The sequence below is a fragment of the Leclercia sp. UBA7405 genome (assembly GCF_037152215.1).
In the GTDB taxonomy this organism is placed as follows: domain Bacteria; phylum Pseudomonadota; class Gammaproteobacteria; order Enterobacterales; family Enterobacteriaceae; genus Enterobacter; species Enterobacter pneumoniae.
In genome coordinates this window covers 230,687-343,240 of sequence record NZ_JBBCMR010000002.1, presented here as the reverse complement: position 1 = coordinate 343,240, position 112,554 = coordinate 230,687, and the positions used below count along the sequence as shown (strand labels likewise).

The window sequence follows — 112,554 nt, the reverse complement described above, 5'->3', positions numbered from 1 at the left end:
TAAGCCGCTATTTATTATCCTGCTGTCGTTCTTCTTCTGCGTGTTTCATAACGTCGCCAACGGCATCTACATCTACTTCTTCATTTACAACATGGGCGACGGCGGCCTGCAGATGGCGATAGGCGTGATGGGGATCGTGGCGGCGGTGGTGTGCCTGGTTGCCCCGATGCTGACCCGCAAAATGCAGAAACGGAAGCTGTTTATGATCCTCTGCGGGCTGGATATCGCGGTGCGCGTGGTGATGTGGTTTGCGGGTTATCACCACACGGCGCTGCTCTTTATCCTGCTGGGCCTGAGCACGCTGTTCGTGATGATGAGCAATATCCTCACCTCGTCGATGATTGCCGATACCATCGAGTACGCCGAGTACCACACCAACAAGCGCTGCGCGGCCATCACCTTCTCCGGGCAGACCTTCACCGGCAAGATGTCGGTGGCGGTGGGGGGCGGGCTGATTGGCGTGTTCCTGACGATCATCGGCTATGTGCCGCAGGCGCAGGCCCAGAGCGACAGCGTGCTCACCGGGCTGTTCTTCGGTATCTGTCTGCTGCCCGCCATCGGCTCGCTGATCCGCCTGGCGGTCATGTCGCGCTTCACCTTTACGGAAGAGAAGCACGCGGAGATCTGCCGCCTGCTGGCGGAGCGCCGCAACTCCGGCGACAAGGGGCCGCTGGAGACGCCAGCGCCGGTCAACTGATCTCACCCGACGCCTGCCCTGCGGGCGTCCTTTTTCCCATGTTTCACTATATGAAACATTTTTTCCGCCCCTTCTTTGATGCTCTTCACGCTCCCGCACCCGCCGCTCGCCAGCCTCTCTGCTTTCTCTACACTCAGCCCATTCATAACAAACACAACACACACCTTGCCTGACACCGGGAGGTTACATGGCTAACACCGATTCTGAATACGCGGGTGGTTACGCGTCTGCCGGGCCGCGCGCACCCGCCCAGAGCAGAACCAAAATGATGCTCTCGGCGGGCATTGGGCATTTTATTGAGTGGTTCGACTTCGGCCTTTACGGCACCCTGGCGGCGATTATCGCCAGCAACTTCTTCGCCAGCGGCGATCCGGTTATCGCTCTGCTGAAATCCTTCGCCGTTTTTGGCTCCGGCTTTCTGATGCGTCCGCTCGGCGGGCTCTTCTTTGGCTCGATGGGCGACCGGCTCGGGCGGCGCAAGGTGCTGGTGACGGTGATCGTCATTACCTCATGCTCGACCTTTGTGATGGGGATTTTGCCCACCTGGCATCAGGTCGGTATTCTCGCCCCGGTGCTGCTGGTGCTCACCCGCCTGGTGCAGGGCTTTGCCGCCGGGGGCGAAAGCTCCGGCGTCATCACCTACCTGGCAGAGAGCGCCAAACCCAACCGTCGCGCCACGCTTACCTGCTGGAGCGAAAACTTCAGCTTTATGGCCTTTGTCTGCGGCTCGGGGCTGGTGCTGATCCTCACCCACACCCTGGGCGAAACGGCCATGAACGAGTGGGGCTGGCGCATTCCGTTTCTGCTGGCCGCCCCGCTGGGGTTAGGCGGGCTCTATATGCGCCGCAATATGGCCGACTCGGCGGAGTTTCATAAGCTCAAGGCCACCGGCAAGCTGGAAAAATCGCCCCTGCGTAAATCACTCTCGACCTCCTCGCGCGCTTTGCTCTTCTGCACCGGCTTCGTGGTGGTGAAAGCGGTCAGCAGCTGGGTGCTGCAATCCTTTATGCCGGGCTATCTCTCCACCCATTTGCACTACAGCAAAACCGACGCCTACCTCATCACCACGCTGGGGTTGCTTAGCGTGGCGGTCTGTATGCCGATTACCGGCTATCTATCGGATCTCTGGGGGCGGCGGCCGATGATGTTACTGGGCTGCGGCGGCTTTATTTTGCTCACCTGGCCGGCGATGCTGGTGATGAGCCAGGGCTCGGTGGGCACCTCCATTGCCGCCATGAGCATGCTGGGGGTCTTTGTTGCCATGTTTAACGGCGGCTGCGGCGCGGCAATGGTCGAACTCTTCCCCACCGCCATTCGCTACGGCAGCATCGCCATCGCCTACAACCTCACCGTGGCGGTGTTCGGCGGGGTCACGCCGCTGGCCTCTGCCAGCCTGATCTCGTTAACCGGCGATCCGCTCTCACCCGCGTGGTATGTGATGTTCGCCGCGCTGATCTCCTTCATTGCCGTGTGGCTGGCGAAAGAGACCGCCGGCAAAGTGCTGGATTAACCTCACCCGGAGTTGTCATGAAGATCCAAAATGTTGAATGTTTTCCACTGAAGATCACCCCCGCGCAGGCCTATCTGGGGGGCAGCGCCGAGGGGCACGCCAGCGATTACTACTATCGCCCGGAGTACCGCTGCGTCTACTCGCGCAAAATGGAGACCTGTCTGGTCAAAATCACCACCGAAGAGGGCTGCGTCGGCTGGGGCGAGGCGCTGGCGCCGGTGGTGCCGCAGGTGATCGCCGAGCTGATCACCCAGCTCTTCGCCCCACTGCTGAAGGGGCAATCCCCCTTCGCAAGCGGGGTGCTGAACTCCCGCATGTACGATGCCATGCGCGATCGCGGCCATATCACCGGCTACCACATTGATGCCCTGGCCGCCGTGGATATCGCCCTCTGGGATCTGAAAGGCAAGCTACTCGGGCTGCCGGTCTGGCAACTGCTGGGCGGCGCGTACCGCGACACCATTCCCTGTTACGTGTCGGGGCTGCCGGAGCCGGATCTGCCCGCGCGCTGCGCGCTGGCGAAACGCTGGCAGGAGAAGGGCTTTAACGCGGTGAAGCTGGCGCTGGGCTACGGCGTGCGGGAAGACATCGCCAACGTGCGGGCGATCCGCGAAACCCTGGGGGCAGAGGCGCAGATCTTCCTCGATGCCCACTGGAACTACAGCGTGGCCGAGGCCGCCGAATTGGCCGGGGCGCTGCGTGAATTTGGCGTCGGTTTTCTCGAGGCGCCCTTGTTACCGGAGGACGTGGCCGGACACCGGGAGCTGCGGGCCAAAAGCCCGGTGGCGATTGCGCTGGGCGAAACCGAGCGTACCCGCTACCAGTTCAAACCCTTTATCGAGCAGCGCGCCGCCGACATCCTCCAGCCGGACGTGGGCCGCACCGGTATTAGCGAACTGATGCACATCGCCTCGCTGGCAGAGACCTGGAACCTGAAGGTCGCTCCGCATCTCAGCGTGGGCCTGGCGCCGTGCATCGCCGCCTCGCTGCACGTCGCGGCCGCTATCCCCAATCTTTACATGCTGGAGTATCAACCTCTGGTCTTTGAGATTGCCAACCAACTGCTTACCACGCCGCTGCGCTGCCAGCAGGGGGCGTATCAGCTACCGCAGGGGCCGGGGCTGGGTATCGACATCAATGAAACCGCCGTCAGGGAGGCGACATGTTAAAAGGCAACGTACCGATTCTGGCCACTGCGTTTGATGCGCAGGGCAACGTGGATTTCACTTCGATGGAGCGGCTGGTGAAATTCCTGCTGCAACAGGGCATCGATGGGCTGGCGCTGTTTGGCAACGCCTCCGAGGGCTATGCCCTGACCCAGGACGAAAAAGAGGCGCTGTTCGCCTGCGTGAAAAATCTCACCGGCGATCTGCCGCTGGTGGCCGCCGCCGGGGGCGCCGCTGCGGCGGTCGCTATCGAAGAGATTACGCGGGTGCAGCGCTGGGGGGCGCAGGTGGCAATGGTTAACCCGCCTGCCGTCGTCAAGCCCGGTCCCGAGGAGATTGTCCATTTCTACCGGGATATCTGTGAGGCCTGCGACATCGACATCATGATCCAGGACGCGCCGCTGATGACCGGGGTGAACATCCCGGTGCCAACCCTTGTGACGCTCTGCCAGTCGTTTGCCGCCATCAAGTACATCAAGGTGGAGCAACCGCCCACCACGCTGAAAATCACCGCCCTGAAGCAGGCGCTGGGAGACAGCGTCGGGCTGTTCGGCGGCCTGAACGCCGGTTTTCTCTATGAAGAGCTGCGGCGCGGAGTGATCGGCACCATGCCCGCCTGTGAATTCCCGGAGGTCATCAATATGATTTTGCAGGCCTGGCAGCACGACCCGCGTGAAGCGCAGTCGCTCTTCTACCGCTATCTGCCTTTCCTGCGCTATGGCGTGCAGCCGGGGATTGGCGTGGCTATTCATAAAACCGTGCTCTACCGGGCAGGGATTTTCTCCACTGACGTGGTACGTGAACCGGCCAAAGGGCTGGATGCGGTCACCCGGGATGAGCTCCAGGATCTCACCGACGCGCTGCCGCTGGCCGTCTTTGGAGCGCGGGTATGAACTACATCGCCGTCGACTGGGGTACCAGCAACTTTCGGGCCATCAGCGTGCGTGATGGCAAGGTGATCCGCACGGTGCAGGCGAGTTGCGGCGTGGCGACCTGCGAGCGCGCCGCGCTGCCCGCGATTTTGCGCCAGCAATTACAGCGGCTGGAGGAGGCCTGGGATCCGCATCTGCCGGTGCTGCTGTGCGGCATGATCGGCAGTAACATCGGTATTGCCGATGCGGGCTACATGACGTTGCCGCTCAGCTTTGGCGATCTGCTGGGCAAGGGGCGCGAGTTACCCGGCATCCTGAGCAATCCGCTCACCCTGCGGCCCGGCATTAGCGATCCCCGGGTGAACGAAATCTGCCGTGGCGAAGAGATGCAGTTGGCCGGGGGCATTGTCCTGACGGATGCCAGCACCTTTGCCGCCGTGGGCACCCACAGCAAATGGATGACCCTCAACCGCCAGCAGCAGCAGGTGACGGGCCTGCGTACCCTGATGACCGGCGAGCTCTATCACCTGGTCCTGAACCAGTCGGTGGTGGGCAAAGGGCTGCCGACGCAGATAACCTCCGCCACCGCCTTCAGCGAGGGGGTGGCCGTGGCGCAGACGATTGAGGCCGGGCAGGCGGAGCTGGCCAGCGAGCTGTTCCGCTGCCGGGGGCGTTACATTCTGGGCGAGCTTGATCCGGCCTTCGCCGCCAGCTGGCTCTCCGGCCTGCTGATTAGTCATGAGATCCTGTGCGGTCATCCGGTCACCCAGCCTGTCTGCTTTATCGGGAGTTCCGCTTTGCTACCTCTCTACCAACAGGCGTGCGAGCAGACCGGACTCCCCTGTACCACGCTGGCAGCCGAAACCGCGCTAATCGCCGGGCTGAACGAGGTATTTCGTCATGATGGCTGAGGCGCGCATTATTGCCATTTTGCGCGGCATAACCCCTGCGGAGTGCGTGGAGCAGGTGGCCTGCCTGCGCGATCACGGCATCTCCACCATTGAAATCACCACCAATTCGCCGGAGTGGGTCACCAGCCTGCAACGGCTGGACGAGGCCTTTGGCGACGAGGTCACGGTGGGGGCGGGCACGGTGTTAACCCCTGAGCATGTGAATATCTGCGCCGCCGCCGGGGCGAAATTTATCCTCACCCCGAACCTCGATCTGCGGGTGATTGGTGCGGCCAAACGCCATGGACTTGCTGTATGCGCCGGGGTGATGACCCCCAGCGAGATCTTCACCGCCTGCGAGGCGGGAGCCGACGTGCTGAAAATTTTCCCGGCCAGCGCCGTGCCGGAAAACTATCCGCAGATGATCAAGGGGCCGCTATCGTTGCCGGTGCGCTTTTCAGCGGTAGGGGGTGTGGACATGGACAATGCGGCCGCCTACCTGCGTTATTACGACAGCGTGGGGATCGGCAGCGCGCTCTACCGGCCGGGGCAGCCGGTCACCACCACGGCCGCGCGCTGTGCGCGATGGCTAGAGAGCAGGCCGTGAGGCGCCGCTGATTTTACGCGCGGCGGAGATCAGAAAATGGCGTAGTTTGTCGATATCCAGCTTATCGCCCTGAATGTTGGACAGGGCGATGGCGGCCTGCATACCCGGAATAATGCAGGCCATCCGGTAATCCGTTTCATTGAAGGTTTTACCAAATACCTGATGCCGCCGGGCCTCTTCGATGTCGCGTTTCAGCAACTGATAGTCATGCACCCCAAGACGCGCCACAATCTCTTCATCACTCATCGCCGACAGCAGCTTGATGCCAATGACCGAGTCATGCACCGGATAGGATTCATAGTTTCCGATAGCGCGGGCAATGCTTTTTCCCCCGCGGGTATGGATGAGATAGACCACGTTTTTACCGCTTAACACGCCCACCACAATCGACACCGAATGGCTGCCGGTCTCCTCCAGCATCTCCAGCACGGCGGTGTAAAACGCAGAATTATGGATCGCATTCGCCGAAAGCCGGTGGATGCCCATCCCCAGGCTGTACTTGCGTCGGGCATCCTGCTGCACCATCTCCAGCGCCAGCAGGGTCTGCATCAGGCGGGAGATCTTTGCCGGATCCAGATCCAGCGCGCGGCCAATTTCGCGAATGCCAAACGCACGGTTGCCCGTCGCCAGCAGATTCAGACAACGGAATGCGTCAAAGACGGTGCTGTTCATGTCACCTTCCGGGGAAACTTTTCAAAGCGTTAAGTGTAAGGGGGGCGGGGCGGGAAGCCTGGCGTCGGGTGCGATAAGTGTGAGGGCGGCAGGAAAAAAAAGAACCGGATCCCGGTCAGCACTTACAGCAACCCTGAGCAATGGGATGTCCCTCATTCTCCGTTTAGTGCCGCTATTGTTCTGTACGCCACGCCCCAGAACGAAAACATCATTTTCTTTCCCCTTGAAAGGATCAACGGTCCGTATATGTCGTTACTGCCCTTCTTTAATCGTTTTCGTTTCGGGCGAGGGGCAGCCTGTCACCATATTTTTTATTTGTGATGGCTATATTACGTAGAAATGAAATCGCTTCCGAGAAGGAACTCTAGTTTAACCACTATATTCAGGGCCGGGTTAAAATCCTAATCATCAAGTCTGGCATAGACAAAGATAAATTAGCCTGAGTACCATCAGATTTTTACGCTTATAAGGACATTTATCGTGAGCTCAAGGGAAGATATAAGGGATGATGCTGTGAGTGCATTGGTTTATAAAAATGTGCTTACTCCCTGGGTTGATTTTATCTCTGATATCGTCAATGCACTGACAGAAAATAATACAGCATTCGGCTAAGCAGGAACTGAATAATGCTCTCCATTTTTGCGAAGTTCTTTATGAGTGCATCTTTTACAGCATTAATTTTATGCGGGCTATTTGTCTACCTCATCGCATCGAGTATAAATACGGCGACTGTTTATAAAGAAACCGAGCGTTATAATTATTACTCTCTCACCTACAAGGAAATTAAAAACGCACCGAGAATTTCTCAACATTATTATTTCGAATCTCAACCCGGCGACGGAAACGCACCATCAAATGCTATTATATTTAAACAGGCTACTTATCCCGAACCGCTTCGAGCCTACCTGGGAAGTTTAGGGTATGTCAGAGAGCAGCGCAGGCTGCGTGGAATGGAAGTGTGGTGCCAGCCGAACAAAGAGGGCAAACATCGCTTTTATTTGTACGTTAATAAGCAGGCTAAAGAAGTGACACTAACCTCTATAAAAGACCACTCCCCATGTTCCACGCCTGCAGCCACCTGACCTTCGCTGTCAGCTACCTGATGGCAAACATCATCTTAAGGCGCGGGTAATTTGCCCGGCAGCGCTGCGCTTGCACGGGCCGACAAAATCGCCTGGCCGGGATCGCTCAGCATCACCCGGCCTCAACAAATTTACAGTGACTGCACAAACGCCAGCAGATCTTCGTTCAGCTGGTCCTGATGGGTCAGGGCAAAGCCGTGCGGGGCGTTGTCATACACTTTCAGCTGGGCATTGCTAATCAGTTCTGCCGCCACTTTACCGGTGGTATCGAACGGCACGATCTGGTCGTTGCTGCCGTGGATCACCAGCGTAGGCACGTCGACTTTCGCCATATCAGCGCGGAAGTCAGTCTCGCCGAAAGCGGTCACGCAATCGATGGTGCCTTTCAGGGAGGCCAGCAGCGCAATGTTCAGCGTCTGGGTCAGGGCGCCCTGAGAGACGGTCTGCCCGGCGTTAGTGCCGTAGAACGGGGTGGCGAAGTCGCTGATAAACTGAGCGCGATCTTTACGCAGTCCGTCGCGAATACCGTCGAATACTGACTGATCCACACCCTGTGGGTAAGAGTCCGATTTACCGAAGATCGGCGTAACGGCACCCAGCAGCGCCAGTCCGGCCACGCGGTCGGTGCCGTAAGTGCCGATATAACGACTCACGTCGCCGCCGCCCATTGAGAAGCCCACCAGCGTCACGTCGCGCAGATCCAGCGCGGTGATCAGGTCGTTGATATCCGATGCAAAGGTATCGTAATCGTAACCTGTCCACGGCTGATCCGAACGGCCAAAGCCGCGGCGGTCAAAGGCGATGGCGCGATAGCCACGCTCGGCCAGATAGTTCAGTTGGCTGTCCCACATATCCGCATCCAGCGGCCAGCCGTGGCTGAACAGAATCGGTTTACCCGCGCCCCAGTCCTTGTAGTAAATCTGCGTGCCATCTTTCGCTTTAATCGTCGCCATAGTCTTATCCTCACGTGTGGTTGTTTTTTTTATACCGGCGCCACCAGGTAGCGGGTCGCCGGAGGGGTATCGCCCTGATGGAAAGCCAGTACACGGCTTTGCAGCAGGTGGTCGTTCATGGTGTGGCGCTCCTGCAGGCGCAGGTGTTCAACCCAGGAGCCCAGCAGCCAGGTCTCGATATAGAGGCCCGGTCGGTCGATATCCTCATACACGGCCCAGCTCATGGCGCCCGCGCGGCGGCGCACCCGGCGCAGCTCGTGGACCGCCTGCAGGAAATCGCTTACCGCTTCAGGATCGATCTGGTATTCACAGGAGACCAGCACCGGGCCGCGTTCGTTGGGAATACGTTCCCGCGCGTCGTCGGCAATCAGGCCGCTGGTATCGAGGTTCAGGTTCGGATCTTTCTCCAGCTTCCAGCGCAACACCGTGGCGCTCGCCAGCAGCATGCCGATTGTCGCCACGCAGAGTGACGTGGCGGTGTTGGTGTGCGAAGCAATCTGTCCCCAGATGGCGCTGCCTGCGGTCATCGAGCCGAAGAACACCGTCAGATAGACCGCCAGCGCCCGGGCTTTTACCCAGCGGGCGGCGCTGCGCTGCGCGCCCAGGTTCAGGGTCGAAAGCACGGCAATCCACGCAAAGCCGGTGAAAAACTCAAACAGGTTCAGCAGCCAGAAGTGGCGCACAAAGGCCAGCGCCAGCATGGTGAGGGCGAAGACCAGGCTTGCCGCCACCATCAGCCGATCGGCGTTCAGACGCTGGCGCAGGCGCGGCAACAGCACCGCCCCGGCAATCGCCCCCAGCCCGATGCAGGCCAGCATAATGCCGTACCCCGCCGGGCCGAGGCCCAGCTCCCGGCGTGCCACCAGCGGCAGCAGCGCCCAGCCCGCGCTGGCAAAGACGAAGAAGGCCACGGTGCGGATCAGTACGTTACGCAGCACCGGAGCGGCATGGACATAGCGCACCCCGGCGCGCACCGCCGAGAAAAAGTGCTCCGGTGGCAGACGCTGCACGCTGGCGGCAGGCTTCCAGCGCCACAGTACCCAGGCCACCCCCAGCACCGACAGGGCGTTAAGCAGAAATACCATCCACGGCCCGGCCAGCGAGAGCAAAAAGCCCCCCAGCGCCGGGCCAATGGCGCGACTGATGTTCACCCCCAGCGAGTTAAGCGCAATGGCCGGGCCCAGCTCGGCCTTGCTCACCAGATCCGGTACTACCGCCTGGAACGGCGGTGAACTCATGGCGCTGCCGACGCTCAGCAGAAACGCCGCCACCAGCAGCACGGTCGGCGTCACCTGGCCGGTAAACGACAGCACCGTCAGCCCCGCCGCCGCGATAAACACCCACAGCTGCGAAAAGAGCAGGTATTTACGCCGGTCGACGATATCGGCCATCACCCCGGAGGGGAGGGCGAAGAGGAACATCGGCAGGCTGCTCGCCGCCTGCACCAGCGCGATATCCAGCGGATCGGCGCTCAGCGTCAGCATGCTCCAGTTGACCCCCACGTCGCTCATCCATGAGCCGACGTTCGATACCACCGTGGCGATCCACAGCATGCGGAAGACCCGCTGGTGCAGTGGCTGCCAGGTGGAGATCGTCGGGGCAGGCGGATGCTCAATGTGCGCGTCGGTCACCTGCGTCATGCGAACCTCTCGCTCACGCGCGGGCGGAGCCGCCAGCCGCCAGGGCCGGTGATCGCCAGCGTGGTGAAGATGATCAGCAGCAGCCAGCCGAACTGCCCCTCGGCAATCGACCAGCCCGGATGCACCACCAGCATCGCCACCAGCAGCACGGCGATAATCGGCAGGCAGGCCAGGCGCGTCGCCACGCCGAACAGGATCAGGATTGGGCAGATTACTTCCGCTACGATCGCCGGGATCAGGCTGAAATAGGGCCCAAAGCCAAAGGGATCTTCAATACGCGTCAGCTCTTCGCTGAAGTGCAACACTTTCGGCAGGCCGTGAACATAGAGCAACAGCAGGCTACCGGTGATGCGCAGGAAGAACAGCCCCAGGTCTAACCGGGGCAGGGTGTCTGTTTTTGAATTGATCATGATTAAAACGCGAAGCAGCTGCAGCCCAGCGCCCCCCAGAATGCGTTATCGTCGGCCACCGGCATCTCTGCCGTGCGGGCAAAATCATGGGCGTGGTTGTGCACGCCGCACGGGCCGCTGCAGTGGTGCACAGCGCTCATTCCTACACGGGCCGCCTGCGGCGGCGCGGAGCGGTAGTGACCCGGCACCTTCACCACCGGTGACCACTCTGGCAAGACCGGGATAGCCGGCGGAGCCAGTGGGCCGAAGCTACCTGCGGCATAGACGATATTGCCATCCACCACCGTCAGCACCGACTCAATGCCCTTGATCTCCTCTTCCGGGACGCGGAAGAAGTCTTTGCTCAGCACCGCCAGGTCGGCGAGCTGGCCTGCTTTGATCTGGCCTTTTTGGTTCTGCTCGTTCGAGAACCATGCGCTGCCCTGGGTCCAGAGCATCAGGGCGGTGTCGCGATCGAGGCGGGCGCTGTGATCGTACATCTGCATGCCGCCAACGGTACGGCCAGAGACCAGCCAGTAGAGCGCGGTCCACGGGTTGTAGCTCGCCACGCGGGTGGCGTCGGTGCCCAGGCCCACCGGTACGCCGGTCTCCAGCATACGGGTCACCGGCGGGGTGTGGCGCACCGCTTCCATACCGTAACGCTCGGCAAAATACTCACCCTGGAAGGCCATACGGTGCTGCACGGCGATGCCGCCACCCAGCGCTTTGATACGATCGATGTTGCGCTGGGTCACCGTCTCGGCGTGGTCAAAGAACCAGTGCAGGCCATCGAACGGGATCTCGCGGTTCACCTTCTCAAAGACATCCAGCATACGGCTGATGGACTCGTCGTAGGTGGCGTGCAGGCGGAATGGCCAGCGGTGTTCGACCAGGTGACGCACCACGCGCTCCAGTTCGTCTTCCATGCCGGGGGCCAGATCCGGGCGCGGTTCGAGGAAATCTTCGAAATCCGCCGCCGAGAAGACCAGCATCTCCCCCGCGCCGTTATGGCGGAAGAAGTCAGTGCCCTGGCCCGGCTTGAGCATATCGGTCCATTTCTCAAAGTCTTCCAGCTCGTGGCCCGGACGCTGGGTAAAGAGGTTGTAGGCGATACGGATCGTCATCTGCTTTTTCTCGTGCAGCTCGGCGATCACCTCGTAGTCTTCCGGGTAATTCTGGAAACCGCCGCCCGCATCGATGGCGCTGGTCAGCCCCAGACGGTTGAGCTCGCGCATAAACTGGCGGGTGGAGTTCACCTGCTGATCCAGCGGCAGTTTTGGTCCTTTGGCCAGCGTGGCGTACAAAATCATGGCGTTCGGACGGGCAATCAGCATCCCGGTCGGGTTGCCGTTGGCGTCGCGCTGGATCTCACCCCCCGGCGGATTCGGGGTATCTTTGGTGTAGCCCACCACCTTCAGCGCCGCGCGGTTGAGCAGGGCGCGGTCGTACAGGTGCAGGATAAAGACCGGGGTATCCGGCGCAGCCTCGTTGATCTCATCCAGGGTCGGCATCCGGCGCTCGGCAAACTGGAACTCGCTCCAGCCGCCCACCACGCGCACCCACTGAGGCGACGGCGTGCGCAGGGCCTGCTCTTTTAACATCCGCAGGGCATCTGCCAGCGAGGGCACCCCCTCCCAGCGCAGCTCGAGGTTATAGTTCAGGCCACCGCGAATCAGGTGCAGGTGAGAATCGTTCAGGCCGGGAATGGCGGTGTGGCCCTTCAGATCGACCACTTTGGTGGCGTCGTCGTGGTACTGCATCACCTCGGCAACGGTTCCCACTTCAAGGAATTTACCGTCGCGGATAGCGACCGCTTCGGCAAGGGGGTTTTCACGATCGACGGTATGAAACTGACCATTGACCAGAATCAAATCTGCTTTAGCAGAGGAAATCATAACGGCTCCTGACTGAGAGAGGAAATATCAGGATTATTGGAACCAGTTACTGAAAAAAACCAGTTATACAATGGGATAGGTATACCAAAGTATAACTATACCCGCGTATAGCTATACGAAAGGGTAGTTATACCAAGAGATAATTACGCCAGACGAGAGGGAGGAATAGGATGCAGCCAGCTTCCCGTCACATCGCGACGGATTTCACCTGCAAACCTCACTGGATACCATTATGTCTAACTCAAAACTCGAAGTGTTAACCCCGGATAACTGCCAGATGATCTTCATCGACCAGCAGCCGCAGATGGCGTTTGGCGTGCAGTCTATTGATCGTCAGGTTCTGAAAAACAACGTAGTAGGGCTGGCTAAGTCGGCCAAAGTCTTCAACATCCCGACCATCATCACTACCGTTGAAACCGAAAGCTTCTCGGGTAACACCTTCCCGGAGCTGCTGGACGTCTTCCCGGGGAAAGAGATCCTTGAGCGTACCTCTATGAACTCCTGGGATGACCAGAAAGTGCGTGATGCCCTTAAAGCTAACGGCAAGAAGAAGGTGGTGGTATCCGGTCTGTGGACCGAAGTGTGCAACAACACCTTCGCTCTGTGCGCCATGCTGGAAGGTGACTACGAGATTTATATGGTGGCGGACGCCTCGGGCGGCACCTCTAAAGAGGCGCACGACTACGCGATGCAGCGCATGATCCAGGCCGGTGTGATCCCGGTAACCTGGCAGCAGGTGATGCTGGAGTGGCAGCGTGACTGGGCGCGTAAAGAGACCTACAACGCGGTGATGGATATCGTGCGTGAGCACTCCGGCGCCTACGGCATGGGCGTGGACTACGCCTACACCATGGTGCACAACGCGCCATCTCGCCAGAAGAGCGAGCACGAAACCCTGGCGCCAGTACCGGCTCCGGTTCGCTAAGTTTTCAGCGGCAGGCTGGGCCCTCATCCGGCCTGCTTCTGACCTCTCTGGAGTTCATCATGAGTACTGGGTTAATTTCCCTCGCGGCAGGCGTGCTTATCGGCCTGCTGTACGCGCTGCTGAAAGTGCGATCTCCCGCGCCGCCCGCGCTGGCGCTGATTGGCCTGCTGGGGATGCTGGCAGGCGAGCAGGCGACCCGCCATTTTCTGCATGCCGATGAGACGGCACAAAAAGCGCCCGTTACCCTCTCAACAGGAGCCTCGTCATGAAAGCCTGGGTTGTTTCCCTGCTGTGTGGAATGTTGGCAGGCGTGATTTATGCCGCTATTGATGTACACTCCCCGGCGCCCCCTGTTGTCGCGCTGATGGGGCTGTTTGGCATGCTGGTGGGTGAACAGCTGATCCCGATCGGCCGCCGTCTGCTGAGTCGTCAGTTGACGTTGACGTGGTTTCGTCATGAGTGTGTACCCAAAATTAGCGGCACTGCGCCTCCTCCGCGTCCCGGCGACGGTAGCGAGGGATAATCACGTCCAGTTTGAGGAAAGCGAGCATGCCGCAGCGCATAGCTATCATTGATGATGAACGCTCTGTCCGCAGCGGGTTAAGCAACCTGCTGCAGTCTGAGGGGTATGCCACCGAGACCTTTGATTCCGCAGAGGGGTTTCTCAGCCATCCTACCATTCTGGCGGAGATCGCCCTGGTGGTTGCCGATATCCGGCTGCGGGGCATGACCGGCATCGAAATGGTAGAGAAGCTACAGCTGATCGCCTCCGTCCCGCCTCCTGTCATTCTTATTTCTGGTCATGCAGATGACAACATGCAGCGCTACGCTATGCATTCAGGAGCCGTGGCGTTTCTGCCCAAACCGATAAACATTGATGTTCTGCTGGCGCACATTGCGCACGCCCTGCAGACCTGAAAACTCTGTACCGCACCCCCACGAGAACCATTAATGAAGAAAAATAAGGAACGTGGATGAACAACCCATCGCTGCCTGCCCCTGAGAGTCTCTCTGAGGGGCAGGCTTTTGTGCTTAAAGAAGACGTCATTTTTACGCCGCTGGGGCAGGAGGGTAGCCTCTGCTGGCTGAACGCACGCCTGCCTGCCTCCGGCGGCGCGTTTATCATCGCGACCGCCGTCAGCGATGAGGAAGAGGCCAGCGCAACGCGCCTGCTGCGCAATGAGTTTGCCCTGCGTGAGTACCTGAGCGACGACTGGGCCGTGCGCCCGGTGGCCAGCACGCAATATCACGGACGCTTTGCCCTGGTTTATGCCCCCTTCGCCTTTGTGCTGCTGACCCGCAGGGTCGGCACGCCGATGGCCGGCATGCAGCACTTTCTCGATCTGGCGATCCGCATCTGTCTCCCCCTGCGCCTGATGCACCTGCGCAACCTGGTGCACGGGGATATCAAGCCCGGCAATATTTTTATCGATGACGAACATCGCTGCCGGCTGGGGGGCTTTGGCCTGTCGTCCGGTGGCGCAGAGGATCTCAGCCAGACGCGGCTGTCGGTGACCGGCGGCACCCCCGCCTATATGTCACCGGAGCACACCACCCGCACCCACAGAGCGGTGGATAGCCGCAGCGATCTCTATAGCCTCGGCGTCGTGCTCTACGAACTGCTGACCGGCAGCCTGCCCTTTGAGCTGGGGGGCCAGGATCAGGGCAAGTGGGCTCACTACCACATCGCCTCTGAGCCCCGGGCGCCGGGGGCCGTCTTGCCCGGTATTCCGGCCATGCTCTCGGCTATCGTCCTTAAGTTGCTGGCGAAAAGACCCGAGCACCGCTATCAGACCGTGGACGGGCTGATAGCCGATCTGCGCCGCTGCCAGGCGACCCTGAGCGACGACGGGGATATCGCGGCCTTTACCCCCGGCCTGCAGGATCGCTCCCCGGCCTTTTATCTGACCGATACCCTCTACAATGCCCATCCCCAGACGGCGGAGCTGCTTAACGCCTTTGATCGGGTGTGCCGCGATAACCTGGCCGGGCTGGTGACCATCAGCGGCCCGTCGGGGATTGGTAAATCGTCGCTGATCGCCTCGGGGCTGAAGGCGCTCCAGCACCGCAATGTGCTGCTGGCGGTAGGCAAGGTGGATCAGTTTTCTCCCGCGCTACCCTATGCGGCGCTCACCTCGGCGTTTCGCGCCCTGGCGCTGCATCTGCTGGGCTTGTCCACCGAGGAGGTAGCCCAGTGGAAAGTTCGCCTGTCGCGCGATCTGGAGGGCTACGAAACCTTAGCCGTCGGCCTGGTGCCGGAGCTGGGCCTGCTGCTGGATAACAAACCGCGTTTCTCCAGCGATACCTTCTCGACCGATGCCCGGGCGCGCTTTAGCCAGATGGTGCTGGCGCTGGTGAAATCTTTTGCCAGCCAGGGCTGCCCGCTGGTGCTGCTGCTGGATGATATCCACTGGATAGATCCCGCCAGCCTGCAGATCCTGCAGGACCTCCTGACCAGCGGCAGCACCCTCCCCATGCTGATGGTGGTGGCGTATCGGGATGACAGCGCGCATGAGCTGTCGCTGGCCAATTTGCAGCGCGCATCGCGCAACACCGTCGAGCTACGCCCGGAGGCGCTGTCGGTGAAGGCGGTCTCGCGCTGGCTGGCCGATATTTTCCATACCCGCTCGGCCAGCACCGCCGATCTGGCGGGGCTGATTCACGAAAAAACCGGCGGTAATCCGCTGTTTGTACATGAGTTTTTCCGCCGCATCGTTGATGACGGGCTGGTGACGCACAATAAGTACCAGGACCGGTGGTGCTACGATCTTGAGGCCATCCGCGCCCGCCACTACACCGAAAACGTGGTCACGCTGGTGTTACAGCAGCTGGAGGAGATGCCGGAAGAGACCCGCCATCTGCTGGGGAGTATCGCCTGTCTGGGCGGCAGCGGCGAGCTGGAGATGGTCTGCCGCGTGGTGGGGATGTCTGTCGCGGAGATCCGCTATGCCCTGCACCCGGCGGTGACCGCGCAGCTGATCGCCCTCAGCGACGGGGACTACGCCTTTATTCACGACCGGGTCCAGGAGGCCGCGTTTGCGCTGCTGGATAACGAAGAGAAGAGCCGCCTGCACCTGACCACCGCCTGCGTGCTGGCGGAGTCGGCACGCCAGGCGGCAGGCAACGAGATCCTGTTCCGCGCCGTCCACCACGTCACGGCGGCGCTGGACTGCATTCAGCCCGCCCCCGAGCGGCAGAAGTTCCGTGAGCTGAGCCTGCTGGCTGCCCGCCGCGCCAGGCGCTCGGGCGATTACCGGTCGGCCCTGAGCTATATTCAGACCGCCCGCGCGCTGGGTAACGCCGGGAGCGTGCGCGATGTGGCGCTGGATCTCGAAGAGGCCGGGTGCGAGTTTGCCCTGGGCAATCTAGATATCACCCGCAGGCTGTGCGATCGCATTCTGGGTGCCCCGGGCGGGTTAACGGAAAAAGCGCTGGCGGCCAACCTGCTGGCGGAAGTGTATATGCGTCAGTCCGACAACCGGCTGGCGCTGGAGGCGGCGCTCTGCTGGCTGGCGGTCTTTGGTATTCACGTTAGCCGCTATCCCGATGACGCCGAGTGCGACGAGGCCTGGCATAGCCTGTGCCGCCGCGTGGGGGACAATCCGGATCGCCATTTTCGTGGACTGGCACGCAGGGATGACGACGAAACCGACGCGGTGATGAACCTGCTCAATAGTGCCAGCCTGTTCGCCAGCTTTACCCACCCGCGCCTGCACTTTCTTTTACTGTGCCGGATGATGACGCTCACGCTGGATCGCGGTATTACCGGCGCCTCTACCACGGCGATGGCCTGGTTTGGCGTGCTGATTGGCCAACGTTATGCGGAGTATCGCCTTGGGTTCCAGTACGGCACCCTGGCGCGGGAGCTGGTCAACCGTCACGGCTACGACGCCTTTGAAGCCAAAACCCTGCTGGCGCTGGACCAGCTCAGCGTCTGGACGCAGCCGCTCTCATACACCATTGAGTGCGCCAAAGCCTGCTTTACCTCTGCCGTGACCCACGGTGACATGACGATGGCCTGCTTTGCCGCCTGCCATCAGGTGATCAACTTCCTGACCCGGGGCGATCACCTCGACGCCGTGCTGACCAGCATTGAGCGTGGCCTTGCTTACGTGCGCAAAACCCATTTCCAGGATGTGGAAGCCACCCTGCTGATTCAGCGCCACTATGTGGAACATCTGCGCACCCCGGTGGAGGGGCAGTGGAGCGCGGCGCAGGTCTTGCCGGAATCTTTGCTGCCCGCCACGCCGGGACAGGCGTCGGAACAGACCTCAACTATGCTGTTCTGGTTCTGGCTCTACCGGGGCATGGCCCATTTCGCCTGTCGCGAATACCCGCAGGCGGCGGAAAACCTCGAAAAGGCCGGGCAGTTTGCCTGGTCTGCGCCGGGGCATATTCACCTGCTGGATTACCACCTCTACAGCGCGCTGGCGCTCTCGCAGCAGCTGACGCCGGAGACCTTCTCGGCCGATCTTCGCCGCCAGATCCATCTCCACTATGACAAGATCGCCCTCTGGGCACGCATCAATCCGGGCACCTTTGCCGATAAAGAGGCGCTGATCTACGCCGAGATCGTACGCCTTGATGGCATGAACAGCATCGCCCTGGAGCAGTATGAGAAGGCAGTGCGCCTGTCGCGCGAGGCGGGTTTCAGCCCGTACAACGCCATGGCCCACGAGCTGGCAGGGCGATTTGCTCACGCCTGCGGTTACCCGACCGCCGCCGACGCCCACTTCCGTGGCGCGTTAACGGCCTGGGGGCGGGCCGGGGCGCAATCCAAAATGCGTCAACTGGAGCAGGATTTCCCCTATCTGCTCGCCCCCGGACAGGCGAACGCCTGGGACACGGTGGCCTTTGCGCGCAATGAAGAGATCCGCGATCTGCAAAGCGTAATCAAGGCGTCGCGCGCGCTGTCGGAGGAGATCAACCTCGAACGGCTGATCGAAACCCTGATGACCATTCTGCTGGAGCGTGCTGGCGCCCAGCGCGGCTTGCTGATCCGCGTGGGCGAGAACACCATTCCGGAGATCGAGGCCAGCGCCATCACCTCGACGGACGGCGTGCGGGTGCGGATCATGAAAGACGTGCCGACGGCCTCCGATATGCCACTCACGGTGCTGGCGGCGGTGATCCGCACCGGCCAGGAGATCCACACCGGCAAGCCGGAAGCGTTTCACCCCTTTAGCCAGGATCCTTATCTGGTCACCTCTGGCGCGGCGGTGATGTGCGTGCCGATGTTTAAACAGGCGCGGCTGGTGGGGGTGTTGTACCTGGAAAACCGCCTGATGCCGGAAGTCTTTACCGTTGAACACTCCCGCGTGGTAAGCCTGCTGGGGGCGCATGCGGCCATCTCGCTGGAGACCGCCCGCCTGTACGCCGAGCTGGTGGAGGAGAACATTCAGCGCCGCCGGGTCGAGAAGGAGCTGCGTGCCAGCCAGACCTCACTCATGCTCGGCGAGCAGATTAGCCACACCGGAAGCTGGCGCTGGGAGCTGCAGCAGGATCTGATGTTTATGTCCGAAGAGTATGCGCGCATCCTCGGCCTGCCTGAAAAGCAGAAGATGATCTCGATGGCAGAGTTCCTGACCTTTGTTCATCAGGATGACTATCCGCGCATCAGTACCCTGGTCACCGAGAGTGTGCGCGACGGCCTGACCATGCGCGCCGAGTTTCGTATTATTCGCGCCGACGGCGCCACCCGCACCATTCTGGGGATTGGCGATCCGGTGGGCGTGGGGAGCGAGGTGAACGAATATTTTGGCATCATCACTGATATCACCAGCCAGCGTATGGCCGAAGACGCCATGCGCGTGGCACAGGCCGATTTAGCCCGCGTCTCGCGTGCCACCACCGTCGGGCAGTTGTCCTCCTCTATCGCGCATGAGATCAACCAGCCGCTGATGTCTATCGTCTCTAACGCCGGGGCGAGCCTGCGCTGGCTCAATCGCGATCCGGCCCGGCTGGATAAGGCGCGGATGGGGCTGGAGGAGATCATCTCCGAGGGGGAGCGGGCAGGGGAGATCATCCGCAGCCTGCAATCCCTTACCCGCCGGCAAGATCCCACCTTTGCCCGCCTCGATCTGCACCATGCGATCCGCCATATCATCACCCTGTCGCGCAGCGAACTGGAGCAGCGCCGTATCAACGTCAGCTATGAACTGGCGGCGGAAAACAGCTTTATCATGGGCGATAGCGTGCAGATCCAGCAGGTGTTATTGAACCTGGTGATGAACGCCGTGGAGGCGATGGCGGACGTCACGGAGCGGCCGGGCACTCTGGTTCTTTCGACCTCGAACCCCGAGGAGGGGCTGGTGAGATGTGAAATTGCCGACAGCGGGACCGGTATTGAACCGGCGCTGATGGAGCGCATTTTCGACTCATTCTGGTCCACAAAAGCGCAGGGGATGGGGATGGGGTTGACCATCAGCTACAGCATTATTGAACGCCACCGGGGCAAGCTGACGGCCCGTCACCGCGATCCCCACGGCAGCGTGTTTGCCTTTACGCTGCCCTTGGCAAGCGGCGAGGCGTTACTCTGACGGCAGGCTTATGGTCAGGCGCTCTGCGGCCCTGACCAGGTCTGCCAGCGAGCGGGCCTGCATCTTATCCATTACCCGGCGGCGGTGGACTTTGACCGTGATTTCGCTCACCCCCAGCTCGGCGGCAATCTGCTTGTTCAGCATGCCGCTGATGGCCAGCTGCAGCACCTCTTGCTCGCGCGGGGTAAGGGAGAGATGGCGCTGCTTCAGGGAGTACTGCTCGCGTAGCTGGAGCGCGTTGTCCTGCGCCAGCTTTAGCGCGTCGCCAATCGTATTCAGCAGGTCGTTCGATGCCACCGGCTTGGTGAGGAACTCATAGGCCCCGCCTTTCATCGCCTTCACGGTCATCGGGATGGTGCCATGGCCAGTAAGATAAATAATCGGAATTTCGCGCCCGCTGGCCTTCAGGGCATCTGCCACTTCAAAGCCGCTGATGGCGGGCATCTGCATATCCAGCACCACGCAGGAGGGGAGATCTTCGAAAGGGTGTTGCAGAAAAGATTCCGCCGAGGAGAAGGCAATCGCATTCAATCCGGCAGATTCCAGCAGCCCGACCACGGACCGCCGGACAGCATGATCATCATCGACGACGTAGACAATGTGTTCCATTAATAACCCCAATGTTTCAGCCTGATAAAGATGAGAGGATTTCGTACAGCGTGAAAACCGCGCCTTTATCGATGCTGGTCAGGCGGCAGTTTTATGAACGCATTAATTTTAACACATTAATTATCATTATCATTTAACAATATGATAACCGTATGAATGTCGGGGAAGAGATAATTTTGGCGTGTAAAAAAGGGGGAATTACTCCCCCACCAGCTCAATTCTGTTGCCGTCCGGGTCGGCGATAACCGCTTCATAAAATCCGTCGCCGGTCATTCGCGGAGGGCTGAGCAGGGTCCCGTTAAGACGCGCCTGCGCCGCCATCCGATCCACATCGGCTTTGCTGCCCACGTCCAGGGCAATATGCGCCCAGCCGATAAACTCCGCATGCGGCGGAGCATCCGGCAGATCCGGCACCGTCATCAGCTCAACGGTGGGACCGTCGGCCAGAGTAATAAAGTGCGAGGCAAATCCCGGCCGATTTTTACTGAGATAGCGGTCGTTGCTGCGCCCGTTAAATACCTGCTGCCAGAAGGCGACCTGAGCCTCCAGGTTGCGGGTCCAGAGTGCGACATGTGCAATTTTCATCTTATCCCTCACGTTGCGCGTGTTGACCTGAGGTGACCGTCAGGGAAAGCCCTGCCACGACCAGCATCAGGGCCATAATGATCATAAAGGCCTGAGTTAACGAGGTGGCGTGGGCGACATAGCCAATTACCGCCGGCCCGGCCAGGACGCCGAGATAACCCAGGGTGGTGATGGCTGGCACCGCCACCGACTGCGGCATCCGGTTCTGGCGACCCACGGCCGAGAACATCACCGGCACAATATTGGCGCAGCCTGCGCCAATCAGCACGTAGCCCAGCAGCGCCAGCTGCCACACCGGCACAAGGGTCACTATCGCGAAGCCGAGGGCCGCGACGAGGGCGCCGCCCACCACCGCACGCGGTGCGCCAATGCGGGCGATGAGCTTATCCCCGGTTAAACGCAGCAGGGTCATCGCCACCGCGAAGCTGGTAAAGCCCAGCCCACCCAGCGACTCCGGTACGCGACGCACCTCCGTCAGGTAGACCGCGCTCCAGTCGAGCACCGTCCCCTCGGCGAGAAAGACCGCGAAGCAGACGGCGCCAATCAGTAACACCACGCCACGCGGTATCGCAAAGGCCGGGCCAGAGGCCGGGTTAGCCCAGGGTAATAACCCTTTCAGGCTGGCGGCGAGCATGATCACCACGCTCAGAATAATGATCAGGCAGGCGAGCGGCGCGCTGGCCCCGAGCGTCAGCAGCAGGGTCATCGCACCGGCGCCTGCGATACCGCCCACGCTGTACATCCCGTGAAAGCCCGACATCACCGGGCCAGGCGCGTCGCGCTCAACGATAATGGCCTGAATGTTCATTGCGCAGTCGGTTACCCCCACCCCCACGCCAAACAGCAGCAGCGCGGCGGCCAGCAACGGCGGACTGGTGATCATCGCCAGCAGCGGCGTGGTCAGAATCACCATAGCCAGCGCGGTCACGATCACCTTGCGGCAGCCGTAACGGCTGGTGAGCATCCCGGTAAGCGGCATCGCCACCAGCGCCCCCATCCCCAGGCAGAGCAGCAGGGAACCCAGGGTGGCTTCGTTAACGCCGGTATTGGCTTTGGCATAGGGCACCAGCACCGCCCAGGTGGCGGTGACGTAGCCGGCAATAAAAAAGACGATCCGGGTGGCGAGGCGGTGAACCGGGCCTGTGGTCTGCAAACTCATTTAACATCCTTATTGGGTCGGGGGAGGGCCGGGCTGGCGCTACGTAAAAGGGGGGAGCCGGACGCGTCGCGCCCTACACGCTGTTCGGCGCGGGCACCGGGGGCGGCAGGCTCAAAAAAGAAGCCATCGTGCGGCCTGGTGGCGGGCACTTGTTGACGGTAATCATCATCGCGCTTCATGGTGACGCTCCAGTGATTGACAGGGTGAGCCTCTATGCAACATCATGCTCACTATTGCTCGATTTAAAAAATTAACAAGGCTATTTATGCTCGATTATGCAGCTTTTCCGGAACAACGACAAGATCGGATCCGCCAGATCCTGCAACAACAGGGCAGGGTGGTATGCGCCGAGCTGGCGAAGCAAATGAAGGTCTCTGAGCACACGATTCGCCGGGATTTACAAGAGCTTAGCAAAGAGGGGATCTGTAAAAAGGTTTACGGCGGCGCGGTATTACAGCTGGCCGACGCAGGCACGTTTATCAGCCGCGAGCAGCAGAATCATGCCAAAAAAGAGCAGATCGCGCAGAAAGCGGCAACCCTGGTGAAGGCGGGAGGCTGCCTCTTTATGGATACGGGCACCACCAACCTGGCGCTGGCCAGAGCCCTTCCGGCCGATCTGGCCCTGACCGTGGTGACCAACTCCCCGGCCATTGCTGCCGAACTGCTGCGCCACCCCCTGTGCGAGGTGATTATCACCGGCGGGCAGATCCAGCGCGCCTCAGGCGGAACGGTGGACAGTACCGCCACGCGCCAAATCCAGGGCATGATCTTCGATCAGGCTTTTATCGGCGGCTGCGCCATGGATCCGGAGATGGGGCTGACCGGCTTCGATTTTGCGGATTGTGCGTTTAAAAAAGCGGTAATCGCCCAGAGCAACCAGACCCTGGTGGCACTCACCACCGATAAAATTCCGGGCGTAGCGCGCTTTGTGGTGGCGACATGCAGCGATATCGACGTGCTGGTGGTGGAGGCGGATCTGGATAGCGACGTCATCGCCGCGTTTGCCGCGCAGGAGGTGCGGATCGTCAGCGCCTGATGCCATGCGACACGAAACGGGCTACACTCAGTTTTTAGCGCTAAAAGCCGAGGAAGAGAGCCATGTATTACGCACAGAATAAAGATCATGATGAGACGACCAAAGAGAACGAAACCGGCAGCAGCGCGCTGATTCAGCAGAAGATGTTGGCGTCACGTTCGATCGTGATCTCCGGGGAGATCAACCAGGCGCTGGCCGAGAAAGTGGTGAGCCAGCTGATCCTGCTGCAAAGCATCAATAACGATCCGATTAAGATCTACATCAACAGCCAGGGCGGCCACGTGGAGGCGGGAGATACCATCCACGACTTCATTAAATTTATCCGCCCGGAAGTGCACGTGATTGGCACCGGCTGGGTCGCCAGCGCGGGCATCACCATCTTCCTTGCCGCTAAAAAAGAGCATCGTTATACCCTGCCCAATACCCGCTTTATGATCCACCAGCCGCTGGGTGGAGTACGTGGGCAGGCAACGGATATCGAGATCGAAGCGCGGGAGATCATCCGCATGCTGGAGCGCGTGAATAAGCTGATTGCCGATGCCACCGGGCAGCCGCTGGAGAAGGTGAAAAAGGACACCGACCGTAACTTCTGGATGTCGCCGTCTGAAGCGCTCGATTACGGCATAGTGGGTAAGATCATTACCCACTTTGATGAGCTGAAGCTGGATTAACCCTGCTTATCCGCCTGCGTATTGATAAGCCTGAAGGGCTTAAAATCGCGGATCTGCAGATCGCTCAGCGGTAGCGGCTGTTTCTGCTGGCCAGAAACCCGCGCCAGGGAGGTGAAGCGTACGATGAGGTCATCTTCACACACGGCTTCACCTTCCAGAAAGGTCGTCTGATAGCGGGTGGCTTCGGCATCGCCGAAGGCATCCACATTCAGCGTATCGGACGCGATGACCACCCCCTTCGCATTGACCAGCTCGACGCCTATCTCCAGCGGGCCTGTCTCCTCCATGCCGCTATCCAGCATAAAGGTGGCGCTGCACATCCCCTGATTTGCCCAGACGGTGTTTGAGTGCCAGATTTCCAGCGCGCTGGCGGGCGCCGCGGTGACCAGGCAGGCGAGCAGGGCACCTACTTTCAGTTGTTGTTTCATAACCTCTCCCGTCATTCGTCGGCAAAGCCGTAGGTACCGTCGTCGCCCGTGTCTGTTTCCTGCACCAGATTTTCACCCCGGTAGGTCTGGGTTATGAAGCCGCCGTTGGTACAGGCTTTTCGCATCAACAGCCTGGCGTTTTTATAGACCTTCAGGCCGGTGAATTCCCAGCCTTTGCCCATGCCGCTGTACACCACGTAGCTGTAAACGCCGTTAATGAAGCGGTAGTAGAAGGCGCCCCCGCCTGAGAACGGGATCTGTCCTGCGCGAACCTGGGTTTTATCGCCTTCGATTTTTGGGAGTGTCATTTCGACTTTTTCAATCGACCCATAATAGTAGGTGGGCACGTCATTATTAAGGCGCACGACAACCCCTTTGCCGTTGGATAAGTCACAGTTGAACAGCAGCTCCGGGTCGGGCGGCGCCGCAACGGCAGAGTTCATCAGCGTCGCCGTAGCCAGCAGGGAGAGGGCAATCAATTTTGTTTTCATGGCGTTGTCCTGGAAAGGAGAAAACCTGCCGGGTGATACCCGGCAGGGGCGCATTACTGGGTTGCCAGCATGGCTTGCAGATCGGTCAGCTGACCCTGCAGTTTTTGCAGCTCCATCTGTTTTTGCATTTCAGAGTCACTCGGACGGTTTTGCGCCGCTTTGATGCTTTTTTCCAGGTCGGCGACCTGCTTCTGCGCATCCGCACGACCGGCGGTTTTGCTTTTCAGCTGCGCCACCAGATTATTCAGCGAGCGTTGTAACGCCTGTTGAGACTGACGTTTGCTGGCAACGCTGGCGTTGCTCTGCGCTTTCTCTTTCTCAATGGCTTCGTTAACCGCTTTGAATTCCGCATTCAATACCTGTTCGTGCGCCAGCGTGCTCTGTTTCGTATCCACGCGCTTATCCCAGGTGCCGGAATAGTTGCAGTTGAATTTGGTGATGATACTGACATCGCCCGTGGTCGGGTCACAGTCACGCGCGTTGGTCGCACAGCCACTTAGTAGCAGCGCGCCTACGGCCAGCAGTAGATAACGCATCACTCTCTCCTTAACCCACTTTCAGCGCGGTACGCTGGGTATACAGACTGTCCAGCTCACCCTGCAGAGAGCCGATCTTGTCGCGCATCAGCGCAATTTTGCTGTCCAGGTTTTCGGTGTCGCTGCCGGATTTACTCATGCTCGCAGAGACGTCTTTCCACTGTTTCTCATGCTTTTTCATATCCGTGATGGTGTTCCGCAGGTAGGCGATATTGGCATCCACCCCTTTGATTTTTTTCTGCACTTCGTCTTTTTTCACGGATTTAGCGGCCATCTCTTTTTCGATGCTGGCCAGCGTCTGCTTGTCGGAAGCGATAACCGATTTCGCTACGTTCGTGGCGCTCTGGATACGGGCATTTTCGCTTTCCACATCTTTGATCGCCGCGTCTAACTGCAGCTCTTTCGAGGCATACTTTTTACGCTGATTGTCCAGATAGGCGTTGGCACCCATCCCCACGCCGCAGCCTGCTACCGCCGCCGCCGCCATACACACAGCTTTGTTACTGGAGTTACTGACGGCACACGCCAGCGCACCCAGCGCCGCGCCGCCGGCGCAAGCCTGCCAGCCAGATTTGTTAAAGAACTCCACATCCTGGTTGTTGGCGAGACGTGGATCGACGCCGCCACCGCTGCTGCCTGTGCTCTGACAACCCGCCAGTACCACCAGAAGTCCGGCAACCATTGCTGTGCGTAACGCTTTAAAAGTGATCATTAACTGCTATCTCCTTGTCAGAATTATTTATTTTTTTTACATGCCATCAACCACGCATCACGCGCGACTTTGCCATCTTTCCAGTAGCCCTGAAGGTTCTGCCAGTAGGTGTCCAGGTAGCCATTCAGGTTTGTTTTTCCGCGTGCAGCCATCTGCTGCTGGACCACAGCGATTTGCGGGTCAATGAGCGATTTGTTGTAGGTCGTGCCCATATCGACCAGCGTGTCAGCGTAATAACTGGAGATGAAATCCAGCGCTTTTTGGTGCTGGCCAAGCTGTTCCTGCCGGCGTGAGCAGTTAGCGTCCAGTTGGCTGTCTGCGGCGCAGGTTTTGCTGTAGAGCTGATTCAGACGATCAAGAAACTCCCCATCATCTTTCATCTTGGTGCAGAGGAACGCGCCCAGCTGCAGCGAGGTGCGAATAGCCTGGTCGCGCTGTTCATCGCGCAGCTGACCGTTGGCGCGCAGTTCGGCACGCAGCTTCTCCAGCTCCTTTTTCAGCCCGTCATCCTGCACTTTGGCAGAGAGGGCGTTCAGGTTTTGCAGTGAATCCGGTGCCTTACCTTTCGTGTCTGTTTTTTGCTCGCTGCCCAGCGCCTGCCACTCTTTCTCAATCTCTTTCACACGATCGCGGGAGGTGAGGGTGGTCGAGACCATTACCAGGCGCACGCCGGTGGTTTTACTGACGTTCTCGCCGCTTTCGCTGTAATAAGGCTCTTCACCGCGTAGAGCGCTGCGGATATCCCCCTGGGTCGTGACGTAGCTACCGCCGCGCACCACATAGCCGCCCGCCTTACCATGCAGGCGATCCAGCTTGTTCAGGCGGAAGGGTTCAAACATCATCTCCGCAACGTTACCGAGGATGTCATGCAGGCCGAGCGGGTTGGGTTTTAACAGGCCCGTCAGCTGCAATTTGCCGTTGGCCGACTGCGCTCCCGCATACCAGACGTAGCCATTCAGCCCCTCCGGCATCGGGAAATGCACATCGCGAAATTCTGAGGGTGAGACCGCCAGCCCGCCACGGGCTGCAAATTCCCACTCGGTTTCGGTTGGCAGGCGCAGGAAGCCCGGCTGGCCATCGTCTTTTGGCAGCGCGGCGAGTTTCTCTTTCCGCAGCCAGAGGTTGTATTGATTGGCGAAGGCCATTGCGTCCATCCAGCCAATGTTCACTTTTGGCAGGCGGCCTTTCATGTCGGCCTTTGGGCACTCCCCTGAGAGGGCGCGGAACTGAAGGTCGCTCAGTTCATACTTTGCCATCAGGTAATAACGGCCTTTGTTCTTCTGGTCCGGGAAGCTGCCGGCAATATGCTCCTGGCGCGCTTGCTCTACGTAACCCCACTCATCGCCCTCCTGACCGAGGGTGATGTTGTAATCTTCCAGGGGCTTGTTCTGCGGAATGGCGACCTTGCGGAAAGCCATCGCGCCATCGCACGGCATGGGCAGTATCACATCGTCTGCCAGCGGCTTCGGGTTCCAGAATTTTTCATCCCAGGTGGCCTGCACGGCGCAGGAGTAACCCAGGCCCATCAGCGTCAGGCCCAGTGCCAGTTTAAATTTCACGTAAACTCTCCGCAGGTTCAATCTTCAGGGCGCGTATGGCCCCGATAGCGGCAACGCTGAGTGCAACGACCAGCACGCACAGTAGCGCTGCCAAAAAATGAAGGGGTTCGAGGTGGCAGACAAACGCCCGATCGGGTAACGATGCGCCAAGCACCCGGTTAAACAGCGTGCTGCCCAGCAGGTAGAGCACCAGCCCGGCACCGAAAGCTACGCCCGTCAGGCACAGGGCCTGAATCACAATGAACAGTGTTACCGCGCGTCGACGGAAACCGAGCAGCCGCAGCACCGCCATGTCTTTACGTTTGCGATCGATGTTGGCAATAAAGGCGCCGATCAACGAGGCGATGCAGCCGGTCGCTGAGATCCAGGCGATCACCCCAAAGATGACGCCCAGCACGCGATCGATGGCACGTACGGCTTCGATCTGTGCCGACTGGGTGACCGCTTCAATGTGTTGTGCTTCCAGCCAGCGAGCCAGCGCGGAGACATCATCCAGTGAGCGGGCGTAAACGCGGGCACGCGAGAAGCGCGTGCGCTCTCTGGGCGGCTTGCCTGCGCTTACTTGCAACAGCGGTACCTGGTAGCCGTCGCGGTAATCCTCCAGCGCGACCAACAGCGGCAGGGTGATAAAGGCGCCAGCCCGGGCAAAGCGGGCGTCATCCAGTATGCCGCTAACCGTCAGGGCGAAGGCGGCACGCTGGTTTTGACCGTCAATTTTACGGCTGACCATCAGGCGAAATGTCTCTCCAGGCTTCAGGTCGAGCCGACGAGCGGCGCTGGCGCTGAGCACCACCTCACGATCCTGACGCGGTACGGCAACGCCCGCCAGCAGCGGATCTCCGGCGCCGGTGGGGATCACCTCGGCGCCGGCCACAAAGTGCTGCCCATCGCGCACCAGATCCGCCTGGGTATTCAGCGATCGGGTCAGTGGGATCGAAAAGCCCACTTCCGGGCGTTCAGCCAGCCGTTCCAGCCAGCTAAAATCGTAATTACCGTTGCCGGTGATCCGCACCTCCCGGGTACGAGGATCCTCCAGAAGCTGGTGGCGTAGCTGGCTGACGATGCCATTTTTCAGCCCAAAAAGCAGAAGCAGCGGGGCAATCACGGCGATAAGCGAAAAGATGATGCACAGGGCAACTTTACGATCGTGGATCAGATCGCGGAACGCCATGCGCCATAGCAGCCCACGTTCAGGCGGCCGATCAAGCGGGCAGGAAGACACTTTTCCCCTCCTCAATGCTGGCGGTATAGCGTTTAAGGCCATAGTGATCCACGCGTTGCCAGTCGTGACTGACGACGATCGCCGTCATCTCCAGGCTGTGCACCATTTCGACGATCAGCGCAAACAGACGGCTGGCGTTATCGGGATCCAGCGCGGCGGTCGGTTCATCTGCCAACAACAAACGCGGCTGGTGGGCGATGGCGCGAATAAATGCCACGCGCTGGCGCTCACCGATAGAGAGCCGGGAAGGCAGGCTCTTTAGCAGGTGACGCACGCCAAGGGTGTCGATGGCTGTCTCCAGCCAGGGGGAGTGGGTGGCCATGCCCGCCAGCCGTCGCGCCAGAGTGATGTTCTCCATCACCGGTAGCCACGGCAGCAGCCCGCCATGTTGCAGCATAAACCCCAGTTCGTTGGCACGAATGGCAGCCAGCGTGGGCTCGTCCTCGGCCAGCAACGGGGCAGCAATATCTCGCTCACCCAACTGATAAACCCCAAGGGAGCCCGGACGCAAAATTGCGCCGGTCATCTCCAGCAGCGTGCTTTTACCACAGCCGCTGGGACCAGTGAGCGCCGCCACTTCACCGGGCCGGAGCGTTAGCGCCGGCAGCGAGACGTAGAAGCCCTGCGGCCCGCCCCGGCGGATGTCCATATCACGAATGTGAAGCATCAGGGCAGGTTCTCCAGCGGAACCGGATAGACGTTATCGCGCGGGTCGCTGTCGGGTGCCAGGGCAACCCAGCGATCGGCATCTTCGTTATAGCGCTGGTAGTAGTTGAGCTTGGTATTCAGGCGGCGGATAAAGCGCTCCTGTTCCAGTCCATCCCAGCTCTTCCAGGTCTCTTCATCCAGGCTCAGTACTTCACTCAGATACGGCAGGCTTTCGATGTATTCGCCCAGAAGGCCCATTTCACCAAGGCGGGTCGCATTTTTGCCTTTTGCCTGGTTAGGATCGTTGCCCATGGTGGCGGCCAGCGATCGCAGGCTGGCGAACATATCGTCCGGGGAGATCATCCCTTCGTTGGCGGCGTTGACGATCTTCTTCATCACGTCGCTCAGATCGCTCAGCTCGCTTTTGGTCAGCAGGACGCGCACTTCGGTCGCGGGGATATTCTGATTTACCAGATCGCGATCGCTGATCCAGGATTTGAACACCGGCGGGGCCTGCGTCCCCTGTTTTTCGCCCAGATAAGCCAGACGCATCGCTTTACTCAGCTTCTCGGCATCGCTTAGCAACGGATCGGCTTTCTTGCCCGCGTATTCCGGGCTGGCACCCAGGGCGCTGCCTGCCGTCTCTTCACCACTCCAGGCCGTTTTGATCTGGCCGGCGATGGCGCTGGAAAGACTATCCACAATGGTGCCAAAGCTATTCACGTCGCCGGAATCGATCGGGTAATAGAGCGGCTTATGCAGGAACGGATTGAGGGTCAACTCCTGATACTGGGCCGCGGCGGAAGCGTGGTTTTTCTTACCGCCCGGTGTTTTCAGGTGCAGGGTATAAAGCGCCACCCCGCGGTATGCTGCCTCCTGGCGTACCTGCTCCGCACCCAGGTGGGTGGAGGAGAGGCTGTCGGTACCGTCGAGCGCACCCGCATCGGTGATTAACACCACATAGCGTGCGCCGAACTGCGTCCAGTCCACTTTATCCAGCGCGGTCATCACGCCGCCGTAGGCGTCTTCATCAACTTTGCTGCTGGAGACCGTGGCCTGCTTTAGGTCATGCACTTTGGCGAGGAAATCTTTGCCATCTTTTACCGTGTTCGGATCGACATACATTTTGGCGTCATATTCCAGACCCGGCACCGCTTTTACGCTGGAGCGGTAGGCAACCAGGCCAAATTTCACTTTGTCCTGAAGTTTCTCTTTTTCGATCTGTTTGTAGATCTTGTCGATCGCCTCTTTGGTGCGATCAATGTACGGCCCCATTGAGATAGTCGAGTCAATTACGAAGACCACCGATGCCGAGAAGCCCTTCATCATGTTCTTCTCATCGGTCGCTTTAGCCGGCGCGGCGGTGCTCGCTTTCTCAGTGACCGAGGCCACGTTCAGCACCCGCACCTGGAAACCGGTATCGGTAAAGACATCATCGGAACCAAGCACCGGCAGCAGGTAGAAGTTTTTCAGCTGATCGACCATGTAGTCGGGTTCACGAGCCAGCACCTGCGGCACCGGCTTATGCTGATTCAGACTGGCGACCATCGGCTCCAGCGCTGCCGCGGGTTTAGGGTTGTTCAGCAGCGACTCCACGTCGCTTTTCTCTTTGAAGAACAGCATCGGGTGGCGCCCGGCGGGGTTGGTAAAGGCCAGCGTGAGCTGGACTTTCCAGTCGACGGTGCAGGCGGCTTTCATCCAGCCAGAAACATGGCCGAAGCTGTCTGGCCCAACCTGCAGCCACTCGTCCTGGCCCTGCTTTTCACGTTGATAGACATAAAAGCGGCTGAACGCGGGCTGCTCTTTGCCTGCTTCGCCCGCTTTAGCAGCCAACTGGCAGCCCGGATAAGTAAGCACGCGCTGGAACAGGGTGTGTTTCCCTTCCTGCAGCAGCGGCTGCGTGTCGGCGCCCCAGGCGGGCAGACTTAACGCCGCCGCGCACAGCAGGCCGCTGAACCCATGACTTTTTCTCATTATTTCGTCCTATTTTTTCAGCTCAGCTAAACGGGCTTTCGCTTCGGCGTTTTGCGGATCCTGATTCACCACCGCTTCGTACCAGTAGCTGGCCGTTTGCGGGTCGGGGCTGAAGCACCCGTCCGCCTGGGCGGATTTCGGGTCATACTCCTGGGCGTAGCGCATCGCCATCTGCGTATCGCCAGACTGCGCTTTATAGGCATACAGGCGTTGGGCGATATCGCAGCGTTTGTCGGCTTTGGCTTTGGTAATCACATCCAGCAGTTGGGCGCTGCTTGGCTGGCTACGCAGGCAGCCTTTTACGAACTCCATGTCATTGCCACTGCTCATCTGCTCATCCCCACAGGGACCGCTGATTTTCGCTACCGGGGCGGCGGCAGGTGCGGGGGCGGAGGCGTCGGCAGTTGCAGGTTTATGCATAAACCACCATCCGGCAGCAGCGGCGGCCAGCAGCAGGGCAACCACGGCGAGGATAATGGCGATCGGCGCTTTCCGTTTTGCCGGGGCCGCGGGCGGTGCGTCGACTACCGGTTCTGGCGCCGGCGCTGGCGGCTCGATCGCCGGCTCGGGCTGAACCGGTGGGGCAACGTCCAGGGTTTGGCTATTCTCTGCCAGCGGATTTTCTCCCCCTGCCTGCGAGCTCAGCAAACCGTCTGTGATAGCCAGGATACCCATATCCCGGGTACTGCTGTCTTTAATGGCGATACGATACGCCGCCTGGCGGTTAGCCAGCAGCGGGTCAATAAACGACGGACCGACCTGCACGGCAGGAACGTCGTCCATCACGCTCAGTGCAGGCAGGCCGAGGAACATTTCGCTGCTCACCCATCCGCCGCGGCTGTCGAGATACAGGTTGTCCTGGTTACGCAGGATGGAGATCTCAACGCCCTCGGTGCCCCCTTTCCAGCCTTTAAGGAGCAGAGTGGCGTAGCCAGGGTTGACGGGCTCTAAGGGTTTTAGTTCGGGTTTGATCACGTCCGGTTACTCCTGTGAACGCTGAATAAGGTGAAGAATGGCTCCCAGCTTTTCGTTCTGCGCCACGCTGATTTCACGGCCGGCGGAATGTCCGGCATTCTCGGTGATGAGTGCTTCCAGACCGATCAGCCAGTCGAGGATGAAATAGCCGCTGTAGTTCAGCTGCTGCGGCGTGAGGCTGACCAGCCGCTCGTCATCCTTCCACACTACGCTGTCGCACTGGGCAGGGCGGGTGAAGATAGGCTGATCGGGCTGGTTCTGGCGGGTCGGGCGCTTCTTCTCCGGCACGCTTTGATAGCCGAGCCAGGTCATAAAGTCGCTCATCACGTGCAGCACGCGAGAGACCTGGCGATCCACCATCCGATCGCGACGCACGCCGTCCTGCTCGGTGTTCTGCATCACGCTAACCAGCGCGTCTTCGGCACGCAGGCGCAGCAAACCGGTGATCAGTTCATCCACCAGCTCCTCGGCGGTGGCGCGCGGCAGGCCTATATAATTGAGCATCGCCGGGGTTTCCGGCAGGCCGCGCAGGTGATTGATCCAGTGCTGCACGCTCTGACGGGCAAAGGCAACTTCGTGGCTATGGGTCTTAATGCCCGAGATACCGTCATCAAGGCCATCTCCAAGACCAATATCAAAGATATCTGCCTCTTCCTGGACTTCAGGCAGGGTGACCTGCTGCATGTACAGCGCATGGAGTGAGCGGCGAGTCGGCACCAGCCGTGCCAGCAGTTCACCGTGCATGCCGTTGCGTTTTTTCACCGCCGCCACAATCTCCTGCGCGATGCGGGCTTTCTTCGCTACCTCTTCTTCACCATCGGGCTGATACCAGTTGCCCAGACCGCCTTCCACCAGATCGTGACGGCTCTCTTCGAGCTGCTCGGCAATGCGTTCAAGCTTGTTCTCCGGACGCGCAACCTGGCTCAGGTAGTTCGCCATTCGGCTCATCCCACCGTCGTTGAGGTTGAGCATCGCGTCCCAGGCCTCGGCCGGTGAGGCGATGTAGCGATTTACGGCTTCGTCTTCGAGGAAGGTTTTACGCATCAGCGTCAACTGATCGGCATTCTCGTCGCTGAAGGCGACTTCGCTACCGCCGCTCACCCGGATAAACGGCGTTTGCATGCCCGGTTTACGCACCAGGAAGGTGTTGTTGAAGGTTTCACCCTTCTTCCACTCGGACATCCAGCTGTATTTGCCGAATTTCTCCAGCATCGCCATTTTGATCATTCCGCCCTGTCCCCAGTACTGACGAAGCAACGCTTCTTCGTGAGACAGTGCGCTGGTGATGCGGTTATCGAACATGGTTAAAGCCCAGACCAGCCCCGGTAAGCGGCGGCTGCGCACATCGGCATCGGCGCCCTGGGTGCGGCAGATCCACTCGTCCAGCGCATCGCCGACGTCCTTCACGTCAGACTGCTTGGCGGAGGCGGTACAGAGCACCAGAACGTTCATCTCCTGGTTTTCGGTATAACGCTCAAAGAGGTAGGCCACTTTACCGCGCAGGATCAGCTCAGCCAGACGGCTACCGCCTTCGCTCTCTGCCGACTGGGCACCGAAGGCATCGATCGACATACGGCCGCGATAACCCGGGAAATCAAGCAGATCCACGTGATCAAACAGCGGTTCGGTAGTCGGTGCGGAGAGTGGAACGTGCAACTCGGCCGTGAGCACTGTCAGTTCGGCCAGCGAGATGGCAACAGGCGAGGCCAGTTGGCCTTCCTGCACGGGGCAGACTTCAATGCGTTGGTCGTTCGGCTGATTAAGGTGTTCCAGCATATCGACATTCATGATGCTGTTTTTCTGGATCAGCAGGCCGTTCTCTTCTACCACCAGCGTGCTTAGCGGCGCGCGTACTTCCTGTACGCCACCCAGACGTTGCAGCGTCTGGGCAAAGTGGCCATACGCCTGAGTCAGTTCGGGCACCTCTCCCCAGAGCACCGAGAAGAGTTGCGCGCGATCGTCAGTGGTCAGCCACGGCGCAAGATTCACCGCCTGTGGCCAGTAATGCAGGGCGAAGCGGCTTTGGGTTTTTCCAGCATGGCGGATGAGGTAGTCCCAGAAGGAGACGACGTCATCTTCTGTAACGCCCGGAACCCGCGTTGGGCGACGACGTTTTTCCAGCGTTGCCAGCAGGTCACGGATCCGTCCTTCGTCATACTCCCAGTCGAACTTCTCCTGGTTGAAGTCATGCACAAAGGCGTTGGCGAGGATTTTCGCCATCTCCACTTCGCTAAAGAGCTGCAGTTTGACCGGCCAGTTTTTATCGTCTTCGTGCTTCAGACGACTAAAGCGTGTTACCAGACCGGTTGCCTCTTTCCCGCCGCCTGGCGGGTTAATATGGGTCAGAAAGTCGAGCTGATGTCCGCCGAGCTGGGTGCCCAGCTTGCCATTCTCACCTGCGGCAAGCGCCGAAATCAGGTATGACTTGCCCGCCTGCGACAGGCCAAAGAAGCCGATAGTCATCGGTCGCGCCGCCGCCTGCGCCAGTCGGCGCGCTTTGTTGCGACTGCGGCGCAAATTTAGCGTCAGTCGGTCGGCTTCGGTGTTCAGACGTGGTGCGTCATGGCGGACGGAAGCAATCCAGTCGATAGCCTGACCGGCGCCTTGCTCAACGCCCTGCCAGCCCTGAACGATCTTTGCAGAATTAAGGGTACTCATTAGCTTTTGATACTCCCGCTATCCAGCCAGTAGTGCGTCTCGCTGAGACCGTTACCGACCATTGTGTTCAACTGGAATGCCACGTCTTTGCGGTTATAGTTGCGACGGGCATTTTCCATCTCGAGGGATTCAATACGGAATTTCTCCGGACTGACCGCCTCGACGCCGTTGCGTGGGCGACCCTGCTCGGCGGTGAGTTCGATACGCATCATGGCGTCGCCTGCCAGCTCGCTGGCGAGGTTAGGGTTGGTAATTTTCAGCGTATAGAGTGCAGACGCCGGCCAGCGCTCGTTATCAAGCTGACGGAAACCAATACGCACTTCGCCGCGCGCTTCAAAACCCTGCCCCTGCGGCAGCTGGAACTCCGGCGCATCCAGGTCGATATCCCGATAAAAGACGTTGCTGTCCTTGATCAGGTTGTTACCGTCCAGCATGCCGAGATAACGAATGGTGGAGTACGGCACAAAGTTGGCGGTGCGGAAGAAGAAGTTGCTCAGGCGAGAGTTCTCGGCCAGCAGATACAACATCGCCCCCACGGACGCGGTGGATTTCGGATCGTCGATGCAGCCTTTCTTGTTGAAGGGATACCAGCCGCCGGTTTCATAGCCATGCAGCGGCAGAACGCGCGATGGCGGCACCGGCTGGAGCTGGCGAATCAGCGCCTGAATTCCCGGCAGGCGTGACGGTCGGCCCGTCAACAGCAGCACGTCGCAGTTGTAGTGCCAGAGCACTTCGCACAGGGCGCGCAGGCTGTGGCAGATATTCATGCGGCCACTGCGTGGGTTGATGAATTCGTTGTGCAGGCTGGCCAGATCGATCTCCAGCGCCACGTCCAGAATGGAGAATGGCGCTTCGCTGGAGAGCTGGCCCAGGCGTACCACATCATTCACGTAATCCTGGACTTTCTGCGTTGGCGTGTTCTCTGTCAGTAGATCGCGGAAGGTGTAATTAAGCAGCTCACGGCCGTTTTCCGGCGAGTACTCTTCGTAGCGATGCAGGATTGCCAACGCCAGCGGGGCAAAGATCTGCAGCGTCAGTTGCTGGCGCAGGACCTGCTTGCCGGCCTCGATGGATTCGCTGCCAAAGAGTTGCGACATCATCGACTCTGCCGACAGATCGCTATGGCCTACCTTCATCATCGCGGCTTTTACCGCAGGCTGCAGGTACAGGCGAATGACATCCAGCAGGATATCGTCCCCCGCGACCTTAAAGCCTTCGCGGAAGAGCTGCTTCGGCGTGATACGCACGTTGATCCCTTCGCCGTCATCCAGCATATAACGGGAAATCACCAGGTCGGTGGTGCCGCCGCCAATGTCGATGGAGGCCACCTTCAGGCTACGGGCTTCGTTGGCGGCCTGTTGGTTATCCGGGCGACGGGTCGCGGCAAAGAACTCGTCGGTTCGGCCGCCGAAGTAGGTCTGGGTTTCGTTGTAGAGGTAAACCAGCTGTCCGCAGGTGGCTTCGTCCCATTTCACATGCACGCCTGGGCGCGGATGTTTTAGCTGTGCGGTCTCTTCACTTTCGTCATCCATCTCTTCCCAGCCCAGCGCTTTCCACACCAGGCGGATGGCGTCCAGCATGCACTGTTCAAAGATGGCTCGCTCAGGTTTTGGCATCGCCGGTGGCACGGTCATGATGACATTTCGCAAGCGGCGTGGGGTGCTGGCGTGGTTCATCTTCAGACGCTGCGCCGGGCTGTTTATCTGCATTAGCGCCTGGCTCAGCACTTCGGAGAGCATCATGGTCATGAGCGAGCTGCGGCTGTAAACCGGGGAGAAGACCGGCATCCGTTCATCTTCTGGCAGGCGAATCAACAGCTTGCCCTGATCGTTGAGCATGTACAGCAACGGCGCTGCGGTTGCGAGCGGCTCACGATCGGATTTCACAAAGGCCTGGCTAAAGCGCCAGCCGGGAGAATAGGGCTGATCGTCCCAAAGATAGCGTTTTGGACTGGAGATCCCGGTTGAGCCCTCTGTCCCCAGGCGCTGCGCTGCCATGCGGAAGGCTTCGTCCCCGACGCGGCCAATGGTCGGCCATGTGAAGGCGTCGCTGCGCCCGCTTTTTAGCGAGAAGTCCTGCTTACCGAACTCGGCCTGGGCGAACTCCAGACGGCTGTCGAAGGGTTCGTTATAGACATTTTGCGGATGGCTCAGGTCACGAAGTTGCAGCTGATAGAGCTGAGATAGCCCTTTATTGTCATCCCGATGTTCTTCTATCAGGATGCCGCAGCTGCGGGAGTTGCCGATGTCCAGCACCAAATCCACCGGAATGGCCGAGTCGCGGATCTTCACGTCGTTGACCTGCACTTCCGGGATAGCGACAGTGGCACTCAGGATATTCAGCAGATTGAGATAGTGCGCCTGATGCTCTTTCTGCAGCAGTTTTTCATCAATGTCTTCCGCGTGCTGGCGCAGCACATCGCGCGCCTGGGTACTGAACACCTCACGCAGCCACTCATCTATCCAGGGGAGCGTCAGGAAATCGCCCATCTCATGGGGATGCAGTGCCAGGGCAAAACCGGCCCCGGTGCGCACATCATCTTCGCTCGGTGCCAGGTACTGGGTGTTCTCACGATCCGGGAAAATTTTAGTATCGAAGATCAGGATGGCGCGCCAGGTGTTGCCCTTCTCGTCGGGCTCTGCCAGCTCGTGGAACTGGACCCGCGCCCAGTTGGTTGGTCCGTGTGCAAAGGCACGTGGCGGATTGAAGCGGAAGAAGGGCAGCGGTAGCCATAACCCCTGGTAGAGCCGCAGCGACTCTTCTGTCGTCAGGGAGTAATCCGATTCGGCAAAACGCGGCGCGGCGTTATCTGCCGCCGGGATTTGAAGCTTATCTTCACGTTCGTTATAGACCAGGCGCAAAATGGCGCCATCGCCATTCTGGCGCAGAAATTCACCGTACTCTTTACGGGCAGGCAGCGTAAAAGCGAAGTCCAGGAACTGGATGCCGCTGTCACGAATAAGTTTGACCTGTTTTTTAAAATCAGTAAGTTCAGCGAGCATTTACTTACTTGCCTCCTGCTTCATCGAAATAGGGAAAAGGGTGTTGGCGTCGTAACGGCCCTTACAATCCGCAATGTTCTGCGCACCAGGCGCACACTGGACTTCGGGCATTTGATATACCGATCCATCGGAGCACTGCGCTTCACCCTGGTTGTTGATGGCCAGATTGCCGGACTGGATGGCCGCGTTGACTGCACCGCGACAGGTCACCCCATCGCCGCGCACCATCTGTACTTCGCCCTGACCATCTTTGATCTGGTAATTCAGGCTCAGCGGCTTACCGGTGCGCTGGTCCTGAATGCCAGCACCGGCGTGCCAGCGGCCGTTTAAGAAGTCGGTACTCCCCTGTGCCAGTGCCCCGGTTGGAATGGTCAGCGGCGCATTGACACCCGGCTGGCCATCTCCTGAGGGAACCTCCGGCGGGGTAACGCCCGCAGCGGCGTCCGGGGTAGGTGGCGTGGATGGCTCACCTGCATTATCAGGTGCGGCGGGATTTACGGGCGGCGCGTTTTCTGTGGGGGCGCCATCGGGCAGAGCCGGTGCCGTCGGTGTTTCACCGTTAACCGGCGCCTCGCCGTGAGTTGGCGTCTTCATCGCCGGGAGTGAAGCATCTGGCAGACCCGTGCCATTGCCGTTCAGGCTCAGGCCGCCCCCCTGCGAGCTGGTGGTTCCGTGCAGGCCGGTCTTGACGGTTGGCGTGTTCAGATGGGCATCCGGCAGGCCAGGCAGCGTGGCGGAAAAACCAGGGATATGCACGCCCGGAACACAGCTACGCAGCAGCAACAGGATCAGCAACGCCAGAAGCAGCAAAGGAAGCAACCAGCGTAGCCACGCAGGTAACGTCCACCACCACCCCCGACGCGTTACGCGACGCTCGGTAACCGGCTCCGTTACCAGAGGCGCCGACGCCGCAACCGGGGCGGTAGTGGTAGGGGGTAATGGAACCGGTGGGCGCAGGCAGTCGAGCGGGTCGATACGTGACTGATGACGGGCATTAACGAAACCCCAAAAGCTGATGACAGGTTTGCCGCCCACCAGCCAGACCTGATTCTGGTCGGGAAACTGCATTGCTTTTTCAAGCAATTGGCCGAACAGGCGTTGTTCCGGATTGGCATGCTGGCTGTATTCAGCGCTGAGCTGGCGTAAGACAGCGTGGCTCTGCTCCAGTTGGCCGAGGGCAGCCTGACGCTCGCTCTCGGTGGCGGCAGACCAGGGGATCACATCTCCGGCGGCAGGGGCGTACCAGTCGATACGATCGCCGTGCTCGTTAACCTGCGGAATTGCCAGCGTATCGGCAACGGCGCTCTGTTTTCTCAGGCGCAGCGTCTCGCGCAGTTGCAGCGCAGAAATATGTACTGCCTGACCGTTCTCACCCATTGACTGGTATTTATCGAGCCTGTCACTGCACAGGAACATCTCTTTCACGTTGGCATACCCTTGCTGGTAATTATTCGGGTTAACTCTGCTTTTATTGGTACGTACGGCATTCTCGGCGATAACAAATCGTCAGCGACCGTAATCACATTTGAAGGTATAAATTGAGCAGAAAAATTATCGGCAGGTGACAGAAAACGTTTAGCCATAAATTAAATTTTTGGCGGCGGTTACGGTCAAATGCGCGAAAAACATTTTTGGTTTCTCGCCGAAACGCTGCTGGCATTCATTAATGTTTTTGATGAATTAATCGCAGCCCTCCGGGATATATTCTTTTATTGCCTGGCTCATCATTTCATTAAATTCGTGGGTATTATTGACGGCATAAACAGCACCGCCAGTATTGCTGGCAATACAGTTTCCGGCACCGGTATTCATAATATCGACCACGTTTACCTGCAAACGGGGCTTCTTCAGCTTGAGCTGACGCGCGACCTCACAGGGATCGCCGCCGCAGGTCTCTTCCCCATCGGTTATCAGCACAATAATGGCATCGCGATCTACGCCATCAACCAACTTGCCGGCCTTTTCCAGCGCTTCGGCCAGTGCGGTTTTGCCCACCGGCTGAATCTTATCAATAGCTTGTTTCAATACATTACGCTGGGCAAAAGGTAAGGCCGGAGAAACGAATACTTGCTGGCAGGTTGCTGCCGAGACCAGGCTAATATCCATATCTTTGGGCACTTCATCGATCACCTGTTTTGCCGAGCGGTGTGCAAGGCTAATACGGCGTGGCTCACGCTCAATATTCTTCACCGGCTTGTCCTGCATCAGGCGGCGTAGTTCATCCGGTGTGGCATCCATACTGATAGCCATTGAGCCTGAAGCATCAAAAATTAGCACCATTTCAGGGGCTTGCTGCTTGGTCCTCTCTGCCGGGCAGATCTGTTTTACCGGCAGCGGAGCGGGTGCAGCAGGAGCGGGCGGTTTAGCCGCAGGCACGCAACCGCGCAGTAAAAATAACGCCAACAGCGCTAACAGCAATAACACTAACAGCAGTAACCACAGCCCGCGGCGACCCTTGTTGACCACCGGAGCCGCTGGCATAACGGGAGCGGTGGGACTTTCGCTCCAGGCCGTAATCACCGGCTGACCATCAATCACCCAGACGCCGCGTTCATCGGGCTGACGAGCGGCAAGAGAGAGGACCTGCATAACCTCGGCAGGCGCCGCGTTAGCCGCCGCAAGCCGGTGATAAAGCTGCTCTATCACCACCAGTTTTTGCTGCAGCAATGCCTGCGCTTTCTCTTTTTCTGCTACGGGAAGGGCGGTGAGTGATACAGGTTGACCATTAATATCGCTGTACCATTCAATTGCCCCATCTGAGGCCTGATGCGGACGTGCAAAAAGATTTTTGTAGCCAGACGGGAGATGCTGTTCGACCAGAGAAATTAACGCGGGGTAGAGGTTGATATAATTTTGCCCAGAGGCGCTATGCTTAACCGTCCTTGTTATTCTGATCATGGAAATCGCTGCGCCATCTGCACTAAATCACAGATTAAAATTATACAGATGAAAAGATAATTCTTAATTCTAATTATGATTGCTGCGATAAATAACTACTAATATTTATAGGCATTGGGGATCATTTTATTAGAAATAAAATTTACATGTGTTTTGCAACCCCTAAATTATAAGGGGGTGGGGCGACCTTTAATTTGGCTTTAGGTCTAAACCAGGAGGTCTGTCGCCCATCATGCGTTCTCCTTTAAGCGTGCTAGCGCACCTCAAACACCACCGCCATCCACTTCACTTTCGTGCTTTCCGGGAAATCCGGACAGGGATCGAGCCGCGTACAGGCGCCCGTCCAGACAAAGATATTCTCGTCGATACGGTACCAGTGGGGGTTCCCTTCAACCGCATCACCCACGACCGCAGCGCACACGTCGATACGGCTGCCAGCGGGGAGGTCCAGGGCCACCGGCGCATAGACGGAGGGGGTGCCCAGACGGGCATACACTGGCATGGTGGTTTTCACACTACCTGTTACGGCGACTTCAGTGACATCACTCATCTCAGACCTCCTGACAACGTAAGCATCTTTAAACGATATAAGCCGTGGTAAACGGGGGCGATAACCATAAAGCGTGAAGCTGTCAGGATGTGTCATGTAAAAGGCTGACACAGAGTTTCGTGCGTCATTGACCCACGACAAGGCAGCCAGCCGCCACCTCTTCCTATAATCAGGCCCGTTTGTCTATCACTGGTGCGACGCATGGCTTACCAACTCAACCTGAACTGGCCGGAATTTTTAGGAAAATACTGGCAGAAACATCCCGTCGTTCTGAAGAACGCTTTCCCCCACTTTATCGACCCGATTACCCCGGATGAACTGGCCGGGCTGGCCATGGAGCCGGAGGTAGACAGCCGTCTGGTGAGCCATAAAGAGGGAAAATGGTCTGCCAGTAATGGCCCCTTTGAACACTTTGATGGCTTAGGCGAAACCGGCTGGTCGCTGCTGGCGCAGGCGGTTAACCACTGGCATCTGCCTGCCGCCGAGCTGGTGCAACCGTTTCGCGTGTTGCCGGACTGGCGTCTGGACGACCTGATGATCTCCTTCTCGGTGCCGGGCGGCGGCGTGGGCCCGCATATCGATCAGTACGATGTGTTTATCATCCAGGGGATGGGCAGCCGCCGCTGGCGCGTGGGCGACAAACTGCCGATGCGCCAGTTCTGTCCGCATCCGGCGCTGCTGCATGTGGATCCCTTCGAGCCGATCATTGATGAAGATCTGGCCCCGGGCGATATCCTCTATATTCCGCCGGGCTTCCCGCACGACGGCTTTACCCACGAAACGGCGCTGAACTACTCGGTAGGCTTCCGGGGGCCGAATGGTCGGGATCTGATCAGCAGCTTTGCCGATTACGCCCTGGAGAACGATCTGGGCGGGGAACACTACAGCGATCCGGATCTGACCTGCCGCGAGCACCCGGGCCGGGTTGAAGCCTATGAGCTGGAACGCCTGCGCCAGATGATGATCGAGATGATTAGCCGGCCGGATGATTTTACCCAGTGGTTTGGCAGCTTTATCTCTACGCCGCGCCATGAGCTGGACATTGCCGCCGCAGAGCCGCCTTACACCCCGGAAGAGGTGCTGGATGCGCTGCAGGGGGGCGAGACCCTTACCCGTCTCAGCGGGCTGCGCGTACTGAATATCGCCGACCGTTTCTTTATTAACAGTGAACAGCTGGACACCGTCGATGCTAAAGCCGCTGATGTCCTGTGCCGCTATACCGGGTTCGGCAAAAAAGAGCTGGGAGAGGCACTGCATAACCCGGCCTTTATCGCCGAGCTGACCGGGTTGATTAACCAGGGTTACTGGTACTTCGACGAGTAACCCCACCGGGCGTTTGACACCGGCGGCGCAGGCTGCGCCGCCGCTCAGGTTACACAAGGATATGACACGCCTTCCAGTAACTCAGGAGACGATCGTCATCGTTCTCCTGCTCCGCTTTTCTCCGCATGGCTCGCGCCAGGTTAGCCCGGGAGATCTCCTGGTTTTTTTGTACGACATCGATTACCGCTTCGCCAAGCGCCAGGGATATTTCGGTACGATTTTGCTCAATTACCATATATGTCTCCATGTCGTGTGCGAGTAATTAATTATGCGACATAATCACCTGCCTAAAATATTTATCAGGGAATTCTTATCTTGCTGAGGCGGAATATTGTTTCGAGATGCTAATGGCGCTGTTAATACCGTTTTTATGGTCTACAGTTATTAGCGTGACACAACCCGCATAAACATGATGAGGAGAATTCAGAATGGTAAATAAGAGCGAAATCAAGGATCATGCACAGGTTGTCGCCAGCTGTGGTACCCACGTAGGCGTAGTGGACCATCTCGACGGCGAGCGTATTAAACTGGCAAAAAGTGACCCGGAATCCGGTGGCAAACACCATTACATTCCGCTGGAGTGGGTAGCAAAAGTGGATGATAATAAAGTCGTCCTGACCCAGGATCATAAAGCGGTCTTTGCCGGCTGGCAAGAAGCTTAATTAATACCTCGCACGCCAGTGTGATATTTTAGCCCCGGTTTAATCCCGGGGCTTAATATATTTTATAAGCTGTTAAAAACGGCCTGCATTGCCGTTACGTTGAAGGAGTGATACTGTTTTACTTTATTATCTTCCTTCAGGCGCAGGTATGTCGAAAACAACGCTCAAGAGCCCAGGCCCGATAGGGGGAAAAACATTTTCCGTTGCCGACTTTAACGTCTTTGGCGAGCGCTATGGCATTGACTACCACTTCCCCCTTCTGACCGACGTCAGCGCCAGCGCCAGCCCTGTCCTGCATGGAAACGTGGAAGAGATGGTCTTGCCGTCCGGTATCTCTCTTACCCACTCTGATGTGCGCGTACTGCAACCTTATGAAACCACCTCCCGCCACAGCAGCCCGCTGTATGTCCTGGTGGTGCTGGAAGGGTGCGTGACCCTGCGTCTCAACGATGAGATTTTTAGCCTGAGCCCCGGCATGGCCTTTAGCGCCACGCTCAGTGAACAGCAGGTGATGACGGCCCGCCACGACGCTGATATTACGCTCAAAACGCTCTCTTTTGGTGTCTATCCCCATGAAGCCCTGCGCGAAAGCCTGCTGGCTTCGCTGCTGGAACAGTGGGCGCGCCTGAGCGTACCGGCCTTCGTCTGGCAGGTGCCCGAGTTCGTCCTGACCGGTATCCAGCATGCTCAGCAGCGTGAACGCAGTTCCCTGTCTCGTCATCTGCTGCTGGAGGGGGTGATGTATCAACTGCTGGGCCATGGCCTGCACCTGCGGGAACAGCAGGGAAGGGTGGGCCAGGCCCCAACGCACGGGGAGCAGGCCCGACTGGAGCAAGTCCGCCGACGCATTGAACAGGCGCCCGAACAGGAATATACCCTCGCAGCCCTGGCTAACCAGGCGGCAATGAGCCCCAGCAGCCTGCGTAGCAAATTCCGCCAGACCTATGGCTGCACGGTGTTCGACTACCTGCGCGACTGCCGCCTGGCGCTGGCGCGTCGCTATCTGCTGGAAGGGCATAGCGTGCAGCAGGCGGCGTGGATGTCCGGCTATCAGCACGCCACCAATTTCGCCACCGCTTTCCGCCGTCGTTACGGCATCTGCCCCGGCAGTGTGCGCAGCGGCTGTTAATCCGCTTTTCTCCCAATCGCAAACGCTTTAGGTGCGTTTTGTCATTGCGCATACATAACCTGGCAGCGCGCATAGCTGTTTGCGAGATGAAAAAGGTAATAATTCTTATTAACAATTAGAAATGCCTTTGGAGATTTTCATGTTCGCTAAATCGCGCTTAGCCCTGCTGGTGGGATGCGTTACCGGCAGCGTTGCTTTCCCTTTACTTGCTCAGGAGACGCCGAAAAACGATACCGTGGTGGTCACCTCGCAAATGCAGAGCGGCGCTACCAAACTGGAGACCCCGGATATCGAAACCCCGCAGGCGGTATCCATTGTCACCCGCGAACAGTTTGAAGAGCAGGGAGCCACCAGCGTCCGTCAGGCGGTGAGCTATACGCCGGGGGTGTACAGCAACCAGATTGGCGCCTCTAACCGCTTCGACTACATCGTGCTGCGTGGTTTCTCCGACGGCAGTCTGGATAACGTCTATCTCGACGGGCTGAAGATGATGGGCGATACCAACTCCCACAGCTCGCTGGTGGTCGACCCCTGGTTCCTTGAAAATATCGAAGTGGTGCGCGGCCCGGCATCGGTGCTGTATGGTCGTTCATCGCCGGGCGGGATTGTCGCCCTCACTTCACGCAAACCCTCCTTCGATACGGGTGGGGAGGTGAAACTCTTCGCCGGGAACAATAACCAGCGTGGGGCGATGTTCGACGTCACCGGTCCCCTGGACGACAACGACCGCGTGGCGGCGCGCCTGAGCGGTATGACCCGCTACGCCGACTCCCAGTTCGATCCGCTGAAAGAGGAGCGTTACGCGCTGATGCCGTCCGTGACCTGGCGGATCACCGATAACACCCGTCTGGATCTGATGGCCTATCTCCACCGCGACCCGGAAGGGGGCAGCCACTCCGGCCTGCCTTATGACGGAACCGTGGTGCCGCACGCCGGCCAGCGCATCTCAAACACCTTCTTCGAGGGTGAAGACGACTACGACAAGTACGACCGCCGCGAGAACATGGTGGGCTACAACGTTGAGCATCTGTTTGATAACGGCTGGACAGTGCGCCAGAAGCTGCGTTATCTGCACACCAAAGTGAAGCTGAATCAGGTCTATGCCTCAGGCTGGCTGAACGATACCGAGCTGAACCGCGGCTACTCCGGCTCCGACGAGAAGATGAACGCCATCACCCTGGATAACCAGGTTGACGGCAGCTTCGATACCTGGGCGCTGAACCACCGCGTATTGATTGGTCTCGACTATCAGGATCGCAGCAACAATACCACCGGCTACTATGGCAGCTTCCCGCCGATCGACGCCTTTAATCCGGTGTATGGCGCGGGCCCGATTGACATCTCCATGTATAGCCAGGAGAAGCATAAGCTGCGTCAGACTGGCTACTACCTGCAGGATCAGATTGCCCTCGATCGCTGGCGCCTGACACTGGGGGGCCGTTACGACCAGGTGAGCGTGTCGAATATCGATAAGCTGAACAACACCCGCAGCAACCTGGATAAGAACAACTTCAGCAGCCGCGCGGCGTTGCTGTACCTGTTTGATAACGGTGTTGCGCCGTACATTAGCTATTCCACCGCCTTCACCCCGACCAGCTTTGCCGACGAGAACGGCAACGTGCTGGATCCGATGAAGGGCAAGCAGTGGGAAGCGGGTGTGAAGGTGGAGCCGGAGGGGATGAACAGCCAGTTCAGCGCCTCGGTATTCCGCATCAATCAGAAAAATATCGCCACCAAAGAGGAGCCAACCGATCCGTACCGCTCCATCGGCGAGATCGAATCTGAAGGGGTGGAACTGGAAGCGGTAGGGCAGATCACCGACAACCTGCGCCTGCAGGCGGCTTATACCTACACCGATATTCGCTACAAGAAGAGCAGCCCGGAAGAGGAGGGCAAACGCGCGGTCTACGCTCCACGCAATATGGCCAGCACCTGGCTGAGCTATGACGTGAAAAGCGGCCCGCTGGATGGCCTGACCCTCGGCTCTGGCGTGCGTTATGTGAATGGCGTCACCAGCGACCGTCTGAACACCCATACCTTACCCTCGTATACGCTGGTGGATATGGCGGTGGGTTACGACTTCTCGAAGCTGGGGTTAAAAGGCTTTAGCGCGCAGCTAAACGTCAATAACCTGACGGATGAAGACTACGTGGCGGCCTGTAACTCGCTCTCTTATTGCTACTTTGGCGCCGAGCGAAGCATTGTGGGTAGCGTCTCCTGGAAGTTTTAACCGCCTGACGCACCGATCTGAGCCCCAGGGATGGGGCTTACTCCTCCATCGCCATATTCACCGCCTCACCCATCTGCTCGACCGCCATGCGATGCTTCTCGTTCGGCGGCAGGGCGCAATTGATGCGCAGGCAGTTACGGTACTTACCCGACGCCGAAAAGAGGGACCCTGCCGCAATCTGAATATTAAACCGGCTAAGCTCGCGGGCGACGCAGACCATATCCACGTGTTCTGGCAGCTCTACCCACAGCATATAGCTCCCCTTTGGCCGGGTGACGCAGATCCCGCACGGGAAAAATTGCCGCACCCAGCAGGTGTAGGTCTCGATGTTTTGTTGATAAATCTGGCGCATCCGGCGCACGTGGCGATGGTAGTACCCCTCGCGGATAAAGGCGGCCAGCGCCAGCTGGCTTGAGGGGACATTGGTGCCGCTCGCGGCATATTTCATGTGCATCACCCGATCGTAATAGCGACCGGGGGCAATCCAGCCCACGCGCAAGCCAGGCGCCACGGTTTTGGTAAAGGAGTTGCACAGCAGCACCCGGCCATCAATGTCAAGAGAGTGAATCGAGCTGGGGCGCGGGTACTCGTATGCCAGCTCGCCGTAGATATCATCTTCAAAAATAACAATATCGTGGCGCTGGGCCAGCGCCAGCAGCTGGCGTTTACGGGCCTCCGGCATGATAAAACCGAGCGGATTGTTGCAGTTGGGCACCACAATCACCCCTTTGATCGGCCACTGTTCCAGGGCCAGCTCCAGCGCTTCAACGCTGATCCCGGTCTCGGGATCGGTGGGGATCTCGATGGCTTTGATACCGAGTCCCCGCAGCATCTGCATCGTGCCGTAGAACGAGGGAGATTCAAGGGCCACGATATCGCCAGGCTTGCAGATCGTCAGCAGCGCCAGGGAGAGCGCGCTATGGCATCCGCTGGTGATGATCAGATCGTCGGCGGTCACGACCGATCCGGCATCCAGCATGAGCCGTGCGATCTGCTCGCGCAGTTCCCGACGCCCCGGTAGCTCGTCGTAACTGAGGATCTCGTTGACGTTGTGCTGAACGACCCGGCTGAGCTCTTTCCACAGAGGTTTGAGGGTTGGCTGGCTCAGATCCGGCTGCCCGCCGCCAAACGCCGTGATACCTGTTTTGGTGCGCCCCTCCATCAGGGTCAGTATCTCATCCCAGTGGGTCACCTCTACCGGGCGCTGCACCGGACGAGACATGGCCGGAACCGGGGGCTGCGCTTTACGGTGGGCAACAAAATAGCCTGAGCGCGGCTGGGGGGTAATCAACTGCAGATTTTCGAGGATCTGGTAGGCCTGCTGCACGGTGCTAATACTGACGCCATGCTCCTGGCTCAGGGCACGCACCGAGGGCAGGCGCTCGCCGCTGCGATACAGCCCTTGTTCAATGCGTTCTGCCAGCAGGTTGGCCAGGTGTTGATAGCGCGTCATAGCTGTATCCTTTGTTATCACCATACAGAATTCAATAGCAGTACAGATCGGGGCAAAAATTGCCATTCAGATCCTGTTTTAACGGATCTGTATGTTAAACAAAAGTTATTTTTGAATCTGTATTGCCGGGTGTGAAATCCGTGATGATAACGGCTCTGACAACCTGAGGAGCGCAATATGGAATTCTATGAAAACCGGGCAAAAAGACCGTTCTACCTGTTCATCTGGATGGGAAAGTTGCTCGTCCGCTGGTATCGCATTAACCAGACGCGGCGCATTCTGAACCGGCTGAGTGATGAACATCTGCGGGATATTGGTCTGTCGCGGGCGGATTTGGGACGTTATGGGCAGGATGGCCGGATGAAGTGACATCTCATCCGGCAGGTCACAGCATTACTCGGCGGTAGGTTTACCGGTATTTTCAGCAATGCGGCGCAGGTATTCGTTATTTTTGAACGCGACCATAATCAGTTCAAACGTGACGCGGCAGCCGATCAGGCTAAACAGCATGCCGAAAAAGCCGGCAATCAGGCTGCCGGTGAACATGGAGTAGAGCCCGCCGATCAGGATGAACAGCATGACGATCCAGTAGAAGAAGACCAGTACGCGCGGTGTGAGCAGGTAGTCAAATCCCAGAAGTTGTTTCATTTTTAATCCTTGATAATGTTTATTTTGCGCGCTGATTATAAAGTCCTTCGCCGTGATGTACAGGCCTGATATCCCCTTAAAATAGTGCGAAATCAGGGGGTTGCTATTTTAAAAGTTCGAGTGTTTGCGCCCTGGGCCGCGAAATTAACGCCACCGCCTCGTCCCAGGAGCGCACGTTGTTATAGCCCATAACCAGTCCGTAGCGCTTGCCCGAGCCGCGATACCACTCCGACAACGCATTCACCTGCAGCTGCTGCTCTTGCCAGCAGCGGGCGATCTCGCGGTCGTTATTGCCTGCGGTGAGGAACGCCACGATGTGCATCCCGCCGTCATTTTGCTCGGTGAAAAAGCGATCGCCATACACCTCCTGCAACGCTGCGATCATCCAGTCGCGCCGCTGTTGATACAGGGCGCGCATCTTTTTCAGATGGCGAAAGAAATGGCCATCACTAATAAACGCGGTGAGGATCTTCTGCGTCAGCACCGGCTGACCGCTGGCGACAATATCCGCGCAGTCGGTAAAGGCGGGTACCGTACTGGTGGGCATCACCACGTAACCGAGACGCAGCGAAGGCATCACCGTTTTGCTGAACGTGCCCATAAAGATCACCCGATCGTGTCGATCAAGGCTCTTCAGTGAGGGCAGCACCTTGCGGGTATAGTGAAACTCGCCGTCGTAGTCATCTTCGATGATCCAGGCATCGTTTCGGGTCGCCCAGTCGAGTAACTGCTGCTTGCGCGGCAGCGACAGCGTGACCGCCAGCGGGCTCTGATGCGAGGGGGTGACGATAGCAAAGCGGGCATCCGCATGATGGCGCAGCAGATAATCGGTATCTATACCCGCGCGATCCACCGGCACGGTATGCAGGTTTGGCACAATACGCTTTAGCAGTTGTTGGCCCATAAAATAGCCCGGATCCTCAAACAGCACCTTATCGCTACGGCTGGCAAGCGTGTCGAGGATCAGACGCAGGCTGCCGCTGTAGCCGCTGGTGATCAGCACCTGTTCGGCACTGCAGGAGAGTCCCCGGGAGATATTCAGATAGCTGGCAATCGCCTGGCGCAGTGGATACCAGCCCATCACCGGCGGATTCAGCATCTCTTCCTGGCGCATGGCGCGGGTCGCTTGTCCTGCCAGCAGCAACCACTTTTTATAGGGAAAACTGTCCAGCGACGGGATGCCGGGGCGTAAAAAACCGGCCCGTTCGCGCTGGGCAATAAGCGAGGCGGGCAGCGTGCCGGTTACGGCCTCTGACGACGGGGACGGGCTGGCGGGCAGGATCAGATCCGGATTCACCCGCGTACCGCGTGCCCCCTGGCTCACCAGATACCCTTCGCCGCTTAAAATGGCGTAGGCGGTTTCAACGGTTTTACGCGCCACCTTCAGCTCTGCCGCCAGTACGCGGATAGCCGGAACTTTATCGCCAGGTTTCAGGATACCGCGCGTAATATTGTCCCGGTAGCGGGTATAAATCTGCTGATATCCCGGCTTCATGTCCTACCTCTTTTAACGGTTTTTGTATCTTTTGACTATGTCATAAACGGCGTACATTTGCCTCATCGCAATGACTATGCCGCCCCAAAAAGAGGAAAGAAAATGAGCACTCGCGTTAATCATCACACAGCCACACCTGCCCTCAGTAAAGCCCTGTCCGATCTGAGCATGGCGGTGGCCAAAACCTCGCTCGACCCGGCCCTGAAGCATCTGATTGATATTCGTGTTTCACAGCTGAACGGCTGTACGTTCTGTCTGGATATGCACTCGAAGGAGGCGAAAATCGCCGGTGAGCGCGAGCTGCGCCTTTATCACCTTGCCGCCTGGCGTGAGTCTCCGCTGTTCAACGCCCGCGAAAAAGCGGCGCTGGCCTTTACCGAAGCGCTGACCCAAATCAGCGCCCACGGGGTGAGCGACGCGCTGTACCGCAGCGTGGCGGAGCACTTCTCAGACGTGGAGATTTCCGAACTGAATTTCGCCATCGTGGCCATCAATGCCTGGAACCGCTTAGGCATCACCTCCCGCATGGTGCCCGGCGCGCTGGATGAGGCCTATGGTCTGAAAAAGGCTAACCTGTAACCCCGCATTCGCGGATCATCGCCACCAGCGCCCGCAATCCCGGCGGGATATGGCGATGACCGGGATAGTAGAGACGCAGCCCGGCGAAAGGCTGCGTCCAGTCGTTTAGCGCGGTGATCAGCTCACGGCGGTTCAGCTCTTGCTGAATATAGAGTTCCGGTAAAAATCCCACCCCCAGCCCTGCTTTTACCGCCCGGATCGAGGCAAACAGATCCGAGGTGGCGAAGCGTGCCGGCACTGCGAGGGCGAGCTGTTCTCCGCGTCGCGCCAACTCCCAGCGATAGATCCCGCCGTGGGCCATGCGCATACCAATCCCCTGATGCCGCAACAGATCGTCCGGCACCGTTGGGGTACCGTGGCGGGCGAAATAGTCCGGCGTGGCGGTCACTACCTGGCGAATATCGGCGGTAAGGGGGATAGCGATCATGTCCTGGGGAACCGACTCCGCCAGGCGGATGCCGGCATCGTAACCCTCGGCCACGATGTCGATCATTCGCGCTTCACTTACCGTTTCGACCCGCATTTTCGGGTAGCGTTGCATATAGTCAATCAGCAGGGCATCAAGAAACAACGCGCCCACGTTGTTCGGCACGTTCAGGCGCAACGTACCGGCGGGTTCACCGGTATCGCTATGGATCTCCTCGCTGGCCTGGCGAATTTCCTGTAACGCCGGGCCAATGCGCGCCACATAGCGCTGCCCGGCGTCGGTAAGCGCCACGCTGCGGGTCGTGCGGTTGAAGAGGCGGGTCTGCAGGCGGCTCTCCAGCCCGGCCACTGCATTGCTTACCGCCGTGGCGGACATCCCCAGCTCCTGTGCCGCCGCGCGAAAACTGCCGCGACGGACAACCGCCATCACCACTTCCAGCTCTGTCAGTCCTGAACGATGCATACATTATCCTGAAAATCGAAATAACCTTTGCAGCATAGCGTGGATTATCGAAACGACGTAGTCGTGCCAGACTGGCTTTACACCGTCTGAGGAGGTTTTTATGCGCAACATCGAACAGATCTACATTAACGGCGAGTTTGTGACCCCGCACGGCAGCGAACGGTTTGATCTCTGGAACCCGGCCACCGCCCGGGTGTTCGGGCAGGTACGGCTTGCGGACAGTCAGGATGCCGAACGCGCCATTGCGGCGGCAAAAGCGGCGTTTCCGGCGTGGGCAAACACCCCTAAAGCGACGCGGATTGCGGCTCTGCAGCGGATGTACGCCGCCGTGACGGCCCGACATGACGCGCTGCTGGAGGCGGTGATCGAGGAGTATGGTGCCCCTGCCGCCCGCTCGGCCTGGATGGCGCGCTACCCGGCGGAGGTCATCGCCCAGGCCATCGAGGCGCTGGAGGCGATTGATTTTACCACCCGCGCCGGGGCGGCCACCGTACAGCTGATGCCGCTTGGCGTGGCAGGACTGATCACCCCCTGGAACAGCGACGCCGGATTTATCTGCGGCAAGCTGGCGGCGGCGCTGGCCGCCGGCTGTACGGCGGTGATCAAGCCGAGCGAGATGAGCGCCTGGCAAACGCAGATTGTCACCGAAGCCCTGCACGAGGCCGGCCTGCCGCCGGGGGTATTTAATATCGTCACCGGACGCGGCGACACGGTAGGTGACACGATAAGCCGCCACCCGGACGTGGCAAAAATCTCCTTTACCGGATCGACGCAGACCGGCAAAGCGATCCTGCGTAATGCGGCCGACAGCTTTAAACGGGTGACGCTGGAGCTGGGAGGCAAATCGCCAACGTTGATTCTGGAGGATGCGGATCTGGCGCAGGCGATCCCCCTGGCGGTGCAGGCCGGGTTTATGAACAGCGGGCAGGCCTGCGTGGCGGGTACGCGTATCCTGGTGCCCGCGTCGCGTAAAGCGGAGATCGAAAGCGCGCTGGCGCAGGCGGTCGCAGCGGTAAAATCTGGCGATCCGCGCCATCCCGATACCGAAATCGGCCCGATGGTGAGCGAAAAGCAGTGGCTGCGGGTGCAGGGGTATATCCGCAAGGGCATTGACGAGGGGGCAAGGGTGCTGGTGGGCGGTGAAGGACGCCCGGAAGGAACAGAAGAGGGCTGGTTTGTGCGTCCGACGCTGTTTAGCGACGTTCATAACCAGATGACGATTGCCCAGGAGGAGATCTTCGGGCCGGTGCTCTGCATTATTCCTTATCGCGATGAGGCTGAAGCGATCGCCATAGCCAACGATACGCACTATGGCCTGAGTGCGATGGTGCTGGGCGGCGCGCGCGCCGGGTCGGTGGCGCAGCAAATAGAGGCGGGGCGGGTGCTGGTCAATACCCTTACCCATGAACCCAAAGCCCCCTTCGGCGGGTTTAAACACTCCGGCGTAGGGCGTGAGATGGGAACCTGGGGAATACGCGCCTATATGGAGCCGAAATCAATTTTGGGATAAGGGCTTCCCCCGCCAGGGGCAGGATAGATGCCCGTCTGTTTATCCCGCGCCCCTGCATTTCAGCGTGCTATCATCCTCCCCGGCTTTGCGCAGTTAAGGCCAGTAGGAAATCGTTATTACGCAGAGGGGGAGAGATGATTAAAAGCAGAATGGCATTTTCTTTTTCGCTGTCCGTTTTAGAACGGACCCGCGCCAGTCAGCTCATTAACGCGCATAAAGACGAACTGATTTTGCCCTATGACCGCGTTTTTCTTATTAAGCGGGCGGCCATACTGCTGCTGGCTGCCGCCGCGCTATTGACGCTTCTTCTGCTTATCACGCTCAGTATAACTCGCTCACCAGACACAGCATTTATGGAAAGGATGAGACACAGCAGCATGGTGCTTCTCGGCCTTTTCTGCACCGGGGGCCTGTTACTGAAAATTTATGAACTGCTCATTAATAAAATCATGGCCAGCCGTGAGCCGCAGGAGCAGGAAGATGACGAAACCCAGCATAAGGTTAAGCTAAACCGCTATTTCATCGAACACATTACCCGGGTGGCGAGCGGCAAAACCTACTGGGAAAATATCAAGGAGAGCTATAGAAAAGGGGGCTTTATTTTCATCCATTTGAGAAGTAATCAATGCGTAGTGATACCTGAGCGCATTTTTGCCTCCCCCGATGAGGCCGCACAAACCTACGACTTTATTGCGGCACAGATTGCACGCCACCGGCAACGGCTTATGACGCCGTAACTCCCTGAATCGCTATCACTGGTTCGCAATTCCTGCGCTTATCAACCTCGTTTCTTGATACTTACCCTGATAACCATTATCGTGGCGCGGTGTGAAGCGAGGTTCCCCCCATGAGTGAAGAAGATCTGTTCTGCCGTCGGCCTATGGGCATGCGCATGGCCATGATTGTGCGTCAATGGCGCGCAGTGATTGACGATGCCATTCTCGAGACCGGGTTAACCCAGTCAAGCTGGACGGTAATGATGCAGCTAAAAGAGCTGGGGGATAACGTCTCGGTAAGCGAACTGGCGGAGGTACAGGGCATTGAACTGCCGCCGCTCATGCGCACCCTCACACAGCTGGAGAAGCAGGGTTATCTGCTGCGCGTCACATCGCCTTATGACAAGCGCATCCGGCTACTGACGCTGACACCCGAGGGGAAAGCGGTTCTGGTCACGCTCAGCCAGGTGATCGAAACCTTTCAGGCGCGCGTGTCACAGAACATTGCGCCAGAAAATCTCGACATTTTCAGCGCCACACTGAACCAAATCGCCTGCAATTTGCGGACAATCCGCGAAGAAGAGAACAAGACTGAAAAATAATGACTCCTGAACAAAAGTTTGCCCGCTGGGTAAGGGTGAGTATTGCCTCTTTCCTGCTGATGTTTGTCTATTTCATCGTGGCGGATATCTGGATCCCGCTGACGCCAGACTCCACCGTGATGCGCGTGGTGACGCCGGTCTCTGCCCGCGTCCCGGGCTACGTGGCGGCGGTGCATGTCCACAACAACAGTCAGGTGAAGAGAGGCGATCTGCTGTTTGAACTCGACCCAACGCCGTTCCGCAATAAAGTGGAAGCGGCGCAGATTGCGCTGGAGCAGGCCCGCCTTGCTAATCAGCAGCTGGATGCACAAATTGTCGCCGCCCAGGCCAGCCTGAAAACGGCGCAGCTCACTGCGCGTAACGACAAGGTGACCTTCGATCGTTATCAGCGGCTGAGTAGCATGCAGAATGTGTCGCAGTCGGATCTCGATAAAGTGCGCACCACCTGGCAGAGCAGCGAGCAGTCGGTTGCCAATCTTGAAGCCACCCTCCATCAGCTGCGCATTGAGCGCGGCGAACGCGATGAGGCCCGCAACGTGACGCTGCAAAAGTACCGTAACGCACTGGAAGAGGCCGAGCTTAACCTTGGCTGGACGAAGGTCTACGCGGAAAACGACGGGACCGTCAGCAACCTGCAGCTAAGTCCGGGGTATTACGCCTCGTCCGGCTCGGCGGCGCTGGCGCTGGTCAACAACCAGACCGATATCGTGGCCGATTTTCGCGAGAAAAGCCTGCGTCATACCCACCAGGGGACCGATGCCGCAGTGGTGTTCGATGCCTTTCCGGGGCAGGTGTTCCGCGCCCACGTAACCAGCAGCGATGCCGGTATTCTGGCGGGGCAGGAGGCAGTTAACGGTGAGCTTTCCGCGCCGGAGACCTCTAACCGCTGGGTACGCGACGCGCAACGTATGCGTATTCACGTGGCGCTGGACGAGGCCTTGCCAAAGCATCTGCCCACCGGCGCGCGTGCTACCGTGCAGCTTTATAACAGCGAAGGGCCGTTTGCGCGCTTCTTCTCTGGCGTGCAGATTCACCTGGTAAGCTTGCTGCACTATGTCTATTAATACCCTCGCGCGGGTTTTCACCCCGCACGGCAACATCGTTTACACTGCCAATGATTTTCGTCAGACGCTACGCGTCGTGCTGGCGGGGGTGATTGCCCTTAGCGTGTCGAGCTTTTACAACACCAGCTATGGCGTCTTTTTTGTGGTCTACCCGATCATGTTGCTGTCGCTGGTGCCGGTCTTTAATCGCCACGTTGCGAAACAATTTATCTTCAGCGCCTCGCTAAACTGCGTCGAAATGGTACTGATTATCGGCTATCTATCACAATGGCCGCTGATCATGACCGCGGTCGTCTTTGCGCTGTATGTGATGCGATTTCGCTTTATGAGTAAGGGGCCGCTGTTCCTGTTTGGCTCAATGGGCGTGGTGTGCCAGAGCGTGATGCTCAACTTTATGAGCTATCCCACCACGGACTGGCATACGCTGCTCTTTTCCAACATCGAGGCCAGCGTGATGGCGGTGTGCCTGAGCGCGCTGATGAACTACCTGCTGCCGGACGTTGAGCCACGCAAGCCGCCACCGTTGATCGAGAAAGACGACGCTCGCGTGCGCCATGAGTCCTTGCTTTCCGGCACCGTGGCGACCCTCATTTTTGTGGTGTTTCAGATCAGTGACCTTAGCGACTCTCTCTCCGCGCTGATGGCGGGTATCTTGATCCTCTTTCCGATGAACTATCGCGGCGCGGTGATGAGCTCCATCTGGCGCGTGGTGGGCGTTGTAATGGGGTGTCTGTACATTCTGGTGGTGCAGCTGGTGCTGTACGATCACAGCAGCCATATGCTGTTGATGATGCCGCTGATTGCCCTCGGGCTGGCGTTTGGCGCCCGGCTGCACGTGATGGAGAAGGTGGGGGCGGGGGTCGGTTTCTCCATTACCACCACCATCGGCATTATGTTTGGTCAGAACATGCACCCGGATAGCGATCTGGTCTTCAGCGACCTCTACCGCATCGTCTCGGTGACCGTGGCGCTGGTGGTGACCCTGACGCTGGTCTTTCTGGTGCACCGGGTTCTGAACTGTTTCGCCCCCACCCGCTACGTGATTCAGGGTTGATACAGTACGCCGCCGCTGAAGCTCCAGTCTTCAGCGGCCGTAAACTGTATCACGACCATCACGTCGGCTTCTGCAATGCCCATCTGCTGGCTCAGCTCCGAGGCCAGCTGGCGATAAAAGGCGGCTTTTTGCGTCTCACTTCGCGGTTTTCCCGCCACGATATTAAACAATAGCGCCTTCTCCGTTCGCCCTGCGCTGAGATAGTCAGGGTCGATGTAGCGATCCCCTGGCGCAAAGCTTTCAAAAAAATGGAAGCGATCCTGCGCGGGCACGGCGAAGGTCTCGTTTAATGCCCGCTGCAACAGAGCGGAGATGTCCCGCTTTTGCATTTCGTTGTAGCTCGTACCCGTCATGATGCGCACAAATGGCATTAGGTGTTCTCCTCTGCCAGGCAGCTTAGCGCGCTGACCGCGGCCGGCCAGCCGGCGTAAAAGGCCAGATGGGTAAAGGCTTCGGCTATTTCGTCCCTCGTCACGCCATTTTGTTGGGCAAAGGCGATATGCCACGGAAGCTGTGCCGTTCGTCCAAGTGCAGCCAGTGCCGCGAGGGTAATCAGGCTGCGCTCGCGCGTGGGAAGCTGGGGGCGTTGCCAGATGTCATCAAAAAGTACCTGCTGGCTAAGCTCCGCCAGCCTGGGGGCAATCTGAGCAAGGGTGTCGCGGTTCAGGGATTGGGTCATGGTGTCCTCCGTTTGTCTGGATTTCACTTTCTCAGGCTGTCACCATAAAGAAAATCACAACCTTTGGGATGAAACGTCCTGAAAATGAGGATGGTATGGATAAGCGTCTGTTAGCCCTCGATCTGGATGCGCTGCGCAGTTTTGTTGAAGGTACCGACTCGACCAGCTTCGCCGAGGCGGCAGGGAAGCTGTGCCGCTCTACCTCGGCCATCAGCGCGCAGTTAAAAAAGCTGGAGCAGCAGTGCGGCAGCCCGCTAACCGTGCGGCAGGGCCGTACGCTGGCGTTGACCCCGGCCGGAGAGATCTTGCTGAGCTATGCCCGCCGGATGCTGGCGCTGAACGATGAGGCGCTGCGTGCTATTAAGGGGGAGCTGCTGCAGGGAGAGGTGCGGCTGGGCATGCAGGAGGATTTCGGGGAGTCGCTGATGCCGGGCGTGCTGGGCCGCTTCAGCCAGCAGCACCCGGGCCTGCGTATCACCGCGCGCGTAGACCGTAATCAGGCGCTGCTGCGGGGCGTCGCCCTGGGCGAGCTTGATCTCGCGCTGGTCTGGCAAGAGGAGCGAGGCGGCGAGGTGGTGCGCAGTGAACCGCTGAGGTGGGTGTGCCGCACCAGAGAAGAGCTGGAGGCGTTTCTGCTCAGGGGCGAGCCGCTACCGCTGGTGGTGTTTGACGCGCCGTGCCTGTTGCGCAGCAGGGCAATTGCTGCCCTCGACGCCGCGGGGATCCCCTGGCGCATCGCCTTTACCAGCCACAGCCTGAGCGGGCTGTGGGCGGGCGTTAGCGCCGGGCTTGGCGTGACGCTTCGCACAGGTATTGGCCTGCCTGACGCGCTACAGACCGACCGCGGCCTGCTGCCCGACGCCGGAGAGCTGGGAATGGCGCTGCATACGTGCGACCGATCCGCCAATGCCGCGGTGAGCAGTATGCGCGCGCTGATCCTCAGGGCGCTTAATGGATAAACGTCGGTATTTGCGAGAGAAGGAACAGGATAAGACCAATGGTCCCGCCCACCAGGGTGCCGTTGACGCGGATAAACTGCAGATCTTTGCCGATGTTTAACTCAATCTGGTGCGACATGTCTTTGGCATCCCAGCCTTTTACCGTGTCGCTGATATGGCGGGTAAGGAAGGTGGCGAACTCTGGCGCCACGCGGTGCGCGGCCTGTTCCAGATGCTCATTGAGCGAGTTGCGCAGGTTGCTATCGGCAACCAGGGTCTCACCAAACCACAGTCCGGCGTTGGCGATGCGCTGTTTAACCCGGGAGTCCTCGCTCTGCATGTCGCTCTTCAGCCACTGACGCAGGTCGCCCCACATCTCACCCAGGTAGCGGTTAAAGGCCTCGTCGTTCTTGAGATAGGTTTTGATGTTCTCGGCTTTGGCGGCGGTTTCCGGGTCGTTTTTCAGGTTTTCAACCAGCTTCAGCACCGCCCGGTCAAAGGCCTGGCGGATCTGGTGGGTGCGGTCGTGGCTCACGTCATCCAGAATGGCATTGACCGCGTTCGATACCACTTCGGCGCTCTGATCTCCCAGCCACTCGGTAGGGAGAACCATCGCTTTGCGCGGATGTTCGGTCTTCAGCCAGTGGACAATTTGCGCGGCGATAAAATCTCGGGTGCTGTCGCGCTGTAACAGGGTGATCAGGCGATTAATCACCGCATCCAGCAGCACCTGGTGGCGGCCATTCTTCGTCATGCTCTCCAGCATGGCGGCGCTGGTTTCGCTGAAATCGACCTTATCGAGCGCCTTATGGACGGCGCGTTTGAGCATCCGCTGAATGCGCCCATCATCGGTCAGTTCCAGGAAACCGCTCATCACCTGCATGATATGCAGCCCCACGCGCTGCGCGTTATCCGGCTGGCTGAACCAGTTACCAATCAACAGGGCCGGTTCGTGACGGCGAATGAGGGTGATGAGCGACTGGGTATCGAGAAACTTCTCCTGCACGAACTGCCCGAGATTGTCGCCGATCCGGTCCTTATTGCGCGGAATAATGGCCGTATGGCGGGCAATAAACGGAATGGGCACCCGGCGAAACAGGGCGACGACCGCAAACCAGTCTGCCAGCGCCCCCACCATCGCCGCTTCAGCAATGGCTTTGACGCCGCGCACCCAGAAAGTTTGCGGCAAAAAGAGGGTGGCGATAAAGGTCGCGGCGGCGATCAGCAGCAGCGACAGCGCCAGCAGCTTGGCGCGTTTGAGTTCAGCTAATTTTTCCATAGGGTTAAGGATAGAGTGAAGCGGGAAGAAGATGCAAAAATCGGACGATAATCCCGGCGCCGAAGAGCAGCAGTATCGCGCCCGCCGTACGCTCGATTTTCCATACGTTGTTGCACAGACGCGCTTGTACCGCAGGCAGGGCGAGACAGGAGACCAGGGTCAGATCCCACGTCAGCACCACCATGACCATCCAGATACCGCTCACCGACTGCTGCACCAGGGTGACATCTGGCCCCAGCAGGGCGGTCATGAGTGCCAGATAGAAAAGGGCATTTTTCGGGTTTAACAACGCCGACCCCAGCCCCAGCAGGAGCTGCCTGCGCCAGGAGGGGTAGCGTTGCGCTGTGCTGGATAACCTGAGTGGCCTCGCCGGGCTACGCACCAGCAGCCAGCCGAGCCACAGCAGATAAAGCGCGCCCAGTAGCTCAATCAGCGTAAAGAGCAGCGTGAACTGACGCAGCGCGTGGGATCCCAAAATCACCAGCAGTATGTACAGCCCATTGCCTGCGGCGATGCCTACACATAACCCGGCGCTACCGCGCAGGCGGTGGCGGGCGGCAAACCCTATCAGTAAAAAGAAATCAGGACCCGGGCTTAACAGCGCTACGAAATGGGCCAGCGCCAGGGCGAGAAAAGCGGAGGGAAAAAGTGTGCTAAGCAGTTCCATCATGACCTCATCAATAAAAACTAAGGTCATCCTGGAGTGAGGCGCGAGTTAATTATTGTCGGATATTGATCGACCCGTCGCGTACTGGCGCGGCGTGGCGGCGGTATAGCGGACAAAAGTTTTATGGAAATGACTCTGATCGGCAAAACCGCTCTGGTAGCTGACGTCGGCAATGTCATCTCCGGCACGTAGCCGCGCTTTGGCGAACTCAATACGTGAAACGTTCAGAAAGGCGCCGGGCGTCAGGCCGGTATCCTGCTTAAAGGTTCTGATTAAAGTCTCTTTGCGTAGCGAAAAGCGCCGGGCGAAGGCGTCCAGCGAGGACGGGGCGTGCAGGCTGTGGCGCAATGCGTCTTGCAACGCAAGGCTGGTAGGGCGCAGGGATCCGCAGGCGGTGGGCTGTGTGGCAAGGGTTGTTAGCAGGCGCGTAATGGCCGTGGGCGATAGCGTATTGACGATCTCGAGATAGAGGCTGAACAGCGCGTCGCTGCGGATCACCTGCTGCCGCGGCTGGATGTCGGTATCAAGATAGAGCATGTGGTAGCTGCGAGGCTGTCCCGCCAGCGGATTGCAACTGTGCGGCATATGGGCGGGGATGACAATCAAATCGCCAGGCTGCAGGATTAACGCTTCACCCTCGCACGTGCAGCAGGTCTGCCCTTCAAGGATGGCGCCAATGGAGAGTTGCGCATGGCTGTGACTTTTATAGGCCTGGGTGCTCTGCCAGGTGCTGCGCAGCTCAACGCCGGGCCGGCGGAGGAAGGTCTGATTGACGTGGCGAGTCTGAGTCATAAAGGGTGCCTGTGCGGGGGCGTAGAGGGGTGTTATAGCATGGGAGGGGGGAGGTGTCCTGCTGTCCCTTGTTCTTTGGCGTTGCCAGCCGGATATTTTTGCGAGCACGCTTTGGGATTTGCGAGGTCGTTAAAAACGCAGGCCTCGGTGCGTATCGATGCGCAGATCAGAGCGTGGTTAAAACGTCCCGGAAAAGGGTACCACACCCGGCTTAACGCGGTTTTACGCGACACGATGCTGGCCAAAATAACCCACGCCACCTCGATGTAGCGCTGCGAATATACCGAACTTTACCTTCAACTCCAGCCATTTTGACTACCCTTATAAGCCTATGCGTTAAAAAAGGAGGCAATAATGGCTTATCAAACAGTGAATCCTGCTACCAACAAGCTCATCAAGGAATACCCCTCCCATACCGATGCCGATATCGAAGCGGCGCTAAAGACGGCGGACGCGCTTTATCACTCCGAGTGGGCGAAAGGCAGTATCGATAAACGCCTGCCGGTGCTGCATAAACTGGCGGATCTGATCGATGCGCGAACCGAAGAGCTGGCGAAGATTGCCAGTACGGAGATGGGTAAACTCATTGAGCAGAGTCGCGGCGAGGTGAAGCTCTGTGCGCAAATTGCCCGCTACTACGCTGATAACGCGAAGCAATTTCTTGCACCGGTGAAATACCCTTCCGAGATGGGCGAAGCCTGGGTTGAGCATCACCCGATTGGCGTGGTGATGGCCGTGGAGCCGTGGAATTTCCCGTTCTACCAGCTGATGCGCGTGCTGGCGCCGAACCTGGCGGCCGGTAACCCGGTGCTTGCCAAGCATGCCAGCATCGTGCCGCACTGTGCCGAAGCCTTTGCCCACCTGGTGCGCGAAGCCGGTGCGCCGGAAGGGGCATGGACTAACCTCTTTATCTCTTCAGATCAGGTGGCGAACATCATCGCCGACGATCGTGTGCAGGGCGCAGCGCTGACGGGCTCGGAAAAGGCCGGTAGCGTGGTGGCCGCTCAGGCGGCGAAGCACATCAAAAAATCGACCCTCGAACTGGGCGGTAATGACGTGTTCGTGGTACTGGACGATGCGGATGTGGAGAAGGCGGTGAAAATCGGGGTTAACGCCCGTATCGCTAACGCCGGGCAGGTCTGTACCGCTGCTAAACGCTTTATCCTGCACGAAGGCATCGCTGAGCAGTTCCTGCAAAAATATACCGAGGCTTTCAAACAGCTGAAGGTTGGCGACCCGCTTGACGAGAGCACCACTCTGGGGCCGCTGTCGTCCAAAGACGCGCTGGAAACCCTGACCAAACAGGTGGACGAGGCGGTGAAAAATGGCGCGACGCTGCATCTGGGCGGTAAGCCCGTATCGCGCGAGGGCTGTTTCTTCGAGCCGACGATCCTGACCAATATTACCCGCGATAACCCGGCGTACTTCGAAGAGTTCTTCGGCCCGGTGGCGCAGATTTACGTGGTGAAAAACGACGACGAGGCGGTTGCCCTCGCCAACGATTCCCACTACGGCCTGGGCGGAGCGGTGTTTAGCAAAGACACCGAGCGCGCTAAAAAGATGGCTTCGCGTATCGAAACCGGGATGGTGTGGATCAACTGGCTCACCGATACTGCGGCCGAGCTGCCGTTTGGTGGCGTGAAGCGTTCCGGTTACGGGCGCGAGCTGTCGGACCTGGGGATCAAAGAGTTTGTGAACCAGAAGCTGGTGGTCATTCGCCGGTAAGGCATCAGCCAAAAAAAACCTGCCATCCGGCAGGTTTTTTTTGTTTTTAGGGCGCTTTAGAAGCTCACGCCGCCGCCGACATAAGCGCCGTCGATCAGGGTGTGGCCAGGGCGGCCATCTTTGCCGTCAACGCTCACGTGGCGATAGCCTACTTTCAGCGTGACGGGTTTGATTGGCGTCCAGCTTACGCCACCGTTGGCTTCAACGTAGTTCTTCACGCTGTTGTTCAGCCCTTCCGGTGCGGCATACCCTTCACCGAAAACGTGGATGCTGTCAGTCAGCGCCACGTTTACGCCACCGCCAATCGGGAACGCAACGCCGTTATCGCCTTTTTTCGGGCCGATGTAGATCGCTTTTGCGCCTGCGTTCAGCATGACCGGACCCAGTTCCAGGTTATAACCTGCACCTACGCCGCCGGTCTGGGTGCCGTCGTCAGTGTTTTTCAGCCAGTTGCTTTCGGCATAGAGGCCGGACGAGGATTTACCCATTTCCAGATTGAGGTTGGTGTAGTTTTTACCCTGCTCAATGCTGCCGCCCATCGCCAGTGCGGAACCCGATACCGCAGTCATCGCGGCAAGAATAAAGATATTCAGTTTTTTCATGTGGTTTTCCTCATCATCAAATTAATCTGAGGGCACCTTAGCAAGCGATGTTTATGACTGCAAATGTGATGGGGATCGAGGTTTTATGCTGGTTTTGTTAATGGATTTACCTTTTCATGTTTGTAAAAGGTTGGTTTGTTCTGGCGTCAATGGTTAATCTTTCGGCGTTTAGTCCAGGTTTAATTTTTTTTCTAAACGGACCCTGAACAGGGAAGGAATAGTCATTCGGGACGCATTAATGAAGCCGCTAATAATTTCACTAAAGTGTTTCATTTGTCATATATAACAACGTAAGTTTACATTTCTTTGGTTAAAATCAACTCACTATTTTGTCACCTCTACGTATAGATAGTGCGAATATTGGACGCAGATTTCATTCGGCCAAAATTTGCGTGTAAAACGTTTGTGAGTCTTAGGTTGTATAAGCCGGTTTATTGTCTTTTTAAATTCTGATCGCGATCGCAAATGAAACTCTCCTTATCCATTTACTCGAAAACAGGCAGTACATACACTTTTTGCAGGATGTCATTATTGGCAAGGAGCGTCCATTCTATATGGCATTGTTCAAAAAGCCGCCGATAGCGCTCGTAGACTCGAATTCTCTTATCCCTCTTATTACGCTGTAATATATATGCAAGAATTAGAAATGATGTATTTCTTGATTGAACCTCTATTTCAGCGTGCGGGTGCATTAAAAGCACATTGGGCTTCAGACGAGGAAGTTGCAGATATCATTGTAAGGATGATTCGGTAGGACAATGATATACATTAAAAGAATGCTCCTTTGGTTAGGTCGACAACTGTTTGCATTATATGCGCCACAATTATGTGTGATCGTGTTTGCATTGTCATATATACATTTTTTTCGCGAGGGCCCACTCTGGCCTATTGGTCTCTTTGCGATTTTAATAATTTATATATTTGCACGTTATGTAAAGTGGTAAAGCGTTAACCTTCAACATTTTACTAAGGAAATAATATGTCTGCCCCGCACACTTATGGCTAGAAGATGAAAACGGCTCTCCCATTGTCGGTAGCTGTTTAATGCCTCTGCGCTTAGGCTCCATTGAATTAAAGTCATTCTCTCACAGCGTAACCATTCCCGTAGATCCCCACTGGGGCAAGCTCACCAGTACACGGGTTCACAGCCCTATTATCGTCGTCAAAGAGTTCGACCAGACAACCCCGATCCTTTATCGCGCGGTATGTGAGGGGCGCACGTTGAAGAGAGCCACCTTCAGGATGTACCGTATTCTGGAGTCCGGCATTGAGGCCGAATATTTCACTATCACGCTGGATAACGTAAAGCTGATAACGGTTTCGCCGTACCTGTCGCCTAATGGTCTGAGCAGCACGCACCTGGAGACGCTGGAATTACGTTATGAGTCGATAACCTGGAAGTATACGGAAGGCAATATTATCTATCGCGATAGGTGGAACGCTCAATGTATAAGCTAATGCCCCTCTGCAAAGGGAGAAGGGCACTAGTGTGTTTACTTACGCAGCCCCGCAAATGCCGCCCGAATCTCCTCTTCCGGCAGCGCAATGCCAATAAACACCATCACGCTGTGCGGCGCTTCTTCGCCCCAGGGTCTGTCCCAGTCGGCGCTATAGAGCCGCTGCACGCCCTGGAACAGCAGACGGTTCGGCTCCCCGTCGATCCATAGCATGCCTTTATAGCGCAGCAGCTTGTCCGCGAACGACAACAGCAGGTTCTCCATCACCCGGGAGACTTCGTTGATATCTACCGGGTAATCCAGCTCCACCACAATCGACGAGACGTCATTTTGCTTGTCGCCCATAAAGTGGAAGCGCGGCTTCGAGGTGACGTTCTCTTCCAGCATAAAGCCGTTGGTGTTGAACAGTTGTGCCAGGTCAATATCGCCGTGCGTCACGGTATAAATCGGGGCGCGTGAGTTAATGCGCGTCAACCGCTCGCGCAGTTTCTCGCTGTCGCCTGCCATGTCGGTTTTGGTGAGCAGGATACGGTCCGCGTAGCCTACCTGCGACTGGGCGATGGTGAACTGGTTCATCTGCTCGTCGGCATGCACTGCATCCACCAGAGCGATCACCCCGTCGAGCAGATAGCGCTGGCAGAGGATCTCATGCGAGAAGAAGGTCTGGATAATCGGGCCGGGATCGGCCATGCCAGTGCACTCAATCACCAGGCGGTCGAAGTCGATCTCCCCGCGATCGCGGCTATCGAGTAGATCCAGCAGAGCATCTTCGAGTTCGTTAGAGCGGGTGCAGCAGATGCAGCCGTTGGTGAGGGTTTTGATCTGGGTGGCGCGATCGCCAATCAGCTGATCGTCAACGGACACTTCACCAAATTCGTTTTCGATGACGGCGATTTTGAAACCGTGCTGTTCGTTGAGGATGTGGCGCAGCAGGGTCGTTTTACCGGCGCCAAGAAAGCCGGTGAGCAGGGTAACGGCAATCGGGGTCATGGTCTCTCCTTTAGCAGCAGCGAACGCCGCCTTCTCCACTTCCGCCGTAGCGCGCTTCTTGTCGCTCGCGGAAGAATTCGGTGTAGGTCATGTACGGCTTATCCGGGTGGTTGGTCTTCATATGTTCAACGTAGTTGTCATAGTCCGGAATGCCAATCAGCATTTTCGCCGCCTGACCAAGGTATTTTTTTGCTTCGCCTAAATTACCAAACATTATGCCTTCCAGACAAAAAAGCCCGGCGAGGGAGAAAAGAGCGCGCCGGGCAGTCCCCTCTCCCTTGAGGGAGAGGGTTAGGGTGAGGGGGAAGGTTTAATGGTGTGAAGAGGTCTTCACGCCGCCTTCCGGTACCGGCACGTATGGGGTTTCTTTATCCGTACGACCGTCGGTATTACGCACTTTCATCCAGGTTTTGATGCCGTAGAAGATAATGCTATACACCACCACCAGGAACAGAATACTCAGACCTGCGTTGGTGTAGTTGTTCACCACGATATGGTTCATGTTGGCAATCTGCTGCGCGGTCAGATCCGCGCCGCCAGCGGCAATCTTCTCTTTGTACTGGTTAGCCATAAAGAAGAAGCCTTCCAGCTGTGGGTTGGCGCTGAAGAGCTTCAGGCCCAGCGCCCAGGTCGTGCAGAGCAGCAGCCAGCAGGCCGGTACTACCGTCACCCAGATGTATTTGGTGCGCTTCATCTTCACCAGTACCACGGTGCCAAGCACCAGCGCCACGGCTGCCAGCATCTGGTTAGAGATACCGAACAGCGGCCACAGGCTCTTCACGCCGCCCAGCGGATCGACCACGCCCTGATACAGCAGGTAACCCCACAGACCGACGCAGCCCGCGGTACCCAGAACGCCCGCCACCAGGGAATCGGTTTTCTTCAGGAACGGCACGAAGTTGCCGAGTAAATCCTGCAGCATAAAGCGGCCCGCACGGGTACCCGCGTCCAGCGCGGTGAGGATAAACAGCGCTTCAAACAGAATACCGAAGTGGTACCAGAAGCCCATGTCCGCCCACGGCAGCACTTTGTGGAACACGTGGGCGATACCCACAGCCAGCGTCGGTGCGCCGCCAGCACGGTTCAGTACCGATGGTTCGCCGATGTCTTTCGCGGTCTGCATGATCTGCTCAGGCGAGATCACAAAGCCCCAGGAGCTGACGGTTGCCGCCGCATGTGCGCTGGCCTCTCTCAGCTGCGCCATGATCATTGCGGTATTTTCGCCGCCCATCTCATGCAGGTTTGGCATGGTGATGCCCAGACCGGCTGGCGGGGTGTTCATCGCAAAGTAGAGACCCGGTTCGATAATGGAGGCTGCAACCAGCGCCATGATCGCCACAAAGGACTCCATCAGCATCGCGCCATAACCGATAAAGCGCGCGTCAGTTTCGTTAGCCATCAGCTTCGGCGTGGTGCCGGAAGCGATAAGTGCGTGGAAGCCAGACACGGCGCCACAGGCGATGGTGATAAACAGGAACGGGAACAGCGCCCCCTTCCAAAGCGGACCGGTACCATCGATGTACTGGGTGACCGCCGGCATTTTCAGCTCAGGGTTGATGATCACAATCCCGATCGCCAGGCCCACAATAACGCCGATTTTCAGGAAGGTGGCCAGATAGTCACGTGGGGCGAGGATCAGCCAGACCGGCAGCAGGGCGGAGATGAACGCATAGCCAATCAGCGCAAAGGTGATGGTGGTGTCTTTGAAGGTCAGCGCCGGGCCCCAGTAAGGGTCGTGGGCGATGATGCCGCCAAAATAGATTGAGGCCACCAGCAGCACGATACCAATCACCGACACCTCGCCTACGCGGCCAGGGCGCAGGAAGCGCATGTAAATGCCCATAAAGAGCGCAATCGGTACGGTAGAGCAGACGGTAAAGACGCCCCACGGACTTTCAGCCAGCGCTTTCACCACGATCAGAGCCAGCACCGCGAGGATGATGATCATAATCAGGAAGCAGCCGAACAGGGCGATAGTCCCCGGCACGCGGCCCATCTCTTCTTTGATCATCTCACCCAGCGAGGAGCCGTTACGGCGCGAGGAGATAAACAGCACCATAAAGTCCTGCACCGCGCCTGCCAGCACTACGCCTGCGAGCAGCCACAGGGTACCCGGCAAGTAGCCCATCTGCGCGGCCAGTACCGGGCCGACCAGCGGACCCGCGCCGGCGATCGCGGCAAAGTGGTGGCCAAACAGCACGTAGCGGTTAGTTGGCACGTAGTTCAGGCCGTCATTATTAATGACCGCCGGGGTAGCGCGCGTAGGGTCGAGCTTCATGACCTTCTGCGCGATGTATAAGCTGTAGTAGCGGTAGGCCACTAAATAGACAGAGACGGACGCGACCACGATCCACAGGGCGCTAACGTGCTCGCCCCGGCGTAGTGCAACCACTGCCAGACAGAAAGCGCCGAGGATCCCGAGGAGCGCCCAGGGCACGTGCTTAAGTAGTTTTTTGGTATCCATAATAAGACCTGGTTTTTTAGCTGAAAAAAGGGTCAGGGTATGTTGTAGATGTAGTGAGTAATGCTACGGCGATCGTGCCAGATCCCCGCGCGCGTAAAGGACGGTAAATGCGTGAGTGGTTAAATGGGGCGATGAACGGTCAAAAAAGAGGGCGAGCGGTTGAGGCTCGCCGTGTGGGAAGGAGAGAGTGTGATAAGGATCACGCAGCCTGCGGGTCAGGTTTCGGGCGTCAGATAGCTCTCCAGCGTTTTGACCATCTTTTGCTTAAGCCACGCGGGCTCCAGTACCTGAATATTGGGCAGCCAGTAGAAAATCAGCGGCAGGATCTGATTCTCGTGTGCCGCCATGCAGCGAATAGTGGTGCCCTGGGCGTGATCTTCCAGAATCTCTTGCTGCGGCAGCAAATTGCGGCGGCGAAAGTAGTGCGAGATAGTATTGTTAATAAATATTTTCACTTCGAAAGTATCTTCCGAAACCCACGGGCTAAGGTTCTTTTCCAGCAGCGCTATCGCGTGTTCTTCAGGGCTAAAAGTGGCATTCTGAATATCGAGCCATTTAATCTGGCTTAAAGAAAACGATTTCAAACGGCCATTTTCAGTCGCCTGCAAATACCAGATGTTCTTTTTGTTAATCAGTTTATAGGGGTGAACAGTACGATTTTTGTCTTTATAAACGATCTTGCAAACATTACGATTTTTAATCGATTTCTCAATCGACGGTAAATATCGACGGATATCGTTTTCGACCGAATGTTCGGCATCATTGTTAAGGATTTGAATATAACTCTCGTCGACGCGTGACTCCAGTTTTTGCCAGAACTCCGTGCCTCTGTCCGGGAAAAAGCTATCGGCATTCAGGAAGTTAGCAATGGTGTGGTGCAACCCCTGTCCGGCTGAGTTTTGTACTGCGTGGATTAAGCGGTATTGTCCGCCTCCGGTATGTTCAACAATAGGGGAGAGCGCATTGAGGTCCCGATAGACTGTCCGCTCGGTAATATTAAATTTGTGCATCAGGGCATGTCGGCTAACCACACCGTGTAAATGCAGCTCCATCAGAATATCGACCAGCCTCTCCGCTGATCGACTCCTGCTCGGAATTGTCATAATAAAGTTCCCGTAAACTAAAGCATTGCTGTGAATTATGCCCACGCTGCTGACAAAATATGTCAGCCGTGTCAATGACATGAAAATTTCTCTTATGGATATATATAACGGCGTGATTTGCGATAAACATTAATGCTTTTTGTGCAGGAGAGGAAAAGAGAGGAAATTTTGCGCTGGTCATCAAAGAATGCCAGCGCAGAGAGGGTTAAAGCGCGGCTTCCAGTGCCATCATGACCGGGTGGAAACGGCGTTTAAAGTAGATGAGCCCGTGGCCCTCTTCAGCCAGGACAATATTTTTGATCGCCACCAGATAGACCAGATGGGTACCGATGGTCTGTACCTGGCTGATTTCGCCTTCAAGGCTTGCCAGCGCCCCTTTTAGTAGCGGCTGACCCAGCAGCCCTTTCTGCCAGCAGGAGAGGCTGAACCGCTCTTCCATCGCCATGCCAGTCATCCCGGCGAAGTGGCGGGCCATCAGCTCCTGTTCATGGTTTAGCACGTTAATGCACAGTTTGCCGTTACCCTGAAAGACCGGGTTCATGGCGCTGTTGACATTGAGGCACACCATCACGGACGGTGGCGTATCGGTAACCGAGCAGACCGCCGTCGCGGTGATGCCACAGCGTCCCGCCTCACCCTCAGTGGTGACAATGTTGACCGCCGCCGACAGGCTGGCCATGGCATCGCGAAAACGCAGGCGTTGTTCATCTAATTGCATTGAAACCTCCCGCTGCGTTATTTCAGCAGCTTGTCCAGCATGTTGATATCGGTGTTGTTGTACAGGTGCGGCACGGTCCAGCCGTGCTGGTCGTACTCGGACATGCAGCGGTCGACCATCGCCATCATTTTGTCCATGTTGCCGGAGCTTTGCGCCTGGCGCAGGCACTGCAGGCGGATCTCATCCTGGCTGCCGGAGTAGTTGATCTCATACAGCTCGTGGCGGCCACCGAACTCGCTGCCGATGGCATCCCACATCAGTTTCAGGATCTTGATGCGCTCGACGTGATCCATGCCGTTGGAGCCGCGCACGTACTTCGCCAGATACTGGTCGATCTGCGGGTTGTTCAGATCCCGGGCGCTGGACGGCAGGTAGATCAGGCCGCTGGTGACGTTGCGCTCAATAATATTTTTGATTTTGGCGTAGGCCATTGGGGCCATCACGCGGTAGGTCTGCAGCGCCGCGTGGTCCGGCAGGTACGCACCGTTGACCCACGGGGTCGCCTCCGAGCACATGGAGTCGCTCAATGCCCAGAACATGTTGCGCCAGGCCACCACTTCGCCAAGATCGGCCTGCACGCCGCGAAACTCCAGGGTACCGGTACACTCCAGCGATTTTTTCAGCAGGGCGGTGATGAAATCGAGCTTCACCGCCAGACGTACGCAGGCCTGCAGCGGGTACATGCGGGCAAATCCTCCCTCCATGGTCCAGCGGCGGCAGCGATCGAAATCGCGGTAGATCAGCACGTTCTCCCACGGGATCAGCACATGATCCATCACCAGGATCGCATCGTTCTCGTCGAAGCGGCTGGAGAGTGGATAGTCATAGGGTGAGCCGGTGGCACCGGCCACCATCTCGTAGGAGGCGCGGGAGATCAGCTTCACACCCTCGGCATCCATCGGCGCGACGAACATCAGCGCGAAGTCCGGGTTTTCGCCCATCACCTGCGCGGAGCCAAAGCCGATCATGTTGTAGTGGGTCAGCGCCGAGTTGGTTGCCACCACTTTCGCGCCGCTAACGATGATCCCCGCGTCGGTCTCTTTCTCCAGCTTGATGTAGACATCTTTGACCTCGTCCGCCGGTTTGTGGCGGTCGATCGGCGGGTTGACGATGGCGTGGTTAAAGTACAGGCCGGTCTCCTGAATGCGGGTGTACCAGTTACGGGCGTTCTGCTCGAACTGGCCGTAGAACGCCGGGTTGGCTCCCAGGGCGCAGCCGAAAGCCGCTTTGTAGTCAGGCGTGCGGCCCATCCAGCCGTAGCTCAGGCGAGACCACTCGGCGATGGCATCACGCTGCTGGCGCAGGTCATCGGCGCTTTTCGCCACCCGGAAAAATTTGTGGGTGTAACCGCCGCTGCCGGTGTCGGTGCCCCAGCAGAGGGTATCCTGCATCTCAGGCTTGTGCAGCGCGTCGTACATCTGCGCGATAGACGCCGCCGCGTTACGAAATGCCGGATGGGTGGTGACGTCTTTAACGCGTTCGCCGTAGATATAAATCTCGCGGCCATCCTGCAGGCTTTTTAAATACTCTTCGCCGGTGAGCGGGCGTTTGGCATCGGCGCGGAAATCTTCAGGCTTCATAGGGACCTCGTATCGGAAGATGATTGTTAAATTTATGTTTTGTTTTTGTTGTTTAATTGAAGCTTGAGAGGAAGGGAACGTGAAGGGACGATTGGGACAACGGCGGGTACTTTTCGGGTGAGATCGGGTTTTGTGATCGCTGTCCCCTCACCCTAACCCTCTCCCCAAAGGGGAGAGGGAACAATTACACCCTCTCCCCTTTGGGGAGAGGGCCGGGGTGAGGGGTAACCGGTACTTTCTGCGCCCGATACGCGCTCGGCGAACACCCCACTAACCGGTTAAAAAAGCGGGCAAAATAGGCCGGGTCTTTAAAGCCGAGCTGCCAGGCCACCTCGTTCACCGCGCTGTCGGAAAAAAGCAGCAGCCGTCTGGCCTCGCGTAGCTGACGGTCAAAGATCAGCCGTTTTGGCGGGCGGTTGGCGAAGCGGCGGCAGATATCCGTCAGGCGCGATTCGGTGAGATGCAGCTCGCTGGCGTATTCCGGCACCGTCCAGTGCTGGTGGTAATGCGCGTCAATCAGCTGGGTAAAGCGCTGGAACAGCTTTAGCTCGCCCCGCATGCCGCTTGAAGCATGGTCGTCGAGCTTCGCGTTGCGCAGCAGCAACGTAAAGACCGCCTGGGCTAAAAGTACCAGCGTATGCTCGCGGCCGGGCAGCTGCGCGGTGGATTCGCGCTTTATCAGCTGCCAGTAGTGTTTTAGCGCCAAAAGCTCGTCCGGTTTATCGGCCAGCGAGAGGCAGATCCCCGGCAGGCCGAACGCCTCCCGGGTGCCGGGATAGAGCACCTCCAGCAGCGGCCAGATCAGATCCTCGCGTACCGTCAGCACGTGGCCGTCGCTGTCCGATTCGGTGATGAACGCGTGTGGCACCGACGGCGGCGTGAGGACAAACAGCGGGGCCTGCACCGAGTAGCGGTGATCGTCAAGTTGCAGCTCAATCTGTCCGGTATCGAGAAAGTGCATCTGAAAATACTGGTCGTGCCGGTGCGCCTGCATGTCGCGGCCAAAGAAGGCCGCCATGCGAGAAAACGACTGATAGTGCACATCGTCGGTGCCCAGGCTTTCGTCATACTCTTTGCTGATATCAATGTTGGCGATAGGGCTCTGGCACATGGTCGTTCCTCTGTTGATCCTGCTGCGTCATCGGAATACGGGTCAGCACGAGCGCGCCAACCACCAGCAGCCCGGCGACAAACCACAAACCTGAGCTAAAGCTGCCGGTCGCGTCGCGCAGAATGCCGATCAGCAGCGGACTGACTGCCGATCCGACGTTGCCGATGGCGTTGATCACCGCCAGCGCCACCGCGCGGGACTGCAGGCTAATGACCCGATCCGGGGTGGTCCAGAAGATCGCCATAGCGGTAAAGGATCCGGTTGAGGCCATAATGATGCCAAGCAGCTGGATCACGCCGTGATCCGTTGCGGAGGCCAGCATCCAGCCCGCCGCGGCGAACAGGTACGGCAGGATGGTGTGCTTTTTTCGCTCTTTCAGCCTGTCGGAGCGGCGGCTCCACCAGATCATCCCGAGGATGGTACAGAACTGCGGGATCGCCGCCAGCAGACCGATCACGATATTGCTGCTGCCGGTGTTGAAGCTCTGGAGGATCTGCGGTGTCCAGATGTTGATGGCGCTCAGGGTGTTGGTCAGACAGAAGTAGGCCAGCGTGTAGAGCAGCACCGCCGGGGTTAACACCTCGCGCAGCGTCGAGCGCGGCGTGGAGGGGCGCACGATAGCCAGCTCCTGTTCGCGGGCGATCATTGTTTTCAGCGCCCGCTTTTCGTCCTCGTCCAGCCAGCTCGCCTGGTCCGGCGTGTCGTTAAGATAAAACCAGGTCACCACCCCGAGCACCACGGAGGGCAGCCCCTCCAGCAGGAACAGCCACTGCCAGCCCTTCAGGTTCCACAAGCCGTCCATCGCCAGAATATAGCCGGAGAGGATCGAGCCGAGCATCATGGTGACCGGCATAGCGATCATAAACAGCGCGTTGGCGCGGGCGCGATGGTATGCCGGGAACCACCAGGTGAGATAGACCAGGATCCCCGGCAGGAAGCCGGCTTCGGCAATCCCCACCAGCATGCGCAGAACGTAGAGCGTTTCCGGGCTGGTGGCGAACATCGTACAGGTGGAGGCGATACCCCACACCACCATGATGCTGGCGATCCAGCGGCGCGCACCCACCTTCGCCAGCATGATGTTGCTCGGGATCCCGCACAGGACATAGGTGACGTAAAACAGCGTAGCAGCCAGGCCAAACATGGTAGAGGTCAGGCCCAGATCCTTGCCCATTGTCAGCCCGGCAAAGCCGATGTTGATGCGGTCAAGGAAGGAAAAGACAAACAGAATAAAGAGAAACACGATCAAACGACGGAACAGCTTGTTAATGGCACGATGTTCAACAGCTTTTTCATCTTGCAGGGTAGAGGTCGTCATGCTGCGCTCCTGATCTTACCTTTAGTAGACGGATTTATTGTTATTTACTGACGTAACCGGTTTATCGATAAAGCGTGCGGCCAGCGCCTCGGCGCTGCGGGCGAGTAGGGTGGTGTCGACCCCGACCGCGACGAACAGCGCCCCGAGTTCCAGATAGCGTTTCGCCAGCGCCTCGTTCGCCATCAGAATGCCGGGGGCTTTCCCCGCCTCGCGGATCTGCACGATGGCCCGTTCGATGGCGGCCTGCACCTCGGGATGTTGCGGGTTACCGGCAAATCCCATATCGGCACTGAGATCCGCCGGGCCAATAAACACGCCGTCGACGCCTTCCACGTCGAGGATCTGCGGCAGGTTTTTCAGCGCCTCGCGAGTTTCAATTTGCACCAGTACGCACATGGCGTCGTTGGCCTGTTGCAGGTAATCCGGGATGCGGTTCCAGCGTGATGCCCGCGCCAGCGCGCTGCCGACCCCACGGATACCCGCAGGCGGATAGCGGGTAGCGCTCACTGCCAGACGGGCTTCGTCGGCGTTCTGCACCATCGGCACCAGCAGCGTTTGCGCGCCCACGTCCAGCAGCTGTTTGATCTGCACCGGATCGTTCCATGACGGGCGCACCACCGGCTGGCTGGCATAGGGGGCGATGGCCTGCAGCTGGGTTAAGACTGTCTGCACGCTGTTCGGGGCGTGCTCTCCGTCGATCAGCAGCCAGTCGAAGCCTGCGCCCGCCAGCAGTTCCGCGCTGTAGCTGCTGGTCAGTCCCAGCCACAAACCGATTTGCGGTGTTCCGGCTTTCAGTGCCGTTTTGAATGCGTTTTGCATGGTCGTCTCCTAGACAAAGCGGCAGCTGATGGACCCCATGTTGCCGTAGTCCACGTGGAAGGTGTCGCCCCGGCTGGCGGCAACCGGGCGGGTAAAGGAGCCGCCGAGGATGATCTGGCCGGGTTCAAGCTGAACGTCATACGGCGCGAGCTTGTTCGCCAGCCACGCCACGCCGTTCGCCGGGTGGTTAAGCACGCCCGCGGCGACGCCGGTTTCTTCGATGACGCCGTTGCGATAGAGCAGGGCGGAGATCCAGCGCAGATCCAGTTCGTCGGGCTTAATTGGGCGGCCGCCGAGGATCACCCCCGCGTTGGCGGCGTTATCGGAGATGGTGTCGAACACCTTGCGCGGGCGCTGGGTTTCAGGATCAACGTTGTGACAGCGAGCGTCGATCAGTTCCAGGGCGGGGATCACATAGTCCGTGGCGTTGTAGACGTCGAAGATCGTGCAGTTTGGGCCGCGCAGGGGTTTTGCCAGCACGAAGGCCAGCTCCACTTCGATGCGCGGGACGATAAAGCGATCGACGGGGATGTCGCTGCCATCGTGGAAGAACATATCGTCCAGCAGCGCGCCATAGTCCGGCTCGCTAATCTGCGAACTGGCCTGCATCGCTTTGGAGGTCAGGCCGATCTTATGGCCCTTCAGCACGCGGCCCTCGGCAATTTTCAGGCTCACCCATTCGCGCTGAACAGCGTAGGCGTCTTCTATGGTGATCTCCGGATACTCCAGCGAGATCGCGCGGATCTGCTCCCGGGACTGTTCCGCCTGATGCAGGCGGTGGGCGATCAGGGTGTGGGTATGTTTGTCGAGCATGGCGATATCCTGTTGTATTGTTTTCTCCCTCTCCCTGTGGGAAAGGGCCGGGGTGAGGGCGTCAGGCCGCAGAGATTTCCCTCACCCTAACCCTCTCCCAAAGGGAGAGGGGACAGATCGAGAGGTACTACTTAAACAACGCGTGCACGTTGTTTTGCTTGTAATTGAGCGTCGGATGCAGCTCCTCTATCTCAAACGACAGCGCCAGATAACGGTCCGCCATCAGCGTCGCGAAGTGCGTTTTAATCAGCGCAAACAGCATCTCGCCCACCTGCTGACGGCTCTCCAGGCTGCGCCCCGCGCCAATCTTCAGCGTCATGTGCACGAAGGCATAATCGTGTTTCCCGTCGGCCATCTGCCAGGTGTCCAGCCAGTGGGCGCGGCTGCGGATACCGCCGATCGGAAAGATCCCCGTGGCGGCCAGCGCCGCGTTCACCCTGGCAAACAGCCCCGGCAGGTCGGCCTGCTCGCGGATGTTGTCGGTACATTCAGCAATAAAGTGCGGCATGATGGATCCTTACGCGGGCAGCGGGAAAACGGCGTTAACCTGACCGGTACCGGAGCTGGCGAACAGCTCGGTAAGGAACTCCACTTTGCCGTCGTATTTGTCCCAGCCGAGCATCCCCAGCAGCATCACCGTGTCGTGCATGTTGCCCTCGCCGTAGCAGTAGTCGGCGTACTCCGGCAGCATGCTGCAAAACTCTTTGAACTGGCCCTCGCGCCACAGCTTGACCACGCGCTCGTCCATCTGACGGTCAAACTCGCGGGTGTAGCTGTTCATCCCTTCTTCCGCGCGCTGGTCGTCGATAAAGCGGTGCGAGAGTGAGCCGCTGGCAAGTACCGCCACGGTGCCGTCATATTTTTCGATGGCGCTGACGATGGCCTCGCCGAGCCTGCGGCTGTCGGCGAAATCGTGAACGGTGCAGAACGCCGAAATGGAAACCACTTTGAAGTGCTTATCCGCGTTCATGTAGCGCATTGGCACCAGGGTGCCGTACTCCAGCTTCAGGCTCGGGATGTTGTGCGCTTTGGCGCGCACGCCGAGCTTCACCGCCTCGTCGGCGATCAGTTGCCCGAGTTCCGGGTTGCCGTCGTAGTCGTAGGTCATGTCGCGGATAAAGTGCGGCAGCTCGTTGCTGGTGTAGACGCCGGAAAAATGGTCCGCACAGTTAATGTGATAGGCGCTGTTCACCAGCCAGTGGGTGTCGAAGACGATAATGGTATCGACCCCCAGTTCGCGGCAGCGCTTGCTGATCTCTTTATGCCCGTCGATGGCCGACTGGCGGCAGCCAAAGTTTTTGCCGGGTATCTCGGAGAGATACATCGATGGCACGTGGGTGATTTTTGCCGCTAACGCTAAGGTGCCCATATCAGATACCCCACTTTGGAATCGGATGGTTGCCCATCGAGATGCAGACGTTTTTCATCTCGGCGAACACTTCAAAGCTGTACTCGCCGCCCTCGCGCCCGGTGCCGGAGGCCTTCACGCCGCCAAACGGCTGGCGCAGGTCGCGCACGTTCTGGGTGTTGACAAACACCATGCCCGCTTCGATGTTGCGTGCCAGGCGCAGCACTTTGCTGACGTCCTGGGTCCAGATATACGACGCCAGACCGTACTCCACGTCGTTGGCCAGGCGCAGCCCTTCCGCTTCGTCCTTAAACGGCAGCAGGCAGGCTACCGGCCCGAAGATCTCCTCCTGGGCCACGCGCATCCGGTTATCGACATCCGCCAGCACCGTCGGGCGCAGGAAGTTGCCGCCCTTCAGGTGAGCAGGCAGATCGGTGGGTTTATCCGGGCCGCCCGCCAGCAGGGTCGCCCCTTCCTCAATGCCGAGGCGGATATAGCCGGAGACTTTTTCCCAGTGCTGGGCGCTTATCAGCGCGCCAACCTGGGTGTTGGGATCGGTCGGGTCCCCCACCCGCAGGCGGCTGGCGCGTTCGGCGAAGCGTTTTACGAATTCCGGGTAGATGCTCTGCTGAATGAAAATGCGCGAGCCGGCGGTGCAGCGCTCGCCGTTGATGGAGAAGATGGTGAACAGGGCAGCGTCCAGGGCGCGTTCGATGTCGGCATCGTCAAAAATCAGCACCGGCGATTTGCCGCCCAGCTCCATAGAGTATTTTTTCAGCCCGGCGTTTTTCATGATGTTGCGCCCGGTGGCGGTGCCGCCAGTGAACGAGACGGCACGCACGTCGTGATGGCGCACCAGCGCATCACCGGCCGTCGCGCCATAGCCCTGCACCACGTTCAGCACCCCCGCCGGGATACCCGCCTCCAGCGCCAGCTCGCCTAAGCGGTCGGCGGTCAGCGGGGAGAGTTCAGACATCTTCAGTACCGCAGTGTTACCCAGCGCCAGGCACGGCGCGACCTTCCAGGTGGCGGTCATAAAGGGCACGTTCCACGGTGAGACCAGCGCGCAAACGCCCACCGGCTGCACCAGGGTGTAGTTGAGCATGGTGTCGTCGACCGGGTAGGTTTTGCCGTTCATCTGCTGGCACACCTCGGCGAAGAACTCGAAGTTGTGCGAGGCGCGCGGGATCAGCACGTTTTTGGTCTGGTGGATCGGCAGGCCGGTGTCGGCGGTCTCCATGGCAGCGATCGCCGGGACGTTCTCGTCGATCAGCTCCCCCAGCCGGCGCATCAGGCGAGCGCGCTCTTTCATCGGCAGGTTGGCCCATTTCGGGAAGGCTTCTTTCGCGGCGGCGACCGCCTGATGGATCTCCGCTTCACCGCCGGAGGCCACTTCCGCTAAGACCTCCCCGGAGGCCGGGTTGGTGGTGTGGAAGTAGTCGCTACCCGCCACGTTTTTGCCGTTGATCCAATGGTTTATCTTTTTCATTTTGTCGTCTCCTCGCTGACAATCCGGTTGACCAGGCGACCTACGCCTTCCACTTCCACCACCACTTCATCGCCCGGGACCACGTCGGAGAGCCCCTTCGGCGTGCCGGTGGCAATCATGTCGCCCGGCTGCAGGGTCATAAATTCACTCAGATACGCGATCAGGAACGGGATACTGAAGATCAGATCTGCCGTTGTGCCAAGCTGTCGCAGTTCGCCGTTGACGAAGGTGCGCAGGGTGAGATTGTGCGGATCGGGAATGGCGGCTTTCGGCACGATGTTCGGGCCGATCGGCGTTAGCCCGTCGCGGCTTTTCACCCGCAGGTTGGGGCGGTAGTAGTTTTCGAGATAGTCGCGGATGGCGTAATCGTTGCAGAGGGTGTAGCCCGCAACAACGTCCATCGCGTCGGCCTCACTGACCTTACGCGCGGTTTTGCCGATGACCACCACCAGCTCCGCCTCATAGTGCATGTACTCGACGTTGTTCGGGCGCACCGACGTCTGGTTATCACCGTTAAGGGTGTTCGGCGCTTTAATAAACACCAGCGGCTCGGTGGGCGGGGTGAAGGCCAGTTCGCTGGCGTGATCGGCGTAATTCAGCCCGAGGGCAAACAGCGTGGCATGCGGGGGTGTGGCCGGTGTAATGGCGACGTCGCGCTCATCCACTACCGGGTTTTCCAGCGGCGGGAAACCTTCAGCCTGAATGCGCACGCGATCGCCGGGACGGATCTCGGCGCGGGTGTGCGGGGTACCCAGCAGAATGGCGTCACCGGGTTGGAGGGTGGCGAATTCGCTCAGGGCGCTCAGCAGTTCGGCGGCATTGCGCTCGAGATCGCCGGTGTTCCAGTGGTCAGCTTCGCGGCCATTGATTTCGGTGATGATGTTCAGGTTATCGATATTATCAACGTCGGCCAGTTCACCGAGCGGGCAAAAGCCGTCGCGGCATTTCGCCTTGATGGCCGGGCGGTAAAAGCTCTCTTCCGGCAGGCTCACGTCGTTCGCCAGCGCATAACCGGCGATGTAGTGCTGCGCCTCGTCTACCCGCACGCGGCTGGCGGTTTTGCCAACAATCAACGCAACCGTCGCCCCGCTCAGCACCTTTTCACCGGCGGGGTGGGGGATCGGCTCACCGGCCTGAATCACCGTATTGTGCGGTTTGATAAACCATACCGCTGTTTTAGGCGGCGTGTTGTAGGGGGGCTGTCCAAATGCCTCTTGCCAGGCGGCAAGCTGGCTGCGGTGGTTGAGGGCGACTGCGAAAACCGTACCTTTCATTACTCTCTCCTCAGGCTCTGTTGCCCGGCTTTGAGTTCGTTAATATATTAATGAATAGGTTTTAGGCTTTCGTTCGGACATTGGCAAACGGAAGTGAAATATTTGTGATATCAATAACAATAAATTTACATATTTATAATAATTTTGTTTATATACAGTGAGTTAATGTTTCTATCTGTTTTCTGGTAGACTTTTTTCTTCACGTGAAGGCGGCAGTCAGAGTCCGTTTGAAACGATTGTTAGCTTGTTAATGATTTTAAGGGAGGTGCTATGCACGACTCACTCACCATTGCTTTGCTTCAGGCCAGGGAAGCGGCGATGGCCTGGTTTCGCCCCATCGTCAAACGCCATAATCTGACGGAGCAGCAGTGGCGCATCGTGCGCGTGCTGGCTGAAAACCCGAATATGGATTTCCACGATCTTGCCTTTCGAACCTGCATTCTGCGCCCCAGCCTGACCGGCATCCTCACCCGGATGGAGAGCGTAGGGCTGGTGTTGCGATTAAAACCGGTAAATGACCAGCGCAAACTCTATGTTTCGCTTACCAAAGAGGGGCAGGCGCTGTACGCCCACGCCCAGGCCGAAGTGGAAGAGGTGTATCAGCAGATCGAGGCGGAATTTACCGCAGAGAAGATGCAGCAGTTGACCGGACTACTGCGGGAGTTTATTGCGCTGGGTCAGCAGCGCTCCGCCAGGCAGGATGAAGAGTAAATTCCGCTAACGATCAGGACGATTTTCGTAAAGTTTTCCCTTACCAGGCCGAAAATTCTGTTATCTGTCTGGTGGAAAGAGAAAAAATGTTAAATCGTATTAAGATTGTTACTAGCTTGTTGATAGTGTTAGCTATTTTTGGCCTTTTACAACTCACATCCGGTGGTCTTTTCTTTAATGCCCTGAAGCATGACAAAGAAAACTTCACCGTTCTGCAAACCATTCGTCAGCAACAATCCACGCTTAACGGCAGTTGGGTCGCGTTGCTGCAAACCCGTAATACCCTGAACCGTGCGGGTATCCGCTACATGATGGATCAGAATAATATCGGTAGCGGCGCGACCGTTAACGATCTGATGCAGATTGCTGCGGCTTCCCTGAAGCAGGCGGAAAAAAACTGGGCTGACTACGAAGCTCTGCCGCGCGACCCGCGTCAGAACGACGCCGCAGCGCTGGAAATTAAACGTAACTACGACATCTATCATGGCGCACTGGCCGAGCTGATCCAGCTGCTGGGCGCGGGTAAAATTAACGAATTCTTTGACCAGCCGACTCAGGGTTATCAGGACGCTTTCGAGAAAGAGTACGTTAACTACCTGCAGCAGAATGACAAGCTGTACCAGACTGCGGTTGATGACAGCAACAGCTCTTACAGCCAGGCAATCTGGGTGCTGATTAGCATTCTGGTTGCGGTGTTGGTGGTGATTGTTGGCGTGTGGCTGGGTATCCGTCAGGCCCTGATCTCCCCGATGAACCGTCTGATCGACAGCATTCGTCATATCGCCAGCGGCGATCTGGTGAAGCGCATCGATGTGGAAGGGACTAACGAGATGGGTCAGCTGGCTGAAACGCTGCGTCATATGCAGGGTGAGCTGGTGCGTACCGTCGGCGACGTGCGTAATGGCGCGAACGCGATTTACAGCGGCGCGAGCGAAATCTCCATGGGTAACAACGATCTCTCTTCCCGTACTGAACAGCAGGCCGCTTCTCTGGAAGAGACCGCCGCCAGCATGGAAGAGCTGACCGCCACCGTGAAGCAGAACGCCGAGAACGCCCGTCAGGCGAGCCATCTGGCATTGAGCGCCTCTGAAACCGCGCAGAAAGGCGGCAAAGTGGTGGATAACGTGGTGCAGACCATGCGTGATATTGCCGGCAGTTCGCAAAAAATTGCCGACATCATTAGCGTGATCGACGGCATTGCCTTCCAGACTAACATCCTGGCGCTCAACGCCGCCGTTGAAGCGGCGCGTGCGGGCGAGCAGGGTCGTGGTTTTGCGGTTGTTGCTGGCGAAGTACGTAACCTGGCTCAGCGCAGTGCGCAGGCCGCGCGTGAGATTAAGAGTCTGATTGAAGACTCCGTGAGCCGCGTGGATCTGGGCTCTACCCTGGTAGAGAGCGCCGGTGAAACCATGGGTGAAATCGTTAATGCCGTAACCCGCGTTACGGACATCATGGGCGAAATTGCTTCGGCCTCTGATGAGCAGAGCCGCGGTATCGACCAGGTAGGTCTGGCCGTTGCGGAGATGGATCGCGTGACTCAGCAGAACGCCTCGCTGGTGGAGGAGTCCGCCGCCGCCGCCGCCGCGCTGGAAGAGCAGGCGAGCCGTCTGACGCAGGCCGTAGCGGTCTTCCGCATTCAGCAGGAGCAGCAGAAAGCGCGCGCTAACGCGTCGCTGAAACCTGTTGCTGCCCCGGCGATGGCGCGTAAAACCGCAACCGCTGATGCTGGCGACAACTGGGAAACCTTCTGATAAACCACGCGCCCCGTTCCGGGGCGCGTATTTCAGACTTACGCCTGACGAGGATCGTCGATCGGTTTGCGAACCAGGAAGATATAGGCCAGCGCCCCCAGTGCGGTGACGCAGCCGCAGATGATAAGCGCCAGGCGGAAGGAGTGGGTCGTATCCACGATAAATCCGGTCACGATGGGCGCAAAGGACGCACAGATAAAGCTGGCAAAGTTTTGAATGCTACCTACCGAGGCCGTCATGCGCGAAGCGACGGCGACATGAATCAATCCCCAGCACGATGTACCCGCAAAGTGGATGCAGAACAGCGCCATCCCAATCAACAAAACAGCACTCATCGGCGTGGTTGCCTGCGGTACCACGAAAGTAAAGGCCGCTGAGCAGAGCATACCAACAACAATACTGATTTTACGGCTCCGCACCGGCGCCATTCCCCGCTTGACCAGCCAGTCGGTGGCGAAGCCGTTAGTTAACATCCCTGCCGCCCCAAAGATAAACGGAATGGCCGCCATCAGACCGGTGCTTTTCAGATCGAGGTTATAAGCGGTTTGCAGGTAACCTGGCAGCCAGGCGAGGTAGAGCCAGGCGGTGTAGTTGATGCCGCTGAAGCCGAGCATCATCCCCCACATGGTGCGGTTGCGGAACAGGCTACGCCACTCAGCGAATGTGAGCGGATCGCGGCGAGCGTTGACGCTGCCCGCGTTCAGGTAAGCCTCTTCCTGGCCGCTCAGCGATAACTCTTCACGGTTGCGATAGAGCATGTACCAGCCGATGGCGAGGAAAATCCCCAGCACGCCGATAGTGATAAACATACCGCGCCAGCCCATGACCAGCATCATCGCGGCCAGGATAGGTGGGCTCATGGCCACGCCGATAGTGGATGCGGCATTGAAGATGCCCATAGGGCGGCCACGCTCGTTGATGTTAAACCAGTCGTTAATCACTTTAACGCCGCAGGGGTTCATGGGCGCTTCGCCAATCCCCATCCCGATGCGTACCAGCACGAACTGGGTAAAGTTCTGCACCATGCCGGAGAGCGCCTGGAAGAGCGACCAGAAAAACATCCCTATCCCCAGCATAAGCCGTGGGCCCTTGCGGTCCAGCAGCGGGCCGCAGGGTAACTGTGCGATACCGTAGGCCAGCGAGAAAATGGAGAGCAGGGCGCCGATTTCGGTCGCGTTTAGCCCCAGCTCTTCGCGAATGGTGAGGTTTGCCACCGACAGCGAACTGCGGTCAAGGTAGTTAATCACCGCCGCAAAAAATAATAACAGCATGGCGGTCGTCTGAATGCGTTTAATACGCGGAGAACGCGCTACGGCACCCACCGGCGGTACGGGAATATCCCGCGTTTTTTCTTTGTCGAAGGTGGTTTGCGGGTCGAGAGTAATATTGTTTTTTTCCACACCTGACTCCTGAAATATTTTTGATTATTTCTCTTTTTTTATAAATAAGAGGAATATTGATAACGACAAGTGATGTAAATTTAAATTCACTGTCACTCACGGGAAATAACACCAGGTCGACTTCTCGTGAGCATAGGCAGCCTTTTTATTCTCGCGCAGGCCTTTTATCGGAAGCGTGCTGCCCTTAATAGTTTGTCGTTTTTAATCGGTACTTAATAAAAGACCGTCGCGCTCTGTTGCAGGGAGCGAATCATGGACTGTTTTGCGGTAGAGAGGTGGTTACGCAACGCCAGGTTGGCATCCAGATCGTTGCGGCAGATAAGCGCGCTGAGAATGGTCATGTGCTCGTCAATGGCGATGATGTTGCGCTGTTTGAGGTCGCTTTCATCCCACTGGTAGTGGAAATGGAAGATCACGGAGATGATCTCCAGCGACTGGTTGAAAAAGATGTTATTGGCGGCGCTGAGCAGCAGCGAGTGAAAGTCGCGATCCAGCAGGGAAAACGTGCGAAAACTGTCGCCAATACTGTCGCGCAGGGCGCGGTGCTCCTCCAGCAGGGTTTTCGCCTGTAGCCAGCGCGGATCGTTGTCTGGCAGGTTGAGAAAGTGCTGCAGGGCGTGGGTTTCCAGCATCTCGCGCAGTTCAAACAGCTGCTCGGCATAGGACCGGTCGAACTGCTTCATACTCCACTGGCCGCGTTTGTCGCTCTCAATCAGGTTGTAGCGGCTGAACTTAAGTAAGTACTCCCTCACTACCATAGGGCTGACTCCGGCGGCACGAGCAAGTTGCAGCTCGGAAAAGGATTCACCTGCGCGCAGCTGGCGCTGGTTAATCATTGAAAAAAATGCCTGCTCAAATAATCGGTTTTGTTCGGCCAGCGGGGCCGCGTCGCAGGTGAAGCCATCCTCGCTGGTGGGCTGACGGATAATCACATAGTCATGGTTCACCTGGGCCAGTACGCCGCGGGTGCACAGGTGAGACTGGATGTGGCGAACGGTGGTGCGGCTGATGTTATACATCTCTGCCAGCGCGCTTTGCGACGGCAGCGGCGAGGGAATGTGCCCCCGTGACATATCATCGATGACCTGGTTAATCACGTTATGACGCAAATTTTGTGAGCGGCTCATACGGGCTCCTTTTGCCGGTGGAGGGGCATTAAAACCCTATTTAAAACGGCTTTGTGCGCGTGATTTCACATTTCAGCTTTTTGCCTGCCCGTTATTTCTTATTTTCATCAATATCTGAATCCACAAAAAAACGGGAGGCAAAAAAATGGCAACAATGAATACGCTGGTGTGTCAGGAACCAAAAAAACTTATTTGGGCGCAGCGAGACATTCCCGTAGCGGGCGAAAACGAAGCGCTAATAAAAATAAAAACCGTCGGGATTTGTGGCACCGATATTCACGCCTGGGGGGGGAATCAGCCCTTTTTTAATTACCCCCGGGTGTTAGGCCATGAAATATGTGGCGAGGTCATTAGCGTGGGGGAAAATATTCGTACGCTGCGCCCGGGGCAACAGGTGGCGGTGATCCCCTATGTGGCTTGTCAGCGCTGTCCCGCCTGCCTGAGCGGCAGGACCAACTGCTGCGAGGCGATTTCGGTCATTGGCGTGCATCAGGATGGCGGCTTCTGCGAGTATCTCGCCGTACCCGTTACTAATTTGCTGCTGGCAGAGGGTATCGACCCCGAAGCGGCGGCGTTGATTGAGCCTTTCGCCATCAGCGCCCATGCGGTCCGCCGTGCGGCCGTAAAGCCCGACGATGCGGTGCTGGTGGTGGGGGCCGGGCCCATTGGGCTGGGGGCGGCGGCGATTGCCCATGCGGATGGCGCCCGGGTGGTCGTTGCGGATACCAGCGCTTCCAGGCGTGAACATGTTGCCGGGTCTCTTGGACTTTCGACGGTTGACCCTGCGGCGGCGGACTTTACCGAGCAGCTACGGGCGCACTTTGACGGGGCGCTGGCGCAGACGGTGATCGACGCTACCGGCAACCCGCACGCCATGAACAACAGCGTGAACTTGATTCGTCACGGGGGAAGCATTGTTTTTGTCGGCCTGTTTAAGGGCGATCTCTGTTTTTCGGATCCCGAATTTCACAAGAAAGAGACCACCCTGATGGGCAGCCGGAATGCCACCGCAGAGGATTTTGCAAAGGTCGGCAGGCTGATGGCGGAGGGCAAGCTGAGCGCAGACATGATGTTGACGCACCGCTACGCTTTTCACGAGCTGGCAGAGAGTTACGAACCGGGGGTGATCAATAATCGTCAGCTGATTAAAGGGGTGATTGCCTTTTAACGTCTTGCCATACAGCGCCCGGGGTGGTGTTGGGCGCTGTTTTTTTATTGCCGCGCAGGAGAGGCAGCCCTCTCCTGCGGTTAGCCTTCGGCGTTGACGATTTTGATCTCCACCATTCCAATCCCCAACTGGCGCGGAGAGTGACCGAGGATATTGCCCTCGTTAGTGGACTGCGGATCCGGCGGCACAATGACCAGGGTGCTGCTGCGTGAAGGGTTGTCGAAATGCAACGTGGTGGTGGTCACCTCGTTGCCGAGCTTCAGGGTCTGCTCGCTCTGGCCAATCCTCACCGGGATAGGGCGATTAGCATTGGGGCCAAAGGCCTTGGCGGTGATGACCAGGTCAAACTTCGCCGGCAGGGGCTGGTTATATTCAATCTTCACTTCGTCGCCCAGTTGGGCATTAGACCAGCGGCCCCAGGATTCCGGACGCGAGATGCCGCTGAACTGCTTCACCTCTTCTGGCGCACCGGCGACGTTAAAGACAAAGCTGTCGGCTTTGTAGCGAATGTCGTTATCGGCCACCTTCAGCATCTCGACGTTGCGGTTATAGCGATCGGTGCTGATGACCGTATCCTTAAACGCCGTTTTACCCTGCCATTGAGGCTTGTCCACACGCTGAATGTTCTGCTCCCCACCCAACTGGCCCTGGGAGACGCACCAGTCGGTAGAGAGCGCCAGCGGCTGTGACCAGAGCTGGCCCATCTTGTAGCAGCGATCGACCCAGACGAAGTTATCGCGCGGAGCAAAATCTGCCAGCTGGTAGCGTAGCGGTGCGGAGTATTCGCTCTCTGGCAGCGGCTCGACGCGCTTATCTGAGACGCGCAGCAGCAGCGGCAGGCGGAAATGGCTGCCGGAGAAGGCCATCATATTTTTATCGCTATCGACGGTGAACGCTTTTAGCTCTTTCGGGAAGTTCCACAGGCGGATGACATCCGGTTTCCAGGCCAGCACTTTCTCTTTCATATTAAGGAAAATTTCTGACAAGGATTGCCCTGACAGGCTGCTGCGGCCCAGACCGATGAAGTTATCGCCGCCGAGAATATCCAGCACCGTAGCGCCGTTATCCATGGTGTTGCGCTTCACGGCGAGCGTCTCCTGCTGCGGCTTATCGCCGCGCAGCACGAAGAACAGATTGCTGCGATCTTGTTTATTCAGCTCGTCCCAGGCGGTATTTTTCATCGCCAGATGATCGGAAGAGACCACAATCACCGTGTTTTTAAAGTACGGCGAGGCTTTGATTTTCTCGATCAGCGCTGCAATGTGCTCCTGGCTACAGCCAACGGCACTAAACGACTGGTTCGGTTTGCCATCAATGGCATAGCTCTTGCGCTGGCAGGTGCGGGAGATAAAGCCATCCGGGTGATGGGTATCCACCGTCAGGGCGAATAGCGAGAAACGCTTACCGGACCTGGACAGCGCTTCGAATTTTTTCCAGGTCTCGTCCAGGACCGTATCATCGTAAAAGCCCCAGTCGTTGCGATAGCTCGGGTCGGCGACGGTGGTTTTTAACTCCTCGGCCCCGTAGAGATGGTCGAAACCGTGAGATTTCAAAAAGACATCTTTCCCGGCAAAGCGCAGGTTGGCGCCCTGCATAAAATAGTTCTCATAGCCGGAGTTTTTCAGGATGTCGCCCAGGCAGATATTTTGCGGGAAGAAACTCGATACCGAGGCCGAGGCATTGCCCTCAAACGGGGCGAACAGCGGGATACCGCACTGGGAGGCCACCATGCCCGCAATGGTGTAATCGGTACCCGGCAGCTGAGCAGTATGGCTGAAATCAATCCCTTCATTTTTGATCGCCCCTAACTCCGGCGCCAGATTCGGGAAGGCGTCGTTGTCAAAGTAGGTGCGCTCCAGGCTTTCACCATAGATATAAACGAGGTTCAGTTTGGGTTTGGGGATGGTTTTCGCGGGCTCTTTGTACCAGGCGGCAAAATCGGGGTCACCGTCGCGAGACTGGGATTTTACCAGCTCGGTGATCTGATTAAATGCCGGGCTGGCATCCACAGAGCCCAATGCCAGTATCAGCGCCAGCAGACTATAGCCAAGATGGTGCGGATGGTGGCGACGACGGCGCAACACCCAGCCCAACAGACCAAACACCAGCACCAGCGTGGTAGCGATCCCTATACCGGGAAGTATGTACTTACTAACCCCCGCGCCTGTAAGACTATTGGTCAGGGTATAAAGAACGGCATCGTTAATGCCATCGCCAGTAAAGTAATCGCTGGCGTACAGGGTAATATTTAAAACAACAAAAAGCCCCAGCACCAGCAGCGTGGCAATAAACCACCAGGTGTTGCGACCCGCTTTCCAGGCATAAACCATTACCGAAGCGAGAAACAGGGTAAAAGAAAGTAACTCTGACAACAGCTTATCCTCAACGATTGCAGCCGCGGGTTAACAAACCAACTGTCTATTTTTTGGGTAATACAATGTAATTGCGATGCCATGTAGCTGCAATTCTAGTGTCATCAAATTGTGCTGTTGTTAGGATTTGGTTTAGATATTGCAAACTTTGAGCGCCGTCTCATCCCTCGATACGGGGGCTCAGGCAATGTCAGGCAGGGGAAATAAAGCGTGCACGCCGCGAGGTGAACGTAAGCTGTTAATCGCGGCGTGATGTCGTCAAAAAGGGGGAGGTTCAGGAGAGGAAGTTAAGTCCCTGCTTCAATACTAAATCGCAGGCTTTGGTTTTGACCTTTTTACCCAGCGCGGAGTCGCCCAGCGTGTTCAGATTCAGCTGCTGACCATTCTGTGCATTCAGTAGACCCTGAATACCGTCCATAAAATTGGTATCTTCTTTCTGCTCTTGCGTATCCAGACCCAGCTTACCCAGAACCTGGTTTTTAATATTCTGCGTGTCGGTGACCGACGCCAGTTTCTGTTTCGCACAATACTCCAGGATCCCGGCGGCGTTGTTCATGGTACCCGCGCTCAGGCTCTGGTTACTGTTGCCCAGCAGGCCGGTCAGGGTACCGGCTGAGAGGCCGCCGCTTTCTGAACCGCTGCTTTTGGAAAGTTCGCTGGCGGCACTGGAGAGCGAATCCTGCCAGGATGCGGCGTGGGCGGAACCCAGAACTAACGTGGCGCTTAATACGGCGCTGAGAAGAGATGCTGTTTTCATAAGACTTACTCAAAGAGTTGGGGCGGAAGTGGGGCCAGTATAAACCCCACGGCCAGACACTTCCCGGGTAGATTTCTTAATACTCCTTCCCGGTGACACGGCTACGGTAACTCTCCCAGTCAAATATCACGTACAGGCTGTTGCCGAGCTTCATACGATCCATAACGCGTTCACCCAGCAGACGGGTCATCTCATCAATGTTGTGGTTGGTCAGCATGCCGGTGGGGCGCTTGGAGGAGGAGCGGCGATCAACAATCTGGTTGATGATCACTTTCTCATAACGGGATTCGGTCTGGACGCCGATTTCATCAATGACCAGCAGGTCGACGTTGCTCAGATCGTTGAGTAACTGCTCTTCACTGGTTTCGCGATTGCTGAAGGTGTCTTTCATTGCCGACATAATATCGGCTACGGTGATGATCAGCACCGACTTACCGCGCAGCAGCAACTCGTTGCAGATGGCCGCGGCAAGATGATTTTTGCCGGTGCCGGGTTTGCCGCTAAAGATAAAACTCGCGATATTCCCGTCGAACTCTTCCACGTACTGACGCGCCTGCGTCAGCGCCGCCAGTTGCCCCTGGCTCTCTACCTTGTAGTTTTCAAACGAGCAGTTCTGATGCAGCGGGCGAATGCCGGAGCGGTTAAAGGTGCGCTGCATTTTCATGGCCCGGTTTTCGCGGGCCAGCGCCGCGGCGCGGATCTCACCTTGCTCTTTTTGCCACGCCAGAAGCTCTTCGCCGGTGGTAAACGCCGGTTTCACGTTCGCCGGCATGATCTTCTGCAGGCGTTTCATCAGTTCGCCGAACTCTTTCATTTGGCACCTCGGAATCCGTGGGGGATCTGTTTATCCGGTTCTGAAAATGAATTGATATCGCGTCTGGCCTGGCCGCCATTGCTGGCGCGGTTGATCTGTACGCTGCGCGCCAGTTTTTGTTGCCATTGAATATGGTGAAAAACTTTGCCTTCAGCCTGCCAGTAAGCTGTAAACGCCGCCAGCTCTTCCGGCGTGACGGGTTGGGTGAGGGCAATGCCCCACAAGGCCGCCTGACGCTGAAAATCGGGATCCGGCTGCCAGCCGGCATACATGGCAAATTTGCCCATCGGTACGGCGACCGGGGCGCTGGTAGGTTCTTCGAAAAATTGCGTATCCAGGGTGACATCGCTGGCCGGGCGGGCAACCCGCGCTTCGGTTTCCAACAACTGCGCCAGACGTTCCGGGGTAATGGCGTAAAAAGCAGGCGCATTATCGACAAAGACCGCGATGGCGCCGCCTTCGGCATTGGCCAGCACGCCACGAGGATCGTGAGTGAGGGCATCAAGGCCAGTGACGCGGGTTGTCAGGATTCTGGAGGACATAGCACTTTCTCAACTGGATTACTGCGGGCGTGATTGCAGCACATAGTAGCACAGAGAGAAGGGGGGATGAATGTGCCCTTATCCAGAGGATAAGGGCAGCCAGCGGATTACGCGATGATGTTGAGAGTCACATCAATGTTGCCGCGCGTTGCGTTGGAGTAAGGGCAGACAATGTGGGCCGCATCGACCATTTTTTTCGCTTCTGCCTGATCCATACCTGGCAGGTGAATGTTCAGTTTGGCTTCAATCCCGAAACCGGTCGGCAGCGGACCGATACCCACTTCGCCTTCAATAAAGGCCTCTTTCGGCATGCTGATTTTGTCACGACCCGCAACAAACTTCATGGCACCGAGGAAGCAGGCGGAGTAACCCGCAGCAAACAGCTGCTCTGGGTTGGTGGCTTCGCCGCCCGCGCCGCCCATCTCTTTGGGTACGCCCAGTTTAACATCCAGAACGCCATCGGAAGAGGTAGCACGGCCGTCACGGCCTCCGGTAGCGGTCGCTTTGGCGGTGTAGACAACTTTTTCTAAAGACATGGCAGGTTCCTTATCTTGTGTTTTGCTTGCTATTTAATAGCGAGCGATTTAGTTACGTGTGACAAACATATAAACTATAGCTTCACGCGCGGTGAAGCTGATGACGTAATTGTTCCAGCTGCTGTTTCAGGACGGACAGCGTGTCGACATCACACTGGGCTGCACAGCCTACGGCATTGGGAATACCCAGCGCCTGCTGTTGCAGGGCAGTACCTGCTTCAGTAAGGGTGACGGCCACCTGACGCTCATCCTGGCGCGAACGCTGGCGAACGATTAAGCCCGCAACCTCAAGACGCTTTAACAGCGGCGTTAAGGTGGCGGAATCCAGAAAGAGACGTTCACCAATATCCGACACGGTAATGTCATCCTGTTCCCACAACACCAGCATCACCAGATATTGCGGGTAGGTGAGATTAAGCGGCGCCAGCAGTTGCCGATAGAGCTTGTTCAGCGCCAGGTTCGCCGAATAGAGGGCGAAACAGAGCTGGTTATCCAGCAACAGCGCAGCGGTGTTATCAGTGGGTGTCGTTTTCATGTCTTCAATATAGATAGTGCGCAATTTAATTGCAAGCGATTTTATGGGCAGGTATAACGCAGGGCGACCTGGACCGCCATCTTACGGTAGTGCTCACGTTGGGCCTGCTCGTCTGCCCCCTCTTCAAAGAGTAGGGTAAAGGTGTAACTGTTCGCCACATAATGAAAGCTAAAACTGCTGATCAAACGGTGCAGATCCCGGGCATCCACGCTCTGGTTAAACAGCTGTTTTGCTTTGCCGCGCGTGAGGATGGCCTCCAGCAACTCCAGTGCGCTGCGGTTGACCTGCCGCAAATAGCTGGATTGCTGCATAAAGCGGCCACGCTGCATATTCTCCATGCAGATGATGCGAATATAGTCCGGGTGATCGGCGTGGTAATCGAAGGTGGTCTCCACCAGATGCACCAGCGCTTCGACGGGAGGCATGCCATCGAGGCTCAACTGTCTTTCACTGGCGCGGATCTGGGTATAGACATACTCCAGCACCAGCAGATAGAGATTCTCTTTATTTTTATAATGGTAAACCACCATGCGCTTGGTGGTACCTGCCTTCTCGGCAATCTGCTCCATACGCGCGCCGTTCAGGCCGTATTCGGCGAACAGGGCGATGGCGCTGAGGAAAATTTTGTCTTTCAGGCTGGATTCGTCAGTGATTTCGCCAGCTTCGCTGTCAGGGTATGCCACATCGCTTCCTTTTATTGCCGGGTGGGTCAGGCGATTATCTCTGGGGCCGACCGGGAACACAAATTTCATACCCGAGGGCGTTTGCGATATAGCCACAAACCGGGGATCGACAGACCAATGGAGAGCGCGCCGACAATTGAGGAGGCCTTCAGGAAGTTTGTCAGCAACATAATCATCTGGGGCTCGCTGTAACCGAGATGGCTAATTTTGACCGCCGAGATCATCGCCGTGTAGGCCGAAATGCCGGGGAACATCGGAATGACCGCGGCGACGGTGAATACCTTCGGATGGGCCAGATACCAGCGCGACCACTGGATGCCAATGCTGCCGACCAGAATCGCGGCGATAAAGGTTGCCCATTCAATATTGAGTCCGGCTGTCATCATCACCATTCGTGAACCATGCCCGATAGCCCCCAGTAAGGCGCACCAGGCCAGCGCACGCTGGGGAACGTTAAAGACCATGGCAAAGCCCACTGCCGGAATTGCCGCCAGCAGCATGTCCTGCACTAACGCCAGTAAAAACGTGATTACGCCCATCCGCGAAGCCCCCATAAGGTCATGGCCGTCACGACGCCAATACAGGTGGCAAGCGTGAGTAAGCTGGCGATAGCCCAACGGGCAAGTCCGGTATTGATATGGCCTTTGAACATGTCGGCCACGGCGTTGATCAGCGGAAAGCCCGGCACCAGCAGAAGCACGCTGGCGGCCATCGCGATAGTGGGCGTACTGGCGAAGCCGGGTAGCCGCAGCAGCAGGCCGGAGACGGTTGTCGCTACAAAGGCGGTGATGCAGAAGTTGATCTGCGGGTGAATCTGTCGGTGGGTAAGGACCTGACGCACATACATCGCCAGCGCGCTGGCGGCAAAGGTAATGGCAGCCCCGTCCCAGCCGCCTTTATTGAGCACGCAGAAACAGGCGCAGGAGAGCCCCACCATCAGCACTACCAGCCAACGGGGGTAGCGGAGCGGTTTAATTTGGTTAAAGCGCTTTTCAACATCTTTGCCATCCAGCAGCTTGTGCTCGGCCATGATGACGATATGTTGTACCTCGGTCACCACGTGCATGTTGATTCCACGATCGTGATTTTTGCGCGTAGAGGTGAGGCAGTGCCCCTCTTTGATGGTGGTCAGCACAATGGCATTGGAGGAGATGGCGCTTTCGACGCTGTCCATGCCCAGCGCCAGCCCCAGGCGGGTGGACAACTCCTCAACAAGCGTGCTTTCCGCACCGTGCTGTAATAAAAACAGACCGCACTGAATACACAGCCGCGTCGTTGCGCGCTGCGATGACTGATCTACCTGCATGGATTACCCTGACGATGGTGATGCCTGAAAGCCCGTAATGGTTACTTTTACAACACATCGCTGTAACGCCGGTGCTGAGGCAGATCAAACTTTCGGCTATCGGTATTTTATTTTTCGCGTTATTAATGGCGTTATTAATTCTGGATTTTTATATGATTAATCTATCCATTCCGATTTTTGTTATATTTAGAATTTCTAACTTCACCTTTTTAAAATGATCAGTGATAGTACATTATCAAATTCGGCAGGGTGTGCGATATTGTAAGCGACTTTTGCGGTGTATAAAAACAGGATGCACTACTTTATCGAGGATGCGATAAAGATAACGGCGTTTGATCAACGTCAGGAAAGGACTCAAAACAAAAATGACGCCAATAAGTTGTCAGCACGCAATTATTATCAGTAAATTACCGGTAATGCAAACGGGCTTAGGTTGTATTATCTCACGTAATTTGCCTGATTATGAAGTTTCCTATTGCCGCTCTCAGGAAGAGCTTACACTTCTTCAATTACGTCGGGCGAATGTTGTTATTGCCGATATCTCCGGGGATCAACGTAACCCGCGTCGAATTTGCGAAGAATATTATTCTTTGCAGAATCATTACCGTGATATTCACTGGATATTTTTAGTTTCACGTCGGGTCTATCCCTGTGCGGTAGAGCTTCTGCTACGACCAGAGAGTTCATTGCTTTCAGATATCGAGCCCATTGAGGGCGTGATTAACGCCATTCGTGGCGGAAGCCAGAGTGCAGAACGCATTAGCCAGACGCTGCTAAAACCGGAGCTGGAGGAACTCGACGAAAGTCGGGATGAAGTGATGTTGACTCACTCTGAACGCAAGGTGTTACGCCTGCTTGGAAAAGGCTGGGGCATAAATCAAATTGCCGCCTTGCTTAAAAAAAGCAACAAAACGGTCAGTGCCCAAAAAAATAGCGCCATGAGGCGACTGTCATTACGCAGTAATGCCGAAATGTACGCGTGGATTAACAGTAACAAGGGAATGAAAGAGCTGAATCTTTTTTCAGCCTATGGAGAACAGGACGAATGGAAAAGAGCGCCGTTAAGAGACCTATCGCTATCGTCGAAAAGTGCACAATGAGTGCCGTTGGTCTGGAACATCTGTTTTCCAGCCCGACTCTTAAAAATTATCATCCCTCTATTTTCAGCGATATTGCGCAATTTAATGAAGCACTTGAGACTATTCCATTTTCAGCACTTATCTATTCGCTTTCCGATTCGCGAAATGAGCGCCGTTATTGTCTGGAATGTTTAAAGTCGCTGGCCGCCAATCATAGCCATATTCAGCGTATTGTTCTGGCGTCTGATACCAAAGAGGCCAGTCTTATCAACCATCTCTCCCCGTCGCATTTGCACGGTATTGTGATTAAATCGGAATCGGTCAAAGCGTTACAGGAGCAGTTGGGTGCGCTGTTAAGCGAAACGCGGCGAAGCAGTGACAGTATTCATAATCACTGGAATCTGCATCGTGGACGCTTACTGAGCCCGACAGAGCGCGCCATTCTGCAATTTATGTCCAGCGGATATTCAATCCCGGAGATTGCCACGCGTCTGGATCGCAATATCAAAACCATTCGCGCACATAAGTTTAACGCCATGGTTAAGTTGGGTGTTCACTCCGACATGGGATTGCTGAATGCTGCCGACATCCTGAGCCACTTCCCTATGCCGGATCGTCGTAATCCACAAAACTTTATGCTTTATCACTCCTGAACATGACGCCAGAGGTTTCTCTGGCGTCCTGCTTACTGACAGACGTCCACCCAGGTTGCATCCGTCAGCGTGGCCATTCTCTCCGGTGAAATGCGAACGGCACTGTGAATGGCCCCCGCAGCGGGTAACACCTCTTCAAACTCCCGCAGAGAGACATCGCAGTAGACTGCCAGCGGATTTTCCAGCCCAAAAGGGCAAACGCCGCCTACAGGATGGCCGGTTACGGTCACGACTTCGTCGCTGCTGAGCATGCGTGCTTTGGCGCCAAAGGCCTCTTTTAATTTTTTGTTATCCAGGCGGGCGTCACCTTTTGCCACCACTAAAATCACCTCGTTTTTAACCTTCAGTGAAAGGGTTTTGGCGATCTGGCCGGGGGCAACGTTGTGTGCCGCCGCAGCCAGCGCAACGGTAGCGGTACTCTGGCTGAGCTCGATGACTTCAATGTCCGGAGCATTGTCGGCAAAAAATTGCCTTACAGACTGCAAACTCATTGTTTTCTCCTGCGAAATAGTCTGCGTAATCTTTCATATCAAATTATGCTCTGTAAATATCCCTTAAGTAACAAAAATCCCGTATCAGTGATTTCTGGATCGCCTTCACATTCACGGAAACCGGTTACAGTAACCGGTTGCAGTTGCCGTATGCAGAGATTAATACTGAATACGTAACTCCCCCTGTATCCAATAATAAGAGCCGACTATGAAACCTATCCGTTTGAGCAGTACCGCTGGTAGACGAACCAGCAAGGTGGTGAAAGTGGTTTATGGAACACCGTGCGGCGCGCAGGCGCCCGAAACGAACCTGTGACAGGAGAGCCGTTATGTCTGCCAACCATGCTGCGTTTAACCTGATATTCCGTTTTGTCGAAAATTATGTCAGTCCTGTTGCCGGGCGTATCTCTGCCCAACGCCACGTTATGGCCATCCGCGACGGCTTTATCTCAGCCATGCCGTTTATGATTGTGGGTTCGTTCCTGCTGGTGTTTGCCTATCCGCCATTCTCGCCAGATACCACCTGGGGCTTTGCCCGCGCCTGGCTTGATATGGCAAAACAGTTTGAAGGCCAGATCCTGACCCCGTTTGATATGACCATGGGCATTATGTCCATTTACATTTGCGCGGCCATTGCCTACAACCTGGGCAAGCATTACGTTAACTCGCATCAGCTTGACCCGTTCATGTGCGCCATGCTCTCCTTAATGGCGTTTTTACTCATCGCCGCGCCTAAAACGAAAGGAGCGATGCCGGTAGACAGCCTTGGCGGGACGGGGATTTTTACGGCCATCCTTGTCGCGATTTACTGCGTGGAGATGATGCGTTTCCTGAAAGCGCACAACATTGGTATTCGCCTGCCTGACCAGGTGCCGCCAATGATCAAAAACTCCTTCGATCTGCTGATTCCCGTCCTGGTGGCGGTGTTAACTCTCTATCCGCTGAGCCTGTTTATTCAGTCGCAGTTCGATATGCTCATCCCGCAGGCCATTATGGCTATCTTCAAACCGCTGGTGTCGGCTGCCGATTCGCTGCCTGCCATTCTGCTGGCGGTGCTGATTGGGCACCTGCTCTGGTTTGCAGGGATCCATGGGGCTGCCATCGTCTCTGGCATGCTGCAGATGTTCTGGCTCACTAACCTCGGGATGAACCAGACGGCGCTGGCACAGAGCGCACCGCTGCCGCACATCTTTATGGAGGCGTTCTGGACCTTCTTTATCGTGATTGGCGGCTCGGGCGCAACCATGGGGCTGGTCTTCTGCTACTTACGTAGCCGGTCTGCGCATTTACGCTCTATTGGGCGTCTGAGTGTGGTGCCAAGCATCTTCAACATTAACGAACCGGTGATTTTTGGCACCCCTATCGTAATGAACCCCGTTTTCTTTATCCCCTTCCTGCTGGCACCTATGGTCAATGCGGTACTGGCATGGGCGGCAATGAAACTGGATCTGATTGGACGCGTGATATCGGTGGTCCCCTGGACGGCCCCGGCTCCGGTTGGCGCGGCATGGGCACTGGGCTGGGATTTCAGGGCCGCCGTACTGGTGATACTGCTGGCGCTGGTTTCTGCCATTATTTATTACCCGTTCTTCAAGGTGTACGAGAAACAGCTGCTCGCGCAGGAGGCTGAAGAGGCGCAGCGCGCGGAAGAGGAGAGCCAGCAGGTGGCTTAGGTAAAAGCAAACCGGCAACTGAGGTTGTAATGCCGATCGGTTAGCACGGTGGAATCGTTCCGTTCACTAAGGCATCTCTGCTTTATGCCGGTTCCTCTGCGGTCTGACCGGTGCACGGGTGTTGACTCCCCGCTGACATCGGCGAACCGGAGACCGGATGACAAGGGCTGGACGCCATGGATGGCGGCCAGAGGCGAAGCGAGACAGGGATGTCGAGTTGAGCCGACCGCAGGCAGGAAGTCGGGAGGTGAGCGCAGTGCGAAGTACCGATTTCGTTGCGGGGCCGTGGGGAAGGGCATCCGCCCTCAAAAACCTACTTCAGCGTGCAATCGCCGCACTGCTGCACATCGGGCAGGCGGTTACGCTGACAGCATGTACGACGCACCAGCAAACCGTCGCGCAGAACAACGGTGCGGAAAAGGGGGTTATCGCTGCCATCAGAAAGCGAGCGGTCCATGAAACAGGCGTGACGCAGAGCGTCAACGTTCTCTTCCCCCAGCAGCGGTTTCATCTCATTCAGATACCAGTTGATCAGGTAACCGGTATTGCTCCAGATGAGTTTCGCGTTTATCTGCCCGGTCTCTTCCAGCGCCTCAATGACCGGAACCAGCGCCCGCGTAATCAACACTTCCATTCGCTGCTGAGCTGAAAGCCGCGACGTCTGCTTATCCTCATGGACGTCGATCCAGAAGCAGGCGGCACGCCCGGTTTCATGGAATTCCACATGGAAATGTTCGGGAGAGACATCCAGCGCCGTATCCTGCGCAAGCAGCGCTAACATCAGCGGCGGCACCATCAGTCCGACATACCACTGCGCCCACAAAGAGAGGAGCGGCTTGTTTTCGCGCGTCAGGCTGGGTTGATTACGGTAGATGTGATCCGAATAGGCGGCCAGCAGCGATTGCAGCTCAACCGGACGGCGCCACTGCGCCAGGGTCATACTGTTGTGCGGGGGAGCTTCATCCAGTTTAATGAACTCCAGCAGATGTTCACGCATCTGGGCGATGGTGTTGTGCAACGCATCCGCAAGCGCCGACCTCCCGGTGGGGAGAGGTGCGCGCCAGAGAATATTTTCAACGGCTTGTGCGGACTGTATGACCATAAGCGGATTGGATAAAAATCTAAATGATAATGATTGCCAATCCTAACTATAGATAAAACCGATCGCAAGAGATTTTACTCCCGCCTGTGCTGACAAATGAGAAATATTAACATATGATATTGGTTATCATTATCAGTGTGCGGGACAGACTATGTTAAGCAGAGCATTGGGGAGTGGGTGGGGGATATTACTGCCGGCGATGATTATCGCCACGCTGGCCTTTGTCGATCTGCCTATGGCGATCTGGAAAGGGATTATCGTCACTGGGTTACTGCTGACATCGGTCATGATCTGGCATAAAACATTACGGCACTTTGTGTTGCTGCCATCGTGTGTTGCGCTAATCAGTGGGATGTTGGTGCTGATGATGAATCTGAAGTGAAGGGTACTGCAAGAGAGAAGGTAAGATTTGGTGCGAGGGGGGGGACTCGAACCCCCACATCCTAAGGACACTAACACCTGAAGCTAGCGCGTCTACCAATTCCGCCACCTTCGCACAGTCATCTTACTTTTTTTGATATCGCCTCGTTGGTGCGAGGGGGGGGACTCGAACCCCCACATCCTAAGGACACTAACACCTGAAGCTAGCGCGTCTACCAATTCCGCCACCTTCGCCCAGTGCGAGCAATATCAACGTGATTTATGGTGCGAGGGGGGGGACTCGAACCCCCACATCCAAAGGACACTAACACCTGAAGCTAGCGCGTCTACCAATTCCGCCACCTTCGCAAACCATCGATACTTTAAAAGTATCGTAACCACGGAGGCGCATTCTAGATGTTTTAAGAAGGACGTCAACAGAAAAATGCGTAGGGGCAGCGTGAACGGTGCAAAAATGGGCTTTAACGGTGCCCGGCTAACGCCGGGCAGGAGACGTTATTTTTTCGCCTGGCGGGTCATGATGGCGCGATAAATTTTAAACCGGCCGGTCTGGGCTAACACTTCATGGAAGCCAAAGGTTTCGTCCAGGATTTTTGGGTAAGGCAGGAAGGCGTTCGCGACGATACGCAGTTCGCCGCCGCTGTTCAGATGGCGCACCGCACCACGAATCAGGGTCTGGGCCGCTTCAAGACTGGTTTCGATACCATCGTGGAAAGGCGGGTTTGAGATGATCATATCGAAACGACCGTTCACGTCCGAGAAGACGTTGCTGGCAAACACTTCACCTTCAATACCATTGGCGGCAAGCGTCGCACGGCTGGCTTCAATGGCCGGCGCGCTCACGTCACACAGGGTTAAGCGCACCTTCGGCGAATGGCTGGCAAGCACCGCGGAGAGCACCCCTGCACCACAGCCCACGTCCAGCACTTTACCTTTGGTATGTGGCGTCAGGGTTGAAAGCAGCAGTTTGCTTCCTACGTCCAGATCGTCACGGCTGAAGACGCCCGGCAGGGTTTTGATGGTGAGCGTATCGAGGGCGTATTCCCCCCAATATTTTTCGGCATCGAACGCCGGTTTTTTGTCCAGACGGCCATGATAGAGGCCGCAACGACGGGCGCTGTCGACTTTAGTCAGCGTGACGTACTCTTCCAGCATCGGTTCGGCGCTACGCACGCCGCTGCGGTTCTCGCCGACGATGAAGATATCGCAGCCCACCGGAAGCAGTGAGAGCAGGTTCATCAACTGGAACTGGGCTTCCGGCTTATTTTTTGGCCAGTAGTAGATCAGGGTGTCGCAGTCAGCCACATCGTTCTGCTCCGCGACCAGGCTAAAGCGCGCACGCTCGCCCATCTGACGGCTTAAAACCTGCCAGTGGTGGTACTGCTGAGTGTGTGCTCGGCTGTCGGCACAATCGAAACGGGCAGGCAGGTCATCCTGCATATCTCCGGCAAACAGAATACGGCTTTGTTCGAAATCATCACTGTGACGCAGCAAGACTTCACTTGCCGGGGTAAATGCAGACATAGTTGTTCCTCAATAATCAGTGGCGGCGATTATAGTTGTTTGTTGGCGCAGATTCGACGAGTTTGGTATATTTGCGCGCCTGACAGACAGGAGTTTTCGCAATGACATCCCGACGAGACAGGCAATTACAGCAGCTGGGCATTACCCAGTGGGCGCTGCGCCGCCCGGCGGCATTGCAGGGCGAAATCGCCATCTCCCTCCCTGCGCATGTGCGCCTGGTGATGGTGGCAAATAACCTGCCCGCGCTGAGCGAGCCTTTCGTGACCGATGTCCTTCGCGCCCTGAAGCTGACGCCCGATGAGGTGCTACAGCTCACCCCGGAGCGCGTGGCGATGTTGCCAGAAGGGAGTCGCTGTAACAGCTGGCAGCTCGGCGTGACGGAAGCGATGGCGCTTAACGGCAGCAATCTTGCTACCCCAGCGCTGGACGAACTTAAAGCCAACCCGGCCGCCCTCAGCGCGCTGTGGCAACAAATCTGCGAACATGAACACAATTTCTTCCCTCACGACGACTGATTTAGCGCAGGCGTTTGCCATTGAAAAACGCGCCCACGCCTTTCCGTGGAGTGAAAAAACCTTCGCCAGCAACCAGGGTGAGCGGTATCTGAACTATCGCATGGATGTCGATAGCACTATGGCGGCTTTCGCCATCACGCAGGTTGTTCTGGATGAAGCGACGCTGTTTAACATCGCAGTCGATCCTGCTTTCCAGCGCCGTGGCCTGGGCAAGGCGCTGCTTGAGCACCTTATTCGCGAGCTGGAAACACGAGACGTATTCACGCTGTGGCTGGAAGTACGTGCATCGAACGTCGCCGCCATCGCCCTGTATGAAAGCTTAGGCTTCAACGAGGCGACGATTCGCCGTAACTATTACCCCACTGCAGAAGGACGTGAAGACGCCATCATCATGGCTCTACCGCTTGGATAACTAAAAAGGTTGTAAAATGAACTGGGACTGGATTTTCTTTGATGCCGACGAAACGCTGTTTACTTTCGATTCGTTTGGCGGCTTACAGCGGATGTTTCTGGATTACAGCATCACCTTTACCGCTGAGGATTTTCAGGATTACCAGGCGGTGAACAAACCTTTGTGGGTCGATTACCAGAATGGCGCCATCACTGCGTTACAGCTGCAACATCAGCGTTTTGACCTCTGGGCCGGCCGCCTGAACGTCAGCCCTGGCGTACTGAATGATGCCTTCCTTAATGCGATGGCTGAAATCTGCGCTCCGCTGCCGGGTGCCGTCTCTTTGCTGGATTCGTTGAAAGGCAAAGCGAAGCTGGGGATTATCACCAACGGCTTTACGGCACTGCAGCAGATCCGCCTCGAACGCACGGGTCTGCGTGACTACTTTGATGCGCTGGTGATCTCAGAAGAGGTCGGCGTACCAAAACCGGATCCGCGTATTTTTGACTATGCGCTGGAGCTTGCCGGTAATCCGGATCGCACCCGCGTACTGATGGTGGGCGATACCGCAGAGTCTGATATTCGCGGCGGCATGAACGCCGGGCTGGCTACCTGCTGGCTAAATGCGCACGGTCGCGCGCTGCCTGAAGGCATCGAACCGACCTGGACCGTTACTTCGTTGAGCGAACTGGAGCAGCTCCTGTGTAAACACTGATTGCCTCCCCCCCGTTGATGGGTAAAATAGCCGCAATTTTTCGTATTCATCATGCGTGGCGCTTCGCCGTGCTTACTTAGAAGATTAATTATGACGTTGTCTCCTTATTTGCAGGAGGTGGCCAAGCGCCGCACTTTTGCCATTATTTCTCACCCGGATGCCGGTAAAACCACCATCACCGAAAAGGTGCTGCTGTTCGGACAGGCGATCCAGACCGCCGGTACCGTAAAAGGTCGTGGCTCTAGCCAGCATGCAAAATCTGACTGGATGGAGATGGAAAAGCAGCGTGGTATCTCTATTACCACCTCCGTGATGCAGTTCCCCTATCACGACTGCCTGGTCAACCTGCTGGACACCCCGGGCCACGAAGACTTCTCCGAAGATACTTACCGTACTTTGACGGCGGTGGACTGCTGTCTGATGGTGATCGACGCCGCGAAAGGTGTTGAAGACAGGACCCGTAAGCTGATGGAAGTGACCCGTCTGCGCGATACGCCGATCCTTACTTTCATGAACAAACTCGACCGTGACATCCGTGATCCAATGGAGCTGATGGATGAAGTGGAGAACGAGCTGAAGATCGCCTGTGCGCCTATCACCTGGCCGATTGGCTGCGGGAAGCTGTTCAAAGGGGTGTATCACCTTTATAAAGACGAAACCTACCTCTATCAGACCGGTAAAGGCCACACCATCCAGGAAGTCCGTATCGTGAAGGGGCTGGATAACCCGGATCTGGACGCGGCGGTTGGCGAAGAGTTGGCAGCGCAGCTGCGCGATGAGCTGGAGCTGGTCAAAGGTGCTTCTCACGAGTTCGATAAAGAGCTGTTCCTGAGCGGGGATATCACCCCGGTCTTCTTTGGTACCGCGCTGGGTAACTTTGGCGTAGACCATATGCTCGACGGCCTGGTGGAGTGGGCGCCGAAGCCGATGCCACGTAAAACTGACACCCGTGAAGTGGAAGCGCAGGAGGAGAAATTCACCGGCTTCGTATTTAAAATTCAGGCCAACATGGATCCGAAACACCGTGACCGCGTCGCCTTTATGCGCGTGGTGTCCGGCAAGTACGAAAAGGGCATGAAACTGCGCCAGGTACGTATCGGTAAAGACGTGGTGATCTCCGACGCGCTGACCTTCATGGCGGGCGACCGTTCGCATGTAGAAGAGGCGTATCCGGGTGACATCATTGGTCTGCACAACCACGGTACTATCCAGATTGGCGATACCTTCACCCAGGGTGAAATGATGAAGTTCACCGGTATTCCGAACTTCGCTCCGGAACTGTTCCGCCGTATTCGTCTGCGCGATCCGCTGAAGCAGAAACAGCTGCTCAAAGGGCTGGTCCAGCTCTCCGAAGAGGGTGCGGTACAGGTATTCCGCCCTATCGCCAACAACGATCTGATCGTAGGGGCGGTGGGTGTACTGCAGTTCGACGTGGTGGTTGCCCGTCTGAAGAGCGAGTACAACGTGGAAGCGATTTACGAATCGGTCAACGTCGCGACCGCCCGTTGGGTAGAATGTGCCGATGTGAAGAAATTCGAAGAGTTCAAGCGCAAAAACGAAGTTCAACTGGCGCTGGATGGAGGTGATAACCTCACCTATATCGCGCCAACTATGGTGAACCTGAACCTCACTCAAGAACGTTACCCTGACGTACAGTTCCGCAAAACCCGCGAGCACTAATCCCCTATCAGAGCACGGCTGTCGCCGTGCTCTGCTTAATTCCCTGCCTTATTAACTCCTTGCGGAATGTTCTTAAATCAGCGCGATTTGCTTTTGGTTGTTCATTTTTTCCTCGATTCTGAAAGCGGCGTTAAAATTGTGATCTATATTTAACTCAGTGTTTAACACCGGGTGTGGATGAAAGCTCTGTTCAATGCGTGTTGATAAGTCTCTCATCCTCACCCTGTGTTCTCTCACAATATTAAAGACTGAATCTAAGGGATATTCGTCGCTCGAATAACGAGTAGATAACAGGAGTACATCGATGAATATGAAAAGTGTGAAGATTTCAAAAACCCTGCTGGCCGTTATGTTGGGCAGTGCCCTGGTAAGTGGTTCCGCGCTGGCGGAAGAGACCACCACGGACAAGGCGCAAAACAGCGCGAGCAGCGCAGGTGAAAAAATCGATAGCTCTATGAATAAAGTCGGTAATTTCATGGATGACAGTGCTATCACGGCTAAAGTTAAAGCGGCATTGGTGGATCACGATAATATCAAGAGCACCGATATCTCCGTGAAAACGGAAAAAGCTGTCGTCACCCTGAGTGGCTTCGTTGAAAGCCAGGCACAAGCCGAACAGGCTGTGAAAGTGGCGAAAGAGGTTGAGGGTGTCTCCTCAGTCAGCGACAAACTGCATGTACGTGATGGTAAAGAGCAGGGCGTTAAAGGCTATGCAGGCGATACTGCAACCACCAGCGAAATCAAAGCTAAACTGTTAGCAGATGACATCGTTCCGTCACGTAAAGTGAAAGTTGAAACTACCGATGGCGTGGTTCAGCTCTCCGGTACGGTTGACTCTCAGGCGCAGGTAGACCGCGCTGAAAGCATCGCGAAAGCGGTTGATGGCGTGAAAAGCGTTAAAAACGACCTGAAATCGAAATAAAAAATCTAAATTCGCCCTTCTGGCTGAGGCCAGAAGGCGAGATCAGAATTACACCTGTAGATATCGCGTGAGCATCTGAGCGCTCAGATTTAGCGGTCGACATTAACTATGGTAAAGGAGAGGCTTATGTTTCGTTGGGGCATTATATTTCTGGTTATCGCGTTAATTGCCGCCGCTCTTGGTTTTGGCGGACTGGCGGGTACCGCGGCTGGCGCGGCGAAAATTGTCTTCGTTGTCGGTATTGTTCTGTTCCTGGTCAGCCTGTTCACCGGACGACGCCGTCCGTAGCAACAGCTAATCCGTAGCACGGATATACCGGAGCATCTTAAAAGCCAGTCCTTGCGACTGGCTTTTCCCGTTTGAGGAACAGGCCACGTTTGCGTTACTGTGTCCTGACACAATAATTAAAAACAGGAAGGCAGAGGTGGGTCAGCGAATTCCCGTTACGCTCGGCAATATTGCGCCGCTGGCGATAAAACCCTTTCGCCCCGGGCAGATAGCATTAGTCTGCGAAGGCGGGGGGCAGCGTGGCATCTTCACAGCAGGGGTGCTGGATGAGTTTATGCGCGCGCAATTTAACCCCTTCGATCTCTATTTCGGCACCTCTGCGGGTGCGCAAAATCTCTCTGCCTATGTCTGTAATCAGCCCGGTTATGCCCGCAAGGTCATTATGCGCTACACCACCTCGCGGGAGTTTTTTGACCCGGTACGTTTTGTGCGGGGAGGAAATCTGATCGACCTCGACTGGCTACTGGACTCTACCTCTCGTCAAATGCCGCTGGCGATGGACACCGCCGCGAGGCTGTTTGAGACCGGTAAATCTTTCTGGATGTGCGCAAGTCGCAGCGATGACTATACGCCGGGCTATTTTTCCCCGCTGAAAGAGAACTGGCTGGATATTATCCGCGCCTCGAGTGCCATACCGGGTTTCTATCGTAACGGCGCCACGCTGGATGGCATTAATTATCTGGACGGCGGCGTTAGCGATGCCATTCCGGTGCAGGAGGCGGCCCGGCGTGGAGCACAGACAATCGTGGTGATCCGCACGGTTCCCTCCCAGATGTACTACACCCCCCAGTGGTTTAAGCGCATGGAGCGCTGGCTTGGTGAGAGCAGCCTGCAGCCGCTGATGAATCTCGTACATCATCATGAGACGACTTATCACGCGATCCAGCAATTCATCGATAAGCCGCCGGGAAAGGTGCGCGTCATCGAAATCTATCCGCCCAGGCCTTTGAGCAGTATGGCGCTGGGCAGTCGTCTGCCCGCGCTACGGGAAGATTACAAAACAGGGCGCCAGTGTGGGCGTTATTTCCTGGCCACCCTCGGCAAGCTGCTGGCGGAAAGTCCACCGCTGCGCCGCCATACGCGGCTTGTCCCCCCGGCTACGGTGGTGGTACCGCCTGCAACCGTGGCCAACGATGCCGTTACCACGCCGCTGGTGGATATTCCCCAGGCGAACGATACGCTGTTTGATAACGAGGATTTAGCGTGAGTTACCGCTTTGTAGACACCCATTGCCATTTCGATTTCCCTCCGTTTACCGGCGATGAGACGGCCAGCATCGAGAGGGCGGCAAAGGTGGGCGTGGAGGCGATCATCGTGCCCGCTATTCAGGCAGCGCGCTTTGAGCAGGTATTGCAATTAGTAGGCGAGCATCCGGCTCTGTATGCTGCCCTCGGCCTGCATCCTATCGTGATCGAAACCCATCAGGAGCGCGATCTGGAGGCGCTGGAAGCGGCGCTTCAGGCCAGGCCTGAAAAGCTGGTGGCCATCGGCGAGATCGGCCTCGATCTGTATCGCGCTGATCCCCAGTTTGCGCGTCAGGAAGCGATCCTCGAGGCCCAGTTAAAACTGGCAAAACGCTATGAGCTACCAGTGATTCTTCACTCCCGCCGTACTCACGATAAGCTGGCTATGCACCTTAAGCGGCAGGATCTTCCGCGTACCGGGGTGGTGCACGGCTTTGCCGGCAGCCTGCAGCAGGCGCAGCGGTTTGTCGACATGGGTTACAAAATTGGCGTCGGCGGCACCATTACCTACCCGCGTGCCAGTAAAACGCGTGATGTGATGGCGCAGCTGCCACTCTCCGCGCTATTGCTGGAGACCGATGCGCCTGACATGCCGCTTAACGGTTTTCAGGGGCAACCGAATCGCCCCGAGCAGGCGGCCCGGGTCTTTGCCACTCTCTGCGAACTGCGTAATGAACCCCCAGAGGTGATCGCCGGGGCGCTGCTGGATAATACCCGCGCGCTCTTTGATCTGCCGCTCTAGAAAGGGTGGTTGCCGTTATACTCATGAGCCTCTTCTGCCTGCGGATGCTGAGGGGGCTGGCGGGTTTACAAGGCGATGTTTTTGTTAGCGATTGCGTTCAATCTCTCAGCCCAGCCGCTAATAATAAGAGCGTGCCAGCCGTCACCACGATCAGAGAAATAAAAGCGTATTTCCCGCGACCAAGCCCGCAAAAAAGCGATACCGAGCCACCCATCAAGAGTGTGCCTGCGATTGCATAAAGCACTTCTCCATATTTTCCCCAACCCCGCAGACACAACAGCGCAGGAATAATCATCGACCAGCCTGTTCTTCGCCAGGAAAGTTCGGTCCTTTCCGGCTGAAGGCCGGGATCGCCAGTCGTCATGGTTTTCCCTGCCAGAGCAAGATCCCAAGTGAAACAGAAAGCACAACCATCAAAGCAGAAAGGATTACGAGTGCACGGGTATAAGGTAAATTTGTCGCCAGCCGCATGGCATACTCATTACGTCGCCAGCGGCGCCATGCCATAAATCCCATCAGGGACGCACTTAGCAGAAGCGTTGTCGAGATAGCTATACGTAACTCTCCGGATGAGAGTTGAGGAGAAAATTGTTCAATTCCTACGGCGCCAGCCATCAGCGCAAGTGCCGTGCGGATCCAGGCAAGAAAAGTTCGTTCGTTTGCGAGAGTGAAGCGGTAGTCTGGCGTTTTACCCGCCAGCCACCATTTACCTCTGGGTCGTACGGACGAGACGTTATCCTGTTGACTCACGTTTAATCCTTTCTTTAATTAGCAATTCTTTTATCGACAGTCCGGTTGATGCACTGTCTCGTAGGTTATGGCGTGTCACTTCAGTACATAAGAATTCAATGATGAATAGCTGCGAAATACGCGTAGCAATGGAGTCGCCCTGATAGGGGCCTGCACTGCCGCAGGTTAATAGCCAGGTTTCTGCAAGTTCAGTCAGCGGTGACTGGGGGCTATGCGTGATTGCCAGACGCTGTGCTCCCGCTTTCTTTGCCAGCCTGAATGCGTTGACCACTTCCGGCGTTTCACCGGAATGGGAGAAGGCGATGACCAGATCGTTGGGCTTCAGGTTGGCAAGCTTTAGCGTCATGGTGAAGCGATCGGTATAGGCTTCAGAATCAATACCTTGACGGTTCATTTTGTCTCTCGCTTCCATGGCTGAAAGCCCTGAAGCGCCAAATCCGACAAACAGAACGCGGTTGGCCGTCAATAAGCGCTCCACCACTGGATTAACGACTTTCATATCAAGCAGGCCGATAGTCTCATTGAGGGTGGTTGCCACTGTCATTGAGATCTTCTGCGCTACGTCATTGCGCGTGTCATCCAGAAAAATATCCGGTGAGGTGGGCAAAAGCTGGTCGGTCTCTTCCAGCAACTCGCGCTTCAGGGCTGATTTCAGTTCCAGCAACCCGGTATAACCGATCTTCTTACAAAAACGCACGATCGTGGCTTCGCTGACTGAGATAGCTTCTGCCAGTTTACGCACCGGCATCTGTGCCACCGCTGCGGGCTGCTCAAGAATAAAGCGGGCAATATGTTGGTCAGTTTCACTCAATCCCGACATGATATTGCTGATATAAACCCGAACATTCTCGCGATTAGCGCTCATCGCTACACCTGACCTTAAGCATGATGAATAAGCGGATATTTTGGCAATACCCCGCTCATGCGTCCACCGCAAAACGTAGCTTCACTCTGAATGCCTCGTTTTCATTCGGCTTAAGCTGTCGTATCCCACGCTTGTGAGTTATATCCCCTTTGAATCCTGGGCAATCGGTCGTACCCGCCAGGGGTTCAATGCAGAGTAAATCGGCACCGGGAACTCCCCACAGTGCCAGCCAATCTTGTGTGCCCGTCTCCAGCGACATCACCACGTTACCTTCAGGATTACGGATAAAAATCTGTCGCTGCTGGCAGTTCCCGAAGTAAACGGCCCCTTCGCGAAATGAGGACGGCTCAAGCGGAAAGGTCCCGGTGGTCTGGAATTGCTCTTCTGTGATTAGCGTTCTGTTCCGGGTAAGGAATGGCCCCCGCACCGGATTATCTGCAAACTCAACATGCCAGCCAGGCTGGCTGGCTATCGGTAAGGCAAAGCCCGGATGCCAGCCAATGGAGTACCAGAAAGGGCGATCGTCATCATTAAAAACCTGCTGCGATACGCAAACCCTCTCCCTTTCAAGAGTAACTTCATACCTGATACGCCATCGCCAGGGCCATTGTCTCATTGTTTCGGTCGTTGCCATGGCCTCGAGAAGAACATGGTTGTTACCTTTACTGAGACAGGAAAATGTCTGGTGACGTAAAAAACCGTGCGGCGCTAAGGCCAGGAAGTGCCCGTTAACCCTGATTCCGCCCTGAACAAGTCCTCCTACAACAGGAAAAAGCTGTGTGGCGGAATGATTCCAGACGTCAGCTTGTGGTTGCCACAGCCATTCCCCCCCTGTCTGTTTATCACGCAGGCTGCAAAGTTCCCCGCCGAGTGCATTGACTGAGACCTGAAAGCGGTCATTGCCAATCGTCCAGACATTCATGGTTATTCCGTCCTCAACAGCAACCGGGCCTGATAAACCAGCGCCTTATGACGATCGCCCGTAAAGCAGGCATCTATGAGCGCAAACAGATCCTGTTCAACCAACACATGCCCTGCCGGGAAATGGGTGAGTATGGCTTCGGCAGCCAGACCCTGTTCCTTTGCCGCAGTAAGGATGAAGCGCAATGCTTCTTCCACACCATGATGTTCACAGCGATACTCTTTGCCAGTCCATAAGGTCTGCTTTGCCCAGCGCTCGGCAAAGGCGCGTTCTCGCTCAGGCATTAATGGGTCTAACTCAAAACGCGTGTAAAGCTCAGAGGGTGCGTCATGACGCCGCATCTCTTCAGCAATGGCGCTGGCAAACTGAAGCGTCCGTTTCTCGTCGTGCAGAGAGTGCATCTGTCGGGGATCGTTTTTCAGATCGAAGAACTTATCTCCAAAACGCCATGGGTTAAGGTAGCCAAAGGTTGCAGGGATCTGCATGACCTGAGCCCCCAGGGTGAAATCGAAACCGGGATGGATACGGATATCAGTGAGTTCGCTAGTTTTAAACATGCTGTCGATACGCGTTGGCATCAGGGTATATTCGTACAGGTTCTCCTTGCCGGCCTCGCGAGGGCATCGCATGTAAACGTAATTGCCATCAGTAATGTTGATGTGCCCACCGAAATAGCCAAACATTGCATAATCCCTGATCGGGGTATCATCTTGTACGGCAGGAAGAAGAGGTTTACCGGTCATAGATGGCGGACGGGTAACGTCAAAGTAGTCCAGCAGGGTAGCCGGGATATCCACGGTTTGCGCCAGCGCGCTACGGCGTACGCCCTCTGCCTTACAGCGCGGATCGCGTATAAAGAACGGCGTATTGGCGATTTCATTGTAAACCGGCATGATATTTTTGCCCCACCACTGGTGTTCACCCAGCAGGAAGCCATGATCGGTGCAGACGATAAATAGGGTATCTTCCCAGAGATTGAGCGCCTTAAGCTTATCCATCACCTGCCCGAGGTAGTCATCACACATTGTGATGAGCGCCTGGTAAAATTTTCGGACCTTATCGTCGTCTTTACCGCCTGGCGAACCGCAGTAGTAAGGCACCCAGCCATCGAACTCATCCGGCGTGCAACCGTACTGCGCGAGATATTTTTCGGGCACAAAGAATGGCTCATGGGGATCGAAACACTCTATTTGCAGGAACCAGTTATCCTGGTGCTGATTCACATCGAGGAACTCCAGGCCAGCGCTGATGGTGCGATGCGTGAAATGCTCTTCCTGCGTGGGCATTGCGGCACGATTGATAAGATCCTGAGTCATTCGGCCACTGCGGCGGCGAAGCGTCTCTTCATCCTCCATGCCCTGCCAGTTAATCGCCGGTTTCTCAACCTGACCTTTCCAGCAATCGCCTTCCTGACCCCGGATAAATTCAAAGGTGGAATAACGCGTATGGTAGGTTGCGCCGCCATCACGCCAGTAATGTTTGTGGTCGGTTACCATATGGGTGTGGACACCGGCCTGCTTCAAAGCCTGAAACGTCGAGAAATCGAAGGGCTCTATAGGACCCCAGCTGCGATGAAGGAAATTGTAACGGCCAGTGTGGAGTTCACGCCGGGCAGGCATACAAGGCATGCTGCCAACGTAGAAATTATCAAACTGTACAGATTCGTTTGCCAGCCGGGTAAAGTTAGGGGTGATGGCATCGCCCCCATAGGGGGCGAGATGGTTACGCGTCAACGTATCAAACATTAACATTACAGCTTTCATAAGACGTCTCTTCTTTATGAACCGATAAACTCTTCTACTTCATTCTTAATCAGGGTTACATGCGGGCCGTAGACTACCTGTACCCCCTCTCCACGGACGAAGGCGCCACGGCTACCTAACTGTTTGAAGGCTTCTACTGTTACCCGCTGCGGATCTTTTACCGTGATGCGCAGGCGCGTAGCGCAGCAGTCCACATCCACAATATTTTCACGTCCACCTAAAGCCTGAACGATGCCTTCAGCTCTCTCGTTACCGGCAAGCGTGGATGCCGGTTGTTCCTCTTCCGATTCCTCTTCACGGCCCGGCGTTCTGAGCTGTAACCACTTAATCAACGCGCGGAAGCTGAAGTAGTAGAGACAGAACATGACGAGCCCAAGCGGCAGCATCAGTACCCAGTTTGTCTTTGCATTGCCCTGCAGTACACCAAACAACAGGAAGTCAATGAGCCCACCAGAGAAGGTCTGACCGACGGTAATTTGCAGGATATGCGTCAACATAAATGCCACGCCGGTCAGAACAATATGTACGCCATAGAGCAGTGGCGCACAGAACATGAACGCAAATTCAAGTGGCTCGGTGATACCGGTGACAAAGGCAGTCAGCGCAGCAGACAGCATCAGGCTGGCGACCTTTTTTTTGTTCTCTGGACGTGCGGAATGGTAAATAGCCAGCGCTGCACCCGGTAAACCAAACATAAAGTCGGCGAAGCGGCCCGCCATGAAGCGTGAAACGCCGATGTAATATTGCGTGACAGAAGGATCGGCCAACTGAGCAAAGAAGATTTTCTGCGTGCCTTGTACTAGCTGCCCGTTGACCATTTGTTCCCCACCTACGCTGGTTAGCCAGAAAGGCAGATAAAACAGGTGATGCAGACCAAGCGGAATGAGGCATTTGAGGATCATGCCGTAGATGAGTGTACCGACGTAGCCAGTCTTTTCGACCAGCCCGCCAAGGTGGGTAATGCCCATCTGAATATGCGGCCAGATCCAGAAAAGAGCCACCCCGAGGAAGATGGCGAAGAAAGAGGTTACGATAGGGACGAAACGTGAACCGCTAAAGAAGGCCAGCAGATTAGGAAGCTG

Annotated in this window: 110 protein-coding genes, 3 tRNA genes and 3 pseudogenes (2 of these 116 only partly in view); 45 read left to right on the top strand and 71 right to left on the bottom strand. The window is 57.1% G+C overall.

The window, feature by feature from the left end; translation table 11 throughout:
• The 6 genes from WFN75_RS13945 to WFN75_RS13920 form a co-directional block, all read left to right on the top strand.
• A protein-coding gene (locus WFN75_RS13945; protein WP_336996350.1) for an MFS transporter crosses the window boundary here: on the top strand, window positions 1-697 show its 3' portion. 683 nt of this gene lie to the left of the window's left edge; only the last 697 of its 1,380 coding nucleotides appear in the window; its start codon lies beyond the left edge, outside the window; the stop codon is at window positions 695-697.
• 268 nt (window positions 698-965) lie between these two features.
• Window positions 966-2,207 carry an MFS transporter gene (locus tag WFN75_RS13940; protein WP_442913311.1) on the top strand — a complete coding sequence of 414 codons (1,242 nt, stop codon included), beginning with the start codon at window positions 966-968 and terminating at the stop codon, window positions 2,205-2,207.
• 17 nt (window positions 2,208-2,224) lie between these two features.
• Complete coding sequence (locus WFN75_RS13935) at window positions 2,225-3,376, top strand: mandelate racemase/muconate lactonizing enzyme family protein (protein WP_336996349.1); 1,152 nt, start codon at window positions 2,225-2,227, stop codon at window positions 3,374-3,376.
• The gene (locus WFN75_RS13930) at window positions 3,370-4,266 is read left to right on the top strand and encodes a dihydrodipicolinate synthase family protein (RefSeq protein ID WP_336996348.1); all 897 of its coding nucleotides are present in this window, start codon (window positions 3,370-3,372) and stop codon (window positions 4,264-4,266) included. The genes WFN75_RS13935 and WFN75_RS13930 overlap by 7 nt, the downstream gene beginning before the upstream one ends.
• Entirely contained in the window at window positions 4,263-5,156 is an 894-nt protein-coding gene (locus tag WFN75_RS13925) for a 2-dehydro-3-deoxygalactonokinase (protein WP_336996347.1), read from the top strand. Before WFN75_RS13930 ends, WFN75_RS13925 begins: the two co-directional genes overlap by 4 nt.
• The gene (locus WFN75_RS13920) at window positions 5,146-5,742 is read left to right on the top strand and encodes a 2-dehydro-3-deoxyphosphogluconate aldolase (RefSeq protein WP_336996346.1); all 597 of its coding nucleotides are present in this window, start codon (window positions 5,146-5,148) and stop codon (window positions 5,740-5,742) included. Before WFN75_RS13925 ends, WFN75_RS13920 begins: the two co-directional genes overlap by 11 nt.
• Here the strand turns inward: WFN75_RS13920 and WFN75_RS13915 are convergent.
• Window positions 5,725-6,414, bottom strand: a complete 690-nt coding sequence (locus tag WFN75_RS13915) for a helix-turn-helix domain-containing protein (RefSeq protein ID WP_212478291.1) — start codon at window positions 6,412-6,414, stop codon at window positions 5,725-5,727. The two genes, WFN75_RS13920 and WFN75_RS13915, sit on opposite strands and share 18 nt — an antisense overlap.
• 626 nt (window positions 6,415-7,040) lie before the next feature.
• Between WFN75_RS13915 and WFN75_RS13910 the strand changes: the two genes are divergently transcribed.
• Window positions 7,041-7,496, top strand: a complete 456-nt coding sequence (locus WFN75_RS13910; RefSeq protein ID WP_336996345.1) for a hypothetical protein — start codon at window positions 7,041-7,043, stop codon at window positions 7,494-7,496.
• 131 nt (window positions 7,497-7,627) lie between these two features.
• Here the strand turns inward: WFN75_RS13910 and WFN75_RS13905 are convergent, their stop codons facing one another.
• The 4 genes from WFN75_RS13905 to WFN75_RS13890 are packed head-to-tail and all read right to left on the bottom strand — an operon-like array spanning window position 7,628 to window position 12,373.
• Window positions 7,628-8,449, bottom strand: a complete 822-nt coding sequence (locus WFN75_RS13905) for an alpha/beta fold hydrolase (protein ID WP_040077361.1) — start codon at window positions 8,447-8,449, stop codon at window positions 7,628-7,630.
• A gap of 29 nt (window positions 8,450-8,478) precedes the next feature.
• Window positions 8,479-10,089 carry an MFS transporter gene (locus tag WFN75_RS13900; protein WP_046886466.1) on the bottom strand — a complete coding sequence of 537 codons (1,611 nt, stop codon included), beginning with the start codon at window positions 10,087-10,089 and terminating at the stop codon, window positions 8,479-8,481.
• A complete protein-coding gene (locus WFN75_RS13895) occupies window positions 10,086-10,499 on the bottom strand; it encodes a DoxX family protein (protein WP_040077359.1) in 414 nt (137 codons plus the stop codon). Before WFN75_RS13895 ends, WFN75_RS13900 begins: the two co-directional genes overlap by 4 nt.
• Window positions 10,500-10,501: 2 nt before the next feature.
• Window positions 10,502-12,373, bottom strand: coding sequence for an amidohydrolase (locus tag WFN75_RS13890; RefSeq protein WP_336996344.1), 1,872 nt, complete (start codon window positions 12,371-12,373; stop codon window positions 10,502-10,504).
• A 232-nt stretch (window positions 12,374-12,605) separates the two neighbouring features.
• On the opposite strand from WFN75_RS13890, the gene WFN75_RS13885 reads away from it, so the two are divergent.
• The 5 genes from WFN75_RS13885 to WFN75_RS13865 are packed head-to-tail and all read left to right on the top strand — an operon-like array spanning window position 12,606 to window position 19,837.
• The gene (locus tag WFN75_RS13885; protein WP_040077357.1) at window positions 12,606-13,298 is read left to right on the top strand and encodes a hydrolase; all 693 of its coding nucleotides are present in this window, start codon (window positions 12,606-12,608) and stop codon (window positions 13,296-13,298) included.
• A gap of 59 nt (window positions 13,299-13,357) precedes the next feature.
• A complete protein-coding gene (locus tag WFN75_RS13880; RefSeq protein ID WP_046886469.1) occupies window positions 13,358-13,567 on the top strand; it encodes a DUF1427 family protein in 210 nt (69 codons plus the stop codon).
• Window positions 13,564-13,821 carry a DUF1427 family protein gene (locus WFN75_RS13875; RefSeq protein ID WP_046886470.1) on the top strand — a complete coding sequence of 86 codons (258 nt, stop codon included), beginning with the start codon at window positions 13,564-13,566 and terminating at the stop codon, window positions 13,819-13,821. Before WFN75_RS13880 ends, WFN75_RS13875 begins: the two co-directional genes overlap by 4 nt.
• Before the next feature lie 26 nt (window positions 13,822-13,847).
• A complete protein-coding gene (locus WFN75_RS13870) occupies window positions 13,848-14,216 on the top strand; it encodes a response regulator transcription factor (protein WP_046886471.1) in 369 nt (122 codons plus the stop codon).
• A 56-nt stretch (window positions 14,217-14,272) separates the two neighbouring features.
• The gene (locus WFN75_RS13865; RefSeq protein ID WP_336996343.1) at window positions 14,273-19,837 is read left to right on the top strand and encodes a trifunctional serine/threonine-protein kinase/ATP-binding protein/sensor histidine kinase; all 5,565 of its coding nucleotides are present in this window, start codon (window positions 14,273-14,275) and stop codon (window positions 19,835-19,837) included.
• Here WFN75_RS13865 and WFN75_RS13860 read toward each other — a convergent pair.
• The 4 genes from WFN75_RS13860 to WFN75_RS13845 all read right to left on the bottom strand — a co-directional run bounded on the left by WFN75_RS13860 (window position 19,829) and on the right by WFN75_RS13845 (window position 22,369).
• The gene (locus WFN75_RS13860; protein WP_046886473.1) at window positions 19,829-20,446 is read right to left on the bottom strand and encodes a response regulator transcription factor; all 618 of its coding nucleotides are present in this window, start codon (window positions 20,444-20,446) and stop codon (window positions 19,829-19,831) included. The genes WFN75_RS13865 and WFN75_RS13860 overlap by 9 nt on opposite strands.
• A 198-nt stretch (window positions 20,447-20,644) precedes the next feature.
• Window positions 20,645-21,031, bottom strand: a complete 387-nt coding sequence (locus WFN75_RS13855) for a VOC family protein (protein WP_207292902.1) — start codon at window positions 21,029-21,031, stop codon at window positions 20,645-20,647.
• A gap of 1 nt (window position 21,032) precedes the next feature.
• Window positions 21,033-22,190 carry an MFS transporter gene (locus WFN75_RS13850; RefSeq protein WP_336996342.1) on the bottom strand — a complete coding sequence of 386 codons (1,158 nt, stop codon included), beginning with the start codon at window positions 22,188-22,190 and terminating at the stop codon, window positions 21,033-21,035.
• Window positions 22,187-22,369, bottom strand: a complete 183-nt coding sequence (locus WFN75_RS13845; RefSeq protein ID WP_336996341.1) for a hypothetical protein — start codon at window positions 22,367-22,369, stop codon at window positions 22,187-22,189. Before WFN75_RS13845 ends, WFN75_RS13850 begins: the two co-directional genes overlap by 4 nt.
• Window positions 22,370-22,455: 86 nt before the next feature.
• Here WFN75_RS13845 and WFN75_RS13840 point away from each other — a divergent pair, with 86 nt between their 5' ends.
• Window positions 22,456-23,226 (top strand): DeoR/GlpR family DNA-binding transcription regulator, encoded by a 771-nt coding sequence (locus WFN75_RS13840; RefSeq protein ID WP_336996340.1) that lies wholly within the window; start codon window positions 22,456-22,458, stop codon window positions 23,224-23,226.
• A gap of 62 nt (window positions 23,227-23,288) precedes the next feature.
• Entirely contained in the window at window positions 23,289-23,897 is a 609-nt protein-coding gene (locus tag WFN75_RS13835) for an ATP-dependent Clp protease proteolytic subunit (RefSeq protein WP_040077345.1), read from the top strand.
• On the opposite strand, the gene WFN75_RS13830 is transcribed toward WFN75_RS13835, so the two are convergent.
• From WFN75_RS13830 to WFN75_RS13765, 14 genes are all read right to left on the bottom strand, one after another.
• Entirely contained in the window at window positions 23,894-24,325 is a 432-nt protein-coding gene (locus tag WFN75_RS13830; protein WP_336996339.1) for an IrmA family protein, read from the bottom strand. The genes WFN75_RS13835 and WFN75_RS13830 overlap by 4 nt on opposite strands.
• A gap of 11 nt (window positions 24,326-24,336) precedes the next feature.
• A complete protein-coding gene (locus WFN75_RS13825) occupies window positions 24,337-24,816 on the bottom strand; it encodes a hypothetical protein (RefSeq protein ID WP_212478279.1) in 480 nt (159 codons plus the stop codon).
• A gap of 53 nt (window positions 24,817-24,869) precedes the next feature.
• A complete protein-coding gene (locus WFN75_RS13820) occupies window positions 24,870-25,352 on the bottom strand; it encodes a hypothetical protein (protein WP_212478278.1) in 483 nt (160 codons plus the stop codon).
• Window positions 25,353-25,362: 10 nt separating this feature from the next.
• Window positions 25,363-26,064, bottom strand: a complete 702-nt coding sequence (locus tag WFN75_RS13815; RefSeq protein ID WP_207292909.1) for a hypothetical protein — start codon at window positions 26,062-26,064, stop codon at window positions 25,363-25,365.
• A 23-nt stretch (window positions 26,065-26,087) separates the two neighbouring features.
• Complete coding sequence (locus WFN75_RS13810) at window positions 26,088-27,623, bottom strand: SUMF1/EgtB/PvdO family nonheme iron enzyme (RefSeq protein WP_212478277.1); 1,536 nt, start codon at window positions 27,621-27,623, stop codon at window positions 26,088-26,090.
• Complete coding sequence (locus WFN75_RS13805; RefSeq protein ID WP_336996442.1) at window positions 27,613-28,794, bottom strand: ABC transporter permease; 1,182 nt, start codon at window positions 28,792-28,794, stop codon at window positions 27,613-27,615. The genes WFN75_RS13810 and WFN75_RS13805 overlap by 11 nt, the downstream gene beginning before the upstream one ends.
• A gap of 31 nt (window positions 28,795-28,825) precedes the next feature.
• Window positions 28,826-29,512: an ABC transporter ATP-binding protein gene (locus WFN75_RS13800; protein ID WP_249220463.1), complete on the bottom strand. Its 687-nt coding sequence runs from the start codon at window positions 29,510-29,512 to the stop codon at window positions 28,826-28,828.
• A complete protein-coding gene (locus tag WFN75_RS13795) occupies window positions 29,512-31,467 on the bottom strand; it encodes a vWA domain-containing protein (protein WP_207292911.1) in 1,956 nt (651 codons plus the stop codon). The genes WFN75_RS13800 and WFN75_RS13795 overlap by 1 nt, the downstream gene beginning before the upstream one ends.
• A 9-nt stretch (window positions 31,468-31,476) precedes the next feature.
• Window positions 31,477-32,442 (bottom strand): hypothetical protein, encoded by a 966-nt coding sequence (locus WFN75_RS13790; RefSeq protein WP_207292912.1) that lies wholly within the window; start codon window positions 32,440-32,442, stop codon window positions 31,477-31,479.
• Between the two features lie 6 nt (window positions 32,443-32,448).
• Window positions 32,449-35,100: a putative virulence factor gene (locus WFN75_RS13785; RefSeq protein ID WP_336996338.1), complete on the bottom strand. Its 2,652-nt coding sequence runs from the start codon at window positions 35,098-35,100 to the stop codon at window positions 32,449-32,451.
• Entirely contained in the window at window positions 35,100-38,102 is a 3,003-nt protein-coding gene (locus WFN75_RS13780; RefSeq protein ID WP_207292914.1) for a virulence factor SrfB, read from the bottom strand. The genes WFN75_RS13785 and WFN75_RS13780 overlap by 1 nt, the downstream gene beginning before the upstream one ends.
• Window positions 38,103-39,518 (bottom strand): SrfA family protein, encoded by a 1,416-nt coding sequence (locus WFN75_RS13775; protein ID WP_336996441.1) that lies wholly within the window; start codon window positions 39,516-39,518, stop codon window positions 38,103-38,105.
• Window positions 39,519-39,782: 264 nt separating this feature from the next.
• Window positions 39,783-41,000: a VWA domain-containing protein gene (locus WFN75_RS13770; protein WP_336996337.1), complete on the bottom strand. Its 1,218-nt coding sequence runs from the start codon at window positions 40,998-41,000 to the stop codon at window positions 39,783-39,785.
• Between the two features lie 253 nt (window positions 41,001-41,253).
• On the bottom strand, window positions 41,254-41,550 hold the full coding sequence (locus tag WFN75_RS13765; protein WP_212478274.1) for an SH3 domain-containing protein: 297 nt from the start codon (window positions 41,548-41,550) through the stop codon (window positions 41,254-41,256).
• A gap of 201 nt (window positions 41,551-41,751) precedes the next feature.
• Here WFN75_RS13765 and WFN75_RS13760 point away from each other — a divergent pair, with 201 nt between their 5' ends.
• Complete coding sequence (locus tag WFN75_RS13760) at window positions 41,752-42,873, top strand: ribosomal protein uL16 3-hydroxylase (protein ID WP_336996336.1); 1,122 nt, start codon at window positions 41,752-41,754, stop codon at window positions 42,871-42,873.
• Window positions 42,874-42,922: 49 nt separating this feature from the next.
• Here the strand turns inward: WFN75_RS13760 and WFN75_RS13755 are convergent, their stop codons facing one another.
• A complete protein-coding gene (locus WFN75_RS13755) occupies window positions 42,923-43,108 on the bottom strand; it encodes a 6,7-dimethyl-8-ribityllumazine synthase subunit (RefSeq protein WP_040077342.1) in 186 nt (61 codons plus the stop codon).
• A 193-nt stretch (window positions 43,109-43,301) separates the two neighbouring features.
• Here WFN75_RS13755 and WFN75_RS13750 point away from each other — a divergent pair, with 193 nt between their 5' ends.
• The 3 genes from WFN75_RS13750 to foxA all read left to right on the top strand — a co-directional run bounded on the left by WFN75_RS13750 (window position 43,302) and on the right by foxA (window position 46,894).
• Window positions 43,302-43,535, top strand: coding sequence for a DUF2171 domain-containing protein (locus WFN75_RS13750; RefSeq protein WP_040077340.1), 234 nt, complete (start codon window positions 43,302-43,304; stop codon window positions 43,533-43,535).
• A 148-nt stretch (window positions 43,536-43,683) separates the two neighbouring features.
• Window positions 43,684-44,664, top strand: coding sequence for an AraC family transcriptional regulator (locus WFN75_RS13745; RefSeq protein WP_336996335.1), 981 nt, complete (start codon window positions 43,684-43,686; stop codon window positions 44,662-44,664).
• Window positions 44,665-44,785: 121 nt separating this feature from the next.
• Window positions 44,786-46,894 carry a ferrioxamine B receptor FoxA gene (gene foxA, locus WFN75_RS13740; protein ID WP_154298916.1) on the top strand — a complete coding sequence of 703 codons (2,109 nt, stop codon included), beginning with the start codon at window positions 44,786-44,788 and terminating at the stop codon, window positions 46,892-46,894.
• Window positions 46,895-46,931: 37 nt separating this feature from the next.
• Here the strand turns inward: foxA and WFN75_RS13735 are convergent, their stop codons facing one another.
• Window positions 46,932-48,347, bottom strand: coding sequence for an aminotransferase-like domain-containing protein (locus WFN75_RS13735; protein ID WP_288820969.1), 1,416 nt, complete (start codon window positions 48,345-48,347; stop codon window positions 46,932-46,934).
• A gap of 177 nt (window positions 48,348-48,524) precedes the next feature.
• Here WFN75_RS13735 and WFN75_RS13730 point away from each other — a divergent pair, with 177 nt between their 5' ends.
• Window positions 48,525-48,716 carry a DUF1127 domain-containing protein gene (locus WFN75_RS13730; protein WP_040077337.1) on the top strand — a complete coding sequence of 64 codons (192 nt, stop codon included), beginning with the start codon at window positions 48,525-48,527 and terminating at the stop codon, window positions 48,714-48,716.
• 24 nt (window positions 48,717-48,740) lie between these two features.
• On the opposite strand, the gene WFN75_RS13725 is transcribed toward WFN75_RS13730, so the two are convergent.
• Both WFN75_RS13725 and pdxR read right to left on the bottom strand, forming a co-directional pair.
• Complete coding sequence (locus WFN75_RS13725) at window positions 48,741-48,995, bottom strand: DUF4282 domain-containing protein (protein WP_040078604.1); 255 nt, start codon at window positions 48,993-48,995, stop codon at window positions 48,741-48,743.
• Between the two features lie 103 nt (window positions 48,996-49,098).
• On the bottom strand, window positions 49,099-50,490 hold the full coding sequence (pdxR, locus tag WFN75_RS13720; protein WP_336996334.1) for a MocR-like pyridoxine biosynthesis transcription factor PdxR: 1,392 nt from the start codon (window positions 50,488-50,490) through the stop codon (window positions 49,099-49,101).
• A 102-nt stretch (window positions 50,491-50,592) separates the two neighbouring features.
• Between pdxR and WFN75_RS13715 the strand changes: the two genes are divergently transcribed.
• On the top strand, window positions 50,593-51,069 hold the full coding sequence (locus WFN75_RS13715; RefSeq protein WP_040077335.1) for a carboxymuconolactone decarboxylase family protein: 477 nt from the start codon (window positions 50,593-50,595) through the stop codon (window positions 51,067-51,069).
• Here the strand turns inward: WFN75_RS13715 and WFN75_RS13710 are convergent.
• On the bottom strand, window positions 51,059-51,958 hold the full coding sequence (locus WFN75_RS13710; protein WP_336996333.1) for a LysR family transcriptional regulator: 900 nt from the start codon (window positions 51,956-51,958) through the stop codon (window positions 51,059-51,061). The two genes, WFN75_RS13715 and WFN75_RS13710, sit on opposite strands and share 11 nt — an antisense overlap.
• Window positions 51,959-52,058: 100 nt before the next feature.
• On the opposite strand from WFN75_RS13710, the gene WFN75_RS13705 reads away from it, so the two are divergent.
• The 5 genes from WFN75_RS13705 to WFN75_RS13685 all read left to right on the top strand — a co-directional run bounded on the left by WFN75_RS13705 (window position 52,059) and on the right by WFN75_RS13685 (window position 56,904).
• Entirely contained in the window at window positions 52,059-53,468 is a 1,410-nt protein-coding gene (locus tag WFN75_RS13705; RefSeq protein ID WP_336996332.1) for an aldehyde dehydrogenase family protein, read from the top strand.
• A gap of 134 nt (window positions 53,469-53,602) precedes the next feature.
• On the top strand, window positions 53,603-54,205 hold the full coding sequence (locus WFN75_RS13700; protein ID WP_325946885.1) for a YcxB family protein: 603 nt from the start codon (window positions 53,603-53,605) through the stop codon (window positions 54,203-54,205).
• Between the two features lie 110 nt (window positions 54,206-54,315).
• On the top strand, window positions 54,316-54,786 hold the full coding sequence (locus WFN75_RS13695) for a MarR family winged helix-turn-helix transcriptional regulator (RefSeq protein ID WP_336996331.1): 471 nt from the start codon (window positions 54,316-54,318) through the stop codon (window positions 54,784-54,786).
• A complete protein-coding gene (locus WFN75_RS13690; protein WP_233802039.1) occupies window positions 54,783-55,850 on the top strand; it encodes an HlyD family secretion protein in 1,068 nt (355 codons plus the stop codon). The genes WFN75_RS13695 and WFN75_RS13690 overlap by 4 nt, the downstream gene beginning before the upstream one ends.
• Window positions 55,840-56,904 carry a DUF2955 domain-containing protein gene (locus tag WFN75_RS13685; RefSeq protein WP_040077328.1) on the top strand — a complete coding sequence of 355 codons (1,065 nt, stop codon included), beginning with the start codon at window positions 55,840-55,842 and terminating at the stop codon, window positions 56,902-56,904. The genes WFN75_RS13690 and WFN75_RS13685 overlap by 11 nt, the downstream gene beginning before the upstream one ends.
• On the opposite strand, the gene WFN75_RS13680 is transcribed toward WFN75_RS13685, so the two are convergent.
• Together WFN75_RS13680 and WFN75_RS13675 are read right to left on the bottom strand one after the other, a co-directional pair.
• Window positions 56,895-57,275 (bottom strand): tautomerase family protein, encoded by a 381-nt coding sequence (locus WFN75_RS13680; RefSeq protein ID WP_336996330.1) that lies wholly within the window; start codon window positions 57,273-57,275, stop codon window positions 56,895-56,897. The genes WFN75_RS13685 and WFN75_RS13680 overlap by 10 nt on opposite strands.
• The gene (locus WFN75_RS13675) at window positions 57,275-57,583 is read right to left on the bottom strand and encodes a carboxymuconolactone decarboxylase family protein (protein ID WP_286783776.1); all 309 of its coding nucleotides are present in this window, start codon (window positions 57,581-57,583) and stop codon (window positions 57,275-57,277) included. The genes WFN75_RS13680 and WFN75_RS13675 overlap by 1 nt, the downstream gene beginning before the upstream one ends.
• Window positions 57,584-57,678: 95 nt before the next feature.
• Between WFN75_RS13675 and WFN75_RS13670 the strand changes: the two genes are divergently transcribed.
• Window positions 57,679-58,542 (top strand): LysR substrate-binding domain-containing protein, encoded by an 864-nt coding sequence (locus tag WFN75_RS13670; protein ID WP_336996329.1) that lies wholly within the window; start codon window positions 57,679-57,681, stop codon window positions 58,540-58,542.
• Here the strand turns inward: WFN75_RS13670 and WFN75_RS13665 are convergent.
• Genes WFN75_RS13665 through WFN75_RS13655 form a run of 3 tightly spaced genes read right to left on the bottom strand, consistent with a single transcriptional unit; the run spans window position 58,532 to window position 61,259 of the window.
• Window positions 58,532-59,800 carry a DUF445 domain-containing protein gene (locus WFN75_RS13665; protein WP_040077327.1) on the bottom strand — a complete coding sequence of 423 codons (1,269 nt, stop codon included), beginning with the start codon at window positions 59,798-59,800 and terminating at the stop codon, window positions 58,532-58,534. The genes WFN75_RS13670 and WFN75_RS13665 overlap by 11 nt on opposite strands.
• 4 nt (window positions 59,801-59,804) lie before the next feature.
• Window positions 59,805-60,470: a LysE family translocator gene (locus tag WFN75_RS13660; protein WP_286934204.1), complete on the bottom strand. Its 666-nt coding sequence runs from the start codon at window positions 60,468-60,470 to the stop codon at window positions 59,805-59,807.
• A gap of 45 nt (window positions 60,471-60,515) precedes the next feature.
• On the bottom strand, window positions 60,516-61,259 hold the full coding sequence (locus WFN75_RS13655) for a helix-turn-helix transcriptional regulator (RefSeq protein ID WP_336996328.1): 744 nt from the start codon (window positions 61,257-61,259) through the stop codon (window positions 60,516-60,518).
• A gap of 117 nt (window positions 61,260-61,376) precedes the next feature.
• On the opposite strand from WFN75_RS13655, the pseudogene WFN75_RS13650 reads away from it, so the two are divergent.
• Window positions 61,377-61,529 (top strand): annotated as a pseudogene (locus WFN75_RS13650) (BrnA antitoxin family protein); the annotation flags it as partial.
• A gap of 84 nt (window positions 61,530-61,613) precedes the next feature.
• Complete coding sequence (locus tag WFN75_RS13645; protein WP_040077323.1) at window positions 61,614-62,984, top strand: NAD-dependent succinate-semialdehyde dehydrogenase; 1,371 nt, start codon at window positions 61,614-61,616, stop codon at window positions 62,982-62,984.
• A gap of 56 nt (window positions 62,985-63,040) precedes the next feature.
• On the opposite strand, the gene WFN75_RS13640 is transcribed toward WFN75_RS13645, so the two are convergent.
• Window positions 63,041-63,586, bottom strand: a complete 546-nt coding sequence (locus WFN75_RS13640) for a YfaZ family outer membrane protein (RefSeq protein WP_233801866.1) — start codon at window positions 63,584-63,586, stop codon at window positions 63,041-63,043.
• A gap of 550 nt (window positions 63,587-64,136) precedes the next feature.
• Here WFN75_RS13640 and WFN75_RS13635 point away from each other — a divergent pair.
• Together WFN75_RS13635 and WFN75_RS13630 are read left to right on the top strand one after the other, a co-directional pair.
• A pseudogene (locus WFN75_RS13635) lies at window positions 64,137-64,340 on the top strand (hypothetical protein); the annotation flags it as partial.
• A 233-nt stretch (window positions 64,341-64,573) separates the two neighbouring features.
• A pseudogene (locus tag WFN75_RS13630) lies at window positions 64,574-65,044 on the top strand (Hcp family type VI secretion system effector); the annotation flags it as partial.
• Window positions 65,045-65,079: 35 nt separating this feature from the next.
• On the opposite strand, the gene yjiA reads toward WFN75_RS13630, so the two are convergent.
• The 14 genes from yjiA to hpaG form a co-directional block, all read right to left on the bottom strand.
• A complete protein-coding gene (gene yjiA / locus WFN75_RS13625) occupies window positions 65,080-66,033 on the bottom strand; it encodes a GTPase (RefSeq protein ID WP_336996327.1) in 954 nt (317 codons plus the stop codon).
• A gap of 10 nt (window positions 66,034-66,043) precedes the next feature.
• A complete protein-coding gene (locus tag WFN75_RS13620) occupies window positions 66,044-66,247 on the bottom strand; it encodes a YbdD/YjiX family protein (protein WP_003856610.1) in 204 nt (67 codons plus the stop codon).
• Between the two features lie 96 nt (window positions 66,248-66,343).
• Window positions 66,344-68,497 carry a carbon starvation CstA family protein gene (locus tag WFN75_RS13615; protein ID WP_046886494.1) on the bottom strand — a complete coding sequence of 718 codons (2,154 nt, stop codon included), beginning with the start codon at window positions 68,495-68,497 and terminating at the stop codon, window positions 66,344-66,346.
• 215 nt (window positions 68,498-68,712) lie between these two features.
• On the bottom strand, window positions 68,713-69,600 hold the full coding sequence (locus WFN75_RS13610) for a helix-turn-helix transcriptional regulator (RefSeq protein WP_040077317.1): 888 nt from the start codon (window positions 69,598-69,600) through the stop codon (window positions 68,713-68,715).
• A gap of 205 nt (window positions 69,601-69,805) precedes the next feature.
• Window positions 69,806-70,318, bottom strand: a complete 513-nt coding sequence (locus WFN75_RS13605; protein ID WP_212478256.1) for a 4-hydroxyphenylacetate 3-monooxygenase reductase subunit — start codon at window positions 70,316-70,318, stop codon at window positions 69,806-69,808.
• 17 nt (window positions 70,319-70,335) lie between these two features.
• On the bottom strand, window positions 70,336-71,898 hold the full coding sequence (gene hpaB / locus WFN75_RS13600; protein WP_336996326.1) for a 4-hydroxyphenylacetate 3-monooxygenase, oxygenase component: 1,563 nt from the start codon (window positions 71,896-71,898) through the stop codon (window positions 70,336-70,338).
• Between the two features lie 184 nt (window positions 71,899-72,082).
• Window positions 72,083-73,009 carry a 4-hydroxyphenylacetate catabolism regulatory protein HpaA gene (hpaA, locus tag WFN75_RS13595; protein ID WP_336996325.1) on the bottom strand — a complete coding sequence of 309 codons (927 nt, stop codon included), beginning with the start codon at window positions 73,007-73,009 and terminating at the stop codon, window positions 72,083-72,085.
• A complete protein-coding gene (gene hpaX / locus WFN75_RS13590) occupies window positions 72,981-74,327 on the bottom strand; it encodes a 4-hydroxyphenylacetate permease (protein WP_336996324.1) in 1,347 nt (448 codons plus the stop codon). The genes hpaA and hpaX overlap by 29 nt, the downstream gene beginning before the upstream one ends.
• A gap of 21 nt (window positions 74,328-74,348) precedes the next feature.
• Window positions 74,349-75,146, bottom strand: a complete 798-nt coding sequence (hpaI, locus tag WFN75_RS13585; protein WP_336996323.1) for a 4-hydroxy-2-oxoheptanedioate aldolase — start codon at window positions 75,144-75,146, stop codon at window positions 74,349-74,351.
• A 9-nt stretch (window positions 75,147-75,155) separates the two neighbouring features.
• On the bottom strand, window positions 75,156-75,959 hold the full coding sequence (gene hpaH / locus WFN75_RS13580) for a 2-oxo-hept-4-ene-1,7-dioate hydratase (protein WP_015572593.1): 804 nt from the start codon (window positions 75,957-75,959) through the stop codon (window positions 75,156-75,158).
• Window positions 75,960-76,086: 127 nt separating this feature from the next.
• Complete coding sequence (locus WFN75_RS13575) at window positions 76,087-76,467, bottom strand: 5-carboxymethyl-2-hydroxymuconate Delta-isomerase (protein WP_325946866.1); 381 nt, start codon at window positions 76,465-76,467, stop codon at window positions 76,087-76,089.
• Between the two features lie 9 nt (window positions 76,468-76,476).
• Window positions 76,477-77,328, bottom strand: coding sequence for a 3,4-dihydroxyphenylacetate 2,3-dioxygenase (hpaD, locus tag WFN75_RS13570; RefSeq protein WP_288820951.1), 852 nt, complete (start codon window positions 77,326-77,328; stop codon window positions 76,477-76,479).
• 1 nt (window position 77,329) lies between these two features.
• Window positions 77,330-78,796 carry a 5-carboxymethyl-2-hydroxymuconate semialdehyde dehydrogenase gene (hpaE, locus tag WFN75_RS13565; RefSeq protein ID WP_046886500.1) on the bottom strand — a complete coding sequence of 489 codons (1,467 nt, stop codon included), beginning with the start codon at window positions 78,794-78,796 and terminating at the stop codon, window positions 77,330-77,332.
• Window positions 78,793-80,070: a 4-hydroxyphenylacetate degradation bifunctional isomerase/decarboxylase gene (hpaG, locus tag WFN75_RS13560; RefSeq protein WP_336996322.1), complete on the bottom strand. Its 1,278-nt coding sequence runs from the start codon at window positions 80,068-80,070 to the stop codon at window positions 78,793-78,795. The genes hpaE and hpaG overlap by 4 nt, the downstream gene beginning before the upstream one ends.
• Before the next feature lie 270 nt (window positions 80,071-80,340).
• Between hpaG and hpaR the strand changes: the two genes are divergently transcribed.
• Both hpaR and tsr read left to right on the top strand, forming a co-directional pair.
• The gene (gene hpaR / locus WFN75_RS13555) at window positions 80,341-80,781 is read left to right on the top strand and encodes a homoprotocatechuate degradation operon regulator HpaR (protein ID WP_040077306.1); all 441 of its coding nucleotides are present in this window, start codon (window positions 80,341-80,343) and stop codon (window positions 80,779-80,781) included.
• A gap of 86 nt (window positions 80,782-80,867) precedes the next feature.
• The gene (gene tsr / locus WFN75_RS13550) at window positions 80,868-82,532 is read left to right on the top strand and encodes a methyl-accepting chemotaxis protein (RefSeq protein ID WP_046886503.1); all 1,665 of its coding nucleotides are present in this window, start codon (window positions 80,868-80,870) and stop codon (window positions 82,530-82,532) included.
• 38 nt (window positions 82,533-82,570) lie between these two features.
• Here tsr and WFN75_RS13545 read toward each other — a convergent pair whose 3' ends face one another.
• Both WFN75_RS13545 and WFN75_RS13540 read right to left on the bottom strand, forming a co-directional pair.
• On the bottom strand, window positions 82,571-83,932 hold the full coding sequence (locus tag WFN75_RS13545) for an MFS transporter (protein WP_325946857.1): 1,362 nt from the start codon (window positions 83,930-83,932) through the stop codon (window positions 82,571-82,573).
• Between the two features lie 212 nt (window positions 83,933-84,144).
• Window positions 84,145-85,059: a GntR family transcriptional regulator gene (locus tag WFN75_RS13540; RefSeq protein ID WP_336996321.1), complete on the bottom strand. Its 915-nt coding sequence runs from the start codon at window positions 85,057-85,059 to the stop codon at window positions 84,145-84,147.
• Between the two features lie 145 nt (window positions 85,060-85,204).
• On the opposite strand from WFN75_RS13540, the gene WFN75_RS13535 reads away from it, so the two are divergent.
• Window positions 85,205-86,227: a zinc-binding alcohol dehydrogenase family protein gene (locus WFN75_RS13535; protein ID WP_336996320.1), complete on the top strand. Its 1,023-nt coding sequence runs from the start codon at window positions 85,205-85,207 to the stop codon at window positions 86,225-86,227.
• 80 nt (window positions 86,228-86,307) lie between these two features.
• Here the strand turns inward: WFN75_RS13535 and opgB are convergent, their stop codons facing one another.
• From opgB to WFN75_RS13490, 9 genes are all read right to left on the bottom strand, one after another.
• On the bottom strand, window positions 86,308-88,599 hold the full coding sequence (opgB, locus tag WFN75_RS13530; protein ID WP_336996319.1) for a phosphatidylglycerol--membrane-oligosaccharide glycerophosphotransferase: 2,292 nt from the start codon (window positions 88,597-88,599) through the stop codon (window positions 86,308-86,310).
• A gap of 274 nt (window positions 88,600-88,873) precedes the next feature.
• Window positions 88,874-89,356: a DUF2501 domain-containing protein gene (locus tag WFN75_RS13525; RefSeq protein WP_207292942.1), complete on the bottom strand. Its 483-nt coding sequence runs from the start codon at window positions 89,354-89,356 to the stop codon at window positions 88,874-88,876.
• 76 nt (window positions 89,357-89,432) lie between these two features.
• Window positions 89,433-90,170, bottom strand: a complete 738-nt coding sequence (dnaC, locus tag WFN75_RS13520) for a DNA replication protein DnaC (RefSeq protein WP_040077299.1) — start codon at window positions 90,168-90,170, stop codon at window positions 89,433-89,435.
• On the bottom strand, window positions 90,167-90,712 hold the full coding sequence (gene dnaT / locus WFN75_RS13515; RefSeq protein WP_046886509.1) for a primosomal protein DnaT: 546 nt from the start codon (window positions 90,710-90,712) through the stop codon (window positions 90,167-90,169). Before dnaT ends, dnaC begins: the two co-directional genes overlap by 4 nt.
• Before the next feature lie 107 nt (window positions 90,713-90,819).
• A complete protein-coding gene (locus WFN75_RS13510; RefSeq protein WP_336996318.1) occupies window positions 90,820-91,248 on the bottom strand; it encodes an organic hydroperoxide resistance protein in 429 nt (142 codons plus the stop codon).
• Window positions 91,249-91,330: 82 nt separating this feature from the next.
• Window positions 91,331-91,783, bottom strand: a complete 453-nt coding sequence (locus WFN75_RS13505) for a MarR family winged helix-turn-helix transcriptional regulator (protein ID WP_046886510.1) — start codon at window positions 91,781-91,783, stop codon at window positions 91,331-91,333.
• Window positions 91,784-91,824: 41 nt separating this feature from the next.
• A complete protein-coding gene (locus WFN75_RS13500) occupies window positions 91,825-92,466 on the bottom strand; it encodes a TetR family transcriptional regulator (protein ID WP_336996317.1) in 642 nt (213 codons plus the stop codon).
• 65 nt (window positions 92,467-92,531) lie between these two features.
• Entirely contained in the window at window positions 92,532-93,005 is a 474-nt protein-coding gene (locus tag WFN75_RS13495) for a threonine/serine exporter (RefSeq protein WP_286783758.1), read from the bottom strand.
• Window positions 92,996-93,772: a threonine/serine ThrE exporter family protein gene (locus WFN75_RS13490; protein WP_046886512.1), complete on the bottom strand. Its 777-nt coding sequence runs from the start codon at window positions 93,770-93,772 to the stop codon at window positions 92,996-92,998. Before WFN75_RS13490 ends, WFN75_RS13495 begins: the two co-directional genes overlap by 10 nt.
• A 365-nt stretch (window positions 93,773-94,137) precedes the next feature.
• On the opposite strand from WFN75_RS13490, the gene WFN75_RS13485 reads away from it, so the two are divergent.
• Entirely contained in the window at window positions 94,138-94,872 is a 735-nt protein-coding gene (locus tag WFN75_RS13485) for a helix-turn-helix transcriptional regulator (RefSeq protein ID WP_040077291.1), read from the top strand.
• Window positions 94,869-95,504: a DNA-binding transcriptional activator BglJ gene (bglJ, locus tag WFN75_RS13480; protein ID WP_040077290.1), complete on the top strand. Its 636-nt coding sequence runs from the start codon at window positions 94,869-94,871 to the stop codon at window positions 95,502-95,504. The genes WFN75_RS13485 and bglJ overlap by 4 nt, the downstream gene beginning before the upstream one ends.
• Before the next feature lie 32 nt (window positions 95,505-95,536).
• Here the strand turns inward: bglJ and WFN75_RS13475 are convergent, their stop codons facing one another.
• Window positions 95,537-95,995 carry a YbaK/EbsC family protein gene (locus WFN75_RS13475; protein ID WP_046886515.1) on the bottom strand — a complete coding sequence of 153 codons (459 nt, stop codon included), beginning with the start codon at window positions 95,993-95,995 and terminating at the stop codon, window positions 95,537-95,539.
• 329 nt (window positions 95,996-96,324) lie between these two features.
• Between WFN75_RS13475 and WFN75_RS13470 the strand changes: the two genes are divergently transcribed.
• Window positions 96,325-97,668: a PTS sugar transporter subunit IIC gene (locus WFN75_RS13470; RefSeq protein WP_336996316.1), complete on the top strand. Its 1,344-nt coding sequence runs from the start codon at window positions 96,325-96,327 to the stop codon at window positions 97,666-97,668.
• Window positions 97,669-97,981: 313 nt separating this feature from the next.
• Here the strand turns inward: WFN75_RS13470 and fhuF are convergent, their stop codons facing one another.
• A complete protein-coding gene (fhuF, locus tag WFN75_RS13465; RefSeq protein ID WP_336996315.1) occupies window positions 97,982-98,770 on the bottom strand; it encodes a siderophore-iron reductase FhuF in 789 nt (262 codons plus the stop codon).
• Window positions 98,771-98,921: 151 nt separating this feature from the next.
• Between fhuF and WFN75_RS13460 the strand changes: the two genes are divergently transcribed.
• On the top strand, window positions 98,922-99,152 hold the full coding sequence (locus WFN75_RS13460; protein ID WP_040077286.1) for a DUF1435 domain-containing protein: 231 nt from the start codon (window positions 98,922-98,924) through the stop codon (window positions 99,150-99,152).
• 28 nt (window positions 99,153-99,180) lie between these two features.
• Here WFN75_RS13460 and WFN75_RS13455 read toward each other — a convergent pair.
• The 4 genes from WFN75_RS13455 to rsmC all read right to left on the bottom strand — a co-directional run bounded on the left by WFN75_RS13455 (window position 99,181) and on the right by rsmC (window position 100,675).
• Window positions 99,181-99,266 (bottom strand) — tRNA-Leu (locus WFN75_RS13455).
• A 33-nt stretch (window positions 99,267-99,299) separates the two neighbouring features.
• Window positions 99,300-99,385, bottom strand: a tRNA-Leu gene (locus WFN75_RS13450).
• Window positions 99,386-99,413: 28 nt separating this feature from the next.
• Window positions 99,414-99,499 (bottom strand) — tRNA-Leu (locus tag WFN75_RS13445).
• Window positions 99,500-99,646: 147 nt separating this feature from the next.
• Window positions 99,647-100,675, bottom strand: coding sequence for a 16S rRNA (guanine(1207)-N(2))-methyltransferase RsmC (gene rsmC, locus WFN75_RS13440; protein ID WP_040077285.1), 1,029 nt, complete (start codon window positions 100,673-100,675; stop codon window positions 99,647-99,649).
• 101 nt (window positions 100,676-100,776) lie between these two features.
• Between rsmC and WFN75_RS13435 the strand changes: the two genes are divergently transcribed.
• From WFN75_RS13435 to WFN75_RS13400, 8 genes are all read left to right on the top strand, one after another.
• Window positions 100,777-101,190, top strand: a complete 414-nt coding sequence (locus tag WFN75_RS13435) for a DNA polymerase III subunit psi (RefSeq protein ID WP_040077284.1) — start codon at window positions 100,777-100,779, stop codon at window positions 101,188-101,190.
• Window positions 101,159-101,602: a ribosomal protein S18-alanine N-acetyltransferase gene (gene rimI / locus WFN75_RS13430; RefSeq protein ID WP_263616198.1), complete on the top strand. Its 444-nt coding sequence runs from the start codon at window positions 101,159-101,161 to the stop codon at window positions 101,600-101,602. The genes WFN75_RS13435 and rimI overlap by 32 nt, the downstream gene beginning before the upstream one ends.
• A gap of 16 nt (window positions 101,603-101,618) precedes the next feature.
• Window positions 101,619-102,296, top strand: a complete 678-nt coding sequence (gene yjjG, locus WFN75_RS13425; RefSeq protein WP_233801891.1) for a pyrimidine 5'-nucleotidase — start codon at window positions 101,619-101,621, stop codon at window positions 102,294-102,296.
• Window positions 102,297-102,386: 90 nt separating this feature from the next.
• Window positions 102,387-103,976, top strand: coding sequence for a peptide chain release factor 3 (gene prfC, locus WFN75_RS13420; protein WP_046885054.1), 1,590 nt, complete (start codon window positions 102,387-102,389; stop codon window positions 103,974-103,976).
• A 304-nt stretch (window positions 103,977-104,280) separates the two neighbouring features.
• Window positions 104,281-104,898, top strand: coding sequence for a molecular chaperone OsmY (osmY, locus tag WFN75_RS13415; RefSeq protein WP_046885053.1), 618 nt, complete (start codon window positions 104,281-104,283; stop codon window positions 104,896-104,898).
• 126 nt (window positions 104,899-105,024) lie between these two features.
• Window positions 105,025-105,186, top strand: a complete 162-nt coding sequence (locus WFN75_RS13410) for a DUF1328 domain-containing protein (protein ID WP_046885052.1) — start codon at window positions 105,025-105,027, stop codon at window positions 105,184-105,186.
• Between the two features lie 136 nt (window positions 105,187-105,322).
• Entirely contained in the window at window positions 105,323-106,393 is a 1,071-nt protein-coding gene (locus WFN75_RS13405; RefSeq protein ID WP_336996314.1) for a patatin-like phospholipase family protein, read from the top strand.
• Window positions 106,390-107,172, top strand: a complete 783-nt coding sequence (locus WFN75_RS13400; RefSeq protein ID WP_336996313.1) for a TatD family hydrolase — start codon at window positions 106,390-106,392, stop codon at window positions 107,170-107,172. Before WFN75_RS13405 ends, WFN75_RS13400 begins: the two co-directional genes overlap by 4 nt.
• A gap of 97 nt (window positions 107,173-107,269) precedes the next feature.
• Here the strand turns inward: WFN75_RS13400 and WFN75_RS13395 are convergent, their stop codons facing one another.
• The 6 genes in view from WFN75_RS13395 to WFN75_RS13370 are tightly spaced (at most 55 nt apart) and all read right to left on the bottom strand, a layout consistent with a single transcriptional unit that may run on beyond the window.
• Window positions 107,270-107,536, bottom strand: a complete 267-nt coding sequence (locus WFN75_RS13395; protein WP_207292951.1) for a DUF202 domain-containing protein — start codon at window positions 107,534-107,536, stop codon at window positions 107,270-107,272.
• Window positions 107,533-107,922, bottom strand: coding sequence for a YidH family protein (locus tag WFN75_RS13390; protein ID WP_046885049.1), 390 nt, complete (start codon window positions 107,920-107,922; stop codon window positions 107,533-107,535). Before WFN75_RS13390 ends, WFN75_RS13395 begins: the two co-directional genes overlap by 4 nt.
• On the bottom strand, window positions 107,906-108,787 hold the full coding sequence (locus tag WFN75_RS13385; protein WP_046885048.1) for a MurR/RpiR family transcriptional regulator: 882 nt from the start codon (window positions 108,785-108,787) through the stop codon (window positions 107,906-107,908). The genes WFN75_RS13390 and WFN75_RS13385 overlap by 17 nt, the downstream gene beginning before the upstream one ends.
• A 55-nt stretch (window positions 108,788-108,842) precedes the next feature.
• Window positions 108,843-109,709, bottom strand: a complete 867-nt coding sequence (locus WFN75_RS13380; protein ID WP_336996312.1) for an aldose epimerase family protein — start codon at window positions 109,707-109,709, stop codon at window positions 108,843-108,845.
• Between the two features lie 2 nt (window positions 109,710-109,711).
• The gene (locus WFN75_RS13375; protein WP_207292953.1) at window positions 109,712-111,472 is read right to left on the bottom strand and encodes a sulfatase; all 1,761 of its coding nucleotides are present in this window, start codon (window positions 111,470-111,472) and stop codon (window positions 109,712-109,714) included.
• 14 nt (window positions 111,473-111,486) lie between these two features.
• Window positions 111,487-112,554, bottom strand: the 3' portion of a protein-coding gene (locus WFN75_RS13370; protein WP_212477306.1) for a PTS transporter subunit EIIC. Its footprint extends 474 nt past the window's final position; the window shows 1,068 of its 1,542 coding nt (coding positions 475-1,542); its start codon lies off the right edge, out of view — the gene reads right to left on this strand; the stop codon is at window positions 111,487-111,489.

Bases quoted from the DNA above. Each gene is read 5' to 3' on its own strand.
- osmY (WP_046885053.1), top strand. From the start codon at position 104,281: ATGAATATGAAAAGTGTGAAGATTTCAAAAACCCTGCTGGCCGTTATG.
- WFN75_RS13485 (WP_040077291.1), top strand. From the start codon at position 94,138: ATGACGCCAATAAGTTGTCAGCACGCAATTATTATCAGTAAATTACCG.
- WFN75_RS13700 (WP_325946885.1), top strand. From the start codon at position 53,603: ATGATTAAAAGCAGAATGGCATTTTCTTTTTCGCTGTCCGTTTTAGAA.
- WFN75_RS13905 (WP_040077361.1), bottom strand. From the start codon at position 8,449: ATGGCGACGATTAAAGCGAAAGATGGCACGCAGATTTACTACAAGGAC.
- WFN75_RS13835 (WP_040077345.1), top strand. From the start codon at position 23,289: ATGTATTACGCACAGAATAAAGATCATGATGAGACGACCAAAGAGAAC.
- WFN75_RS13785 (WP_336996338.1), bottom strand. From the start codon at position 35,100: ATGAGTACCCTTAATTCTGCAAAGATCGTTCAGGGCTGGCAGGGCGTT.
- WFN75_RS13850 (WP_336996342.1), bottom strand. From the start codon at position 22,190: ATGAGTTTGCAGACCACAGGCCCGGTTCACCGCCTCGCCACCCGGATC.
- WFN75_RS13895 (WP_040077359.1), bottom strand. From the start codon at position 10,499: ATGATCAATTCAAAAACAGACACCCTGCCCCGGTTAGACCTGGGGCTG.
- WFN75_RS13505 (WP_046886510.1), bottom strand. From the start codon at position 91,783: ATGAAAACGACACCCACTGATAACACCGCTGCGCTGTTGCTGGATAAC.
- hpaH (WP_015572593.1), bottom strand. From the start codon at position 75,959: ATGCTCGACAAACATACCCACACCCTGATCGCCCACCGCCTGCATCAG.
- WFN75_RS13750 (WP_040077340.1), top strand. From the start codon at position 43,302: ATGGTAAATAAGAGCGAAATCAAGGATCATGCACAGGTTGTCGCCAGC.
- WFN75_RS13855 (WP_207292902.1), bottom strand. From the start codon at position 21,031: ATGAAAATTGCACATGTCGCACTCTGGACCCGCAACCTGGAGGCTCAG.
- hpaB (WP_336996326.1), bottom strand. From the start codon at position 71,898: ATGAAGCCTGAAGATTTCCGCGCCGATGCCAAACGCCCGCTCACCGGC.
- WFN75_RS13880 (WP_046886469.1), top strand. From the start codon at position 13,358: ATGAGTACTGGGTTAATTTCCCTCGCGGCAGGCGTGCTTATCGGCCTG.
- WFN75_RS13735 (WP_288820969.1), bottom strand. From the start codon at position 48,347: ATGACGCGCTATCAACACCTGGCCAACCTGCTGGCAGAACGCATTGAA.
- WFN75_RS13620 (WP_003856610.1), bottom strand. From the start codon at position 66,247: ATGTTTGGTAATTTAGGCGAAGCAAAAAAATACCTTGGTCAGGCGGCG.
- hpaD (WP_288820951.1), bottom strand. From the start codon at position 77,328: ATGGGCACCTTAGCGTTAGCGGCAAAAATCACCCACGTGCCATCGATG.
- WFN75_RS13840 (WP_336996340.1), top strand. From the start codon at position 22,456: ATGCTCGATTATGCAGCTTTTCCGGAACAACGACAAGATCGGATCCGC.
- WFN75_RS13670 (WP_336996329.1), top strand. From the start codon at position 57,679: ATGGATAAGCGTCTGTTAGCCCTCGATCTGGATGCGCTGCGCAGTTTT.
- WFN75_RS13510 (WP_336996318.1), bottom strand. From the start codon at position 91,248: ATGTCTTTAGAAAAAGTTGTCTACACCGCCAAAGCGACCGCTACCGGA.
- dnaC (WP_040077299.1), bottom strand. From the start codon at position 90,170: ATGAAAGAGTTCGGCGAACTGATGAAACGCCTGCAGAAGATCATGCCG.
- rsmC (WP_040077285.1), bottom strand. From the start codon at position 100,675: ATGTCTGCATTTACCCCGGCAAGTGAAGTCTTGCTGCGTCACAGTGAT.
- WFN75_RS13820 (WP_212478278.1), bottom strand. From the start codon at position 25,352: ATGCGTTATCTACTGCTGGCCGTAGGCGCGCTGCTACTAAGTGGCTGT.
- yjiA (WP_336996327.1), bottom strand. From the start codon at position 66,033: ATGACCCCGATTGCCGTTACCCTGCTCACCGGCTTTCTTGGCGCCGGT.
- WFN75_RS13930 (WP_336996348.1), top strand. From the start codon at position 3,370: ATGTTAAAAGGCAACGTACCGATTCTGGCCACTGCGTTTGATGCGCAG.
- WFN75_RS13675 (WP_286783776.1), bottom strand. From the start codon at position 57,583: ATGACCCAATCCCTGAACCGCGACACCCTTGCTCAGATTGCCCCCAGG.
- WFN75_RS13920 (WP_336996346.1), top strand. From the start codon at position 5,146: ATGATGGCTGAGGCGCGCATTATTGCCATTTTGCGCGGCATAACCCCT.
- WFN75_RS13935 (WP_336996349.1), top strand. From the start codon at position 2,225: ATGAAGATCCAAAATGTTGAATGTTTTCCACTGAAGATCACCCCCGCG.
- WFN75_RS13745 (WP_336996335.1), top strand. From the start codon at position 43,684: ATGTCGAAAACAACGCTCAAGAGCCCAGGCCCGATAGGGGGAAAAACA.
- WFN75_RS13775 (WP_336996441.1), bottom strand. From the start codon at position 39,518: ATGTTCCTGTGCAGTGACAGGCTCGATAAATACCAGTCAATGGGTGAG.
- WFN75_RS13825 (WP_212478279.1), bottom strand. From the start codon at position 24,816: ATGAAAACAAAATTGATTGCCCTCTCCCTGCTGGCTACGGCGACGCTG.
- WFN75_RS13875 (WP_046886470.1), top strand. From the start codon at position 13,564: ATGAAAGCCTGGGTTGTTTCCCTGCTGTGTGGAATGTTGGCAGGCGTG.
- WFN75_RS13705 (WP_336996332.1), top strand. From the start codon at position 52,059: ATGCGCAACATCGAACAGATCTACATTAACGGCGAGTTTGTGACCCCG.
- WFN75_RS13815 (WP_207292909.1), bottom strand. From the start codon at position 26,064: ATGATCACTTTTAAAGCGTTACGCACAGCAATGGTTGCCGGACTTCTG.
- foxA (WP_154298916.1), top strand. From the start codon at position 44,786: ATGCCTTTGGAGATTTTCATGTTCGCTAAATCGCGCTTAGCCCTGCTG.
- WFN75_RS13885 (WP_040077357.1), top strand. From the start codon at position 12,606: ATGTCTAACTCAAAACTCGAAGTGTTAACCCCGGATAACTGCCAGATG.
- WFN75_RS13800 (WP_249220463.1), bottom strand. From the start codon at position 29,512: ATGCTTCACATTCGTGATATGGACATCCGCCGGGGCGGGCCGCAGGGC.
- bglJ (WP_040077290.1), top strand. From the start codon at position 94,869: ATGAGTGCCGTTGGTCTGGAACATCTGTTTTCCAGCCCGACTCTTAAA.
- WFN75_RS13915 (WP_212478291.1), bottom strand. From the start codon at position 6,414: ATGAACAGCACCGTCTTTGACGCATTCCGTTGTCTGAATCTGCTGGCG.
- WFN75_RS13865 (WP_336996343.1), top strand. From the start codon at position 14,273: ATGAACAACCCATCGCTGCCTGCCCCTGAGAGTCTCTCTGAGGGGCAG.
- hpaX (WP_336996324.1), bottom strand. From the start codon at position 74,327: ATGACGACCTCTACCCTGCAAGATGAAAAAGCTGTTGAACATCGTGCC.
- WFN75_RS13610 (WP_040077317.1), bottom strand. From the start codon at position 69,600: ATGACAATTCCGAGCAGGAGTCGATCAGCGGAGAGGCTGGTCGATATT.
- WFN75_RS13385 (WP_046885048.1), bottom strand. From the start codon at position 108,787: ATGAGCGCTAATCGCGAGAATGTTCGGGTTTATATCAGCAATATCATG.
- WFN75_RS13380 (WP_336996312.1), bottom strand. From the start codon at position 109,709: ATGAATGTCTGGACGATTGGCAATGACCGCTTTCAGGTCTCAGTCAAT.
- rimI (WP_263616198.1), top strand. From the start codon at position 101,159: ATGAACACAATTTCTTCCCTCACGACGACTGATTTAGCGCAGGCGTTT.
- hpaG (WP_336996322.1), bottom strand. From the start codon at position 80,070: ATGAAAGGTACGGTTTTCGCAGTCGCCCTCAACCACCGCAGCCAGCTT.
- WFN75_RS13410 (WP_046885052.1), top strand. From the start codon at position 105,025: ATGTTTCGTTGGGGCATTATATTTCTGGTTATCGCGTTAATTGCCGCC.
- WFN75_RS13605 (WP_212478256.1), bottom strand. From the start codon at position 70,318: ATGCAATTAGATGAACAACGCCTGCGTTTTCGCGATGCCATGGCCAGC.
- WFN75_RS13765 (WP_212478274.1), bottom strand. From the start codon at position 41,550: ATGAGTGATGTCACTGAAGTCGCCGTAACAGGTAGTGTGAAAACCACC.
- WFN75_RS13715 (WP_040077335.1), top strand. From the start codon at position 50,593: ATGAGCACTCGCGTTAATCATCACACAGCCACACCTGCCCTCAGTAAA.
- hpaA (WP_336996325.1), bottom strand. From the start codon at position 73,009: ATGTGCCAGAGCCCTATCGCCAACATTGATATCAGCAAAGAGTATGAC.
- WFN75_RS13525 (WP_207292942.1), bottom strand. From the start codon at position 89,356: ATGAAAACAGCATCTCTTCTCAGCGCCGTATTAAGCGCCACGTTAGTT.
- WFN75_RS13725 (WP_040078604.1), bottom strand. From the start codon at position 48,995: ATGAAACAACTTCTGGGATTTGACTACCTGCTCACACCGCGCGTACTG.
- WFN75_RS13900 (WP_046886466.1), bottom strand. From the start codon at position 10,089: ATGACGCAGGTGACCGACGCGCACATTGAGCATCCGCCTGCCCCGACG.
- WFN75_RS13475 (WP_046886515.1), bottom strand. From the start codon at position 95,995: ATGAGTTTGCAGTCTGTAAGGCAATTTTTTGCCGACAATGCTCCGGAC.
- WFN75_RS13730 (WP_040077337.1), top strand. From the start codon at position 48,525: ATGGAATTCTATGAAAACCGGGCAAAAAGACCGTTCTACCTGTTCATC.
- WFN75_RS13870 (WP_046886471.1), top strand. From the start codon at position 13,848: ATGCCGCAGCGCATAGCTATCATTGATGATGAACGCTCTGTCCGCAGC.
- WFN75_RS13495 (WP_286783758.1), bottom strand. From the start codon at position 93,005: ATGGGCGTAATCACGTTTTTACTGGCGTTAGTGCAGGACATGCTGCTG.
- WFN75_RS13780 (WP_207292914.1), bottom strand. From the start codon at position 38,102: ATGCTCGCTGAACTTACTGATTTTAAAAAACAGGTCAAACTTATTCGT.
- hpaE (WP_046886500.1), bottom strand. From the start codon at position 78,796: ATGAAAAAGATAAACCATTGGATCAACGGCAAAAACGTGGCGGGTAGC.
- WFN75_RS13795 (WP_207292911.1), bottom strand. From the start codon at position 31,467: ATGAGAAAAAGTCATGGGTTCAGCGGCCTGCTGTGCGCGGCGGCGTTA.
- WFN75_RS13830 (WP_336996339.1), bottom strand. From the start codon at position 24,325: ATGAAACAACAACTGAAAGTAGGTGCCCTGCTCGCCTGCCTGGTCACC.
- WFN75_RS13695 (WP_336996331.1), top strand. From the start codon at position 54,316: ATGAGTGAAGAAGATCTGTTCTGCCGTCGGCCTATGGGCATGCGCATG.
- pdxR (WP_336996334.1), bottom strand. From the start codon at position 50,490: ATGAAGCCGGGATATCAGCAGATTTATACCCGCTACCGGGACAATATT.
- WFN75_RS13770 (WP_336996337.1), bottom strand. From the start codon at position 41,000: ATGATCAGAATAACAAGGACGGTTAAGCATAGCGCCTCTGGGCAAAAT.
- WFN75_RS13760 (WP_336996336.1), top strand. From the start codon at position 41,752: ATGGCTTACCAACTCAACCTGAACTGGCCGGAATTTTTAGGAAAATAC.
- WFN75_RS13375 (WP_207292953.1), bottom strand. From the start codon at position 111,472: ATGAAAGCTGTAATGTTAATGTTTGATACGTTGACGCGTAACCATCTC.
- WFN75_RS13925 (WP_336996347.1), top strand. From the start codon at position 4,263: ATGAACTACATCGCCGTCGACTGGGGTACCAGCAACTTTCGGGCCATC.
- WFN75_RS13640 (WP_233801866.1), bottom strand. From the start codon at position 63,586: ATGAAAAAACTGAATATCTTTATTCTTGCCGCGATGACTGCGGTATCG.
- WFN75_RS13860 (WP_046886473.1), bottom strand. From the start codon at position 20,446: ATGGAACACATTGTCTACGTCGTCGATGATGATCATGCTGTCCGGCGG.
- WFN75_RS13395 (WP_207292951.1), bottom strand. From the start codon at position 107,536: ATGACGACTGGCGATCCCGGCCTTCAGCCGGAAAGGACCGAACTTTCC.
- WFN75_RS13535 (WP_336996320.1), top strand. From the start codon at position 85,205: ATGGCAACAATGAATACGCTGGTGTGTCAGGAACCAAAAAAACTTATT.
- WFN75_RS13805 (WP_336996442.1), bottom strand. From the start codon at position 28,794: ATGGCGTTCCGCGATCTGATCCACGATCGTAAAGTTGCCCTGTGCATC.
- prfC (WP_046885054.1), top strand. From the start codon at position 102,387: ATGACGTTGTCTCCTTATTTGCAGGAGGTGGCCAAGCGCCGCACTTTT.
- WFN75_RS13575 (WP_325946866.1), bottom strand. From the start codon at position 76,467: ATGCCGCACTTTATTGCTGAATGTACCGACAACATCCGCGAGCAGGCC.
- WFN75_RS13460 (WP_040077286.1), top strand. From the start codon at position 98,922: ATGTTAAGCAGAGCATTGGGGAGTGGGTGGGGGATATTACTGCCGGCG.
- WFN75_RS13660 (WP_286934204.1), bottom strand. From the start codon at position 60,470: ATGATGGAACTGCTTAGCACACTTTTTCCCTCCGCTTTTCTCGCCCTG.
- WFN75_RS13665 (WP_040077327.1), bottom strand. From the start codon at position 59,800: ATGGAAAAATTAGCTGAACTCAAACGCGCCAAGCTGCTGGCGCTGTCG.
- WFN75_RS13940 (WP_442913311.1), top strand. From the start codon at position 966: ATGCTCTCGGCGGGCATTGGGCATTTTATTGAGTGGTTCGACTTCGGC.
- WFN75_RS13685 (WP_040077328.1), top strand. From the start codon at position 55,840: ATGTCTATTAATACCCTCGCGCGGGTTTTCACCCCGCACGGCAACATC.
- WFN75_RS13890 (WP_336996344.1), bottom strand. From the start codon at position 12,373: ATGATTTCCTCTGCTAAAGCAGATTTGATTCTGGTCAATGGTCAGTTT.
- WFN75_RS13645 (WP_040077323.1), top strand. From the start codon at position 61,614: ATGGCTTATCAAACAGTGAATCCTGCTACCAACAAGCTCATCAAGGAA.
- tsr (WP_046886503.1), top strand. From the start codon at position 80,868: ATGTTAAATCGTATTAAGATTGTTACTAGCTTGTTGATAGTGTTAGCT.
- WFN75_RS13910 (WP_336996345.1), top strand. From the start codon at position 7,041: ATGCTCTCCATTTTTGCGAAGTTCTTTATGAGTGCATCTTTTACAGCA.
- WFN75_RS13435 (WP_040077284.1), top strand. From the start codon at position 100,777: ATGACATCCCGACGAGACAGGCAATTACAGCAGCTGGGCATTACCCAG.
- WFN75_RS13470 (WP_336996316.1), top strand. From the start codon at position 96,325: ATGTCTGCCAACCATGCTGCGTTTAACCTGATATTCCGTTTTGTCGAA.
- WFN75_RS13655 (WP_336996328.1), bottom strand. From the start codon at position 61,259: ATGACTCAGACTCGCCACGTCAATCAGACCTTCCTCCGCCGGCCCGGC.
- hpaI (WP_336996323.1), bottom strand. From the start codon at position 75,146: ATGCAAAACGCATTCAAAACGGCACTGAAAGCCGGAACACCGCAAATC.
- fhuF (WP_336996315.1), bottom strand. From the start codon at position 98,770: ATGGTCATACAGTCCGCACAAGCCGTTGAAAATATTCTCTGGCGCGCA.
- WFN75_RS13755 (WP_040077342.1), bottom strand. From the start codon at position 43,108: ATGGTAATTGAGCAAAATCGTACCGAAATATCCCTGGCGCTTGGCGAA.
- WFN75_RS13615 (WP_046886494.1), bottom strand. From the start codon at position 68,497: ATGGATACCAAAAAACTACTTAAGCACGTGCCCTGGGCGCTCCTCGGG.
- WFN75_RS13710 (WP_336996333.1), bottom strand. From the start codon at position 51,958: ATGCATCGTTCAGGACTGACAGAGCTGGAAGTGGTGATGGCGGTTGTC.
- dnaT (WP_046886509.1), bottom strand. From the start codon at position 90,712: ATGTCCTCCAGAATCCTGACAACCCGCGTCACTGGCCTTGATGCCCTC.
- yjjG (WP_233801891.1), top strand. From the start codon at position 101,619: ATGAACTGGGACTGGATTTTCTTTGATGCCGACGAAACGCTGTTTACT.
- WFN75_RS13540 (WP_336996321.1), bottom strand. From the start codon at position 85,059: ATGAGCCGCTCACAAAATTTGCGTCATAACGTGATTAACCAGGTCATC.
- WFN75_RS13490 (WP_046886512.1), bottom strand. From the start codon at position 93,772: ATGCAGGTAGATCAGTCATCGCAGCGCGCAACGACGCGGCTGTGTATT.
- hpaR (WP_040077306.1), top strand. From the start codon at position 80,341: ATGCACGACTCACTCACCATTGCTTTGCTTCAGGCCAGGGAAGCGGCG.
- WFN75_RS13680 (WP_336996330.1), bottom strand. From the start codon at position 57,275: ATGCCATTTGTGCGCATCATGACGGGTACGAGCTACAACGAAATGCAA.
- WFN75_RS13845 (WP_336996341.1), bottom strand. From the start codon at position 22,369: ATGAAGCGCGATGATGATTACCGTCAACAAGTGCCCGCCACCAGGCCG.